At 58.3% G+C, this 111,473-nt stretch carries 91 protein-coding genes, 2 tRNA genes, 1 other RNA gene and 2 pseudogenes; 53 read left to right on the forward strand and 43 right to left on the reverse strand.

Features of this window, described 5'->3' with window-relative positions; all coding sequences use genetic code 11:
* Positions 1–56 precede the first annotated feature (56 nt).
* From ALQ04_RS16940 to ALQ04_RS16950, 3 genes are all read right to left on the reverse strand, one after another.
* Positions 57–1,511, reverse strand: a complete 1,455-nt coding sequence (locus tag ALQ04_RS16940; RefSeq protein ID WP_122316912.1) for a DUF726 domain-containing protein — start codon at positions 1,509–1,511, stop codon at positions 57–59.
* A gap of 296 nt (positions 1,512–1,807) precedes the next feature.
* Positions 1,808–2,092 (reverse strand): hypothetical protein, encoded by a 285-nt coding sequence (locus ALQ04_RS16945; protein WP_147466607.1) that lies wholly within the window; start codon positions 2,090–2,092, stop codon positions 1,808–1,810.
* 89 nt (positions 2,093–2,181) lie between these two features.
* A complete protein-coding gene (locus tag ALQ04_RS16950; RefSeq protein ID WP_122316914.1) occupies positions 2,182–3,483 on the reverse strand; it encodes an ankyrin repeat domain-containing protein in 1,302 nt (433 codons plus the stop codon).
* Between the two features lie 350 nt (positions 3,484–3,833).
* On the opposite strand from ALQ04_RS16950, the gene ALQ04_RS16955 reads away from it, so the two are divergent.
* The 3 genes and pseudogenes from ALQ04_RS16955 to ALQ04_RS27295 all read left to right on the forward strand — a co-directional run.
* Entirely contained in the window at positions 3,834–6,131 is a 2,298-nt protein-coding gene (locus ALQ04_RS16955; RefSeq protein ID WP_259645028.1) for an AAA family ATPase, read from the forward strand.
* Positions 6,128–7,432 (forward strand): McrC family protein, encoded by a 1,305-nt coding sequence (locus ALQ04_RS16960; RefSeq protein WP_122316915.1) that lies wholly within the window; start codon positions 6,128–6,130, stop codon positions 7,430–7,432. The genes ALQ04_RS16955 and ALQ04_RS16960 overlap by 4 nt, the downstream gene beginning before the upstream one ends.
* A 91-nt stretch (positions 7,433–7,523) precedes the next feature.
* Positions 7,524–7,685, forward strand: a pseudogene (locus tag ALQ04_RS27295) (inovirus-type Gp2 protein); the annotation flags it as partial.
* Between the two features lie 177 nt (positions 7,686–7,862).
* On the opposite strand, the gene ALQ04_RS16970 reads toward ALQ04_RS27295, so the two are convergent.
* Together ALQ04_RS16970 and ALQ04_RS16975 are read right to left on the reverse strand one after the other, a co-directional pair.
* Entirely contained in the window at positions 7,863–9,590 is a 1,728-nt protein-coding gene (locus ALQ04_RS16970) for a DEAD/DEAH box helicase (RefSeq protein WP_122316917.1), read from the reverse strand.
* The gene (locus tag ALQ04_RS16975; RefSeq protein ID WP_122316918.1) at positions 9,571–14,352 is read right to left on the reverse strand and encodes a DUF3883 domain-containing protein; all 4,782 of its coding nucleotides are present in this window, start codon (positions 14,350–14,352) and stop codon (positions 9,571–9,573) included. Before ALQ04_RS16975 ends, ALQ04_RS16970 begins: the two co-directional genes overlap by 20 nt.
* A 175-nt stretch (positions 14,353–14,527) precedes the next feature.
* Here ALQ04_RS16975 and mads1 point away from each other — a divergent pair, with 175 nt between their 5' ends.
* The 5 genes from mads1 to ALQ04_RS17000 are packed head-to-tail and all read left to right on the forward strand — an operon-like array spanning position 14,528 to position 22,611.
* A complete protein-coding gene (mads1, locus tag ALQ04_RS16980; RefSeq protein WP_122316919.1) occupies positions 14,528–14,758 on the forward strand; it encodes a methylation-associated defense system helix-turn-helix domain-containing protein MAD1 in 231 nt (76 codons plus the stop codon).
* Positions 14,759–14,765: 7 nt separating this feature from the next.
* Positions 14,766–17,459, forward strand: coding sequence for a type I restriction-modification system subunit M (locus ALQ04_RS16985; protein ID WP_122316920.1), 2,694 nt, complete (start codon positions 14,766–14,768; stop codon positions 17,457–17,459).
* Positions 17,456–18,769, forward strand: a complete 1,314-nt coding sequence (locus ALQ04_RS16990) for a restriction endonuclease subunit S (protein WP_122316921.1) — start codon at positions 17,456–17,458, stop codon at positions 18,767–18,769. Before ALQ04_RS16985 ends, ALQ04_RS16990 begins: the two co-directional genes overlap by 4 nt.
* Before the next feature lie 13 nt (positions 18,770–18,782).
* The gene (locus ALQ04_RS16995) at positions 18,783–21,935 is read left to right on the forward strand and encodes a type I restriction endonuclease subunit R (RefSeq protein ID WP_122316922.1); all 3,153 of its coding nucleotides are present in this window, start codon (positions 18,783–18,785) and stop codon (positions 21,933–21,935) included.
* Between the two features lies 1 nt (position 21,936).
* A complete protein-coding gene (locus tag ALQ04_RS17000) occupies positions 21,937–22,611 on the forward strand; it encodes a M48 family metallopeptidase (protein WP_122316923.1) in 675 nt (224 codons plus the stop codon).
* Here the strand turns inward: ALQ04_RS17000 and ALQ04_RS27300 are convergent.
* The 12 genes from ALQ04_RS27300 to ALQ04_RS17065 form a co-directional block, all read right to left on the reverse strand.
* A complete protein-coding gene (locus tag ALQ04_RS27300) occupies positions 22,573–22,908 on the reverse strand; it encodes a hypothetical protein (RefSeq protein ID WP_259645030.1) in 336 nt (111 codons plus the stop codon). The genes ALQ04_RS17000 and ALQ04_RS27300 overlap by 39 nt on opposite strands.
* Complete coding sequence (locus tag ALQ04_RS17010; RefSeq protein WP_122316992.1) at positions 22,905–23,885, reverse strand: integrase domain-containing protein; 981 nt, start codon at positions 23,883–23,885, stop codon at positions 22,905–22,907. The genes ALQ04_RS27300 and ALQ04_RS17010 overlap by 4 nt, the downstream gene beginning before the upstream one ends.
* On the reverse strand, positions 23,863–24,222 hold the full coding sequence (locus ALQ04_RS17015; RefSeq protein WP_122316924.1) for a hypothetical protein: 360 nt from the start codon (positions 24,220–24,222) through the stop codon (positions 23,863–23,865). The genes ALQ04_RS17010 and ALQ04_RS17015 overlap by 23 nt, the downstream gene beginning before the upstream one ends.
* The gene (locus tag ALQ04_RS17020) at positions 24,206–25,606 is read right to left on the reverse strand and encodes a YfjI family protein (protein ID WP_122316925.1); all 1,401 of its coding nucleotides are present in this window, start codon (positions 25,604–25,606) and stop codon (positions 24,206–24,208) included. Before ALQ04_RS17020 ends, ALQ04_RS17015 begins: the two co-directional genes overlap by 17 nt.
* Before the next feature lie 1,031 nt (positions 25,607–26,637).
* On the reverse strand, positions 26,638–27,894 hold the full coding sequence (locus ALQ04_RS17030; protein ID WP_122316926.1) for an integrase domain-containing protein: 1,257 nt from the start codon (positions 27,892–27,894) through the stop codon (positions 26,638–26,640).
* Between the two features lie 187 nt (positions 27,895–28,081).
* Positions 28,082–28,473: a transfer-messenger RNA gene (ssrA, locus tag ALQ04_RS17035) on the reverse strand.
* Positions 28,474–28,585: 112 nt separating this feature from the next.
* The gene (locus tag ALQ04_RS17040) at positions 28,586–28,873 is read right to left on the reverse strand and encodes a hypothetical protein (RefSeq protein WP_117184056.1); all 288 of its coding nucleotides are present in this window, start codon (positions 28,871–28,873) and stop codon (positions 28,586–28,588) included.
* A gap of 175 nt (positions 28,874–29,048) precedes the next feature.
* Positions 29,049–31,877, reverse strand: a complete 2,829-nt coding sequence (locus tag ALQ04_RS17045) for an FAD-binding and (Fe-S)-binding domain-containing protein (protein WP_122316927.1) — start codon at positions 31,875–31,877, stop codon at positions 29,049–29,051.
* Positions 31,874–32,545 carry a lactate utilization protein gene (locus ALQ04_RS17050; protein ID WP_122316928.1) on the reverse strand — a complete coding sequence of 224 codons (672 nt, stop codon included), beginning with the start codon at positions 32,543–32,545 and terminating at the stop codon, positions 31,874–31,876. The genes ALQ04_RS17045 and ALQ04_RS17050 overlap by 4 nt, the downstream gene beginning before the upstream one ends.
* Positions 32,545–34,002, reverse strand: a complete 1,458-nt coding sequence (locus ALQ04_RS17055) for a LutB/LldF family L-lactate oxidation iron-sulfur protein (RefSeq protein ID WP_122316929.1) — start codon at positions 34,000–34,002, stop codon at positions 32,545–32,547. The genes ALQ04_RS17050 and ALQ04_RS17055 overlap by 1 nt, the downstream gene beginning before the upstream one ends.
* Positions 33,999–34,823 (reverse strand): (Fe-S)-binding protein, encoded by an 825-nt coding sequence (locus tag ALQ04_RS17060; RefSeq protein WP_122316930.1) that lies wholly within the window; start codon positions 34,821–34,823, stop codon positions 33,999–34,001. The genes ALQ04_RS17055 and ALQ04_RS17060 overlap by 4 nt, the downstream gene beginning before the upstream one ends.
* Positions 34,824–34,929: 106 nt before the next feature.
* On the reverse strand, positions 34,930–36,624 hold the full coding sequence (locus ALQ04_RS17065) for a lactate permease LctP family transporter (protein WP_122316931.1): 1,695 nt from the start codon (positions 36,622–36,624) through the stop codon (positions 34,930–34,932).
* A gap of 392 nt (positions 36,625–37,016) precedes the next feature.
* On the opposite strand from ALQ04_RS17065, the gene ALQ04_RS17070 reads away from it, so the two are divergent.
* Complete coding sequence (locus tag ALQ04_RS17070; RefSeq protein ID WP_122316932.1) at positions 37,017–37,784, forward strand: GntR family transcriptional regulator; 768 nt, start codon at positions 37,017–37,019, stop codon at positions 37,782–37,784.
* A 74-nt stretch (positions 37,785–37,858) separates the two neighbouring features.
* On the opposite strand, the gene smpB is transcribed toward ALQ04_RS17070, so the two are convergent.
* Positions 37,859–38,341: an SsrA-binding protein SmpB gene (gene smpB / locus ALQ04_RS17075; RefSeq protein WP_122316933.1), complete on the reverse strand. Its 483-nt coding sequence runs from the start codon at positions 38,339–38,341 to the stop codon at positions 37,859–37,861.
* Between the two features lie 135 nt (positions 38,342–38,476).
* Here smpB and ALQ04_RS17080 point away from each other — a divergent pair.
* The 3 genes and pseudogenes from ALQ04_RS17080 to ALQ04_RS17090 form a co-directional block, all read left to right on the forward strand.
* Positions 38,477–38,633, forward strand: a pseudogene (locus tag ALQ04_RS17080) (sodium-dependent transporter); the annotation flags it as partial.
* A 7-nt stretch (positions 38,634–38,640) separates the two neighbouring features.
* Positions 38,641–39,075, forward strand: coding sequence for a type II toxin-antitoxin system RatA family toxin (locus ALQ04_RS17085; RefSeq protein ID WP_122316934.1), 435 nt, complete (start codon positions 38,641–38,643; stop codon positions 39,073–39,075).
* Positions 39,068–39,382 carry an RnfH family protein gene (locus tag ALQ04_RS17090; protein ID WP_122316935.1) on the forward strand — a complete coding sequence of 105 codons (315 nt, stop codon included), beginning with the start codon at positions 39,068–39,070 and terminating at the stop codon, positions 39,380–39,382. The genes ALQ04_RS17085 and ALQ04_RS17090 overlap by 8 nt, the downstream gene beginning before the upstream one ends.
* A gap of 65 nt (positions 39,383–39,447) precedes the next feature.
* Here ALQ04_RS17090 and ALQ04_RS17095 read toward each other — a convergent pair whose 3' ends face one another.
* On the reverse strand, positions 39,448–39,969 hold the full coding sequence (locus ALQ04_RS17095) for an outer membrane protein assembly factor BamE (protein WP_122316936.1): 522 nt from the start codon (positions 39,967–39,969) through the stop codon (positions 39,448–39,450).
* 98 nt (positions 39,970–40,067) lie between these two features.
* Here ALQ04_RS17095 and fur point away from each other — a divergent pair, with 98 nt between their 5' ends.
* Complete coding sequence (gene fur, locus ALQ04_RS17100) at positions 40,068–40,475, forward strand: ferric iron uptake transcriptional regulator (RefSeq protein ID WP_025258484.1); 408 nt, start codon at positions 40,068–40,070, stop codon at positions 40,473–40,475.
* Positions 40,476–40,528: 53 nt separating this feature from the next.
* Here fur and recN read toward each other — a convergent pair whose 3' ends face one another.
* Positions 40,529–42,202, reverse strand: a complete 1,674-nt coding sequence (gene recN / locus ALQ04_RS17105) for a DNA repair protein RecN (RefSeq protein WP_122316937.1) — start codon at positions 42,200–42,202, stop codon at positions 40,529–40,531.
* A 271-nt stretch (positions 42,203–42,473) separates the two neighbouring features.
* On the opposite strand from recN, the gene grpE reads away from it, so the two are divergent.
* The 8 genes from grpE (at position 42,474) to ALQ04_RS17145 (ending at position 53,002) form a co-directional block, all read left to right on the forward strand.
* Complete coding sequence (gene grpE / locus ALQ04_RS17110) at positions 42,474–43,037, forward strand: nucleotide exchange factor GrpE (protein ID WP_122316938.1); 564 nt, start codon at positions 42,474–42,476, stop codon at positions 43,035–43,037.
* Between the two features lie 102 nt (positions 43,038–43,139).
* Positions 43,140–45,056, forward strand: coding sequence for a molecular chaperone DnaK (dnaK, locus tag ALQ04_RS17115; RefSeq protein ID WP_122316939.1), 1,917 nt, complete (start codon positions 43,140–43,142; stop codon positions 45,054–45,056).
* A gap of 324 nt (positions 45,057–45,380) precedes the next feature.
* Positions 45,381–46,514, forward strand: coding sequence for a molecular chaperone DnaJ (dnaJ, locus tag ALQ04_RS17120; protein ID WP_122316993.1), 1,134 nt, complete (start codon positions 45,381–45,383; stop codon positions 46,512–46,514).
* 24 nt (positions 46,515–46,538) lie between these two features.
* Positions 46,539–47,342 carry a 4-hydroxy-tetrahydrodipicolinate reductase gene (dapB, locus tag ALQ04_RS17125; RefSeq protein ID WP_122316940.1) on the forward strand — a complete coding sequence of 268 codons (804 nt, stop codon included), beginning with the start codon at positions 46,539–46,541 and terminating at the stop codon, positions 47,340–47,342.
* Between the two features lie 271 nt (positions 47,343–47,613).
* Positions 47,614–48,750 (forward strand): glutamine-hydrolyzing carbamoyl-phosphate synthase small subunit, encoded by a 1,137-nt coding sequence (carA, locus tag ALQ04_RS17130; protein WP_122316941.1) that lies wholly within the window; start codon positions 47,614–47,616, stop codon positions 48,748–48,750.
* 136 nt (positions 48,751–48,886) lie between these two features.
* Positions 48,887–52,108 (forward strand): carbamoyl-phosphate synthase large subunit, encoded by a 3,222-nt coding sequence (gene carB, locus ALQ04_RS17135; protein WP_122316942.1) that lies wholly within the window; start codon positions 48,887–48,889, stop codon positions 52,106–52,108.
* Positions 52,105–52,581 (forward strand): transcription elongation factor GreA, encoded by a 477-nt coding sequence (greA, locus tag ALQ04_RS17140; RefSeq protein ID WP_122316943.1) that lies wholly within the window; start codon positions 52,105–52,107, stop codon positions 52,579–52,581. Before carB ends, greA begins: the two co-directional genes overlap by 4 nt.
* Positions 52,582–52,585: 4 nt before the next feature.
* The gene (locus tag ALQ04_RS17145; protein ID WP_409077269.1) at positions 52,586–53,002 is read left to right on the forward strand and encodes an MFS transporter; all 417 of its coding nucleotides are present in this window, start codon (positions 52,586–52,588) and stop codon (positions 53,000–53,002) included.
* A gap of 19 nt (positions 53,003–53,021) precedes the next feature.
* On the opposite strand, the gene ALQ04_RS17150 is transcribed toward ALQ04_RS17145, so the two are convergent.
* Positions 53,022–53,333: a YhbY family RNA-binding protein gene (locus tag ALQ04_RS17150; RefSeq protein ID WP_122316944.1), complete on the reverse strand. Its 312-nt coding sequence runs from the start codon at positions 53,331–53,333 to the stop codon at positions 53,022–53,024.
* Positions 53,334–53,437: 104 nt separating this feature from the next.
* Between ALQ04_RS17150 and rlmE the strand changes: the two genes are divergently transcribed.
* From rlmE to ALQ04_RS17230, 16 genes are all read left to right on the forward strand, one after another.
* On the forward strand, positions 53,438–54,088 hold the full coding sequence (rlmE, locus tag ALQ04_RS17155; RefSeq protein ID WP_122316945.1) for a 23S rRNA (uridine(2552)-2'-O)-methyltransferase RlmE: 651 nt from the start codon (positions 53,438–53,440) through the stop codon (positions 54,086–54,088).
* A 193-nt stretch (positions 54,089–54,281) separates the two neighbouring features.
* The gene (gene ftsH / locus ALQ04_RS17160; RefSeq protein WP_122316946.1) at positions 54,282–56,183 is read left to right on the forward strand and encodes an ATP-dependent zinc metalloprotease FtsH; all 1,902 of its coding nucleotides are present in this window, start codon (positions 54,282–54,284) and stop codon (positions 56,181–56,183) included.
* Between the two features lie 8 nt (positions 56,184–56,191).
* Positions 56,192–57,043, forward strand: coding sequence for a dihydropteroate synthase (folP, locus tag ALQ04_RS17165; RefSeq protein WP_122316947.1), 852 nt, complete (start codon positions 56,192–56,194; stop codon positions 57,041–57,043).
* 20 nt (positions 57,044–57,063) lie between these two features.
* Positions 57,064–58,404, forward strand: coding sequence for a phosphoglucosamine mutase (gene glmM / locus ALQ04_RS17170; protein WP_122316948.1), 1,341 nt, complete (start codon positions 57,064–57,066; stop codon positions 58,402–58,404).
* 66 nt (positions 58,405–58,470) lie between these two features.
* Entirely contained in the window at positions 58,471–59,226 is a 756-nt protein-coding gene (gene tpiA, locus ALQ04_RS17175) for a triose-phosphate isomerase (RefSeq protein ID WP_122316949.1), read from the forward strand.
* A 4-nt stretch (positions 59,227–59,230) separates the two neighbouring features.
* A complete protein-coding gene (gene secG, locus ALQ04_RS17180) occupies positions 59,231–59,611 on the forward strand; it encodes a preprotein translocase subunit SecG (RefSeq protein WP_122316950.1) in 381 nt (126 codons plus the stop codon).
* A gap of 47 nt (positions 59,612–59,658) precedes the next feature.
* Positions 59,659–59,744: transfer RNA gene (locus ALQ04_RS17185), tRNA-Leu, on the forward strand.
* 96 nt (positions 59,745–59,840) lie between these two features.
* Positions 59,841–59,917 (forward strand) — tRNA-Met (locus tag ALQ04_RS17190).
* Between the two features lie 129 nt (positions 59,918–60,046).
* On the forward strand, positions 60,047–60,505 hold the full coding sequence (gene rimP, locus ALQ04_RS17195; protein WP_025258500.1) for a ribosome maturation factor RimP: 459 nt from the start codon (positions 60,047–60,049) through the stop codon (positions 60,503–60,505).
* Between the two features lie 59 nt (positions 60,506–60,564).
* Positions 60,565–62,046, forward strand: coding sequence for a transcription termination factor NusA (nusA, locus tag ALQ04_RS17200; protein ID WP_122316951.1), 1,482 nt, complete (start codon positions 60,565–60,567; stop codon positions 62,044–62,046).
* Between the two features lie 26 nt (positions 62,047–62,072).
* Entirely contained in the window at positions 62,073–64,619 is a 2,547-nt protein-coding gene (infB, locus tag ALQ04_RS17205) for a translation initiation factor IF-2 (RefSeq protein WP_122316952.1), read from the forward strand.
* A 161-nt stretch (positions 64,620–64,780) separates the two neighbouring features.
* Positions 64,781–65,197, forward strand: coding sequence for a 30S ribosome-binding factor RbfA (gene rbfA / locus ALQ04_RS17210; RefSeq protein WP_122316953.1), 417 nt, complete (start codon positions 64,781–64,783; stop codon positions 65,195–65,197).
* A 3-nt stretch (positions 65,198–65,200) separates the two neighbouring features.
* Entirely contained in the window at positions 65,201–66,118 is a 918-nt protein-coding gene (truB, locus tag ALQ04_RS17215; RefSeq protein ID WP_122316954.1) for a tRNA pseudouridine(55) synthase TruB, read from the forward strand.
* 152 nt (positions 66,119–66,270) lie between these two features.
* The gene (gene rpsO / locus ALQ04_RS17220) at positions 66,271–66,540 is read left to right on the forward strand and encodes a 30S ribosomal protein S15 (RefSeq protein WP_024684882.1); all 270 of its coding nucleotides are present in this window, start codon (positions 66,271–66,273) and stop codon (positions 66,538–66,540) included.
* Between the two features lie 174 nt (positions 66,541–66,714).
* Positions 66,715–68,820 carry a polyribonucleotide nucleotidyltransferase gene (gene pnp / locus ALQ04_RS17225; protein WP_122316955.1) on the forward strand — a complete coding sequence of 702 codons (2,106 nt, stop codon included), beginning with the start codon at positions 66,715–66,717 and terminating at the stop codon, positions 68,818–68,820.
* 294 nt (positions 68,821–69,114) lie between these two features.
* Positions 69,115–69,465, forward strand: coding sequence for a BON domain-containing protein (locus ALQ04_RS17230; protein ID WP_122316956.1), 351 nt, complete (start codon positions 69,115–69,117; stop codon positions 69,463–69,465).
* Positions 69,466–69,606: 141 nt separating this feature from the next.
* Here ALQ04_RS17230 and ALQ04_RS17235 read toward each other — a convergent pair whose 3' ends face one another.
* The 17 genes from ALQ04_RS17235 to dksA all read right to left on the reverse strand — a co-directional run bounded on the left by ALQ04_RS17235 (position 69,607) and on the right by dksA (position 91,226).
* Positions 69,607–69,924 (reverse strand): DUF2845 domain-containing protein, encoded by a 318-nt coding sequence (locus ALQ04_RS17235; RefSeq protein WP_122316957.1) that lies wholly within the window; start codon positions 69,922–69,924, stop codon positions 69,607–69,609.
* A gap of 5 nt (positions 69,925–69,929) precedes the next feature.
* Positions 69,930–72,887, reverse strand: a complete 2,958-nt coding sequence (locus tag ALQ04_RS17240) for a DUF748 domain-containing protein (RefSeq protein WP_183142206.1) — start codon at positions 72,885–72,887, stop codon at positions 69,930–69,932.
* 111 nt (positions 72,888–72,998) lie between these two features.
* Positions 72,999–74,015, reverse strand: a complete 1,017-nt coding sequence (locus ALQ04_RS17245) for a class I SAM-dependent rRNA methyltransferase (protein WP_122316958.1) — start codon at positions 74,013–74,015, stop codon at positions 72,999–73,001.
* Positions 74,016–74,117: 102 nt separating this feature from the next.
* Positions 74,118–75,296, reverse strand: a complete 1,179-nt coding sequence (locus tag ALQ04_RS17250) for an acetyl-CoA C-acetyltransferase (RefSeq protein WP_122316959.1) — start codon at positions 75,294–75,296, stop codon at positions 74,118–74,120.
* Between the two features lie 114 nt (positions 75,297–75,410).
* Complete coding sequence (locus ALQ04_RS17255) at positions 75,411–76,280, reverse strand: oxygenase MpaB family protein (protein WP_122316960.1); 870 nt, start codon at positions 76,278–76,280, stop codon at positions 75,411–75,413.
* 48 nt (positions 76,281–76,328) lie between these two features.
* Positions 76,329–78,266 carry an acetate--CoA ligase gene (acs, locus tag ALQ04_RS17260; RefSeq protein WP_122316961.1) on the reverse strand — a complete coding sequence of 646 codons (1,938 nt, stop codon included), beginning with the start codon at positions 78,264–78,266 and terminating at the stop codon, positions 76,329–76,331.
* Positions 78,267–78,398: 132 nt separating this feature from the next.
* The gene (gene pgi, locus ALQ04_RS17265) at positions 78,399–80,063 is read right to left on the reverse strand and encodes a glucose-6-phosphate isomerase (RefSeq protein WP_122316962.1); all 1,665 of its coding nucleotides are present in this window, start codon (positions 80,061–80,063) and stop codon (positions 78,399–78,401) included.
* Between the two features lie 192 nt (positions 80,064–80,255).
* Positions 80,256–80,636, reverse strand: coding sequence for an aspartate 1-decarboxylase (gene panD / locus ALQ04_RS17270; RefSeq protein ID WP_122316963.1), 381 nt, complete (start codon positions 80,634–80,636; stop codon positions 80,256–80,258).
* Between the two features lie 7 nt (positions 80,637–80,643).
* Positions 80,644–81,492: a pantoate--beta-alanine ligase gene (panC, locus tag ALQ04_RS17275; RefSeq protein ID WP_122316964.1), complete on the reverse strand. Its 849-nt coding sequence runs from the start codon at positions 81,490–81,492 to the stop codon at positions 80,644–80,646.
* Positions 81,489–82,289, reverse strand: a complete 801-nt coding sequence (panB, locus tag ALQ04_RS17280) for a 3-methyl-2-oxobutanoate hydroxymethyltransferase (RefSeq protein ID WP_122316965.1) — start codon at positions 82,287–82,289, stop codon at positions 81,489–81,491. Before panB ends, panC begins: the two co-directional genes overlap by 4 nt.
* Before the next feature lie 223 nt (positions 82,290–82,512).
* A complete protein-coding gene (gene folK, locus ALQ04_RS17285; protein WP_122316966.1) occupies positions 82,513–83,016 on the reverse strand; it encodes a 2-amino-4-hydroxy-6-hydroxymethyldihydropteridine diphosphokinase in 504 nt (167 codons plus the stop codon).
* Positions 83,009–84,409: a polynucleotide adenylyltransferase PcnB gene (locus ALQ04_RS17290; protein ID WP_122316967.1), complete on the reverse strand. Its 1,401-nt coding sequence runs from the start codon at positions 84,407–84,409 to the stop codon at positions 83,009–83,011. Before ALQ04_RS17290 ends, folK begins: the two co-directional genes overlap by 8 nt.
* 685 nt (positions 84,410–85,094) lie before the next feature.
* A complete protein-coding gene (locus tag ALQ04_RS17295; protein WP_122316968.1) occupies positions 85,095–86,519 on the reverse strand; it encodes a sigma-54 dependent transcriptional regulator in 1,425 nt (474 codons plus the stop codon).
* Between the two features lie 22 nt (positions 86,520–86,541).
* Positions 86,542–89,496, reverse strand: coding sequence for a sensor histidine kinase (locus ALQ04_RS17300; RefSeq protein WP_122316969.1), 2,955 nt, complete (start codon positions 89,494–89,496; stop codon positions 86,542–86,544).
* Positions 89,480–89,656: a hypothetical protein gene (locus ALQ04_RS17305; protein ID WP_002552060.1), complete on the reverse strand. Its 177-nt coding sequence runs from the start codon at positions 89,654–89,656 to the stop codon at positions 89,480–89,482. Before ALQ04_RS17305 ends, ALQ04_RS17300 begins: the two co-directional genes overlap by 17 nt.
* An 89-nt stretch (positions 89,657–89,745) precedes the next feature.
* Positions 89,746–90,633 (reverse strand): tRNA glutamyl-Q(34) synthetase GluQRS, encoded by an 888-nt coding sequence (gene gluQRS, locus ALQ04_RS17310; protein WP_122316970.1) that lies wholly within the window; start codon positions 90,631–90,633, stop codon positions 89,746–89,748.
* A 152-nt stretch (positions 90,634–90,785) separates the two neighbouring features.
* Positions 90,786–91,226, reverse strand: a complete 441-nt coding sequence (gene dksA, locus ALQ04_RS17315; RefSeq protein WP_122316971.1) for an RNA polymerase-binding protein DksA — start codon at positions 91,224–91,226, stop codon at positions 90,786–90,788.
* A 340-nt stretch (positions 91,227–91,566) separates the two neighbouring features.
* Between dksA and ALQ04_RS17320 the strand changes: the two genes are divergently transcribed.
* Positions 91,567–92,739 carry a pyridoxal phosphate-dependent aminotransferase gene (locus tag ALQ04_RS17320; RefSeq protein ID WP_122316972.1) on the forward strand — a complete coding sequence of 391 codons (1,173 nt, stop codon included), beginning with the start codon at positions 91,567–91,569 and terminating at the stop codon, positions 92,737–92,739.
* Positions 92,739–93,452 (forward strand): DNA/RNA nuclease SfsA, encoded by a 714-nt coding sequence (gene sfsA / locus ALQ04_RS17325; RefSeq protein WP_122316973.1) that lies wholly within the window; start codon positions 92,739–92,741, stop codon positions 93,450–93,452. The genes ALQ04_RS17320 and sfsA overlap by 1 nt, the downstream gene beginning before the upstream one ends.
* 1 nt (position 93,453) lies before the next feature.
* Here sfsA and ALQ04_RS17330 read toward each other — a convergent pair whose 3' ends face one another.
* Positions 93,454–93,786 carry a Rieske (2Fe-2S) protein gene (locus tag ALQ04_RS17330; RefSeq protein WP_122316974.1) on the reverse strand — a complete coding sequence of 111 codons (333 nt, stop codon included), beginning with the start codon at positions 93,784–93,786 and terminating at the stop codon, positions 93,454–93,456.
* A 41-nt stretch (positions 93,787–93,827) separates the two neighbouring features.
* Positions 93,828–94,055, reverse strand: coding sequence for a hypothetical protein (locus tag ALQ04_RS17335; RefSeq protein WP_122316975.1), 228 nt, complete (start codon positions 94,053–94,055; stop codon positions 93,828–93,830).
* Between the two features lie 25 nt (positions 94,056–94,080).
* Here ALQ04_RS17335 and ALQ04_RS17340 point away from each other — a divergent pair, with 25 nt between their 5' ends.
* The 5 genes from ALQ04_RS17340 (at position 94,081) to deoC (ending at position 98,587) form a co-directional block, all read left to right on the forward strand.
* The gene (locus tag ALQ04_RS17340) at positions 94,081–94,968 is read left to right on the forward strand and encodes a hemin ABC transporter substrate-binding protein (RefSeq protein ID WP_409077270.1); all 888 of its coding nucleotides are present in this window, start codon (positions 94,081–94,083) and stop codon (positions 94,966–94,968) included.
* A 50-nt stretch (positions 94,969–95,018) separates the two neighbouring features.
* Positions 95,019–96,002, forward strand: a complete 984-nt coding sequence (locus ALQ04_RS17345; protein ID WP_183142207.1) for an iron ABC transporter permease — start codon at positions 95,019–95,021, stop codon at positions 96,000–96,002.
* Positions 96,002–96,769 (forward strand): heme ABC transporter ATP-binding protein, encoded by a 768-nt coding sequence (locus ALQ04_RS17350; protein ID WP_122316978.1) that lies wholly within the window; start codon positions 96,002–96,004, stop codon positions 96,767–96,769. Before ALQ04_RS17345 ends, ALQ04_RS17350 begins: the two co-directional genes overlap by 1 nt.
* 13 nt (positions 96,770–96,782) lie before the next feature.
* Entirely contained in the window at positions 96,783–97,688 is a 906-nt protein-coding gene (locus tag ALQ04_RS17355) for a ChaN family lipoprotein (RefSeq protein WP_122316979.1), read from the forward strand.
* Between the two features lie 119 nt (positions 97,689–97,807).
* Positions 97,808–98,587, forward strand: coding sequence for a deoxyribose-phosphate aldolase (gene deoC, locus ALQ04_RS17360; protein WP_122316980.1), 780 nt, complete (start codon positions 97,808–97,810; stop codon positions 98,585–98,587).
* 305 nt (positions 98,588–98,892) lie between these two features.
* Here the strand turns inward: deoC and ALQ04_RS17365 are convergent, their stop codons facing one another.
* Positions 98,893–99,237 (reverse strand): pentapeptide repeat-containing protein, encoded by a 345-nt coding sequence (locus ALQ04_RS17365; RefSeq protein WP_122316981.1) that lies wholly within the window; start codon positions 99,235–99,237, stop codon positions 98,893–98,895.
* A 94-nt stretch (positions 99,238–99,331) separates the two neighbouring features.
* The gene (locus ALQ04_RS17370; RefSeq protein ID WP_122316982.1) at positions 99,332–100,870 is read right to left on the reverse strand and encodes a bifunctional aminoglycoside phosphotransferase/ATP-binding protein; all 1,539 of its coding nucleotides are present in this window, start codon (positions 100,868–100,870) and stop codon (positions 99,332–99,334) included.
* Positions 100,871–101,001: 131 nt separating this feature from the next.
* Here ALQ04_RS17370 and mrcB point away from each other — a divergent pair, with 131 nt between their 5' ends.
* Genes mrcB through ALQ04_RS17385 form a run of 3 tightly spaced genes read left to right on the forward strand, consistent with a single transcriptional unit; the run spans position 101,002 to position 104,397 of the window.
* Positions 101,002–103,326, forward strand: coding sequence for a penicillin-binding protein 1B (mrcB, locus tag ALQ04_RS17375; RefSeq protein ID WP_122316983.1), 2,325 nt, complete (start codon positions 101,002–101,004; stop codon positions 103,324–103,326).
* A gap of 16 nt (positions 103,327–103,342) precedes the next feature.
* Positions 103,343–104,068, forward strand: coding sequence for a M48 family metallopeptidase (locus ALQ04_RS17380; protein ID WP_122316984.1), 726 nt, complete (start codon positions 103,343–103,345; stop codon positions 104,066–104,068).
* The gene (locus tag ALQ04_RS17385; RefSeq protein ID WP_122316985.1) at positions 104,068–104,397 is read left to right on the forward strand and encodes a YqcC family protein; all 330 of its coding nucleotides are present in this window, start codon (positions 104,068–104,070) and stop codon (positions 104,395–104,397) included. Before ALQ04_RS17380 ends, ALQ04_RS17385 begins: the two co-directional genes overlap by 1 nt.
* Here the strand turns inward: ALQ04_RS17385 and ALQ04_RS17390 are convergent.
* Positions 104,394–104,813: a DUF4124 domain-containing protein gene (locus ALQ04_RS17390; RefSeq protein ID WP_122316986.1), complete on the reverse strand. Its 420-nt coding sequence runs from the start codon at positions 104,811–104,813 to the stop codon at positions 104,394–104,396. The two genes, ALQ04_RS17385 and ALQ04_RS17390, sit on opposite strands and share 4 nt — an antisense overlap.
* A gap of 399 nt (positions 104,814–105,212) precedes the next feature.
* Between ALQ04_RS17390 and ALQ04_RS17395 the strand changes: the two genes are divergently transcribed.
* The 6 genes from ALQ04_RS17395 (at position 105,213) to msrQ (ending at position 111,188) form a co-directional block, all read left to right on the forward strand.
* Positions 105,213–106,937 carry an acetolactate synthase 3 large subunit gene (locus ALQ04_RS17395; protein ID WP_122316996.1) on the forward strand — a complete coding sequence of 575 codons (1,725 nt, stop codon included), beginning with the start codon at positions 105,213–105,215 and terminating at the stop codon, positions 106,935–106,937.
* 2 nt (positions 106,938–106,939) lie between these two features.
* Positions 106,940–107,431, forward strand: a complete 492-nt coding sequence (gene ilvN / locus ALQ04_RS17400; RefSeq protein ID WP_025258538.1) for an acetolactate synthase small subunit — start codon at positions 106,940–106,942, stop codon at positions 107,429–107,431.
* Between the two features lie 53 nt (positions 107,432–107,484).
* The gene (gene ilvC / locus ALQ04_RS17405; RefSeq protein ID WP_122316987.1) at positions 107,485–108,501 is read left to right on the forward strand and encodes a ketol-acid reductoisomerase; all 1,017 of its coding nucleotides are present in this window, start codon (positions 107,485–107,487) and stop codon (positions 108,499–108,501) included.
* A 144-nt stretch (positions 108,502–108,645) separates the two neighbouring features.
* Entirely contained in the window at positions 108,646–109,503 is an 858-nt protein-coding gene (gene pssA / locus ALQ04_RS17410) for a CDP-diacylglycerol--serine O-phosphatidyltransferase (protein ID WP_122316988.1), read from the forward strand.
* 63 nt (positions 109,504–109,566) lie between these two features.
* Positions 109,567–110,580 (forward strand): protein-methionine-sulfoxide reductase catalytic subunit MsrP, encoded by a 1,014-nt coding sequence (gene msrP / locus ALQ04_RS17415; RefSeq protein ID WP_122316989.1) that lies wholly within the window; start codon positions 109,567–109,569, stop codon positions 110,578–110,580.
* Complete coding sequence (gene msrQ, locus ALQ04_RS17420; RefSeq protein ID WP_122316990.1) at positions 110,580–111,188, forward strand: protein-methionine-sulfoxide reductase heme-binding subunit MsrQ; 609 nt, start codon at positions 110,580–110,582, stop codon at positions 111,186–111,188. Before msrP ends, msrQ begins: the two co-directional genes overlap by 1 nt.
* Positions 111,189–111,473: the final 285 nt, after the last annotated feature.

Genomic DNA, 111,473 nt, shown 5'->3' on the forward strand with positions numbered 1-111,473 from the left:
AGCAGGTTTGCCCGCGAAGGGCCGCAAAGCGGCCTAACGGTATCTGGTGCACATCTTCACTTCCTGAACCCGCGCTCACTCCCCCAATGAACCCGCGCAAAAAATACTATGGCCACTGCCGGCACCAACGCCGAGTAGCCAGGTTTCAGTGCGGTCTTGAAGTTGGTCGCCCAGCGGCCTTTCATCTGCTTGCCTAGCAATCCGGGTAACGCCGACAGCATGTTCCAGCTTGCCAGTTGCGTGATGTTGAGCGTCCCGTCGGTGACTGTCAGCGTTTGGGAGGTTTCCACCTCTGGAGCAGCGGCTGAAGCTTTGACGTAGGAAGGCAGGGTCAAGCGCTCAGCCAATGCGTCGACATGGCTGAAATAGGTGTCCGCAGGCATGGCCTTCGCTGCGGCAATAGGTGAACTGCTGAAGGCATGGCCCTCCGGGAACGCGTTGTCGAACACTTGGCGAACCAACAGCGCCTCTAACTCCACGACGGCGCCGCAACGTTGCCGGTCATTGCCCAGGTCGAAGTGCTCCACTAGCATGTCCAGCAGCGCGGCGTAGGCAATGCCCCGGCCTCGCACGAAATTCACCATGCAGTGGCCGCCCAGGTGCTGCATTTCGCGGATGAAGGAGTGCAGCGGTTGTTGCTCGTCGATGCTGGTCCAACTGCTGGTTTTCAGGTGCTTGATGCCTTGGGCCAGTACCTCTTGCGGGACGCCCTGGAGCAGGCCATACAGCAGGACGTCGTTGAGCACCGGGTCTTGCAACTGGGGCTGGCCGAGTTGTTGGCCGTTGAAGCCGGCAAACTGCGTGCGCATGAGCACGTCATGCAGTTTCGGCCAGTAATCCAGGTGGCCGAACTTGGTCATTTCAACGTTATCGAAGGGCTTAACTTCATGCCGCCCCAGGCACTTTTCATCGGCATTGAGCAGCAACACACCGTCCGACTTGGAGTAGGCGTTAATTACACGTTCTGCGGTGTCGTTCAACGCCTGCGCTTCGTCCGCCGACACTTCCACAGCTGCAGCCATCAACAGCACGTCATTGATGACCAGGTCGCACGCATCGCGGTTTTGGGCCAGTTTGCGCAGCGCGCTGATCACCACTCGGCCGCCCAAAGAGTGGCCGACAAGGTTTACGTGGGTGACATAGGGGTAGTGCTCCAGCAGGTAGTCCCCCAGCTCATCGAGCAGGACTTCGCCAACGAGATTCGCGTATTTGCGGGACATCGCGAAATGCACGGCCCTGTCCCCGGCAAACGCCGCCAGCGTTGCTGCGGGGTGCAGGCGCGAGGCGCCGAAGATGACATTGCGCGAAAGCTTGCCGATTGAACCGAAATGGCTGGATTCCCAGAACGTCAGCAGGTTGATATCGGTATTCAGGGCCTGCGGAATCTGGCTGACCAGCAGTGCCCGGTCGGTGACGTTGTGGCCTGCGGAGTAACCGTGGATAAACACGTTGGCGGTGGTGGTAGTGCTGTTGAAGGATTGGGTAGTGAAACTGAAGTGCTGGGGTTTCAAGGGCGAGAGCTCCGTGCGAGGGCGCGATCCACAGGGGCTTAGCATGTCAGGCTGGGTGGCAAACTGCCAGCATATCCTCTCTACATTGCAGCGGGAATTGTCCAGCTCAGTGGATACAGAAATAGCTTTTGTGCTGTTTTTCTGTGCAATTCGCAGCTTTAGAGTGGTGCTTCGATATATCTCTCAACGCAGATTGGACTTTCAAACATAAGTAATAAATTGTCAGGAAAAGTGGCCCTGGTTACGGATCTGGATAATTTGAAATAACCGCATATTCATATGAACTTTCTATATTTTTAGCAGTTAGGTTTTACCTGTGGAATACCGATTGGAATGCTAATTTTGTAATTCGGTGCAGTGAAAGCAATGGTGCGCAGAGGTTCATCTCCAAATATTAAACGGATTTGTGAGCGGCGCTCGACCTCCACACCCATAAACTTGCTTTCTAGGTTAGCGATGCTCACCAGCATGATCTTCTTGCTAAGGCTGGCGGCGAAGGCATTTGTCGCCAGTATCCTGGCGATACCTGGTGGGCCATGAAGTTCAGGATCGTGCCCTGCCAGTTGGGCCCACTGCGGCAAAGCCTCACTCGAAGTAGACTGTCTGATAATGCTCGATGTTGGCGACCGCTTCTTCCAGTTGTTGCAATAGAGCGCACGACATCTCGACGTCACGTTTCATGGTGAGGCGTGGCGTCGCGCAGCGAAACTCTACCTTGAGCTGGTACGGCTTGGCTGGAGAGCGGCTCGGCCACCCCTTCCAGGGAGTGCAGGCGGGTTTTGCTGCGCAGGGGGGCATTCGACGATATCGGTAAAGCATTTTCTGGGTTAGCCACGGTGTGTAAAGAAGAGCTGTTTACTGGCTCGATGTGCATCACACCTTTAGTATTGAATTGATGCGTGTAATGGGTGCGGAAGAACCGCTCCATCTCCACCAGGTAGTAATGGCGCTGGAGGTAATCGACGACCTCTGAGTTGGCATCTGGTTTGGCCAACGACAGGTCCTTCTTCGCCCAGCCCAGTGCCGTAAGGCCATCTGAGTCAATGGCTGTGACCTCTGCGCCAGCGCTCAGGAGTGCCTTCACCAGCGTGAGATGGCCCGCGCGGCTACGTACATGAGCGCCGCGCGCGGCGTACATCAGTGCAGTCCTACCTTTGGCATCGGTGAAATCCACCGTTGGTTGCAGGCGGGAAACTACGGCACCGTGGGGGTGCTTGCCGCGGATATCGGCCAAATAGATCAGGGGCGTCTGGTGCCGCTCGTTGAGTACGTCGTCTGGTACGAAACGCAGCAGCGCTTCGCAGGCCTCTAGATCGCCCGCTGCCGCCGCGAGATGCAAAGGCGTATTACCGTTCTCGTATGCTTCCGCGTCGCTCAAGATGTAGCGCTGCTCTCGCAGATACTCGCCCAGATCCTCCTTGTCGCCAGACTCGCACGCCGTTTTGAATGCTCGGGTGTTGAGTTGCTGTGCGCTGTAGTGTTTCGGCGCTCTCTGCCCGAAGTAGCCGTCCTGGTCGATGGAGAGCGAGGAGGGATCGTGTGCTGCGGGGCTCTGATCTCGGTCCTGCCAATGGTGCAGGTCATTCCAGGTCCAGGCTTTGCCGTCCTGCCAGTGACAAATCGGACGCCAATCATCGTTGGCCTCGATGATGACATGGCCCTTGACTCTCAGCGGCGTCCCGATCCATTGGCTGAGATGATTAGCCAGTTGGCGCAAGAATCCATTTGGGAGTTTACTGCTGCCTGCAAGGTGAAGCTCGGGGCTGCTGCCCACGCCTGTATCCCAGTTATCTTTCATCCAGAGAGTTGCGGGGCGTTGCTGCGGTGTTTTGTATGCCCACAGCTCGGCGAACTCCCCGATAAATTTGGAGAAATTGGCTTGAGTCTCGGGGGAAATGGCCCGCAGGTCGACGGCCAGGTAAGCCACGGCCGCTTTTGGTGTCCGTACGATCGTGCTGTAAGGCTGACTCATGATGGTGACTTATCCCTGTCTTGATTGCCGCGGCGACGTCAGGGCCAGCGCTGCGGTTGGCTGGCGTGAAGGTAGAGATTGAGGAGCTCTAGGGGCGTGTGAATGATTCGCACCTTGTTGGGTGTCGACGGGTGAACGATAACCTTTAGTGGCGAAGTGATGTTGGGTTATTTTGTTGGGGAGAATGGATCGTTAATGCGGTGGCGGTGGGCTGGTTTGATGAGGTGGTGGGCTCGTATATGATCGAGTTCGGATATTGCTAGGGCCATGCGGGCTCAGGGCGAAGCGTATCGAGCTTTTTCAAGACCTCGGTTGCGCCTGTTTGACGCTCAAAAAACTGGAGTACGCCTGTGAGTGATGTGCAAGGAAAGCTGTTCAAAGTCTGGTTGACCGATACCGGAAAATCACCGAATACCGCCAGTAGCTACCGTTCTGGCCTCAATACCATCAGCAACCACTTGGGGCGCCAAGTGCTTCTGATCACCGATGTGGATGAGCTGACCACGCTCTACCGGCAATATGGCCCAGGCGGTGAATTTGCGCAGATTGGTGCGAGCAACAGCAACAACGTGCAGAACGGGTTAAAGCAGTGGCTTGAATACCAGCGACAGATCGCGCGAGGTGCGATTGAGGGCTATGCCGATCAGCGTGTGATTCAGCTTCTGGACAAAGGTACCGCTGAGGAACAGGCGTGGGTCTGGATGCTGCTCAAGTACTTCCGTGAACACTACTCTCAGGCCGATCACTGGACAGTGAATATTACCCCAGCGGATATTCGAATTGGTGTGCGTGAGCAAAACAGTTTGAAAGGGAAGCCCGCATTCACCCTTTACTGGTACGGAGGTGAAATTTGCTGTTCAGTTCGCGGGGTCGCAGATCATCGGGCGCTGATGGACGCGCAAGAAGAAGGCTGGGAAATCAGCGCGCAACGCTGTCCCACTCACGCCGATGTAGAGGCTTGGATGAGCACCGTTGACAAGGTACTTGAGAACCGGCAATTACCATTGAAGGGGAGTGGGTTGGTACCTAGTGACTATGGCCAGGCTGAGCCAGAAGGTCCGGAGGCCGTTATCGACTTGTCGGCAACCAAGCCCCCGCTGAATCAAATATTGTTCGGCCCACCCGGTACCGGCAAAACATACGCCACCATCAACCAGGCATTGGCAATTCTTGCGCCCGAGTTCCTAGCGCAGAACACCGGCAATTCTCCTGAAACTCGCCAGCGGTTGAAAGCCGAGTTCGAGCGCTTGGCTTCTGCGGGGCGCGTGCGCTTCGTGACCTTCCATCAGAGCTTCAGCTATGAAGACTTCGTCGAGGGCATCCGCGCGGATTCAGACAGTGAAACGGGGCAGTTGCGTTACCCAGTGGAGGCGGGGGTATTCAAGCGCATCTGCGACGACGCCAAGACGCAGCCTGTTGCAGACTTAGGGGTTCGCCCCAACGCTGCCATCTGGAAAATTTCCATCGACGGCTCTGGCATGTCACCCAGCAAAAACTATTGTCTGACGCATGGCGAGGCCCGAATTGGATGGGGCGATAGCGGGGACTTAAGCGAAGACTATAAAGCCAATGACTATTACCAGGGCCTAGGCTCCGGTGATAAAGGCACACTCAATTACTTTGCTGAGCAAATGGCAGTGGGGGACGTTCTGCTGTGTATCCAATCGGCCGAGAAGGTCGGCGCCATTGGAGTAGTGACCAGCGAGTACCGCTATGAAGCTACGGTGCCCGATGGGGTGAAACCTGATTATCAGCATGTGCGCTCAGTGCGTTGGCTTTATCGGGACATTAACCTGTCCATTCTCCCCATCAACGATGGCTGTCAGTTCACGTTGAAAACCGTCTACGCGATGAACCGCTTCACCTGGGCAGACTTGCTGACCTATCTGCAGCACGAAGGTGTTAAGGCTGTCGAACCCTCAGTATCCACCTCGCCAGCGGACACGCCCTATGTGCTCATTATCGATGAGATCAACCGGGGCAACGTGTCGCGTATCTTCGGCGAGCTGATCACCCTCATCGAGCCTTCCAAGCGCGATGGTGCGGATGAAGTGCTCAGCCTGCAACTACCCTATTCAAAGAAGTCGTTTACCGTGCCGCAGAATGTGCACATCATCGGCACCATGAATACCGCAGACCGTTCGCTGGCCGGGCTCGACATCGCGTTGCGCCGGCGTTTTGTGTTCAGAGAGATGTTGCCAGAGCCACATTTGCTGGATGGTACTACGGTAGAGGGGGTGAGCATTGGCCAGTTGCTGAGGGTGATGAATCAGCGTATCGAAGTGTTGCTCGATCGTGAGCACTGCCTGGGGCACGCCTACTTTATGCCGTTGTTGAACGGCGGCACGCTGGCGCAGTTGGAGCTTATTTTCCGCAACCAGGTACTGCCGCTGTTGCAGGAGTACTTCTTTGAAGATTGGCAACGCATCCAATGGGTATTGAACGACCACCGTAAAGACGATCTCGATCGTTTCGTGCAGCGTGAGTCCCAGAACTTGCTGGCGCTATTTGGCGATAAGGTACCTGCGCAGGACCAAGTGTGGCGTATCAACCCACAGGCATTCAGCCGGCCGACGGCTTACGCCGGCGTGATCAGTGCCCATGCCAGAACTCAGGATGCCAACAACCCACAGGAGCAAACGGTGTGAACACGGACGTTATCGTTCGGGAGTACGCCAGGCTTACCACGGCGCCGGTGCCGCCGGGCAACCTGGATTGCGCGCACATCTCGGAAACGGCGTTCGACTGGCTGTGCGACCTCAGCGCGAGCTTCAACCGCGCTGGCGCGACCCTGCTGCAGGTCGAGGGCCGGCAGTCGCTTAAATGGGACAGCTATGTGGGCGTTATCGAAACCCCCTGCGGCACACGGCTTGAAATACTGCCCAAGCATTTCGAACAAGGTGACTGCGTGCTCAAGAGCCGCACGCTGTTACGAAAGTTGATTCAAACGGCGCTTTTTCTAAAGCCGCGGCAGGTATCAGTTACGGCGCTGGAGTTGTTCGATGCCCCGCTCACTGAATGGGTGATGGGGCAGTATCTGAATGAGCTGGATGCCTTGGTGAAGCGCGGTATTCGTTTCGACTACTCGCGCGTCGAGGAGGAGCGGCCTTTTTTGCGTGGCCAACTCGATGTCGTGGCGCAACTGCGCCAGCCCCCGGGCCGGCAGCACCAGTTTCAAGTGCGTCATGACATCTACCTGCCGGACCGTGCGGAAAACCGGTTGCTGAAACTCGCGTTGGAACAGGTCGCCAAGGTAACCCAACTGCCTGCCAACTGGCGTCTCGCCAACGAGCTGCGCGCCTTGTTAGCAGAGATACCTGCCAGCCAGCACGTCGCACAGGATTTCCGCCTGTGGAGCCGCGATCGCCTGATGGCACATTACGGCGCAATCAGGCCCTGGTGCGAACTGGTCTTGAACCAGCAGATGCCGGTTGCGGTGCAGGGCACTTGGCAAGGGGTAAGCTTGCTTTTCCCGATGGAGCGGTTATTCGAGAACTATGTGAAGCAGTCGCTTGGCAAACAGTTAAGGCCGGGTGTTGAGCTGACAGCGCAGACCTCGCAAGCGGACCTCTGCCGCCATGGCGACAGAGGAATATTCCGGTTGAAGCCGGACTTGCTCATGGATACTTCCGAGCAACGCTGGGTGTTGGACACTAAGTGGAAACGCATTGACCAACGCAACGCTGAGCAAAACTACAACCTGAGCCAGAGTGATTTTTACCAATTGTTCGCTTACGGCCATAAATACCGTAACGGCGGACGTGTACCGAGACTGGTGCTGATTTACCCATACTGGGCTGGTTTGCAGCGGGCGTTGCCAGTGTTTGATTACGGGGAGGGGCTGAAGTTGTGGGCGCTGCCGTTTGATTTGGAAGGGGAGTGCTTGCTGGATGCTGAGGTAGCTGGTGTGCCGTTGGAGGGGGAAACGCTCGGCACGGTCAGGGCATAGCGTTGCTTGCTGCGGTTGTGGCGTGCTGCATTGCATTCACATTGACCTGCTTTTTGTCAGCATTTCGCTCATCGAACTGCTGGCGGCTCCGTTGGTGCATATTCCAGACAATGAGGAGTGCCGAATAGACCGGTATGTCTGCCCTGGTGATCGGGATCTACCTGAACTGTTCTGTCGTGCCAGCTACTTGTGCGAGACAGCTACGAAGTCTTACGGAGGCCGCCAGCGAGGGTTCGATTCCAGCAGGGGATAACGTCGGCGCTGGCTCGTGCTCTACAGTAATTCTCTCCTTTTCGCAGTGTGCCTCTTGCTTGGATATGTTATGTAATTTAGGCGGGGTACCTCATCAAGTGCCGACCGCTTGCATCCATCAAAGGTGCGGGGGCGCACCTTTGGAGGCTGCACATCGCACAGAGTGGACGCAAGCCGCTCAATAAAATAGGTGCTCGCCTTGGAAAGTCGCGCAGGTTGCGGCTGTTCCGACAACGACGAGAAGAGACTTTGCCCTGCTCATGCCGACATAGAGCAACTCCTCGCTGCGCACTAAATCGATGGTATCTAGGCCCCACAGAATCACAATCGGAGACTCGAGTCCCTTGAAGCGTTGAATTGTGTCGATCAGGACCGTATTGCTATTTCGAGCGCTTTCCTCGAGCCAACTTGCTGGCTTCGGCAGGGGAAGTCTCCTCAACGCCGCGTAGTAATCGGCTTTACGCCGCGCGTCAGCAATCAAGACAGTGATGTCGCCAGCAAAAACGCCCTGGCGAGCGATGAGGTCGACAATACGGGCGTTAATCTTTGCAGCCTGAGCATCGCGCCCGGGCGACGCCTCGAACTGCACATTGTCGCCTTCGATATCGGGGGCGCTGACTGGCACCCCTTTATAGTGCCTGTATGCAGCTACATGGATCGGAGCGGTGTTCCGGCAATTCGTTGTTAGCGTGAACGGCTCCTCGCGTATCGGAAAGGTGCCAGCGCGCGCGTAAATATTCTGGTTGTCATCGTAGAAGACGTATAGCGGTGCGCGTTCGTAGTCCGATAGCAAGAGTTCGAGTGGAACCCAGAACTCATCACGGAAATCTTGCCCTTCGTCGCACACGATCGCGTCATAGCGGTCGGGAAGAATTTCAAGCGAATACGCGAAAGCATTCGGTAGTTGGACGTCATAGAGATCTTTGCCTGGGTACGTCACCTTGGCTTCTGCAACGAGATCCCGGCCTGATACATGATTTGCTTTTTCAACCTGTCGATAGCAAAGCTGGTGGAAGCTCATCACATCCAGGTTGCTCGTGCCGAAGCAGGTGCTCGACAAGTGATCCGCCAACTGCCTGTTGTAACAAGTCAGGAGAGTCTTGAAGCCTTCCGATGCGAGGCGGCGGGCCTTCTCAAGTGCCAGAACAGTCTTGCCGGTACCGGCACCGCCGCTTACGGCGACCCTCCGATGTGAGCGCAGGAAATCGAGGACGCGCATTTGGTCCTTTGTGAGCACCAGTCTGCGTGCCTCCTGATCGGCAAGCCGCGACGCGACCAGCGGAGTGACGACAAAGGATCTCGCAAACACCTCTCGGACTACGTCAACGCCACGACGACCTATCGGCGTGAAACTTCCAGCTTCGTTGCCCCAGTAGGCAAAGGCCCCATCGATCCACGATTTGGGATCTTGAAGAGACCTGGCCGAGCCAATCAGGTCAGCAGGCATGTCCGGCCGGCTTAGTGCATTCGCGTCACCAACGTCAGGGAAGAAGACCGAGTGAGCACGAAGCACACTCCCCAGGCCAAGGTCACGCCACCGTGGATGCTCGTTCAGCTTTGAGCGAATCGAGTACTTGGCCTTTAGCGCCTGACTGATGGGGTTGTTGATGGGGTGCTTGTGTCGATGGCGGTCTACCGAAAACCATTCACCAGAGCTCGCATCAAATCCGACGCCACCGCCTTTCACCTCGATGCAGAGATAGCCGTGGTCGGGATGGCATACCAAGAAATCCGTTTCTCCATCCTTCGCTTGCTCTTCTTCCCGGCGCAAGATCCACCCGACTTGGAAAAAGACGACGTAATCCTGCGGGAGCTTGTCTCTCAGAGCTTTGTAGACTTTCGCTTCGGCTTGCGATGGAAGGTCATTGAGTTGCGCTTCAGAAAGCTCAGGAATAATTGTCGTCATCGGAGTCTTCCAGAATGCACATGCGGTGCAAGTTCAAGATCACGTTGGGGGTCGCCTGCGACTTTCCGTCAAACAGCACCGTCAGTAGCTTAGTGTTTCCACGGGTAATGACATCCCGAATTTCTCCACATCCCACGTCCTGGTGCTGTATCCGGGCTCCAGGAATGAAAAGTGCGGAAGGCTCGGCTCGTTCCTCCTTTACCGCGTCCCGCCAGTTGCCGTCAAACATGAAAGCGGTAACTTGGGCTGCCGGACTTCGGATAGGGTGTACTCGTATGTGCTCAGGGTCAGAAACGAACTCAACGACATACAGCCAGTAGCGGTCCCCGTAGTCTTGAGCATTGCTAAATTGGAGACGTGATAGACCGACGCCGGTTTGGTTCCACTCTCCGTTTACACCCTTCACTTCGACGAACCGGTCTTCGCCGGTCATTGGGTTGCGGCTGATGATGTCGTATCCAGGATGTGTTTGAGCCATCTGCTCCGGCACACGGCCGCGCTCCCTTTCGTAGGCGCATACCGCCTCACGCGCAACGATCTCGACAGCCAAATTGTGCTCCGACGGCCCCTCCTGATCGCCAGCTTCTGAGGAGGTCTCTTGTTTTAGTCGAACGTAGGAAAGCAGACGCCGATCCCACTGTTCCTTATGCTTTGGGCGTGATTTCTTCGCACGCTGCTCGCCTTGCACTGATCGAGTGCTGCCACCTTCGCGGGTTGTAGAGCCATTTCGTTTGCTAGCGTCCTGGCCTGAACTCTCAGAGCCTTCTCCTCGGCCGGGTCGCTCTGACGGCTCTGCTCTACCCTGGTGTCCGGAATCTTCGGTCCGTGGTTTCCGCTCTTTGCCGCGGGGGTGGGTTTCGCGCTTGTCAGAATTCTCATCTGGTGCAGGCGCCTTATCACTTTCCTTGCGGCTGGAAGGCTCCGTGGCATCGCTCATCTCATCAAGGTCGGGTGAAGTCAAATCCCCAACACTGCTGGCTTCCGCATCCAGATACGGAATGCCGGCATCGCTTAACTCACGATGGGCTTCCTCAACCGTCATCCCCATTAAAGGGCGAACACTGAGCGTCAGCTTAGAGATTTCGCTCCCTGACTCTTCTGGCATTAATTGATGGAATAACGCGTTGAGAATATGAGCCCAACTGCGATCGCTAACTGGGCGAGCGAGGATCAAGCGCCCGTTCTCAGGCTCGTAAAACGCCTGTGCCGAGGTAGGAGGAGCGATTGCCTGATCTCCCCCAACATGGACGGAGGCTTGGATGCGGACCACGTTGTGGCTGACTGCCTTCAGGCCCGAGAGAGCAACTCGGACCTTTTTCTGAACAGTTGTCGGCTTGTCGTGAAGCAAGCGGGCGAGGATGTCCATCCGGTCCATCAGTTTTTCGGCGAGCGCGGATTCGTTGGCTTCCGGTCCATCTACGAACTCAAGTGCAACCTGCGCGCTTTCACTCAACCGTCTGACGCCGACCATTTCGATGAATGGCCAAAGCTCCGGTGCCGGCTTGCACAGAGCTTGGTCGAGTTCGCCTACGAAGAATCCTGCGTGCCACTCGCTATCTTGAAGCAGCACCTCGTCCGGATGAGTAAGTCGACCTTGCAAGTTCAAGATGGTTGGCGCTTCCTGCAAACGCCGCAGGTCGGATGACGTCAACTCCTCGTGCTCATGGGCGGCAGACACACTGGTCAGGCAGATGTCATAGACTGCCCGATCTGGACCTGTCACAGACTTGGATTGTTCGAAATACTCACCAACGATGTCGAGCAGGATGTCGATGAAATCCCGGCCTGCCGGAGCATTCTTTACCCCGATTGCATCAAAGAGCGGCTTGAATGACTCGTAATTGCCCGGAATGGTGTAGGCGTAGCGCCCGAGTTGTTGCGCTACCCAGTACAGCTGGTTGGGGCGAACGAACGTCTTTTGGCTTTCGACGTAAATACACCGCGAGCCAGCGAGAGTAGCAATGAGCGGATCTGATCGTTGCGCGCGCTCGTTTAACACCTGATACGTCGAGACGTGGGGTTGCACCCCCATTGTGATGCAGTGCTGCAGGTGGTTGATGACCCGCTGGGTTTCGGGGTTGATGGCAACATTCAGTTTTTCCAGCAAGTCTGTTTTCAGACGTACCGTATTCCTGAAATCGAGGATATTGGCTTGAGAACGGAAAGCGTCAGCCCGGTAAGGGGCGTACAGGGAGTCGGCTATGTGCCACTCTTCCGTGTCCCCATCTGCAGGGAAACACGCCGCCTGTTGAAGATCACCAAGGGCATCCTGAAAGGCCTTCTTTTCTTTCCAATCTTCGTAGTTGTCGCACAGGACGTAAAAGGCCTCACTGCTGGCACGCTTGGCATTTTCGGTTGGTAGGTATTTCTCAGCAATGGACAGCATTCGATCGACCAGGTGTCTGGCGATCGGTGATCGCCGGATTCCCAGGCTGTCGATAAAGGTGTGCACCGATCGCGTATTGGGCACACGGCTGGCGTCGAGCCACAGATGGATCGCGTCACCAAGTACTTTCACGAGATCGTCAGTGCGGCGATAGGTGTTGACCGGCCGCGACCAGCCCCCATCTTGCGTAGGAACGATCGGAAGCGACCCCAGCAACCGACGGATGTCATCGTCGTTCACCAGGGTTGGGTGATTGGCGAGCTCGCTGATGAGCTGGCTGAACTTGGTTGAGTCTAGCGGACCGTCTTCGCCGAAAAATGTCGGTAGCACGGTCTGCACAAACGCCTCGATCGTCTGCGTCTGTACTCCCAGTTTTGTCGATAGGAAGTCCCTGGCTGATTCGGTCAGGACAGATACGTCTAGCAAATCCGCCTGGCCGGTCGGGTCTATGAAGTTTCCCGGCAGAAGCGCTTGGTTGGCTTTCACCAACCCGCGACTTGATAGCCATATGGGCAGACCGCGCAGTTTTTGATAAACCGTCTTCTCAACGGTGGCTTGATGGTCCAGGTCAGCAAACAACGAATAGATATCGCGTAGGTCCTTCGGGTCGACGCCGATGACTTTTTCGACCGGTTCGGTTTCGCACATCGAACTGATGTGCGAAACCACCGCGTTGAGATCGAGCAGCTTTATCAGCCGAGTGATCTTCGGGAGCTCTGTGAGAACGCGGGAGGCAATGGCGAGCCTGGGCAGCAACGCCGCAATACGCTCCGCATCCAGTGCGGCGGAGGCGACGTACGACTGGTTGATGGTCACCGCGAAAAGATCCTCGGTGACAGCAAACGGTAATGCCTGCAAGCGTTGCACTGATGGATTCGCGCTCGGGTTGGCCGTTCCCGACTCCGGAAGAAGGTCGTTGATGATGCTCCAGAGAGGGCGATAGAAATGCTCCAGCCTCTCTTGGTTCACTTGCGTCGCTCCTGCCACTTGTTGCGCCGTCGCGGATTCCAGCAGCACAACCAGACGTTCGAGCGTCAGAATCGGTGCGCCCAGCTGGTTCATCGCTGTTAGGAACGGCCGCAGTTCTTCGGCGACGAGTCTGCCTCCCGCCTCCAGCAGTGCCTTTGCTTGGTAATCGTTCAAAGGGCTGCGTGGCAGGAACACTCCGTTGGGCCGCTGGAGACTTCCGTCCTGTGCCCCAGCAATATGTGCTTGTGTCGCGGTGGCCTTTAGGCGCTCCCAAAAACGCTTGAAGCAAGGTGGATGCCCTGACGGCTTGGAGGAAAGGTCGTATGCCCGCCCAAGGATCTGCCACAACTGAACGGGTCCAAGCATTTGCAGCAGGCTTTCGGGATCTCGAGCCAGTTCAACCGCTGCGGCGTCGATGAGCATCTCGTTCCACGCCTGCTCGTGTTGGTGTCCGGCGAAGATCAAAGCTTTGCGATCGGATTCAGGGAAGAAATCGGCGTTGATGTGCAGGGGGAGCCCTGTGGACTGTTCGGTGGGCAAGAACGCGTAGAGCAGGCCCTCAGCCAGTGGCTCAGGATCAATTCGCAGTCCGATGCTTATTTTGGTGCTTCGATGAAGTGTCTCCAGTCTAGGGTGCGTCACGTACAAGCGCTGGGCCATATCCGCTGCATCGGCACGGAGGATTTGCCAGTGCTCAACGATACCGCTGGGGCTGAAACTGACAATGAGGTCCGAACCGTCACTCCTATCAAGGTCGCAGGCCAGCAGGAGCTGCCCATTTCGCCGCACCTCAGCTTTCTGGACATGGCGAAGAAACAACAGGCTCTTGCGTAGAACTGTTTGGAAGTCAGCGGCAAGCTGATCGATGTGTGCAGGGCTGACATGGGAAACCCCAAGCGCGAGCCGCGCCTCCGTATTGGGATTGTCTGCCCAGGGCAGAAAGAATGAGGTGCCGTTTGGCTCTTCGAAAGCATCAATGAACCATTGCCCTCGCTCGGGGTAAAGCGTCAGCTTGATGCCCGACGAACGGATCTCGGGATGGTCCGTCACCTGATATGTGGATACGAAGCCGATGCCAAAACGACCGATATTCTCGCCACGTGACAGCTTTCCGCCGCTGCCGACATCCGTTATGCGATGGTAATCGCACTTGTAGTTGCCTTCGGCAAGAAACGCGCATTGCTTATCCAGGTCGCCACAGTGGGTGAACTGGCCGCTGTTTCGCACCAGCAAGCCGCTATCCGTGATATCGAATAGGATTTCCTCAGCTTTCGCGTCATCCGCATTCTGGATGAGCTCCAGCGCCATCACGTCGTAGCCTTGCAGCCCGGCCAAATGGCTCCGGATGTTGCCGAGGAGGTTGGCGGTGTATGAGCCGCTTGCCCTGGGTTGGGTTGCCTGATCCATTTGTGCTCCCGGAGTTGTTAAGGGCGGGCTTTCGGGTTGCAGTCGACACCTCGCTCAGTACGACGCTGGATCCCACGCTCTACCAACTATTTGTACATAGATGCTCAAGTTAGCCGTATCCTTGCCAAAATTACCATCACAACGGGTGCGGGCCGCCACAGCGGCTTAGAACACGATGAAAGACGAGACCGGCGAAATACTCACCCTCGACGACGTGGCTGCCTACTTGAAAGTAGGTAAGCGAACGGTCTATCGCTTGGCGGCAGCCAAGAAGATCCCGGCCTTTAAGGTCGGAGGGACATGGCGCTTCTCGCGCACTGACATCGATATGTGGATCAAACAGCAGTCGATGGAAAGTTTGAACGCCTGCCAGATAGACGATACCGCCAAGAATCCAGAAAAGTGAATTGTTCATGAAGCAAGAAAAAATAACTCTTTCCCAGCTCGAAGGCTTCCTCTTCAAAGCCGCCGATATCTTGCGTGGCAAGATGGACGCCAGCGAGTTCAAGGAATTCATCTTCGGCATGTTATTCCTCAAGCGCCTGTCCGACGAGTTCGACCTCAAGCGCACGGTGCTGCGCAATACCACCTACGCTCACCTGAAGGACCAGCCGGAGCTACTGGAGGAGCTGCTCAATGACAAGACTTCCTACGGTGACACCTTCTTTGTGCCGCCCCGCGCCCGCTGGCAGGAAAGCTGGCTCGACGAGGAAGGTAACGAGGTGCCTCCTCTCAAGCACCTCAAGCACGACATCGGCAACATGCTCAACAAGGCCATTGCCGCCATCGAGGATGAGAACGACGCCCTGTCCGGGGTGCTGAAGAACAACATCGACTTCAACGATATCAAGGGTAAGACCAAGATCCCTGATCAGAAGTGGAAAGACCTGCTCGATCACTTCAACCAGCACCAGTTTGTGCTGGTCAATGACAACTTCGAGTTCCCCGACCTGCTTGGTGCCGCTTACGAATATCTGATCAAGTATTTTGCTGACAGCGCTGGCAAGAAAGGCGGCGAGTTCTATACGCCCGCCGAGGTGGTGCGGCTGCTGGTACAGATCACCAAGCCCCAGGCCGGCAACACCGTCTATGACCCTACTGCTGGCTCCGGCGGGTTTCTCATTCAGGCGCACCAGTATGTGGAAGAGCAGGGTCAGGACCCGAATGACCTCGCCCTCTACGGCCAGGACAGCAACGGCACGGTCTGGTCTATCTGCAACATGAACATGATCCTCCACAACATCACGCGATTCACCATCGAAAACGGGGATACGCTGGAAGACCCGCAGATTCTTGAAAACGGCCAGCTGCGCAAGTTCGACCGCGTGCTCGCCAACCCGCCGTTCTCGCAGAACTACAGCCGCTCCAACATGACCTTCACCAGCCGCTTCCGCGAGTTCTGCCCGGAAACCGGTAAGAAGGCCGATCTCATGTTCGTGCAGCACATGATCGCTAGCCTCAAGCCCGACGGCCACATGGCCACCGTCATGCCCCACGGTGTGCTGTTCCGCGGTGGCAAAGAAAAACTCATCCGCGAGTTACTCATTGAGGACGATTATCTAGAGGCCATCATCAGCCTGCCGCCCGGCCTGTTCTACGGTACCGGCATCCCCGCCTGTGTGCTGGTGGTCAACAAAAGCAAACCCGACGAGCTGCGCAACAAGGTGCTGTTCATCAACGCGGACCGCGAATACGCCGAGGGTAAGAACCAGAACAAGTTGCGCCCCGAAGACATTGAAAAGATCGACCATGTCTTCAGCCACAAGTTGACCATCGATAAATACAGCCGTCTGGTGGACAAGGAGGAAATCGTAAAGCAGCACGACTACAACCTCAATATTCGCCGTTACGTGGACAATACTCCCGCCCCCGAACCGGAAGACGTACAGGCTCACCTCATTGGCGGCATTCCCGAGAGCGAAGTTGTTGCCAAACAGTCTGATTTCGACAAGTTTGGCGTGCGGCCCGACACCCTGTTCGAGCCCCTGCGTCCAAACTATCTATCCTTCCGTTCCACACTAGATACCAAGGCTGCCATCAAGGCAATACTGGTGGCGGACGAGAAGCTGCAATCCAGGCTCGAGGGACATCACAGCGTACTGGAGCAATGGTGGCAGGTGGCGCGAGATGACTTCGCCCAATTGAGGGAAGGTCGCAAGCTGCCTGACGTGCGCAGCGAACTGCTCACCACGCTCAAGCACAAACTCCAGCCGTTGGGTGTGCTGGATGAATTCAAGAGCGCGGGAGTGTTCGTCAACTGGTGGCAGGCCATCCGCTACGACTTGAAAACCGTCGTCTCTACCGGCTGGCACCATACGCTGATCCCGGATAGCTATCTCATCGCCGAATACTTCCAGAACGAGGCCGACGAAATTGAGGCGTTTGAAGGCAAGATCAACGAAGCCCAGGGCGAACTATCCGAGGCCGTTGAAGCTGCAGCGGAAGCCGCCAGCTACGAGTCGGAAGAGGCCGAAGGCGACGAAGGCGAAGCCAAACTCACCGCCTCTGTCATCAAGAAATACCTGAAGGCCCTGATCGACGACCTGGCCGATGCCAGAACCGACTCCGCCAGAAAGGAACGTAAGCAGTACTACGACCTGCGCGACGGTATTAGCGCTATCGAAAAGCGCATCAAGGACCTAAGGGACCGGCTCAAGATAAAGCAGGGCGAGCTGGAGCAGAAGCTGCAACTAAAACGTGTCGGTGGAGAAGAAATAAAGGCTGAAATCAACACGATTATCTCCCACGCCAAGGGCGCTGTTCAGACTCTGAATCCGGCAGTAAAGGACCAGAAGAAAAAACTTACTGGCGTGCTTAAGGACCTGGCAGCGCTGGAGATGCGACTCGCCCGCATCGATGGCCTCCTCGCGGCCATCGGAGGTCGTCTTAGCGAAGTGGACGCCAAGCGCCTGATCCTGAGGAAACTGCACGACATCGCCAACAATGAACTTCAGTGCTACCTCAACGCCGAGAAGCGTGCGCTGATCGCCATTGTCGAAAATCTGTGGGGAAAGTATGCGGTGTCGAGTCGGGTGATAGAGGCGGAGCGGGAGAGCACGCTGTCGGTACTAAACGGGTTCTTGCTGAGGCTGGGGTATTTGAAATGACGTCTTCTGTTAACACAAAAGCGCTAGGGGACTGTCTGCTCGGCCTTGGTCGTGGTCAAAGTCCGAAATATGTTGAGGGTGAATCCCCAGTCCGTGCGATCAATCAAAAATGCATTAGAAATGGAACAGTAGATGTCACTTATTCACGAGCTCATGATCCATTGGGGTTTGTCAAAGAGTTTGCCCTTCTTCTGGATGGGGATGTCTGCATCAACAGTACCGGCACTGGCACTATAGGGAGAGTTGGGCTTTGGGCTCCGTTTCCAAGTGAAACGGATCGTTTTTTTGCCGATTCACATGTGACAATTGTTAGGCCGAACACCAAAGTTGTGAATTCGGCCTATTTGGCGGCTGTGCTACAAAGTCCGGCGGTCCAGACAGCCCTAGAAACATACTGCTTTACAGGGAGCACAAATCAGGTCGAGTTGAATAAAAACGCCTTGTCTGATCTGAAGCTATCTCTGCTTTCTCGTGATGAGCAGGAAATAGTGGCTGAGGTGATAGCGAGTATCGATCGTGTCGTCCAGAAAACCGATGCGCTCATCGTCAAGCTACAGCGTATCAAAATAGGACTGATGCAGGACCTTCTTACAAGGGGTATCGACGAACACGGCAACATCCGTTCTGAAGCTACCCACGCCTTCAAGGATTCCCCACTGGGACGGATTCCGGTGGAGTGGTCCTACAGCACATTCGGTGAGTTGTGGGCAGGGGGAGCGCAAAACGGCATATATAAGCCGCAATCCGCATATTCAGAAAGCGGGACTCCCATAATGCGCATAGACAGTTTTCGCAATGGCGATCTGATCAACTGTCAGGAATTTAGACGCGTTGAGCTCACGCGGGCAGAGATACAATCGTTTGCTCTGAAATCTGGAGATATCGTTGTAAATAGGGTTAATAGCATTGAGTGGCTTGGTAAGACCGCGCTTGTGGGGGATCTACGTGAGGCGACTGTTTTCGAATCGAACATGATGCGAATTTGTATTGATCATGAACAATTGATCCCAGAATTTGCCATTCTGATTTTGAGCAGTTCTCGTGTATACCGGCATTACTTAAGGTGCGCTAAGACGGCGGTAGCTCAAGCGAGCATAAACCAAGAAGATGTGCGATCGATCCCCATCGCTTGCCCGCCTCCTACCGAACAGGCGGAGCTTGTTAAGCGTGTCGCTACTTTGCGAGACCTAATCGATGGCGTCTCTTTGGCGGCTCAGAAGATCGTGCTTCTAAGAGCCGGATTAATGCGCGACCTCCTCACCGGGGAACGCCGCCTCACCTCGCACCTCGCACAAGTCGCTGCACAATAACAAGGACTCCCGTATGGCCTACCAGGATAAGACGCCCGCACACATCTGCATCGATGAACGCAACCACGTCGAGAAACCGCTGCTTGATCAATTGCAGGAACTGGGCTGGGAGGTCATGGATCTGGAGATGAAGCAGGAGCCGGGTCAGAGCTTTCGCGAAAATTTTACAGAGGTGGTGCTGGGGCCGGTAGTGCGCGAGCAGCTGAAGTTGATCAACCCCTGGCTGGAGGACGACCAGGTGGAGGAAGTCGCTAGGCGTCTCACTGCTGGCTTCCCCGGCAACAACCTGCTGGAAAACAATCGCCATGCGCTAAGCCTGCTGCTGGAAAACACAAGTGTGGCGGAGAACCGCCAGACTGGCGAAAAGAGTCCGACCGTGCGCTACATCGACTTTGCGACCCTGTCCAACAACCGCTTTATTGCCATCTGCCAGTTCAAGGTGCGCATTCTCGGTACCGAACACCATATTGTGCCGGACATCGTGCTGTTCCTGAACGGCTTGCCGGTGGTGGTGATCGAATGCAAGTCCCCAAAGGTGAAGGAACCGATTCCTGAAGCCATCGACCAGATGCTGCGTTATAGCGAACAGCGCGGAGCAAAGGGTGAGGGCAGCGCGCCATTGTTCTACTTCAATCAGTTCGTGGTGGCCACCTGCCGCAACCAGGCTAAGTTCGGCACCATCACCACCCACATTGAAAAGCACTTCTACCGTTGGTCAGACCCCTGGCCGCGCACGGTGGAAGACCTCGCCCACGGCGGTAGCAGCCCCAACGACCAGCAGCGTCTAGTGGCGGGGATGCTAGACCGGCAGAACCTACTGGACATCATCCGTACCTTCACCATTTTCTCGGAATCGGACAAGGGCGAGCTGATCAAGGTTGTCGGGCGTTACCAGCAGTTCCGCGCCGTGAAGCTGGCGGTCCAGCGTCTGCTGAGCGGCAAGACCCCGAGGGCGCGCAGCGGTATCGTCTGGCACACCCAGGGCTCCGGTAAGTCGCTGACCATGATGTTTATGGTGCGCGAGATGTACCGCCACGCCCAGCTCTCAAAATGGAAGGTAGTGTTCGTTACCGATCGCACGCAACTGGAGCAGCAACTCGGAGATACAGGCGGCAGTATCGGCTTTACAGTAAAGGTGGCGGACAGCATCGCCAAACTGAAGGGCCTGTTGCGAAGTGACTCCTCCGACCTGGTGATGGCGATGATCCACAAGTTCCGCGAGGCGGATTTGTCGGAAACCTTCCCGGAGTTGAACAGCAGCGCGAACATCCTGGTAATGACCGATGAGGCGCACCGCTCGCAATACTCTTTGCTCGGCGCGAATCTGGACAGGGCTATCCCCAACTCAGCGCGCATTGGCTACACCGGTACACCCATCGACAAGACCGAAACGGTGTTCGGTGACTATATCGACAAGTACACCATGCGCCAGGCCATTGAGGACGGCGTAACGCTGGAGATCGTCTACGAAGGCCGCACCCACAACGCTGAGTTGGCGGACCAGGCTAGCATGGACAGCGTATTCGCCGACGTGTTCAGTGAATACAACTTGGAGCAGCGGCTGGATATCCTTGGTTACGGATCCCGCGACGCCTATCTAGAGGCGAAGTCCACCATCGTGGCCAAGGCCACGGATATGGTGGAGCACTATCTGGAACACGTGTTTCCCAACGGATTCAAGGCCCAGGTGGTGGCCACCTCGCGTGAGGCTGCGGTGCGCTACAAGGACGCGCTCGATGCAGCTTTGGCGGCGACCCTCGAGAAGTTGGAGCAGGCCAATCCGCTTAACCTCGACCTAGAACTGTTGAAAAAGCTCAAGACTGACGTGGTGATCTCCGGTAGCCACAACGACCTGCCCCACATCAAGGCCTACAGCGACAGTTCCCGACACCAGCGCACCATCAAGAGCTTCAAGTTGCCCTTCGACGGCAACGACGAGGGTGTGACCGGCGATATCGGTATCGTGATCGTCAATAACATGTTGCTGACTGGCTTCGATGCGCCCATCGAGCAAGTGATGTACCTGGACAAGGTGATTGTTGCCCATAACCTGCTGCAGGCCATCGCCCGAGTGAACCGGGTAGGCGGAGCAGCCAAGGAGAAGGGTTTTATCGTCGATTATGTGGGTATCGGCCATCACCTCAAGAAGGCCATCGACAACTATGACGAACGCGAGCAGAAGGAAGTGCTCGACTGTCTGAGCTTCCCCGAGGACGAATTGCGCGCTTTGCAGGCCGACTACAAAGCCACCATGGATCTGCTGGAAAAGTACGGTCTGACCGACTTCAACGACCACGATGCCTTCTTTGACCTGTTCTACGACGAGGATGTGCGCTTTGAATTCATGCTGGCCTACAAGAAACTGACCCGCAGCCTCGACTTGGTTTTTCCTGCCAAGGAGGCGCTTGGGTACCTAAAAGCTTACAACGCGCTGACCGAGATCAATGTGCTGGCCGGCCGCCACCTGAACGACCAGCGTCTGAGTATGAAGGGAATTCCGCCCAAGTTGCGGGCGATCACTGATGAATATCTGGCCTCGAAAGGCATTGAACAGAAGGTCAAGCCGATTTCGATCCTCGACGAGGACTTCGAGAGCCAGGTTGGTAAACGTAAGCGCACCAAAACCAAGGCCGCCGAGGTGGAGCACGCCATCCGCCACCATCTGGACATAGAGCTGGATGACGACCCGGAGCTGCAGGCTTCTTTTTCCGCCGCGCTCGCGGAGACCCTGCAAGAATTCGCCAACAATTGGCAGAAGATTTACGAAGAGCTGGAGAAACTGCGCAAACGAATCATCGAAGCTGCCAACGAGCCGACCTATGGCCTGCACAAGAAAAAGCAGATGCCGTTCTTCCGCATGCTTCAGGCCGAGCTGGGTAATGCCATGGACCAACACCCAGGCTACGCAGGAAAACCCGATGAGAGTATCGCCGTGCTGATTGACCTGACCCAACAGATCTACTTAGTGATTGAACGTGAGTTGAAACTGGCAAGTTTCTGGGAAAGTGTTCCGGCGCGTAACAAGCTGAAGGCGGAGATTCAGCAGATTCTGCTCTCGGAGTCCTTTGCTTCGTTGCCAGGGGTAGTCTCCCTTCGTCATCAGATCATCTCGCGCGTGATGGAAATCGCCGAGAAGAACAATGACCGGATTCTCTACGCGAGTTGATATGGAACTGGCCTATAAAGTTGTCTACTCGAAGCGCAAGAGCCTAACCATCTCGGTCGAGCGTGACCGCTCTATTGTGGTAAAAGCGCCGGAAGGGACAACGCTAGAAAAGATCCATCAGATCGTGGAGTCGCGCAAGTTGTGGCTCTACGAAAAGACCCGCCATGCGCAGAAATACAGCCCGCTGCCAGATCCGCCGGGAAAGGAGCTGGTGTCCGGAGAGTCCCTGCCCTATCTGGGGCGGCAATACCGAATTGAGCTGGTGGCAGGAGCTGGTGGCATTCGCTTCGAGCAGAAATTTTTGGTGCCGCAAGCGCTGGCGGGAAAATCTGCGGCATTCCGAAAATGGTTCGTGGCGCGCGCCGAGGAAAAAATACTGCCGCGCGTGAAGATATATGCCAACAATCTCGGTGTCACCTACAAGGAAGCCAAAATCGGGGACGGCAAGTACCGCTGGGGCTCATGTACACCGAACGACAACGTGATCTTCAACTGGCGCTTGATCAAAGCTCCTATGTTCGTGATCGACTATATAGTCGTACATGAGCTGGCCCACCTTATCGAACCTAACCACACGCCCCGTTTTTGGAACATCGTAAACGCTCAGGCGCCAACAATGGAGAAAGCCAAGGCGTGGCTACAGAAGCATGGCGCACTGCTGGAGCAGGATATTTGATATTGCCGCGGCGGTCGGTGGGTTGGCCACTCGTTTATGATCTTTCCCTACTCGCTTCCAGATCAATACGGCAGTGAGTTGGTAGTAGTACCGGGTGGCATCTGAGTGATTTTTAAGATGTTGAGTCAAAAACCAGCGAAGGTGCTTGGGCTGCCATGTCCAGGGATTGTCTCGTTGCCATCGCTGTTGGATGGCTGCTTGCATGATTCGGGCTTGCCGTAAGTGTCGTTGCTGCGTGGCCTTCGAGCCACTCAGTACACCGCTCAGGAACAGTGCCATATCGAAGGGCTTGGTCACGCTCGGCCTCCAATGTAGGCCGAAACCACATCGAGGCGGTGATGACCGAGCTCAAGGCTGATTTGCTGACGCGCCTGTCGATCTAGTTCGCGGTCAATGCGATAGCAGTGACCACCATTGACCGGTGCGGCGTGGCCAGTGAGCTGCTCGTAACGCTCGCAGGCGTAGGCTGCTCGCAGTTCATGAAAGCCCTTCAGCTCTTGTTCATGCAGCACTTCGCGGGCGGGGAGTACGGTCTGTTGCAGGAACGCAGCGTAGCTTTCGTCGCGGGCCAGCAAGTTGCGGCTGCCGGTTGGCGACGCATGACGAGCCAACTGCAGCGCCGCCTTCACCTCTTCATTCGCCACGACCCATCGCGGCGCTGACGCGCCTGAGCGGTCGCCTTTGGTGCCGTCCTGGATGTTGATGCGGCCGAGGCGCTCGGCTTCGCGTTGCAAGCGTGGCAGGTCAGCCAGAATCGCCTCGCGCAGGCGCATACCGGTTTCTCGAGCCAAACGGACAATCGCCGCCACCCGCTCATGTTGCCGTTCGCCAAGCACCTCAAGCACTCGCCGCACTTGTTGGCGGTCTTGGCCATCCGGCGCGCGGGTGCGTACGCTCGAGCGCAGCAGTCCTAACGCCTGGCTCGGACTGGCGATCCTCACGTCCTGATCACCGCGCAGCGCAGCGAGGGTGCGGTTGACGCTGCTCAGGCGGTTCTGCGCGGTAGCGATGCAGAGTTCACCTTGCTGGATCTGCTGGCGCAGGTAAGCGGCGTAGTCTTGCAGCGTCCGTCGATCGATCTGACGTGCATCGTTGTAACCGGGGCCTCCCTCGGACCGACACCAACGCACGAACGCTTGCCAGCGATCGCTATGCGCTTTGACCGTGGCGAAGTGGCCACCGGCAAACAAATCCTTTAGCGCTTGCGGGCCGGCATAACTAAGCTGGCGGCCGTAGCCAAAGTTGCGACCATCACGCCGACCGACCAGAGCCATCGTCATCACCGTTTTCGTTTGTTTGCAGAAAGAGCAGCAGGGCTTTCCAGTGAGGGCTGAGCCTGTCCACCTGCTGCCATTGTGTCGGACGGATCAGGAGGGTGTTCTCGTGGTGTTGCAGCAGCGCCCCTTCCTCACGCAGTTGCTCGATCAGCAGGGCGAGATTGGCAGGGTCTAGAGGTGGTGTGGCGACAGCGGCGACAGTGGCGACAACCGGCGTCGTTTCTGGCCTAGCGCGTGGCGACAGGGTGGCGACAGAGACGGCGACACGCCGCGATTCTGGCTGTGGTTGATGTTGCGCCTGGTAGCGGCGCACCGCGTCATTGAGGCGGAACATGGCGGACCTCGAAGGTTCTTCCATCGCGACTGCTCAACCAGCGATGAGTGATCAGTACGACCAATAAAGAGGCGGTATGGTCAGCGCTCTTGCGGGCAAAACGAGGGCCGTTGCGATTGATGTCACGGATGCTGAAGTGGGTCCAACCTTTCTGTACCAGCCAGCGCAGCAGCCGATCCGCCTCTTCGTATCGCCTATTGACTGGCTCCTGTTCGGTCAGGCGCTGAATCTCGGCCAGGTAGTAATCCATCAACGTGGAGGCGCGCTGGATGTGTGCTTCGTCCAACGCACTGGCCTCTTCAACCATGGCCAGCACGCCCGCGATACGCAGTACGTTTGCCGCCGCCTTGCTCGCGACAGGCTGGACGCCGGCCAGCTCGCCGAACTCGCCAGACTGGCACTCGATGGTGTCGTGAATATCAATCCAGGCTCGGCGGGCACGGGACGTCAGCTCCAGCGCGGCAGGATTGAGTGAGCCATCCTTGTGGAGTGACCAGGGCTTTTGCAGTAGGGCGGTGATTCGTTGTTGGTAGCGCTGGACTTTGGCATCTCGGGTCAGGTCGATTGCCTTGTAGAGACGCTGGCCGGCCAGGCGCTCGGGCCAACTGATCAGGCAGCGGCCGAGGATGCCTTGGCCATTGATCACCGGGTCTTTGAACAGCTGGTTGGCCAGGTAGGGCTGCAGCATCAGATGCAGGCTGAGGCGGCGGTCATAGGCGCGCAGGCTTTCTCCGGCCATAGAGCGGGTCCGGTCGATAGGGCTGCCATCCCACAGTGTCGACAAGGTGGTGATCGCCTTGAGCAGATTCTCTTTGCTCATGGTGCTGCTGCCCAAGAACTGTCCACCTTCATCATTGAACAAGCCCATGCTGGGCAAGCCATGGCACAGACTTTTGACTAGGGCCTCAATGGTGGGCTCGGCAATGATCAGTCTCGGCGGTACCGGCTCGGATAGTTCACCGCCTTCCGTCTCCGCGTGCTTCTTTGAGGTTTTGGGTTTGGCCATGATGCTGGTAGCGGCGCGATAAGCTTTGAGCTTTTCCGCATACAGGGTCCACTGTTGCCGCTCCCAGTCGCGCGCCGCCCTTAATGCCAGGTGATCCACCGCGCTTTTGCGATCCCCCGAGGACGCCACCGTCAGTAGGTAGAGGGACAGCGGATAGGTTCGGCCATCGAGTTGGACATTGGCATGCCCCTGACTCACCAGAGCAGCGCTGGCCAACACTGATTGTGCAGCCATGGCGCAGGGCACGCCGATCACCTCTGCCAGTCGCTCGACCGCAGGGCCCAACAGATCCCCGAGTGCTTCGACCGGGTAGGGCAGTGGCGCCTGCTGGTATTCCAGCAATGGTTGTGGGGGCTCGAACGCTTCACACAGTTGCATCGCCATTCTCCTGAGATGATCGACTTCGTCCTCACTCATCCCGCCACGGTTGCTGAGTGTTATCAGGGATCAAGGTCCCTGCGACCTGTGAGGTTTGTCCACTGACGCGGGACTGGCGGCTCCTTACGACCGGGAGCTTGGGCATCTCATGATCTGGCCTCCTGAACACTTCCGCAGAAGTGGGCGGGTGGAAGCTGCGCTGGCTGACGAGACCGGCGCCGCGAGATCCTGAGTCGGGTGAAGGCAGCGAGGTGATGACCGGGGCATGCCTGACTGTCAGTCAGGTGCAGTCCATTTCTTGGGCTGCGGCACCATCATCGGCATCGCTGCGGTGAGTGAGCATTCGGTGTTTGTCACGCCGATTGTCACGAGGGGGAAAGCCGCCAAGCCCCATGCGAGCAGGGCTGCAGCAGTGTGAAATGCGCCCGTCTCTTTAGGGGCAAAGAGACGGGCGAAAGGTTGGCGCAAGAAATGGCCAAGCAGATAAGTTGCTGCAGAGCAGCCAGGAGGGGGGCATGAGTTGCCGCAGTGGGCATTCTGGAAGAAGTGGCATCCATCACATCGCTGTGACCGTGCGAGCCGCCGGACGCTAATCGCACTTGGGGGAGAACCACCACGGTGTGGCGTAGCCTCAAAGGTTCTGGCTACCTGGGTGCTGTCGAGGACAGCTCTGGTACGGTTCTGGTTTAGCGCTCGTTCTGCTCGCGGTCAACCGTATTTTGGGAGCAGCTCTTGCGTCAATCGGTAGCGCTGGAAGATCTTGGAGTCCGGTGGTTTTCCATGGCCGGGTGGTTGTTCGTCGGTTTTTAATGTGAGCCCACGCGAGTGGGAATGCGGAGCCTTCCCGCTCGCGTGGGCTTGGCCGAGAAAGCCCCAGGAGAGAGGCTTGCAACGGCGACAGTCGCCACTTCTGTCGCCATGCTGCAGACCAGGTATTACGCGGGTTGTCGCCGGTGTCGCCGCTGTCGCCAAATCAACCATCACTCCATCTGGGGAGTCATTCTCGGTTACTGGCGGCGTCCGGTGAGCGCTCACCGTATCGGCACGATGTTGTGGTCCCTGGTTTGATTGATCGCAGATGCCGACAGGTTGCCAGTGGCCGCTTTCTGGATGTGCTCACTCCACCAGGCCATCATCGGACGCCGGCGTTCGATGTAGTCAGCTCGGTTGTAAGCGCTTCGGACTTCATCCTTGTCGACATGCGCCAGCGCGACTTCGATCAGCTCCGGATCCCAGCCATGCTCGTTCAGGATGGTGCTGGCCATGGAGCGCATGCCGTGGCTGACCAAGCGGTCCTGGAAGCCCATGCGTTTCAACGCCATGTTGGCAGTCTGGCTGTTGGCGTGGGTGCGCGGATTTCTATCTGCCGGGAACACGTATTCCCTGTGACCACTGTGGGGTTTGAGCGCCTCCAGTAACGCGAGTGCCTGTTCGGTCAGCGGGATGGCGTGCGGACGACGCTTCTTCATGCGCTCCGGCGGGATGGTCCAGATGCGTTTGTCGAAGTCGATATCTGCCCAGCGGGTGGTAGCCGCTTCGGCAGGACGGGTCATGGTGTGCAGTTGCCATTCGATCAGGCAGCGGGTGATCCGCTTGATGCTGGCGTTCGCGATTTCGATCATGAGCTCGGAAAGCTCATCGGGTCGTAGCGCGGCCATGTTCTGTTTTTTGGGTTTCTTGAATACCGCCCGAATGCCACTGAGGGGGTTAGAGAAAATCAGCCCGGAGTTTACCCCGTAGGTCATGATCTCGTTGAGTCGTTGGCTCAGTCGCTTCACTGTCTCGAGGCTACCTTTGGCCTCGATTGGGCGAAGCAGTTCGATGACCATCGGTGCGGTAATTTTCGAGAGCGGCGTTGTTTTCAGGTCTGGAAATACATGCAGCGTGAGCGAGCGCCAAATGTCTTCGGCGTAGGCCGGCGTGACGGAGTCCTTCTTTAGCTCGAACCAGGCGGTGGCCACGTTCTCGAACGTATGTTCCGTTTCTGCGCGCTTGGCTTCATTCAGCGTGTTGCGCTGCACCTTCGGATCGATGCCCAGGGCGAGCAGCTCGCGCGCTTCGACTGCCTTCTTTCGTGCGTTCGCCAGTGACAGTTCGGGGTAGGTCCCGAAGCCGATGTTGATGCGCTTTTTGGTGAGCGGTTCGCGGTAGTTGAAATTCCACAGCAACGAGCCGTTGCTGCGTACGCGGAGCTGCAAACCGTCACCGTCAGTGAGGACGTAATCCTTGGACGCAGGTTTGACTCCCTTGAGCTGTCGATCGGAGAGGCGGAGGTTTTGAGCAGGCATGAGATTGTCCTCAGGCACTGATTCGGTATTCCAAAGATTAGCACCGGATGGGGTGGAATACCGTCTGGAATACCCAAATGGCTGGAACTCAAAAACTCTTAAAAGACCGGAAAAGCGCTGGAGGCCGCGTATTCACTGGATTTCAGGCACAAAAAAAGACGTCCGTGGACGTCTTTAGATGATGAAGTGGTGGAGCCGGGGGGATTTGAACCCCCGTCCGCCAGTACTCCGCTGTCGGTACTACATGCTTAGCCGTGTCTATTAAGTTAACCCTCAGCGACCCGACGGGCAGGGTGCTTTGGGCGAGTTGCGTAAGTTTTAGTCGCTTCGTCCACAACGTACTAGGCGACGATCCTGTTCTATATGACAATCATTTCGGGTTTACAGGCATCCCCTGATGATTGCTGGAGCCGAAGCTACCAGAAGGAAGGCTAGCGCCGCTTACGCAGCGAGAGCGTATTCCCCGTAGGTTTCGTCATTGGCAACTATAGAAAGTTGCAACAGTGGATTTACGACTTCTGTTACCAAGTCGGCATGCACCTAAAGTTTCATCACCGGCGTCGAATCCTAATCGGCCCCGAGACTGCTTTCGCAGCCATTGGGCGGGAGTCTACGCCAATTGCGTCGGCGCGTCGACCCGCGTCTTGCGCTGCCGGTCAGGCCAGCGCTCTGACTGGCCTGACCGGGCAATTTACTTGCTGCCGCCTTCGCTGCCCGAACCGATGTTTTTCAGTTCGGTGATGGCCTGGGTGGTGAGCTCCACGCAGGTCTTGTTGTCGCCCTTGGCCTGGGCGGCGCGTGCGTCGGTTTCGGTTTTGGCCAGGGACTGCTTGAGGTCGGGGCTCAGGTTGGCATTGGTGGAAACCTGGGCATCCTTGATGGTTTGCAGGTTGCTGCCACACAGATCGTCGGCAGCAAACACCGGGGAAGCCAGCATGACAGAGCTGAGGAGCAGTCCAGTCAGGGCGGTACGCTTCATATTTCTCTCCTTGATTGCCGGTCGCTTGGGCGGTCGCCCAGGGATTGGGTAAACCCGTTCAAGTAGGGCTTAAAAGGATGGACTGTGCGCAATCGCAGGGGTTCTATTTATTTTCATGTTGTACGCCAGGGGCGGATTCGTGAAGGCATTGGCTTCTTCGCGGATAAATCCGCTCCTACGGGTTGGGGCCTGGTGAGCGGGTTTTGGCCCGGGTTACCCGGTCCACGAGGTAGACGAGGCTGTGATAGTCGATGCCGCCGTGCTGCGACAGGCCGATTTCACAGGTGCGGCTGGTGGAGATGCCTTCGTTGCAGTGCTGCACCGCGTCCTTGAGGGTGCGCAATGAATGGGCGTTGAGTTCCGGGGTGGTGAAGCCTTTGTCGCCGGCAAAGCCGCAGCAATGTATGCCTTCCGGGATGACCACGTTGATGCTGCACAGGCGCGCCAGTTCGATCAGCGCCTGGCTTTCGCCCAGGTGCTGGGTGCTGCAGGTAACGTGGACGGCGATGGGTTCCTGTTGCGGGGTGAAGGTGAGTTTGTCCAGCAGGTGAGTGCGGATGAAACGCACCGGGTCGTAAAGGTCCAGACGGGTGTCCTTGAGGTCCTGTAGCAGGCGCAAGGTGCAAGGGCTGGTGTCGCAATAGATCGGATCAAGCCCGCCGCGGCTGGCTTTGCTCAGTGCGGCCAGCAGTTCCTGGCGTTTGTCGTCGGCCTGTTGGTTATAGCCCTTGGAGGCGAAGGGTTGGCCGCAGCACAGGCTGTCCTGATTGTCCGGGAATATCACTTGATAACCGGCCTTTTCCAGCAGGCCACGGGTCTTGTCGAGCAGCGAGGTCTGTTCCCGATCACCGGCTGCCGGTCCCATCACGCGGGACACGCAGGCGGCCAGATACACGACTCGCGGGCGTTGATCCTCGACCGCCGGGGTGAAGCGAATGGCCTGTTCAGGTTGTGGCATGGCGGGTATCCATTGCGGGATGCGCCCGGCAGAAGCCTTGCTCAATGTGGCCGACAGTTTTGTCAGACGCGGCGCGCCAAGCAGCATCCGTGCGCCATTGGCCGCATGCAGGGTGAAGCGTGCGCCCAGCAAGGCAGTCTTGAAGTTACGGGCCAGCCAGGTAGCGGTTTTGCCATGAGTGGCTGCCTGGCTGCGCAGTTTCTTGACCAGTTCACCGGTGTTGATGCCGACCGGGCAACGCTGGGCGCACAGGCCCGTGGCGGCGCAGGTTTCGATGCCTTGATAGTGGTAGTCGTGTTCCAGTTTTTGGGTGTCGGCCCCGGCGCGCTTTTTCGCCTGAATGTCGCGCCAGATGACGATGCGTTGCCGTGGGCTCAGGGTCAGTCCTTTGGACGGGCAGACCGGTTCACAAAAGCCGCACTCGATGCATTTGTCGATGATTTCGTCGGCGGCCGGCAATGGCTTGAGGTGTTTCAAGTGGATCTGCGGGTCGTTGCTGAGCACCACGTCCGGGTTGAGAATGCCGCTGGGGTCGAGCAGGCGTTTGAGTTGCCACATCAGTTGATAGGCGTCGCTGCCCCATTCCTTCTCGACGAAAGGCGCCATGTTGCGCCCGGTGCCGTGTTCAGCCTTGAGCGAGCCGCCGAACTCCACGGCCACCAGTTCTGCCACGTCATCCATGAACGCCTGATAGCGGGCGATTTCTTCCGGGTTGTTGAAACCCTGGGTGAAGACGAAGTGCAGATTGCCCTCCAGCGCGTGGCCGAACAGGATGGCTTCGTCGTAGTGATGTTTGTCGAACAGGTCGATCAGGCGCCGCACGCCAAGCGCCAGTTGTTCGACCGGAAAGGTGACGTCTTCGATGATGACCGTGGTGCCGGTCTGGCGCACGGCGCCGACGGCGGGAAAGGTGTCTTTGCGGATGGCCCAGAGCCGGGTGTTTTCCAGCGGGTCTTCGGTGAAGTCGACCTGTTTCTCGACCGGGAAGGCCGCCAGTGACGCCATGATTTGCGCCAGTTGTTCATGCAGCAGAACGCTGGACGCGGCACGGGCTTCGATCAGCAGGGCGCAGGCGTTGGCCGAGAGTTCGCGGACAAAGGCCGGCATGCCGGGTTTGTCCTGCACCGAGCGCATGCTGCGCCGATCCAGCAGCTCGACGGCGGCGACCGGCTGGCTCTTGAGCACGGTCACGGCGTGGCAGCAGGTTTCCACGTCCGGGAAGACGATCAGCGCCGAAGCCTTGTATGGGTGATCGGGCACGGTGTTGTAGGTCACGGCGCTGATAAAGCCCAGCGTGCCTTCGGAGCCGACCAGCAGGTGGCTGAGGATATCCAGTGGCTCGTCGAAATCCACCAGGGCGTTGAGTGACAGGCCGGTGGTGTTTTTCAGGCGGTATTTGTGGCGAATTCTCGCGGCCAGTTCGGTGTTGGCGCGGGTGTCGCGGCCCAGGTGAGCGAGCTGTTCCAGCAGCGCGGCATGGCTGGTGCGAAAGGCTTCCACGCTGGCGGGGTCTTCGGTGTCCAGGCGCGTGCCATCGGCCAGAACCAGGCGGATTCCGGCCAGGGTGTGATAGGTGTTCTGTGCGGTGCCGCAGCACATGCCGCTGGCGTTGTTGGCGACGATGCCGCCGATCTTGCAGGCGTTGATCGAGGCCGGGTCCGGGCCGATCTTGCGTCCGAATGGTGCCAGCCAGGCATTGGCCTGTGCGCCGATCACGCCGGGTTGCAGGCGAATCTGCGCACCTTGTTCGCGGACTTCCCGGGCGTTCCAGTTCTCGCCCAATACCAGCAATACCGAATCGCTGATGGCCTGGCCGGACAGGCTGGTGCCAGCGGCGCGAAAGGTCACCGGGACTTTTTCGGTCTGGGCCAGCTTGAGCAGGGCCACCACTTCGTCTTCGGATTCGACACGGATCACCAGTTTCGGGATCAGGCGATAGAAACTGGCGTCAGTGCCAAAGGCCAGGGTTGCCAGCGGATCATCGAAGCGCCGCGGCTCGGGGATCAGACGCTGGACTTCGTGCATAAAGGCGGCGGGCAGGCTCATGCGTCCTCCACGATCAGTACCACAAGGTCCTTGGGGCCGTGAGCGCCATAGGCCAGCACTTGCTCGATGTCTGCGGTCTTCGACGGGCCGGACACCAGCAGGGCGTTGGTTGGCATGCCGCCCGCCCAGTTCTGTTGTGTCTGGGCTTCGCAGAGGTTGTTGTAGATCTCGCTGGCCTTGAGCAGGACGAAATGTACGGGCGGCACCAGGCTCATCAGGCGCGGCTCTTCACGGGTGGGCCAGATGATCAGGCTGCCGGTCGCAGCAATTGCGCCCACGGTGCCGGTGAAGCTGGCTGGCGTGTCATCGAACAGTTCCTGCTTCCACTCTTCGATGGGCCGGTCGTACGTCTTGAGCGGCGGCAGTCGGGAAGTGGTGGCCCAATGTTCGCTGATACGCTGGCCATGCTCTGTGCCGGGCGCGATCAGCAGGCTGGGCAACTGCCGGTCATGCACCAGTTCGCCCAGCCGGGTCGGCCAGTTCGCTGCGCTGCACAGATGGATTTCGGTGTGCACGGCTTCCATCAGTTTGCGTAGCTGGGCGACCCGCTCTTCGGGCGCATAGCTCCAGGGTTCGGTTACCAGGGCTTCATTGAAGTTGTCAGCAATCGGCGTCGTCCCTGTCAGGCTCTGACGCAGCTTGGCGAGGATGTTTTGCTTGGCGTTCATCAGAGTTCTCCAGCCTGCTTTTTCAGGTGTTCGCGGGCCATTTCATGCAGAGAACGGGCAGCGGGTTTCGGGGCACTATGGTTCTGGGTCCAGGGGCCGACATTGCCGGGCGTCAGGCTGCGCAGGCGCGTGGCCATGAGCGCGAATGCTTTATAGAGGCCAGGCGAGGTGTTGAGCTTCGCCCAGGCATTCCAGATCAAGCGTTCCTTGCGCGAGTACTTGCGGCCCTGATCGCGCATGACTCTGTAGGGCGCGTCGGGTGCCTTGACGTTTTCTTCGCGCAGACGACGCAGCAAGGCCGGAATCGGGATTTTTACCGGGCAGACTTCACCGCAGGCGCCGCACAGCGAGGACGCGCTGGGATGGTCCGGCACCTTCGACAGGCCGGCCATGTGCGGGGTGATGATCTTGCCGATGGGGCCGGGATAGACCTCGCCGTAGGTGTGGCCGCCGACACGGGTGTAGACCGGGCAGTGATTCATGCAGGCGCCGCAGCGAATGCAGTTCAGGGTCTGGCGCAGTTCGCTGTCGGCGAAGGCCTGGGTGCGACCGTTGTCCAGCAGCACCAGATGCACTTCCTGCGGGCCGTCCATCTCGTGGGCCTTGCGCGGGCCGGAGATCATGTTGACGTAAGTGGTGATCGGGATGCCCAGCGCCGAGCGGGTCAGCAGCGACAGCAGGGGGATGGTGTCGCGCAGGTTTTCGACGACTTTCTCGATGCCGGTCACGGCGATGTGCACGGGCGGCACGCTGGTGACCATGCGCCCGTTGCCTTCGTTTTCCACCAGCAGCAGGGTGCCGGTTTCGGCAATCGCAAAGTTGACCCCGGAGACGCCGATATCGGCCTCGAAGAATTTCTGGCGTAGCACGCGGCGACCGATCTGGATCAACTGGTCGACGTCGGTGGTGTAATCCACGCCCAGTTTTTCCTGGAACAGTTTGCCGACCTGGCCGGCGTTCTTGTGGATGGCTGGCATGATGATGTGCGAGGGTTTTTCGTGGTCCATCTGCACGATGTATTCGCCCATGTCCGCTTCCAGGCACTCGACGCCGCGCTCGCCGAGGAAGTCGTTCATTTCCATCTCTTCGCTGACCATCGATTTGCCTTTGATCACTTGCCTGGCTTCGTGGGCGGTGACGATGGACAGCACGATGTCATTGGCCTGCTCGACGGTTTCGGCCCAGTGCACGTGCACGCCGTTGCGGATCAGGTTGCGTTCCAGTTGCTCCAATAGATCCGGCAGTTTGGACAGGGCCCGTGCGCGGATGGCATTGCCCAGTTCGCGCAGGTCTTCGCGTTCTTCCGGGTCGCTGAATGCGGCGGCGCGCTTGGTCATCAGCGAATCCATGGCGCGCCGGAAGTTGCCACGCAATTGCGCGTCGCCGAGGGCCTGATGGGCGCGAGAGCGGAAGTCCGTTTCTACTTCCACGGCCGGGATGCGGGTTTGTGTGTTCATGGCTGACCTCCGGTGCGTTGCCACAGGAAGCTGGCCAGATGCAGGCCGCGTATCGAGGCGCGTTGTTTTTCCAGCGCGCCGTTGATGTTCATCAGGCAGCCGCAATCGGCGGTGAGGATCTGATCGGCGCCGGACTCCTGCAAGGCACGAGTCTTGTCGGCGACCATCGCCCCGGAAATGTCCGGCATGCGGACGCTGAATGTCCCGCCGAAGCCGCAGCATTCGCTTTCATGGTCATGCTCGACGCGCTGCACATTGCTCAGTTGTGCCAGCAGTTCGCGGGCATGCAGGTGGGTATTCATTTCGCGGCGCGCCGAGCAGGACGTGTGCAGGGCGATCCTGATCGGCTGGCCTTGATCATTCAACTGCGCCTTGCAGACGAACAGCAGGAATTCGGTCAGTTCATAGGTGCGGGCGGCGAGGGCGCGTACCTGTTCCAGGGTGTGTGGTTCGTCCTTGAACAGTTCAGGGTAATGCTCGCGAAACATTCCGGCACAGGAGCCGGACGGCACGATCACCGGATAGTCACCGGCAAACAGTGCCAGTTGCGCGCGTGCCACTTGCCGGGCCTGATCGGTGTAGCCGCTGGTGTAGGCCGGCTGCCCGCAGCAGCTTTGTCCTTGCGGGTAATCGACCGCGATGCCTTCGCGTTCCAGCAGGTGGATGGCATCCATCCCGGCATCGGGAAAAAACAGGTCGACCACGCACGTGCCGAACAGGTAGACCCGTTGCGGTTTTTCCGTCGGGTATTGGCGTGGCGCATGCCGTGCTGGCGCGACACGGGTGGCATTGGGTGATGCGTTGTAGAAAAGCTCGCTCATCAGGCGTTTCTCCGGGTGGGCCCGGTTATCCGTTCGGTAGCCGATCGGATCATGAATGGCTGACGCCGGACGGTCAGGCCGGCGTCAGGAGTGCATGTTTCTAAGATTAGTGAACCAGCATGCCGGTGAACCAGTACGCCTGGGCATACGTGATGCAGCCCACGATGGTCGCGAAAAACAGGCTGTGCTTGAGGGTGAAGCGGAACAGGTCCGATTCCTTGCCGACCAGCCCGGTCGCGGCACAGGCCACTGCGATGGATTGCGGCGAGATCATCTTGCCGGTTACGCCGCCGCTGGAGTTGGCGGCGACCATCAGTACATCGCTGACACCGATCTGGTGGGCGGTGGTGGCCTGCAGGGAACCGAACAGCGCATTCGCCGAGGTATCGGAGCCGGTCAGGAACACCCCCAGCCAGCCGAGGAACGGCGAGAAGAACGGGAACGCCGAGCCTGTCCCGGCCAGCACCAGCGCCAGGGTCGAGGACATGCCCGAGTAGTTCATGACGAAGGCGAAAGCCAGCACCATGCCGATGGACACAATGGCCCAGCGCAGCTCGATCAGCGTTTCTTTAAAAGTGGTCAGACCAATCTTCGGGCTGATGCGCAGCACGACCATGGCCAGGATCGCCGAGAACAGAATCGCGGTGCCCGAGGCGGCGATCAGGTCGAACTTGTAGACCGCTGGCATGGCGGTGGCCTTGGCCACGATGGGAGCACCCTTGATCACCAGTTGGTCCAGATACGGCACTGCGATATTGATGGTCCAGGCTTGCAGGGCGCCACCGGCAGCGAACATCGCCTTGAACGGCTTGAGCGTCCAGACTGTGACCATGGCGGTCAGGATCAGGAACGGCGACCAGGCCTTGATGATCTGCCCAAGGCTGTAAGGCGATTTGACGCTGGTGCGTGGCTGGCCGAAACCGCCGGGACTGCCGCCCGCGATAGCTGCCGAGCCACCGCTGACTGCAACCGTGTCGGAAGCGCGCTGCGGTTGCCAGACTTTCAGGAACAGGGTCAGCGAAACGATACTGACCAGTGCCGAAGTGATGTCCGGCAGTTCGGGGCCGATGAAGTTGGAGGTCAGGTACTGGGTGATCGCAAAGGTGAGGCCTGCAATCAGCGCGGCTGGCCAGGTTTCCTTGACGCCTCGCACACCGTCCATCATGAACATCAGCCAGAACGGCACGAACACTGACAGCAGCGGCAACTGGCGGCCCGCCATGGCGCCGATCTTGAACGCATCGATCCCCGAAACCTGGCCGGCAACAATGATCGGGATGCCCAGCGCGCCAAAGGCCACCGGCGCAGTGTTGGCGATCAGGCACAGGCCTGCGGCATATAGAGGATTGAGGCCGAGCCCGACCAGCAGGGCGGCGGTAATCGCCACCGGCGCGCCGAATCCGGCAGCGCCTTCGAGGAATGCACCGAAACAGAAGCCGATCAGCAGCACTTGCAGGCGCTGGTCATCGGTAATCGCCATGACCGAGCTGCGGATGATCTCGAACTGACCGCTCTTGACGGTCAGTTTGTAGAGAAAGACCGCCGCGACGATGATCCAGGCGATGGGCCACAAGCCATAGGCGAAGCCGTAGCCAGCGGCTGCCAGGGCCATGCCGGTCGGCATCTGGAAAGCGAAGATTGCCACCAGGACCGACAGCGCCAGGGTAATGCTGCCCGCGATATGGCCTTTGAGCCGGAACACGGCCAGTGCCAGAAAGAAGAACACGATGGGAATGAGCGCAGCGGCGGCGGAAAGGCCCAGGCTGCCCAGAGGTGTATAGAGTTGTTGCCAAGTCTGCATGTAGGTGGCCCCTAATTGTTTTTGGTAAGGCCCGGTGTTCTGTTCGTGCGTGCATGGCTTCGATTCGGCATCACGGTAGGTGAGCGCCTGGCCGATATGGATGAACGAGTCGCACAGTTCACCAGCTCAAGCCTTCCTGATCGGAAGGTCTTGCAGCGCGATGGAGGTCAGCCATCAATCGCTGGCATTGGATAATTGGTAATACCAATTTACAATGTCTGATCGCTAGGTTAAAAGCCTTGCCATTGATGTGTCAATTTGTCTCGTCAGGTCTTTTGTCGGGCCTGCGCAAAAATGCGTCTGGCCTGCTGCATCTGGCAGGTGCCTGAAGGGCTGCGATCAGCCAGAATGTGTGCTCCCGGTAAAGAGCCGGGCGTGTGGAGTGAGGGGTTATGAGTTTTGATCAGGTGCGTCAGCGCCGTTTGTCTGACGATATTGTCGAGCAACTGGAAAGAATGATTCTTGAGGGCACGCTCAAGTCGGGCGGACGCTTGCCTGCCGAGCGCGCCCTGGCCGAACAGTTTGGTGTGTCGCGGCCTTCGCTGCGTGAGGCGATCCAGAAACTGACCGCCAAAGGGCTGCTGATCAGCCGCCAGGGTGGGGGCAACTACGTGGTCGAGAACCTCGGCTCGACGTTCAGTGACCCACTGCTGCATCTGTTGGAAAGCAGCCCTGATGCCCAGCGCGACCTGCTGGAGTTTCGGCATACTCTGGAGGCGTCATGCGCCTATTACGCCGCCATTCGCGCCACTGATGTCGACCGCGAGCGTCTGCGGGTGGCGTTCGATGCGTTGCAGGATTGCTACACCTGCACCGACGAAGTGAGCCGGGCCGAGGAGGGCGCTGCCGATGCGAGCTTTCACCTGGCGATTGCCGAGGCCAGCCATAACACGGTGCTGCTGCATACCATTCGCGGCTTGTTCGATCTGCTCAAGCGCAATGTGGTGATCAATATCGGCGGGATGTACCAGCAGCGTGCGGAAACCCGCGACATGCTCATCAAGCAGCATCGTGAGTTGTATATGGCGATTATCGAAGGACGCGCCGAGGATGCGCGTGAAGTATCCAGTCGTCACCTGACGTATGTGCAGGAAGTGCTGGAAGAAGTGCGGCAGCAGGTTCAACGCACGGCGAGGGCAGAGCGCCGCAACAAGATGTGATCGCTTGTTTGATTCATTCGCGGATAAATCCGCTCCCAACGGTATACCGCAGGAGCGAATTCATTCGCGAGGAATCAGTCGTCCTTGCCCTTGCTGCGCACGGCCCGCTGCAGTTCGCGATCCGAATCGCGTTCGCGCTCGGTATGGCGCTTGTCGTATTCCTTCTTGCCTTTACCCAGAGCGATTTCGCACTTGATCAAGTGCTGCTTCCAGTAAAGGGAAAGGGCGACGCAGGCATAACCTTTCTGCTGCACCGACGTGGTGAGCTTTTCAAGCTCGCGCTGGTTCAGCAACAGTTTGCGGGTGCGTGTCGGGTCAGCGATGACGTGTGTGCTGGCAGTCTTGAGCGGCGTGATATGGCTGCCCATCAGCCAGGCCTCGCCATCCTTGAGCAGCACATAACTGTCGACCAGCTGTACCTTGTTGGCACGCAGGCTTTTTACTTCCCAGCCAGCCAGGACCAGACCGGCCTCGAACTTGTGTTCGATGAAGTAATCGTGACGCGCCTTTTTATTTTGCGCGATGGTCCCTGTGGGATGTTTCTTGAGCTTAGCCATAGGGGCGGCATTATAGGCAGTTGCTTCAATGTCGGCTACGGGAAAGCGTGCGCTTGAGCACGAAGGATGAATCCCTGACAATGCGCGCTCCTGTACAGCGTTCACAGCCCTGCCATTCATACCCGGTAACGCGATGTCTGGTTGCCGTTGCGAGGTTTGTGTGTTGTGGTGCTTGCAGGTGGAATGAAGAGGCGTGCGCAATCTGCGGCTCTTCGGCCCGATATTCTTTTTGATGCGCTACGTGGCGCCGTTAGGCATTCTTGTGGTGTTTGCCGCTCAGCTTTGGAAATGACACTCACATGACTACGCATATTCAGCGTTCGGCTCTTTTGCCGTATCCGGCCGGTTTTCTGTACGACCTGGTCAATGATGTGGCTCGCTATTCCGAGTTTCTACCCTGGTGTTCCTCGGCGGTGGTGCTTGAAGAAAGCGAGACACACATGCGTGCAAGTCTGGAGGTCGCCAAAGGTGGCCTGAGTCAGAAATTTGTAACGCGCAATGTACTGGTGCCTGGAGAATCCATCGTGATGGATCTGGTTGAGGGGCCTTTCAACCAGTTGCACGGTGTCTGGACCTTCAAGCCACTGGGAGAGAAGGCCTGCAAGATCAGTCTGGACCTCACCTTCGATTATGCCGGCTCGATTGTCCGTGCGACCCTGGGGCCGCTGTTCAATCAGGCTGCCAATACGCTGGTGGATGCTTTCTGCCAGCGGGCCAAAGAACTGCATGCCTGATGAATTGATCGAGATCGAGGTGGTTCATGCTGCCGTCGATCGTCAGGTGTTGCTCAGCGTTGCCGTGCCTTTGGGTTCATCCGTGCAGCAGGCCCTGGGCGCGTCTGGCATCCAGGCGCAATTTCCTGAACTGGACCTGTCTCAATGCCCTGTCGGCATTTTCGGCAAGGTGGTGAAAGATCCTTCGGTGCGTTTGCTGGAGGCGGGTGATCGCATCGAGATCTATCGCCCGTTGCTGGCTGACCCGATGGAAGTGCGTCGTCTGCGTGCCGCCAAGGCGCGCTTGAACAGAGATGCCATGTCTTGATCCTGTAGATCGACAGACAACAAAAAGCCCGGCGTGCCGGGCTTTTTTGTGGAAATTGTTTCCGTTTACTGCGGACTTGTTTCCAGAGGCTCTTGCACCGGCACGGGTACAGTTTCGACGCTGTCCACATCCTTCTGGATCTGGTCCAGCAGCGAGCCTGGCTTGGCTGGCGCTTCAGGAGCTTGCTGTGGCTGGTTGTCAGCAGGGACCGCCTGGTTGCTGCTGTTGCCGAGGATGGCTTCATCACGGCTTACACCGGGCATGAAGTCACCGGACAGGCTTACCAGTTGATCGTTGCCGTTGAAAATCAGGCTGACACGTTCCTGCTGGCGTTCACCGCCACCGGGCTGCAGGCTATACAGGTAGTCCCAGCGATCAGTGTGAAATGTGTCGGTTAGCAGGGGGTTGCCCATGATAAACCGTACTTGCCGCCGGGTCATTCCGGGACGTAACTGGTCTATCATATCCTGCGTGACGACATTTCCCTGTTGGATGTCGATTTTGTAAACCCCGGGGAATGAACAACCGGCGAGTGCGAGCAGTCCCACAAGGGTGAAACTGGTTAGCAAGAGCTTGGTGTTTTGCATCGGTGGGCGACTTCCACTATCTTGGCTGGGACAACGTAAACCCGGATCATACCTGCATTAAGAGAAGCTGCGAAGCAGCGTCTGCGAGAAAGCTGACCATGGTTGAAAATAGCGAACTACGTAAAGCAGGACTCAAGGTGACATTGCCTCGGGTCAAAATCCTTCAAATGCTCGATTCTGCCGAGCAGCGCCACATGAGTGCCGAAGATGTCTACAAGGCGCTGATGGAGGCTAGCGAAGATGTCGGTCTGGCTACGGTCTACCGTGTTCTGACTCAGTTTGAAGCTGCTGGATTGGTGGTTCGCCACAATTTCGACGGCGGTCATGCTGTGTTCGAGCTGGCTGATGGCGGCCACCACGACCATATGGTCAATGTGGAGTCCGGCGAAGTGATCGAGTTCTTCGACGAAGAGATCGAGAAACTGCAAAAGGCTATCGTTGAGCGGCACGGTTACGATCTGGTAGATCACAATCTTGTGCTCTACGTGCGTAACAAGAAGGCGTAAGCCTGCATGACGACAAAGGCGACCTCAGGGTCGCCTTTGTGCTTTCTGGTGGGTCAGTTCCTGGCGGTAATGACCATTTTCTTCGCGTGAGCCAGTGACTCCTTGGTCAGGTCGATGCCGCCGAGCATGCGTGCCACTTCTTCTATACGTTCGTTCTTGTTGAGCTTCGATACGGCGGTGCGCGTTGCGTCGTTGCCTCTGACCTTGTGGACGAACAAGTGCTGATGGCCTTGTGCGGCGACCTGCGGAAGGTGGGTCACAGTCATCACTTGCCCGCGCTCGCCCAGGCGGCGCAGCAACTGGCCGACAATTTCGGCTGTCGGGCCGCCAATGCCCACATCGACTTCGTCAAACACCAGGGTCGGCACACGCGAGGTCTGGGCGGTGATGACCTGGATCGCCAGACTGATGCGTGATAGTTCGCCCCCCGAGGCGACCTTGGCCAGGGCCTTGAGCGGTTGTCCGGGGTTGGCGCTGACCAGTAGCTCGACCTGCTCCAGGCCGTGGGGAAGCAGGTCATTGCCGGTATTGGGTTTCAGCTCGATGGTGAACCGACCGCCGGGCATGCCCAGGCGATGAATTTCCTCTTCGACCGCGTGAGCCAGTTCGCTCGATGCGCGCTGGCGCAAATCGCTCAGTTCCCGGGCCTTTTCCTGATAGTGGCGGGCGAAGGAGGCCAGTTCGTGCTCCAGTCGCTCGATGGACTCGTCGTTGGCATTGAGCGTTTCGATTTCGTCCAGCAGCTTTTGCTGCAGCGTGCTCAGTTCGGTGGGCTGGATGCGGTGCTTGCGGGCCAGTGTATAGATGCTGTCCAGGCGTTCTTCGAGCTGTTGCAGGCGCGCAGGATCGGCGTCGAAATGGTCGAGGAAGCGATTCAACTCACCGACGGCTTCTTCTATCTGTATCTGTGCGCTGGACAGCAGGTCGGTAGCTTCGCTGAGGGCTGTCGGCGAGTTGTTGACGCTGCCGAGGCGGTTCAGGCTGGCGGTCAGGGCATTCAGTACATTGCCTGAATCGCTTTCGCTGCACTGTTCGACGACCTGACGGCAGATGCTCAGCAGGCTTTCTGCGTTGGTCAGGTTCTTGTGTTCCTGTTCGAGTTGTTCCAGCTCGTTTTCGCCCAGGCTCAGGCTTTCCAGTTCTTCGAGCTGGTAGCTGAGCAACTGGTGTCTGGCGCGCTGTTCGTCGCCGGAATTGGAGAGTCGCTCCAGTTCCTGGCGAGTCTGGCGCCAGCGTTGTGCAGCCATCTGGACCTGGCGCGCCAGATCGGTTGCGCCGGCATATTCGTCCAGCAGGCGCCTGTGGGTATCGGTTTTCAGCAGTGACTGGTGTTCATGCTGGCTGTGGATATCGATCAGCAGTTCGCCGAGCGCTTTCAGGTCGCCTTGCGGGCAGGGCGTGCCATTGATGTAGGCGCGTGAGCGACCTTCGGCGGTTATGACCCGACGCAGAATGCAGGGGCCGTCATTGTCCAGGTCGCGCTCCTTGAGCCAGGCCTGCGCTTCGGGAATATCGCCGAGGTCGAAGGTGGCCAGAATATCGGCCTTGTCAGCGCCCGGACGCACGACGCCGCTGTCGGCGCGGTCGCCCAGGGTCAGGCCGAGGGCATCGAGCATGATCGACTTGCCGGCACCGGTTTCGCCAGTGATTACGCTCATGCCTCGATCCAGTTCCAGATCAAGGTGTTCGACGATGGCGTAGTTATGTACGGAAAGGTGCACCAGCATGGAGTGGCTCCCAAGCGATTTGTCTGGTTATTTATACAGTTTTTTGTTTGGTTCTGACAATGCTTGCGCTTAGCTCGATTTGATCGGTCTGAAGAATTTTTAAGTCCGTCAGGTGCTGAAAAGCGCTTCTTTCAGCATGGCCGTGATGAAGGAAATTTTCAGGCAATGTGCAGATACGTCATGCCCAGCCCTTGAAGCCTGAAAATCCGTTCCCATATAGGGGGCAGAAGCGCGAGATGGGTTCGCGGACGTTTTTGAGAGGAGAACACTTATGGCTGACGAACAGAATCTGGATGCGCAAAACCAGGACCAGGCTGGCGAGACAGCTTCGGGTGATGATCTGGCAACTCGTGTGCAAGTGCTCGAAGAGCAATTGGCTGCGGCGCAGGACCAGTCCCTGCGCGTCGCTGCGGATCTGCAGAACGTACGTCGTCGTGCAGAACAGGATGTAGAAAAGGCTCACAAATTTGCACTTGAGAAGTTCGCGGGCGACCTGCTGCCTATCGTCGACAGCCTTGAGCGTGGCCTGGACCTGTCCAATCCGGACGACGAAAGCATTCGTCCGATGCGTGAAGGTATCGAGCTGACGCTGAAAATGTTCGGCGACACCCTCAAGCGCTATCACCTGGAAGCAATCGACCCGCACGGCCAGCCATTCAATGCCGAACATCATCAGGCAATGGCCATGCAGGAAAGCGCTGATGTCGAGCCCAACAGCGTTCTGAAAGTGTTCCAGAAGGGTTATCAGCTCAACGGTCGTCTGTTGCGCCCGGCCATGGTCGTGGTCAGCAAGGCACCGTCGCCTGTTTCGCCATCAATTGATGAGCAGGCTTGAAATCAGCTGTCTGGCCCCCATTTATAGGCCAAGCGTTTAAGAGCTACCGCAATTTGTAAACGCAGTTGCGGCAACCAAATCAAAGTTTCGGGAGAGTCAAAGATGGGCAAGATTATCGGTATTGACCTGGGGACCACCAACTCCTGCGTCTCTATTCTGGAAAACGGCAACGTCAAGGTTATCGAGAACGCCGAAGGCACTCGTACTACCCCTTCGATCATTGCCTACGCCAACGATGGCGAAATTCTGGTTGGCCAGTCGGCCAAGCGTCAGGCGGTGACCAATCCGCACAACACTCTGTACGCAGTCAAGCGTCTGATCGGTCGTCGTTTTGAAGAAGACGTAGTTCAGAAAGACATCCAGATGGTTCCGTACAAGATCGCCAAGGCTGACAACGGCGACGCCTGGGTCGAAGTGAATGGCCAGAAAATGGCACCTCCTCAGATTTCTGCGGAAATCCTGAAGAAGATGAAGAAGACCGCTGAAGACTACCTCGGTGAAACCGTTACCGAAGCCGTCATCACCGTTCCGGCCTACTTCAACGACAGCCAGCGTCAAGCTACCAAGGATGCCGGTCGCATCGCGGGTCTGGACGTAAAACGTATCATCAACGAGCCAACCGCAGCCGCTCTGGCCTACGGCATGGACAAGGCGAAGGGCGACCACACTGTCATCGTTTATGACCTGGGTGGCGGTACTTTCGACGTTTCGGTCATCGAAATCGCTGAAGTTGACGGCGAGCACCAGTTTGAAGTGCTGGCAACCAACGGTGACACCTTCCTGGGTGGTGAGGACTTCGACATTCGTCTGATCGACTACCTCGTCGACGAATTCAAGAAAGAAAGCGGCATGAACCTCAAGGGTGATCCGCTGGCGATGCAGCGTCTGAAAGAAGCTGCCGAAAAAGCCAAGATCGAGCTGTCTTCCAGCATGCAGACCGACGTCAACCTGCCGTACATCACTGCAGACGCTACCGGTCCAAAGCACTTGAACGTGAAAATTTCGCGCTCCAAGCTGGAATCGCTGGTTGAAGACCTGGTGCAGCGCACCATCGAGCCTTGCCGTATCGCGCTGAAAGACGCCGGTATCGACATCGGTGCGATCAACGACGTGATCCTGGTCGGTGGCCAGACTCGCATGCCGCTGGTCCAGAAGCTGGTTACCGAGTTCTTCGGTAAGGAAGCTCGCAAGGACGTCAACCCGGACGAAGCTGTAGCCATGGGTGCTGCCATCCAGGGCGCGGTACTGGCCGGTGACGTGAAAGACGTTCTGCTGCTGGACGTCAGCCCGCTGACGCTGGGTATCGAAACCATGGGCGGCGTGATGACTGCGCTGATCGAGAAGAACACCACGATTCCTACCAAGAAATCGCAGGTTTTCTCGACTGCCGATGACAACCAGAACGCCGTGACCATTCACGTTCTGCAGGGTGAGCGCAAGCAAGCCGGCCAGAACAAGTCGCTGGGCAAGTTCGATCTGGCCGAGATTCCACCTGCTCCACGTGGCGTGCCACAGATCGAAGTAACCTTCGACATCGACGCCAACGGCATCCTGCACGTCGGCGCGAAAGACAAGGCGACCGGCAAGCAACAGTCGATCGTGATCAAGGCCAACTCGGGTCTGTCGGACGAAGAAATCCAGCAGATGATCCGCGACGCTGAAGCCAACAGCGAAGAAGACCGCAAGTTTGAAGAGCTGGCTTCTGCGCGTAACCAGGGCGACGCACTGGTTCACTCGACTCGCAAGATGCTCAGCGATGCTGGCGATAAAGTGACTGCGGAAGAGAAGACTGCCGTTGAAGCTGCTCTGGTTGCTCTGGAAGCGGCCGTCAAGGGCGACGACAAGGCTGCCATCGACGCCAAGGTCGAAGAGCTGTCCAAGGTGTCCGCGCCGATTGCTCAGAAAATGTACGCTGAGCAGGCTGAAAACCCTGAAGCGGCTGAAAAGCCTGCTGAAGAGAAAGCCAAGGCTGACGACGTGGTCGACGCCGAGTTTGAAGAAGTCAAAGACCACAAGTAAGCGCATGCTCGCTTGAAGGCCAGTTGACCCGTTCCGGGCGGTGGCTGGTAGGATGTCGCCGCGCGGGAGCTTGCTCCCGCGTTGGCGTGTCTGGAACAGGCAAAATTTCGGCGTGCGGATCTTGGTCCTCACGCTCTGTGGCAAGGTCGCGATGCTCCTGCATGGCGATTCGTTCTGCCGCTTTCTCGGTCAGGCAACTGACTGTCGAACGAAGACCAGGATCGTTGAATTGACGTGAGTTGGGTCCGGGCCTGTATGGGGCTCAACGAGTTTGGCAAGGCTCAGGAGGGTTTTGCCGAACGTCCTCAAGAGTGCGGAAGAATTATGGCAAAGCGTGATTATTATGAAGTGTTGGGGGTGGAGCGGGGCGTCAACGAGGCCGAGCTGAAGAAGGCTTATCGCCGCCTCGCGATGAAGCATCACCCCGACCGCAACCCTGATGACAAGGCTGCGGAAGAACTGTTCAAAGAGGCCAACGAGGCCTATGAAGTGCTGTCCGATGCCAGCAAGCGTGCCGCGTACGATCAGTACGGCCATGCCGGTGTAGATCCGAGCATGGGTGGCGGCGGTTTCGGTGGTGGCGCGGGCGGTGCGAACTTCTCCGATATCTTCGGCGATGTGTTCAGCGACTTCTTCGGTGGTGGCCGTGGTGGTGGCGGTCGTGGCGGCGCGCAGCGCGGCAGCGATTTGCGCTACACCCTTGAGCTGGATCTTGAAGAGGCGGTGCGCGGTACGACCGTGAATATCCGTGTTCCGACGCTGGTCAACTGCAAGCCTTGCGATGGCAGTGGCGCGAAGAAAGGTTCTTCGCCGGTCACTTGCCCGACGTGTGGCGGTATTGGTCAGGTACGCATGCAGCAGGGGTTCTTCTCCGTGCAGCAGACCTGTCCGCGTTGCCATGGTCACGGCAAGATCATTTCCGATCCGTGCGATTCGTGTCATGGCGAAGGCCGTGTCGAAGAATCCAAGACCCTGTCGGTCAAGGTTCCGCCAGGCGTCGATACCGGTGACCGCATTCGTCTGTCCGGCGAAGGCGAAGTGGGTTCACAGGGTGGGCCGACCGGCGACCTGTACGTTGTGATCAATGTGCGCGAGCACGCGATTTTCCAGCGCGACGGCAAGCATCTGTATTGCGAAGTGCCAATCAGCTTCACTGACGCGGCTCTGGGTGGCGAGCTTGAAGTGCCGACCCTGGATGGTCGGGTCAAGTTGAAGATTCCTGAGGGTACCCAGACCGGCAAGCAGTTCCGCTTGCGTGGCAAGGGTGTCGCTCCGGTGCGTGGCGGCGGTGCTGGCGACTTGATGTGCCGTGTCGCGGTTGAAACCCCGGTCAACCTCGGCAAGCGTCAGCGTGAACTGCTCGAAGAGTTCCGTACCTCGCTTGAAGGCGACGACTCGCATTCCCCGAAAGCCAGTGGCTGGTTCGAGGGTGTGAAGCGTTTCTTCGGTGATCTGTAAGGGCTGATTCGGCAGGAGAGAGTTATGCGACGTATTGCTGTGGTAGGCGCCGCCGGGCGCATGGGTAAGACTTTGATCGAAGCGGTGCTGTCGGCGCCGGGTGCCGGGCTGACGGCCGCAATCGACCGTCCGGACAGCACGCTGGTGGGTGCCGATGCTGGCGAACTGGCTGCGCTGGGTCGTATCGGCGTGCCGTTGTCGGGTGATGTGGCCCGGGTTGCCGATGAGTTCGATGTGTTGATCGACTTCACGCATCCGACGGTCACGCTGAAGAATCTGGCGTTCTGCCGCAAGGCAGGCAAGGCCATGATCATCGGTACTACCGGCTTCAGTGTTGAAGAGAAGCAGGTGCTGGCCGAGGCCGGGAAAGAGATCCCTATCGTTTTTGCGGCCAACTTCAGCGTTGGTGTGAACCTTTGCCTGAAGCTGCTGGATACCGCGGCTCGCGTACTGGGTGACGATGTCGATATCGAGATCACCGAGGCTCATCACCGGCACAAGGTCGATGCGCCTTCGGGTACGGCATTGCGCATGGGCGAAGTGGTTGCCGAGGCGCTGGGTCGTGATCTGGAGAAGGTCGCTGTCTACGGTCGTGAAGGCCAGACAGGTGCCCGTGATCGTCAGTCGATCGGTTTTGCGACCATTCGCGCCGGGGATATCGTGGGTGACCATACGGTGTTGTTCGCTGCTGATGGCGAGCGGGTGGAAATCACCCACAAGGCCTCCAGTCGCATGACCTTTGCCAAGGGTGCCGTACGCGCAGCCATGTGGCTCGATGGCAAGGCGCCAGGTCTTTATGACATGCAGGACGTGCTGGAACTGCGCTGATAAAAGGCGCTGGATGAGGGTTTGCTGGCTCGTGCTCAGGTGTGGGCTGCGCCCCTCATCGGCTTCTGGCGGGTTTGCCCTGTCGCATTCCGTGAGTTTTCGGACTCATTGGTGGTAGACCCAAACAGGCTTTTTCTGTAAGCTACAGCTTTAGTGTGTCCACTAAAAGCGCGCAGATGATTCGATAAGAAAGCGGGGTGACGTATCTACGTCATTCCGCTTTTTTGCAACCTGCGAACGCCCTTTCAGGCTTTATTTACGGGAGGTCTTCTTGACTAAGCCAGCCATACTTGCCCTTGCTGATGGCAGCATTTTTCGCGGCGAAGCCATTGGAGCCGACGGCCAGACCGTTGGTGAGGTGGTGTTCAACACCGCAATGACCGGCTATCAGGAAATCCTTACCGATCCTTCCTATGCCCAGCAAATCGTTACTCTGACTTACCCGCACATCGGCAACACCGGCACCACGCCGGAAGACGCCGAGTCGAATCGCGTATGGTCTGCAGGCCTGGTCATTCGTGACCTGCCACTGGTATCAAGCAACTGGCGCAACAAGCAGCCACTGGACGAATACCTCAAGGCCAACAACGTCGTTGCCATCGCTGGTATTGACACTCGTCGCCTGACCCGCATCCTGCGTGAGAAAGGCGCACAGAACGGCTGCATCATGGCCGGTGACAACATTTCCGAAGAGGCTGCAATCGCAGCGGCTCGCGGCTTCCCGGGCCTCAAGGGCATGGATCTGGCCAAAGTGGTCAGCACCAAGGAAAGCTACGAGTGGCGTTCCAGCGTCTGGAATCTGAAGACCGACAGCCACCCTGAAATCGCTGCTGCCGAATTGCCTTACCATGTCGTGGCTTACGACTACGGCGTCAAGGTCAATATCCTGCGCATGCTGGTCGAGCGCGGTTGCCGCGTCACCGTGGTTCCGGCGCAAACGCCTGCCAGCGACGTGCTTGCCTACAGCCCGGACGGTGTTTTCCTGTCCAACGGCCCTGGCGATCCCGAGCCATGCGACTACGCCATCAAGGCCATCAAGGAAGTCCTGGAAACCGAGATTCCGGTTTTCGGTATCTGCCTGGGCCACCAGTTGCTGGCTCTGGCTTCCGGTGCCAAGACGGTAAAAATGGGCCACGGCCACCACGGCGCCAACCACCCGGTCCAGGATCTGGACACCGGTGTCGTCATGATCACCAGCCAGAACCACGGCTTTGCAGTGGACGAGTCGACTCTGCCGGGCAACGTGCGCGCCATCCACAAGTCGCTGTTCGACGGTACCCTGCAGGGTATCGAGCGTACCGACAAGAGCGCATTCAGCTTCCAGGGGCACCCTGAAGCCAGCCCGGGCCCGAATGACGTCGCCCCTCTGTTTGATCGCTTTATCGAAGCCATGGCCAAGCGACGCTGACCGGTTGCCTTGAGAATGTAGTAAGCAGGTGCCAGGGTGGCCCCGGATGACGAGTCCGGTTGTCGCCACCCAGGCCACCTCAAAGAAATATTCAAGACGGCTTGCCGACTGACCTACGGATTTGAGTGACAACCCCATGCCAAAACGTACAGATATTAAAAGCATCCTGATTCTCGGCGCCGGCCCCATCGTGATCGGCCAGGCCTGTGAATTCGACTACTCCGGCGCCCAGGCCTGCAAGGCACTGCGCGAAGAGGGTTACCGCGTCATCCTGGTGAACTCCAACCCGGCGACCATCATGACCGATCCGGCCATGGCCGACGCGACCTACATCGAGCCGATCAAGTGGCAGACCGTTGCCAAGATCATCGAAAAAGAGCGTCCGGATGCCGTGCTGCCAACCATGGGTGGCCAGACCGCACTGAACTGCGCACTGGACCTGGAGCGCGAAGGCGTTCTGGAGAAGTTCGGCGTTGAAATGATCGGCGCCAATGCCGACACCATCGACAAGGCCGAAGATCGTTCGCGCTTCGACAAGGCCATGAAGTCCATCGGTCTGGAATGCCCGCGCTCCGGCATTGCCCACACCATGGAAGAAGCCAACGCGGTTCTCGAGAAGCTGGGCTTCCCGTGCATCATTCGTCCGTCCTTCACCATGGGCGGCACCGGTGGCGGTATCGCGTACAACCGTGAAGAGTTCGAGGAAATCTGTGCCCGTGGTCTGGACCTGTCGCCGACCAAGGAGCTGCTGATCGACGAATCGCTGATCGGCTGGAAAGAATATGAAATGGAAGTTGTCCGCGACAAGAAGGACAACTGCATCATCGTCTGCTCCATCGAAAACTTTGACCCGATGGGCGTGCACACCGGTGACTCGATCACTGTTGCACCGGCTCAGACCCTGACGGACAAGGAATACCAGATCCTGCGTAACGCCTCGCTGGCAGTGCTGCGCGAGATCGGCGTGGAAACCGGCGGTTCCAACGTACAGTTCGGTATCTGTCCGGACACCGGCCGCATGGTCGTGATCGAGATGAACCCGCGTGTATCGCGTTCCTCGGCACTGGCTTCCAAGGCTACCGGCTTCCCGATCGCCAAGGTCGCGGCCAAGCTGGCTGTTGGCTACACCCTTGACGAGCTGCAGAACGACATCACTGGCGGCAAGACCCCGGCGTCCTTCGAGCCGTCCATCGATTACGTGGTCACCAAGCTGCCGCGATTCGCCTTCGAGAAGTTCTCCAAGGCTGACGCACGCCTGACGACCCAGATGAAGTCGGTCGGTGAAGTCATGGCTATCGGCCGTACCTTCCAGGAATCCCTGCAGAAAGCCCTGCGCGGCCTGGAAGTCGGTGTCAGCGGCCTTGACCCGAAACTGGACCTGAGCGATCCGGAAAGCATGAGCACGCTCAAGCGCGAGCTGACCGTTCCGGGTGCCGAGCGTATCTGGTACGTCGCCGATGCTTTCCGTGCTGGCATCACGGTCGAAGAAATCTTCGGCATGAACATGATCGACCCTTGGTTCCTGGTGCAGATCGAAGATCTGATCAAGGAAGAAGAGAAGGTCAAGACTCTGGGGCTGTCGGCCATCGACCGCGACCTGATGTTCCGCCTCAAGCGTAAAGGCTTCTCCGATGCACGTCTGGCCAAGCTGCTGGGCGTCACCGAGAAGAACCTGCGTACTCATCGCCAGAAGCTCGAAGTGTTCCCGGTCTACAAGCGCGTCGACACCTGCGCGGCCGAGTTCGCAACCGATACTGCCTACCTGTACTCGACGTACGAGGAAGAGTGCGAAGCCAATCCGTCGACTCGCGACAAGATCATGATCCTGGGTGGCGGTCCTAACCGTATCGGCCAGGGTATCGAGTTCGACTACTGCTGTGTACACGCTGCCCTGGCGCTGCGCGATGACGGGTACGAGACCATCATGGTCAACTGCAACCCGGAAACCGTATCCACCGACTACGACACTTCCGACCGCCTGTACTTCGAGCCGGTAACCCTGGAAGACGTGCTGGAAATCGTGCGCGTGGAGAAGCCTAAAGGTGTGATCGTCCAGTACGGTGGCCAGACGCCGCTGAAACTGGCTCGCGCCCTGGAAGCGGCCGGTGTACCGATCATCGGCACCAGCCCTGACGCCATCGACCGTGCAGAAGACCGTGAGCGCTTCCAGCAGATGGTTGAACGCCTGAACCTGCGTCAGCCGCCAAACGCTACCGTGCGCAGCGAAGACGAAGCGATCCGCGCTGCGGCGAAGATCGGTTACCCGCTGGTTGTGCGTCCGTCCTACGTGTTGGGTGGTCGGGCGATGGAAATCGTCTACCAGGAAGAAGAACTCAAGCGCTACCTGCGTGAAGCCGTCCAGGTTTCCAATGACAGCCCGGTGTTGCTCGATCACTTCCTGAACTGCGCCATCGAAATGGACGTCGATGCTGTCTGCGACGGTACCGACGTGGTGATCGGCGCGATCATGCAGCACATCGAGCAGGCGGGCGTTCACTCCGGTGACTCCGCCTGTTCGCTGCCGCCTTACTCGCTGCCGGCCCATATCCAGGACGAAATGCGCGAGCAGGTCAAGAAGATGGCCCTGGAACTGGGCGTTGTCGGCCTGATGAACGTTCAGTTGGCGCTGCAAGGCGAAGACATCTACGTCATCGAAGTGAACCCGCGTGCATCGCGTACAGTTCCTTTCGTCTCCAAGTGCATCGGCGTTTCCCTGGCCATGATCGCTGCTCGCGTCATGGCGGGTAAAACCCTGAAGGAACTGGGTTTCACCAAGGAAATCATTCCGAACTTCTACAGTGTGAAAGAAGCGGTCTTCCCGTTCGCCAAGTTCCCGGGTGTTGACCCGATCCTCGGCCCGGAAATGAAATCGACCGGTGAAGTCATGGGCGTGGGCGATACCTTTGGTGAAGCCTTTGCCAAGGCCCAGATGGGGGCCAGTGAAATTCTGCCGACCGGCGGCACGGCGTTCATCAGCGTGCGCAATGACGACAAGCCATTGGTTGCCGCTGTCGCTCGCGACCTGATCAGCCTCGGTTTCGAGATCGTTGCGACTGCCGGTACGGCGAAGCTGATCGAGGCGGCCGGCTTGAAGGTGCGTCGCGTCAACAAGGTGACCGAGGGTCGTCCACACGTGGTCGACATGATCAAGAATGACGAAGTCACGCTGATCATCAACACCACTGAAGGCCGCCAGTCGATCGCCGATTCTTACTCCATTCGTCGCAACGCCTTGCAGCACAAGATTTACTGCACCACTACTATTGCTGCAGGTGAAGCCATCTGTGAAGCGCTCAAGTTCGGTCCTGAAAAGACCGTACGCCGCTTGCAGGATCTACATGCAGGACTGAAGGCATGATCAAATACCCAATGACTGTCCAGGGTGCTCGCGCCCTGGAAGAAGAGTTGACGCATCTGACCAAGGTCATTCGCCCCAAGCTCAGCCAGGACATCGGTACTGCGCGTGAGCTGGGCGACCTGAAGGAAAACGCCGAATACCATGCTGCCCGCGAGCAGCAAGGTATGGTCGAGGCGCGTATCCGTGATATCGAAGGCCGCATGCAGAATGCGGTCATCATCGATGTTGCGACCATTCCTCATACGGGAAAGGTGATTTTCGGTACGACCGTCCAGATCGCCAACGTTGAAACAGACGAGTCCGTTACCTATCAGATCGTCGGCGAGGATGAGGCAGACATCAAGCTGGGCAAGATTTCCGTCGGTTCCCCTATCGCGCGCGCCTTGATTGCCAAGGAAGAGGGCGATGTGGTGGCGGTGAAAACGCCTAGCGGTCTGATCGAGTACGAGATCATTGAAGTCCGTCACGTTTGATGGAGTGCGCCCGTTTCCTGCGGGCGCAATTATCTGGCAGCTTGCCCAGACCTTGTGGGTGGGCGGGCTGGTCCTGCTGCATCTGGCGACATTGGCCGTGCTTGATCAGACGGGCCTTGCGCCGCTGTTCATCGACCAGTTCGCCAACCGTGCCAGCGCTCTGCTGGTAGGGTTTGCGGCGGCCTGTGCAGTGCTTCAGCTGGTGGTTCTGGTCAGGTTCGAGCGATTGGCAAGTATCTGGCGGGATTTTCGCGGGCAACTGCTTTCAATTGCATTGATGTCGTCAGCGATCTACTACGTGCTTCGGCACTGGTTTGCCGATGCCTTGCACTGGCAGTTGCTGAGCTATCTGGTACTGGCGTTGAGTGGCTTGTTGCTGGTCTTGCAGCCGGTGCCGGGAAGAGGCATCAGGGCGCACTGAAGGCGCCCTGATTGCTGTTTTATCCGTGCGCGCGGTGGACGTTGGACAATTGCTTGTTTACCTTTGGGTTCTTGCGATAGATCAGCGCCATCTTGCCGATGACCTGTACAAGGTCCGCTGAGCCGACCTTGCAGAGTTCTGCAATGGTCTGGAGGCGGCTTTCGCGATCGAGGATATTGAGTTTGATCTTGATCAGTTCGTGATCGCTCAGTGCGCGTTCGAGTTCGGCGAGCACGCCCTCAGTCAAACCATTGTCAGCCACGATCAATACTGGTTTCAGGTGGTGGCCAATGGATTTGTATTGTTTCTTCTGCTCTTGAGTGAGCGGCATAATCTGACCTCTGCGTCTGATCTTGTAAAAAGCGGCGGCCAGTTTACCCGAGCGAGTCCGGGACCGCCCAGTTAATCACGACTCGTTTATTTTTGAGGTGCCCCGTGGCCCGTTCCAAGACAAGCCATAACTGGCTCAAAGAACACTTTGATGACAAATACGTCAAAATGGCGCAGAAGGACGGTTACCGTTCTCGCGCCAGCTACAAGCTTCTGGAAATCCAGGAGAAGGACAAGATCATCCGTCCAGGCATGACGGTCATCGACCTCGGTGCGGCGCCGGGTGGCTGGTCGCAGGTGACCAGTCGTCTGATTGGCGGTCAGGGTCGGCTGATTGCGTCCGATATCCTGGAAATGGACAGCATCCCCGATGTGACCTTCATCAAGGGTGACTTCACCGAGGACGCCGTTCTCGCTCAAATCCTCGAAGCTGTCGGTAATACGCAGGTAGACCTTGTGATTTCCGATATGGCCCCCAATATGAGTGGATTGAGCGCTGTGGATATGCCGCGTGCAATGTTCCTCTGCGAATTGGCGCTGGATCTTGCTGGTCGCGTATTGCGTCCGGGCGGTGATTTTCTGATCAAGGTCTTCCAGGGTGAAGGCTTCGATGTGTACCACAAGGATATTCGCAAGCTGTTCGACAAGGTGCAGATGCGCAAGCCATTGTCGTCGCGCGACAGGTCCCGTGAGCAATATCTGCTGGCTCGCGGCTTCCGTGCAGTCGACGGCGCGGCAAGCGATGAGCGTCTTTGAGGGTATCCGATAGCTTTTTTCAAATGGCTATGTCGATGGCGCATGTATGACCATCGCGTAGTCAAAGTTTCACAAAGGGTTACAGACGGTGCCTGCCACATCTGTAGGTTCTGTAGTAAGTTAGGCCGGTGAATATCATGCGAGGCACGCTTCCTGCGTGGAGCTTGCTTCAGAGGGTAGCTAATTGAACGATATGGCAAAGAATTTGATCCTGTGGTTGATCATCGCGGCTGTCCTGGTGACGGTGATGAACAACTTCTCCAGCCCGAACGAACCGCAGACCCTCAATTACTCCGAGTTCATCCAGCAGGTCAAGGATGGCAAGGTCGAGAAGGTTACCGTGGACGGCGCTGTCATTACCGGCAAGCGCAGTGATGGCGATACCTTCAAGACCATTCGTCCAAACATCACGGACAATGGCCTGATTGGTGACCTCGTCGACAACAATGTAGTTGTCGAAGGCAAGCAGCCAGAGCAGCAGAGCATCTGGACCCAGTTGCTGGTAGCCAGCTTCCCGATCCTGGTCATCATTGCCGTGTTCATGTTCTTCATGCGCCAGATGCAAGGTGGTGCGGGAGGCAAGGGCGGTCCGATGAGCTTCGGCAAGAGCAAGGCGCGCCTGCTCTCTGAAGACCAGGTGAAAACGACCCTGGCCGATGTGGCCGGTTGCGATGAAGCCAAGGAAGAAGTGGGCGAGCTGGTCGAGTTCCTTCGTGATCCGGGCAAGTTCCAGCGTCTGGGCGGCCGGATTCCTCGCGGCGTGCTGATGGTTGGTCCTCCGGGTACCGGTAAGACCTTGCTCGCCAAGGCCATTGCTGGCGAAGCGAAAGTACCGTTCTTCACCATTTCCGGTTCCGACTTCGTCGAAATGTTCGTGGGTGTTGGTGCAAGCCGTGTTCGCGACATGTTCGAGCAGGCCAAGAAGCACGCGCCGTGCATCATCTTCATCGACGAAATCGATGCCGTGGGTCGCCATCGTGGCGCCGGCATGGGTGGCGGTCATGATGAGCGTGAGCAAACCCTCAACCAGTTGCTGGTCGAGATGGATGGCTTCGAGATGAACGATGGCATCATCGTCATCGCCGCTACCAACCGTCCTGACGTACTGGACCCGGCCTTGCTGCGTCCGGGCCGTTTCGACCGTCAGGTTGTCGTCGGTCTGCCGGATATCCGTGGCCGTGAGCAGATTCTCAAGGTTCACATGCGCAAGGTGCCGATGGGCGAGGATGTCAATCCAGCCGTTATCGCTCGTGGTACTCCAGGATTCTCGGGTGCCGACCTTGCCAACCTGGTCAACGAGGCGTCGCTGTTTGCTGCCCGTGCCGGCAAGCGCATCGTTGAAATGAAAGAGTTCGAGCTGGCCAAGGACAAGATCATGATGGGCGCCGAGCGCAAATCCATGGTCATGTCCGAGAAGGAAAAACAGAACACTGCCTACCACGAAGCGGGTCACGCTATCGTCGGTCGTGTGGTGCCTGAGCATGATCCGGTCTACAAGGTGTCGATCATTCCGCGTGGTCGTGCGCTGGGTGTGACGATGTTCCTGCCGGAAGAAGACCGCTACAGCCTGTCCAAGCGCGCCCTGGTTAGCCAAATCTGCTCCTTGTACGGCGGTCGTATCGCTGAAGAGATGACGCTGGGCTTTGACGGTGTCACCACCGGTGCTTCCAATGACATCATGCGTGCAAGCCAGATTGCCCGGAACATGGTGACCAAGTGGGGCTTGTCGGAAAAACTCGGTCCGCTGATGTACTCCGAGGACGAAGACTCCGGTTATCTGGGGCGCGGCGGCAGCCAGAACTCGAGCTTCTCGGGTGACACGGCCAAGCTGATCGACCTGGAAGTGCGCAGCATCATTGACCATTGCTACGGCACGGCCAAGCAGATCCTGACTGACAACCGTGACAAGCTCGATGCGATGGCCGATGCGCTCATGAAGTATGAGACCATCGATGCAGACCAGATCGATGACATCATGGCAGGTCGCCCTCCGCGTGAACCGCGCGATTGGGAAGGTGGTTCGGGTACCAAGGGCACGCCTATTCCGGATGTCCGCCCGGAAGCGCCTATCGGCGGTCCTGCTGCTGAACATTAAGGTCTGACATGACATCTACGCTGTACCCGACCCGGTTGCCTTGCGGCAACCGGGTTCTTGATTTGGCCCGTACGCATGTAATGGGCATTCTCAACGCGACCCCAGACTCATTTTCGGATGGTGGCCATTTCAGCCAGCTCGATGCTGCCCTGCGTCATGCAGAGGCCATGGTCGTGGCTGGTGCGACCCTGATCGATGTGGGTGGCGAGTCGACTCGTCCGGGTGCCCGTGCGGTTTCTCCTGTCGAAGAGCTTGAGCGGGTTGCGCCGGTGGTTGAAGCCATCGTTCGCGAACTGGACGTCATTGTCTCGGTTGATACCTCCACTCCTGAAGTGATGCTCGAAACGGCTCGTCTCGGTGCCGGCCTCATCAATGATGTGCGCTCGCTGGGGCGTCCCGGTGCGCTGGCGGCCGCGGCGCAGACAGGTTTGCCGGTCTGCCTGATGCATATGCTCGGTGAGCCGGGCAACATGCAGGATGATCCGCATTACAGTGATCTGCTCGGTGAGGTCAGTGCGTTCCTGCAGGAGCGAATGGACCAGTGTGTGGCGTCAGGTATTGATCGCGAGCGCATCATCCTTGATCCAGGCTTTGGCTTTGCCAAGACGCTGGATCATAATCTGAGCCTGTTCAAGCACATGCAGTCCCTGCATTCCCTGGGACGGCCATTGCTGGTCGGCGTTTCGCGCAAAAGCATGATTGGTGCTGTGCTCGAGCGTCCTGTCGGCGAGCGCTTGTATGGAAGCCTGGCATTGGCCGTCCTGGCGATGACCAAAGGGGCAAGAATTCTCCGTGTGCACGATGTCGCCGAAACGGCTGACGTGGTGCGCATGATTGCAGCTGTCGAATCGGCTGAGTAAGAAACTGTGGAGCAGCATTGATGACTACAAGAAAGTATTTCGGAACGGACGGTATTCGTGGCCGCGTAGGGCAGTTTCCAATTACGCCTGAGTTCATGCTCAAGCTCGGCTGGGCTGCCGGTATGGCATTTCGCCGGATGGGGGCCTGCCGAATTCTTGTCGGCAAGGACACGCGCATTTCTGGCTACATGTTCGAGTCTGCACTGGAGGCCGGTATTTCGGCGGCCGGTGCCGATGTCATGCTGCTGGGGCCGATGCCTACGCCGGCTATCGCCTACCTGACCCGCACGTTCCATGCTGAAGCAGGTATCGTTATCAGTGCCTCCCACAATCCGCATTACGACAACGGCATCAAGTTTTTCTCGGGCAAGGGCACCAAGCTGCCTGACGAGATCGAGCAGATGATCGAAGAGCTGCTGGATACGCCGATGACCGTTGCCGAATCCGAAAAGCTCGGCAAGGTTTCGCGGATCAACGATGCGGCAGGCCGTTACATCGAATTCTGCAAGAGCAGCGTGCCGACCAGCACCAGTTTCGCTGGCCTCAAGCTGGTGATCGATTGCGCACACGGTGCTACCTACAAAGTGGCTCCCAACGTGTTCCGTGAGCTGGGTGCGCAGGTCGTTGTGCTTTCGGCGCAGCCCGATGGCCTCAATATCAACAAGGATTGCGGCTCCACCCACATGGGCGCTCTGCAGGCTGCCGTAGTGGCCGAAAAGGCGGATCTGGGGATTGCCTTTGATGGCGATGGCGACCGTGTTCTGATGGTCGATCATACCGGGGCAATCGTCGATGGCGATGAGTTGCTGTACATCATTGCCTGCGATCTGCAGGAGCGTGATCGCCTGCAGGGCGGCGTAGTCGGGACCCTGATGAGCAACCTGGGCCTGGAGCTGGCGCTGGCCGAGAGGAATATTCCGTTCGTGCGCGCCAATGTCGGTGACCGCTATGTGATTGCCGAGCTGCTGGAGCGCAACTGGCAGATCGGCGGGGAAAACTCCGGACATATCGTCTGCTTCCAGCACACCACGACCGGCGATGCGATTATTGCCGCCTTGCAGGTGCTGCTTGCCTTGCGTCGCAACGGCGTCAGCCTGTGCGAGGTTCGCCAGAAGCTGCGCAAGTGCCCTCAGGTACTGGTCAACGTGCGTTTTGGCGGTGGCGTTGATCCGGTTACCCATCCTTCGGTGCAGGAAGCCTGTGCCCGGGTTACCGAGGAAATGGCAGGGCGTGGCCGGGTGCTGCTACGCAAGTCTGGCACCGAGCCATTGGTACGGGTAATGGTCGAGGGCGAGGACGAAACACAGGTCAGAAACTACGCCGATGAGCTGGCAAAGCTTGTTGCTGAAGTTTGCGCCTGATTTTGGCTTGCCAGTGTTGAAAGTGTTGGGTAACATCTGCGCCCACTTTGACCGACGAGGTGTAGCATGCGTCGCCCTATGGTAGCTGGTAACTGGAAGATGCACGGTACCCGCGCCAGCGTCGCTGAGCTGATCGCCGGGCTTGCCGGGCAGGTTCTGCCAAGCGATGTTGATGTCGCGGTTATGCCTCCAAGTCTCTATATCACTCAGGTGATCGAAGGGCTCAAGGGCCAGTCGGTCACTGTCGGTGCCCAGAATGCTGCGATACAGGCGGCACAAGGTGCATTGACGGGTGAGATAGCGTCGAGTCAGTTGGCTGATGCAGGTTGCAGGTTTGTACTGGTTGGGCACTCCGAGCGCCGCCAATTGATTGGTGAGCAGGATGATGTTCTTAACCGCAAGTTTGCGGCAATTCAGGCGAGTGGCCTGATACCGGTGTTGTGCATAGGGGAAACCCTGGAGCAGCGCGAAGCGGGTCAGACACTGGAAGTTGTCGGGCAACAGCTCGATAGCATCATCGCCGAATTCGGCATTGGTGCATTTGTTGATGCAGTAATCGCTTACGAGCCGGTCTGGGCCATTGGCACCGGGCTGACAGCCTCGCCTCAGCAGGCGCAGGAAGTGCACGCAGCTATTCGCGCGCAACTGGCGAAAGAGAATTCCGAAGTCGCACAAGGCGTGCGTCTTCTTTATGGCGGCAGCGTGAAGGCGGCCAATGCGGTCGAACTGTTCAGCATGCCGGATATCGATGGGGGGCTCATTGGTGGAGCTTCCCTGAATGCAGATGAGTTCGGTGCGATCTGTCGCGCCGCGGGAAACTGAGAAAATGCTGGAAACAGTCGTAGTCGTTTTTCATCTGTTGGGCGCTCTGGGCGTTGTTGCTCTGGTATTGCTGCAACAGGGTAAAGGTGCGGACGCAGGTGCGTCTTTCGGAGCAGGTGCATCAAATACTGTGTTCGGAGGGCAAGGAACCTCTACCTTTCTGAGTAAGTTTACTGCTATACTCGCCGCAGCTTTTTTCATAACCAGCTTGGGGTTAGGTTACTTTGCTAAAGAGAAAGCTCAAGGGCTGACTCAAGTAGGTTTGCCAGATCCAGCGGTATTGGAAGTGAAACAAAAACCGGCAGCAGATGATGTTCCGGTGCTCGAAGGGCAAAAGCCAGCTGTTGTTCCAGCTGACGTACCTCAAGCTCCAGAGCAGAAGTAAAAAAGAATTCGGCGATGTTCGTTGAGGTCGCCAAAAAGAGTTGTAATGCCGAGGTGGTGGAATTGGTAGACACGCAACCTTGAGGTGGTTGTGCCCATAGGGTGTAGGGGTTCGAGTCCCCTTCTCGGTACCAATTAAGCAGGATAGCCCGCACTAGCGGGCTTTCTTGTAGGTGGATGTTCGATTGACCCTTTAAGGGAACGGTCGTATACTTCCGCCCCAGCTTTGTCGCGGGGTGGAGCAGCTTGGTAGCTCGTCGGGCTCATAACCCGAAGGTCGTTGGTTCAAATCCAGCCCCCGCAACCAGTTTCGCGAAGCCCCTATTCTAGGGGCTTTTTGTTAGCTGGACAGTACATGACGCCGGTGTTCAGCGGCGTTTTCGTGATGGGCTTAAGCCCATTTTTTTATTTTTAAAGCATGCACGAGGGGGTTCAGGTGTCGAGCAAGCTAGAACAGTTGCAGGCCTTGTTGGCCCCTGTGGTCGAGGCTCTTGGCTATCAATGCTGGGGAATAGAGTTTCTTTCCCAGGGCCGACATTCACTGCTGCGCATTTATATCGACAAAGAAGGTGGCGTACTGGTGGAAGACTGCGAAACAGTCAGTCGCCAGGTCAGCGGTGTATTGGATGTAGAAGATCCCATCAGCGCTGAATACACGCTTGAAGTGTCTTCTCCCGGCATGGATCGCCCACTGTTCACTCTTGAACAGTTTGCTTTGCACGCTGGGGAACAAGTGAAAATAAAGCTGCGCTCGCCATTCGATGGTCGACGCAACTTTCAGGGTCTTCTCCGCGGGGTGGAGGAGCAGGATGTCGTGGTGCATGTAGAAGACCACGAATACCTGTTGCCGATCGACTTGATCGACAAAGCCAACATTATTCCCACGTTTGACTGAGACGTGCCAGATACTGCGGATCCCGCGGATCCAATGGCTTGCGAAAGGCGAGGCGTACGATGAGCAAAGAAGTACTGCTGGTTGTTGAGTCGGTGTCCAATGAAAAGGGCGTTCCGGCAGGTGTGATTTTTGAAGCGTTGGAGCTGGCCCTGGCCACTGCTACCAAAAAGCGTTTTGAAGATGAAGTTGAACTGCGTGTGGAAATCAACCGCCACACCGGAAACTACGAGACTTTCCGTCGCTGGACTGTGGTCGAAGACGAAGATCTGGACGATCCGGCCTACGAGCTGGCTGTTGATCAGGCCCAGGCCAAGAAGCCGGGTGCTGTCGCTGGCGATCTTATCGAAGAAAAGATCGAGTCCATCGAGTTCGGTCGCATTGCTGCGCAGACCGCCAAGCAAGTCATTGTGCAAAAGGTTCGTGAAGCCGAGCGTGCTCAGGTGGTCGATGCCTATCGCGAGCGTCTGGGCGAAATCATTTCCGGCACTGTGAAAAAGGTTACACGTGACAATGTCATCGTTGACCTGGGCAACAATGCCGAAGCACTGCTGGCTCGCGAAGACATCATCTCCCGGGAGACTTTCCGGGTCGGTGTACGTCTGCGGGCTCTGCTGAAAGAAATTCGCACTGAAAACCGTGGCCCTCAGTTGATCCTGTCGCGTACTGCGCCAGAGATGCTGATCGAGCTTTTCCGTATCGAAGTACCGGAAATTGCCGAAGGTCTGATCGAGGTGATGGCTGCCTCCCGTGACCCGGGTTCGCGTGCAAAAATCGCTGTTCGCTCCAAGGACAAACGAATCGACCCGCAAGGCGCCTGTATCGGCATGCGTGGTTCGCGTGTTCAAGCCGTATCCGGCGAGTTGGGTGGCGAGCGTGTGGATATCGTGCTCTGGGACGATAACCCGGCGCAGTTCGTGATCAACGCAATGTCCCCTGCAGAAGTGGCGGCAATCATCGTCGATGAAGATGCCCATGCAATGGATATCGCTGTTGGTGCGGACAACCTGGCTCAGGCCATTGGTCGTGGCGGTCAGAACGTGCGTCTGGCCAGTCAGTTGACTGGCTGGACCCTGAACGTGATGACCGAATCGGACATCCAGGCCAAACAGCAGGCAGAGACTGGCGACATTCTGCGCAACTTCATCGACGAGCTGGAAGTCGACGAAGACCTGGCGCAGGTGCTGGTTGATGAAGGCTTCACCAGCCTGGAAGAGATTGCCTACGTACCGCTGGAAGAAATGCTCAACATCGATGGCTTTGACGAAGAAACCGTCAACGAGCTTCGCGCTCGTGCCAAGGATCGCTTGTTGACTAAAGCCATCGCTACTGAGGAAAAGCTGGCAGACGCCCATCCGGCCGAAGACCTGCTCTCGCTTGAGGGTATGGACAAGGATTTGGCGATGGAACTGGCGGTGCGCGGCGTAATTACCCGCGAAGACCTGGCCGAGCAGTCTATTGATGACCTGCTCGACATCGACGGCATTGACGATGATCGTGCCGGCAAGTTGATCATGGCCGCCCGAGCCCATTGGTTCGAGTAACAGGCGCGGCCTGAGGAGAGAAGTGCATGACGCAAGTCACGGTGAAACAACTGGCCGATGAGGTCAAAACACCGGTAGAGCGCCTGCTGCAGCAGATGCGTGAGGCAGGTCTGCCGCACACCGCCGCCGAGGAAAATGTGTCCGACAGTGAAAAGCAATCGTTGCTGACTCACTTGAAAAGCAGTCACAAGGCTAAGGTGGAAGAGCCGCGCAAGATTACCTTGCAGCGCAAGACCACAAGCACCTTGCGTGTTGCTGGCAGCAAAAGCATCAGCGTTGAAGTGCGCAAGAAGAAAGTTTTCGTGCAACGCAGCCCGGAAGAAATTGAAGCCGAGCGCAAGCGTGAGCTGGATGAACGCCGTGCGGTAGAAAATGCCGCTCGTCAAAAGGCTGAAGAAGAGTCCAAGCGTCGCGCCGAAGAAGAAGCGCGCCGCCAGCCTGCTGCCCAACCGGTTGCCAGCGAAGCCTCTGCACCAGCTCCAGTGGCTGCTGCCGCTGCCGAGCCAGTGCGTGAAGCATCTGCGGCACCTGCTGCTGCGCCAACATCTGCAGCACCAGCTGCACCTGTTGTCGAAGTTCGCAAGCGTGATGATCAGCGTCGTCCGGACAAGACCCGTGGCGATGACCGCAATGCTCGTAGTGGCGACGGTGAGCGCAAGAATGCTCCGCATCGTGCTTCGGTAAAAGAGAAAGCACCAGCTCCGCGTGTTGCGCCTCGTACTACCGATGAAGAAAGCGATGGTTTCCGTCGTGGCGGTCGTGGCAAGTCCAAGCTGAAGAAACGCAATGCCCACGGTTTCCAGAACCCTACCGGTCCGGTTATTCGTGACGTTGCCATCGGCGAGACCATCACGGTCGGCGAGCTGTCGGCACAGATGTCCGTCAAGGCAGCTGAAGTCATCAAGTTCATGTTCAAGCTGGGCACTCCGGTGACCATCAACCAGGTACTGGATCAGGAAACTGCCCAGTTGATCGCCGAAGAGCTGGGCCACAAGGTCACGCTGGTCAGCGACAACGCCCTGGAAGATTCCCTGGCCGAATCGCTGAAGTTCGTCGGCGAAACCTTCGCCCGTGCTCCGGTCGTGACGGTAATGGGTCACGTTGACCACGGTAAGACGTCCCTGCTCGACTATATCCGTCGTGCCAAGGTAGCTGCTGGCGAAGCCGGTGGTATCACCCAGCACATCGGTGCCTACCACGTTGAAACCGAACGCGGCATGGTTACCTTCCTCGACACCCCGGGTCACGCCGCGTTTACCGCAATGCGTGCCCGTGGTGCCAAGGCGACCGATATCGTCATCCTGGTCGTTGCTGCTGACGACGGCGTGATGCCGCAAACCATCGAAGCCGTTCAGCATGCTGTCGCTGCTGGCGTGCCACTGGTGGTTGCAGTGAACAAGATCGACAAGCCGGGTGCAGATCTCGATCGCATCCGTAGCGAGTTGTCGGTTCACGGCGTGACTTCCGAAGAGTGGGGCGGTGATACGCCTTTCGTTCCGGTTTCCGCGAAAATGGGTACCGGCGTTGACGAACTGCTCGAAGCGGTCCTGCTGCAAGCCGAAGTCCTGGAGCTCAAGGCCACTCCATCGGCTCCTGGCCGTGGTGTCGTGGTCGAGTCCCGTCTGGACAAGGGCCGCGGCCCGGTTGCGACGGTTCTGGTTCAGGACGGTACGCTGCGTCAGGGCGACATGGTTCTGGTCGGCTCGAACTTCGGCCGTATCCGCGCCATGCTCGACGAGAACGGCAAGCCTGTAAAAGAAGCTGGCCCGTCGATTCCGGTCGAGATTCTCGGTCTGGATGGCACGCCGGATGCCGGCGACGAGATGAGCGTACTGGCTGACGAGAAGAAGGCCCGTGAGGTCGCTCTGTTCCGTCAAGGCAAGTTCCGCGAAGTCAAACTGGCTCGCGCTCATGCTGGCAAGCTGGAAAACATCTTCGAGAACATGGGTCAGGAAGAGAAGAAGACGCTTAACATCGTCCTCAAATCCGACGTCCGTGGTTCGCTGGAAGCACTGCAGGGCGCCCTGGGCGGCCTGGGTAACGACGAAGTGCAAGTACGTGTGGTCGGCGGCGGTGTCGGTGGTATCACCGAGAGCGATGCCAACCTGGCACTGGCTTCCAACGCTGTACTGTTCGGCTTCAACGTGCGTGCCGATGCTGGCGCTCGCAAGATCGTCGAGCAGGAAGGTCTGGATATGCGTTATTACAACGTGATCTACGACATCATCGAAGACGTCAAGAAAGCGCTGACCGGTATGCTGGGCAGCGATGTTCGCGAGAACATCCTCGGTATCGCCGAAGTGCGTGACGTGTTCCGCTCGCCGAAGTTTGGTGCGATCGCAGGTTGTATGGTTGTTGAAGGTGTCGTTCACCGTAACCGTCCGATCCGCGTTCTGCGCGACGACATCGTTATCTTTGAAGGCGAGCTGGAATCCCTGCGCCGCTTCAAGGACGATGCTTCTGATGTTCGTGCCGGCATGGAATGCGGTATCGGCGTCAAGAGCTACAACGACGTCAAGGTCGGTGACAAGATCGAAGTCTTCGAGAAGGTCCAGGTTGCTCGCAGCCTTTAAATCGCGAGCTACAGGAGCCATGGCAGAACGAGGCATGCAAATGCCTCAGCCTCTGTCATGGGGCTCTAAACGCAACGCCCGGTCTGGCAACTGTCAGGCCGGGCGTTTGCCGCTTTCAGACTGTCAGGGTTTGGTCCCGAGTCAGTAACAGGTAGCAAACCATGGCAAAAGAATATAGCCGTACCCAACGAATCGGCGATCAGATGCAGCGCGAACTGGCGCAATTGATCCGTCGCGAAATCAAGGACCCACGTGTGGGTCTGGTCACCATCACGGCAGTCGATGTCAGCCGCGATGTGGGACACGCCAAGATCTTCATGACCGTAATGGGTCAGGACAGCGCCGAGGAAATCGCGCAGACCATCAAGGTGCTCAATTCCGCCGCTGGCTTCCTGCGCATGCAGCTGGCCCGTGAAATGAAGCTGCGCAGTGTGCCGCAACTGCATTTCCACTACGACGAAAGCGTGGCGCGTGGTGCACATCTCTCGGCATTGATCGAGCGTGCAGTGGCCGAAGACGGACAACATCAGGAAGGTTCCGCGCCACAAGGCACGAAGCCGGACAGTACCGAGGAGTAAGGCGTGGCTCAGGTCAAGCGTATACGCCGCAACGTCAGCGGGATCATCCTGCTCGACAAGCCTCTGGGCTTTACTTCCAATGCGGCCCTGCAAAAGGTTCGTTGGTTGCTCAATGCCGAAAAGGCCGGGCATACCGGTAGTCTCGATCCGCTGGCTACAGGTGTGTTGCCGTTGTGCTTTGGTGAGGCCACCAAGTTCTCCCAATACCTGCTCGATTCGGACAAGTCCTACGAAACGCTTATGCAGTTGGGTAAGACCACCACCACGGCAGACTCCGAAGGCGAGGTTTTGCAGACTCGCCCGGTGACCGTTGGTCGTGAAGATATCGAAGCGGTTCTGCCGGCTTTTCGCGGTCAAATCAGCCAGATACCTCCGATGTACTCGGCCCTCAAGCGTGATGGACAGCCTCTTTACAAGCTGGCCCGTGCAGGTGAAGTAGTGGAGCGCGAGCCTCGTTCTGTTACTATTGCGCGCCTGGAATTGCTGGCGAGCGAGTCCGAGACGGCGCGTCTTTCGGTCGATTGCAGCAAAGGCACCTATATCCGGACCCTGGTCGAGGATATTGGTGAGAAACTGGGCTGTGGTGCCTATGTTGCCGAACTGCGTCGTACCCAGGCCGGGCCTTTCGACCTGAGCCAGACGGTGACGCTGGAAGAGCTTGAGCAAGTGCATGCCGACGGTGGCAACGAAGCGGTTGACCGTTTCCTGATGCCATCTGACAGCGGTCTGCTACATTGGCCACTGCTGACGTTCTCGGAACACAGTTCTTTCTACTGGCTGCATGGTCAGCCGGTAAGAGCACCGGACGCACCGAAGTTCGGTATGGTTCGGGTGCAGGATCACGAAGGTCGCTTCATCGGTATCGGTGAAGTAAGCGAAGACGGGCGTATAGCGCCGCGTCGCTTGATTCGGTCAGAATGACCGGAACCGGTCTGTTTGCATGCAAACGGGCTGGCACGAGGGTGGCTGTCAACAGGCGCGGTCACATCTCATTTTTAAATACAGGGATTTGTCCCTGGCCTGTTGGAATCGTCTTCCCCGGAAGCGGTTTCCTTTACTGAAGGATTGCCCACATGGCACTCAGCGTTGAAGAAAAAGCTCAGATCGTAACCGACTACCAGCAAGCTGTTGGTGATACTGGTTCGCCAGAAGTGCAAGTTGCACTGCTGACCGCCAACATCAACAAACTGCAAGGCCACTTCAAGGCCAACGGTAAGGACCACCACTCGCGTCGTGGTCTGATCCGTATGGTAAACCAGCGTCGCAAGCTGCTGGATTACCTGAAAGGTAAGGACGTTAGCCGTTACAGCACCCTGATCGGTCGTCTGGGTCTGCGTCGCTAATAACGACGTTGCAAGAGGTTGGTTGTCTGTCATGATTCGTCGGTCTAATCGACGGTTCCTGGCAGGCTCCCAGCCTCTAGTTTTATCTGGACTGCCGAAGGGTCCGATTCCCCTCGCTGCCCAAGAATTCGCAAGAAACCAGTTCCCCAAGAGCCACAGAAAAGGTAGGAAACCGTGAACCCGGTAATCAAGAAATTTCAGTTCGGTCAATCGACCGTAACCCTGGAGACTGGCCGCATCGCCCGTCAGGCTTCCGGCGCAGTATTGGTCACCGTTGACGACGACGTCAGCGTATTGGTGACAGTGGTCGGTGCCAAGCACGCCGATGCCAGCAAGGGCTTCTTCCCTCTGTCCGTGCACTATCAGGAAAAGACCTACGCTGCCGGCAAGATCCCTGGTGGTTTCTTCAAGCGTGAAGGCCGTCCTTCCGAGAAAGAAACCCTGACTTCGCGTCTGATCGACCGTCCGATCCGTCCGTTGTTTCCAGAAGGCTTCATGAACGAAGTGCAGGTTGTCTGCACCGTGGTTTCCACCAGCAAGAAAACCGATCCGGACATCGCAGCGATGATCGGCACTTCGGCTGCCCTGGCCATCTCCGGCATTCCGTTCGACGGTCCTGTCGGCGCTGCCCGCGTTGCTTTCCACGAAAGCACCGGCTACCTGCTGAACCCTACTTACGAGCAACTGCAGGCTTCCAGCCTGGACATGGTTGTTGCCGGTACTTCCGAAGCCGTTCTGATGGTTGAATCCGAAGCCAAGGAGCTGACCGAAGACCAGATGCTGGGTGCCGTACTGTTCGCCCACGACGAATTCCAGGTCGTGATCAACGCCGTCAAGGAGCTGGCCGCCGAAGCCGCCAAGCCTACCTGGGACTGGCAGCCAAAGCCTGAAGCGACTGACCTGCTGGGCGCGATCCGTTCCGAGTTCGGCGACGCGATCTCCCAGGCCTACACCATCACCATCAAGGCCGACCGTTATGCGCGTCTGGGCGAGCTGCGCGAGCAGATCGTTGCCAAGCTGGCCGTTGAAGAAGGCAGCCCGTCTGCCGGTGAAGTCAAAGCCGCTTTCGGCGAAATCGAATACCGTACCGTGCGCGAGAACATCGTCAACGGCAAACCACGTATCGATGGCCGTGACACCCGTACTGTTCGTCCGCTGAACATCGAAGTCGGCGTTCTGCCAAAGACTCACGGTTCGGCACTGTTCACCCGTGGCGAAACCCAGGCTCTGGTAGTCGCTACTCTGGGTACAGCGCGCGATGCACAGCTGCTCGATACCCTTGAAGGCGAGAAGAAAGACCCCTTCATGCTGCACTACAACTTCCCTCCGTTCTCGGTGGGCGAGTGTGGTCGCATGGGTGGTGCTGGTCGTCGTGAAATCGGTCACGGCCGTCTGGCACGCCGTAGCGTCCAGGCCATGCTGCCTGATGCAACCGTGTTCCCGTACACCATCCGTGTGGTTTCGGAAATCACCGAGTCCAACGGTTCCAGCTCCATGGCTTCGGTCTGCGGTGCTTCCCTGGCTCTGATGGACGCCGGTGTACCGATGAAGGCGCCAGTTGCCGGTATCGCCATGGGCCTGGTCAAGGAAGGCGAGAAATTCGCAGTTCTGACCGACATCCTGGGTGACGAAGACCACCTGGGCGACATGGACTTCAAGGTAGCCGGTACCTCCAAAGGTGTTACCGCGCTGCAGATGGACATCAAGATCAAGGGCATCACCGAAGAAATCATGGAGATCGCCCTGGGCCAGGCCCTGGAAGCTCGCCTGAACATTCTGGGTCAGATGAACCAGATCATTGGTCAGTCGCGTACCGAGCTGTCGGCCAACGCTCCGACCATGATCGCCATGAAGATCGACACCGACAAGATCCGTGACGTCATCGGTAAAGGCGGCGCGACCATCCGTGCAATCTGTGAAGAGACCAAGGCTTCGATCGATATCGAAGACGACGGCTCGATCAAGATCTTCGGTGAAACCAAGGAAGCTGCTGAAGCTGCACGTCAGCGCGTTTTGGGCATCACTGCCGAAGCGGAAATCGGCAAGATCTACGTCGGCAAGGTTGAGCGCATCGTCGACTTCGGCGCATTCGTAAACATCCTGCCGGGCAAGGACGGTCTGGTTCACATCTCCATGCTGAGCGATGCTCGCGTAGAGAAAGTGACCGACATTCTGAAAGAAGGTCAGGAAGTCGAAGTTCTGGTACTGGACGTCGATAACCGCGGCCGTATCAAGCTGTCGATCAAGGACGTAGCCGCTGCGAAAGCATCGGGCGTCTGATCGCTCGACAGGCTCTGTCAAAAAAGGATCCTTCGGGATCCTTTTTTTATGAGCGTAAAGAAAGGCTTGCGTAAGACAGCACCTTAAAACGCATGATAGGAACATGCATCTTGCATGTGAGGTTTTTCGGCGAACGGGCAATCTGCACGATGCGGCAAAATAGGAAAAAATATAACTTGTTGAATTTAGAGGATTTTATTTGATTTGGTAAATTGGCACAGCGCTTGCGATATAACCAATAACCCTGCAGCCAACGATGTTGCTGCAGTTTCTGAGAAAAACAGGAGTTATCGTATGAAGAAGTTCGCTATCGCTGCTGCCACTGCAACTGCCCTGACACTGACCATGGCTAACGCTGCATTCGCTCAGACCAACACCCAGGCGCCAATGATGCTGGCTGCCGGTGAAGTGGCTCAAGCCAAAGAAGCGACCAGCGATACCTGGATCACCACCAAGGTCAAAGCTGATCTGGTGACCGAGAAGGGCATCCCTGGTTCGGACATCAAGGTTGAAACCAACAAAGGCGTGGTTTCCCTGTCCTCTACTGTTGCAGTAACCGAAGCCCAGAAGACCACTGCGGTCAACATCACCAAGAAAATCAAAGGCGTTCAAGCTGTTTCGGCCGATGGCCTGAAAGCTGAGTAAGCCCTTGAAATGAACATCTGACGCCGTGCCGACGACCTCGAACGTTGTTGGCCGACAGGAGGTTCATGCGAGAGGCCACAAGGATGTGGCCATTACAGGCCCCGGTGTTCGCACCGGGGCCTGTTCTATTCTGAAGGGGCGTCAATTACCGCGTTTGCTATCGATCCGCACGAGGCGTCCGCCCTCGAAGCGCAGATATCGATACATGCCGTTATCCGGGCCGTAGACCCACTCTTCGATCCGCACTTCCTCGGACCTGCGATAGTTGCTGCTGTAGGTTTCCTTGCTGCCCACAACCTCCTGGCTAACCGGTGCTCCGCACTTCTGCTGAACCTCGAAGAGCCTGTCTCCCGTACTGATCAACTGGCTGCCACAACGCAAGGTCGAAGCCTGTGCGCTGGCCAGCGAACACGCCAGCAGGACGAAGCCAAAGAGGGATCGGGTCAGAAGGTTATTCAAGTCATTTACTCGCTGTCCAGATGAAGTGGGCTGATCACCCGGCCATCCGCTTGTGCCTGGCCAAGGTGTGCGTCGACAAAGTAGATACGCTGATCTTCAAGTTTGCCCTTTTCCACCAGATAGTCCTTGATGCTGCCAGCCCGGTCCTGCCCCAGCTCACGCAACAGTACTTCGTTGCTGCTCCAGAACTTGAGAATGGCTGCGCGCATCCTGTTCAGGCGTTCTTCCTTGCCAAGGTCGGTCCATTCTGCCGGTGGCTGCTGCTTCAGTCGAGCGCGATAGATGCCTTCGAGCATCGGGCCTTTCTCGTCGTCAGGCACCTGTAGCTGGGCCGCTCTGGCCGGAACCTTGTCGCCGCGACGTTGCATGATCTTGTAGAAGGTGGACTGGTATTCGCGCTCCAGGCGCTGCTGGGCAATCAATGGACCGTCGCTGCCGGCTGCGCTGGTGCCTTCGATTTCCAGGCGCAGGGTCGGGCGCTCCTTGAGCGCGCTCGCCAGTGTGTCGAGGGCTTTGCGGGCATCATCGCTCAGCTCGCTGGAGCCAGGCGCGAAACTGATATTGCCCAGGTCTTCCGAGCCGCCACCGCTGACCAGCCCGCCGAGGAGCTTGAAGGGCGCCTGGGCCGCACGCAGTACCAGATTGCGCAGTGTCTGCCAGACGATCGGCATGACGCTGAATTGCGGGTTGTTCAGATCGCCTTCGACCGGCAGTTCAATGGCAATCCTGCCTTGAGTGTCCTTGAGCAGTGCCACGGCGAGGCGAATCGGCAGGTCCACCGCGTCGGGGCTGTCGACTTTCTCGCCCAGTTGCAGCTGTTCGACGAGTACCTTGTTCTGGGCCTTCAGCTTGCCCTCGGTAATCAGGTAATGCAGGTCGAGATTGAGGCGCCCCTTGCGGATCCGGAACCCGGCGAACTTCCCGGAGTAGGGCGTCAGCGTGGTCAGCTCTACGCGCTTGAAGCTGGTGGCGATATCAAGGCTGGCCATCGGGTTGAACGGGTTGAGGCTGCCCTTGATGGTGACCGGTGCGTAGCGGTCCACCTTGCCCTCGACATTGACCGGAGCCGGTTTGGCCTGACGGTTATCGATGGTGCCAATGCGCCCGTTGAGTTGCTGCACGGCAGTGATGAAGTTGGGGGTCAGGGTCAGGTCGGCGAAATTGGCCGAACCGTCCTTGATGTTGACCTCGCCGATATGAATTCCCAGGGGTTTCTCATTGCCTGCTGTTTTTGCCGGAGCAGTGCTGTCTTGCTTGTCGGCGGGCTGCGGAATGAGCAGGTCATCGATATTGGTGCTTCGATCGTCATTGATCATGAAGCGTGCATAAGGCTGCTGCAGATTGACGCTGGCAATCGACAGGTTATCGCCATGCTGGTAATTCAGGCCTTCAAGCTCCAGCCGCTGCCACTTCATGAAGTCGCGCTGCTTGAGGGTGTCGAGGGTGTGAAGCTGATTGACCTGAGCCTTGCCGGTCACGCCCAGCGCCAGGGGCTCGGTGCTTTTCAGGTCGACTGCAATATCGCTGTCGAGCATCCCGCTGCGCATTTCCAGGCGAATGAACGGGCTGATGTAGGCTTGAGCGAGGCGCAGGTCGATATCCCGGGTGGTTACTTTCAGGCGTGCATTGACCGGACTGAGACTGACATCGCCCGCAGCGGTCAGATTGCCTTGCCTGCCGATGCCGCTATCGAGCCGCAGGGTGAAGGGCGATTTGTTGAGGCTGTCGAAATTCTGCAGGTCGAGATTCAACGGGCCGACGTCGAGGGTAACCGGTTCTTTGGGCACCCGATCAGCCAGATGAACCCGATAGTCGCGCAGTTGCACGTCGCGCAGCAGTACTTGCCAGGGCCTGGCAGGCGCGGCTGGCTGGCTGGCAACCTTGGCTGGAGCCTCTTTGGCAGAAGCCGGCTCTGCGGCCTTGGCATCGATCTGTGGTTGCTTCGGTGTCGGTTTCCCCGGTTGGCTGGCAAACAGTTTCTGCCAGTCCAGCTGGCCATCGGCTTCACGTGCGGCCCAGGTTTCCAGTTTGCTGCTGCGGATCTTGCCGACGGTAACCAGTTGTCTGGCCAGATCAACCGATGTCTCGCTGACATCCAGACGTTGCAGGCGCACCAGTGGCCGGCCATCAGGTGCATCCAGCGCGAACGGCGCGATGCTGGCCGCTGCGTTGCTGAGCTGAAGTTGCGTTTCCTTGCTCAGGTCGAGTTTGTAGGCGGTACTGAAGTTCAGTACGCCATCCTTGATCGCCAGTGGCAGGGCATCGCGTACATACGGCCACCAGAGCTTCATCTTGCTGTCGGTGATCTTCAGCGTGCCTTCGGAGGTGATCGGTACCAGGCTGATGCGCCCGACCCAGTCGATCTGGCCGCCATCGGGGCCGACGGCGACCAGTGTCATGTCTGCGTTGTCTTCCGGGAGCGTGCTGAGGTTCTTCAGCTCCAGGTTCAGCTTGTCGTAAAGAAATTCGATGGGTTCACTGGGGCGCAGGTCCTGAAAGTGCACATAGCCGCCAGCCAGTTTAATGTCGTCGATACGCAGCGGAAACGGATTGCCTGCGGGTTCGTTGGTGGCGGGCTCGCTGGGCGGCAGCTTGAACAGTTGTGCAAGGTTCAACCGGCCTGTCTTGTCAAACAGCAGCTCGGTTCTGGGATTACTCAGCTCTACCTTTTGCAGATGCAGTGCGCCACTCCAGAGACTGTCGATCTGCAGGTTGGCATACAGCTTCTCGAAGGCAATCTGCTCTTTTCCGGGGACGCCGATATTCAGCCCCCAAAGGGTCAGCTCCAGGCTATAGGGATTGAGCTCCAGGCGTTCGAGCTTTGCCGGAACGGTGGAGTAGTTGCTCAGTTGCTGGTTGGCAATACGCAGGGCAACACCGGGCAGAATGAAAAAGCCCAGCAGGCTGTACAGCACGAATACAGCCAGCAAAGTGCCAAGAGTACGTTTCAATCCTTTGGACATGTGGGGCTTTGTCTCTTTGTTTCGGAGCTCCTTGGAGTATGGCACGCCCATTGGGTTCAAAAGGCAAAGCCAGCCAGCACTGTAGGAAATTTCCTTTAATACGAGGCGCTATCAGAACTGCAGAACCAGTGTCTTGAGTGGCGGCTGATTGTCCTGCGACGGGAAGTCGGCAGCAGGCTGAATGACCTGACAATCACGTACCGGTCGGCCAGCTTTGCTTGCACAGCGCAGAACCTGCTCGCGCCAGTCGTCCATGCTGACTTTTGCCAGGTTGTTGCAGCAGATCAGCACGCCATCCTCGGCGGTCGCCAGAAGTGCCGGTTTGAGCAGGCTCTGATAGTCACGCAGCAGATCGACAGTACCGAAAGCGCTTTTGGCCCAGGCGGGCGGATCGAGCAGCACCAGATCGTACTGGCGCTGTTCCAGTCGCGTGTAAGCCGGAAGTTTTTGTCCGCGACGTGCGCTGACCGGCAGGCCGGCCAGTTGCCGGATCGCCGGGAAGTAGTCCGACTGAATGAACTGCATCGCCGGTAATTGCGGGTTGAGCGCACCGTTTTCACGGCCAACGGCCAGGTTGCTTTCGGCAAAGTCCAGGTTGCAGACTTCGCGTGCGCCACCGGCAGCCGCACTCAGCCCGACGCCGCAGGTGTAGGAAAACAGGTTCAAGACACTTTTGCCCTTGCTGTGCTCCTTGACCCAGCCGCGGGTATTGCGCAGGTCGAGAAACAGCAACGGGTCCTGCCCGGTATGACGGCCGCGGACCCGGTACTTCAGGCCCCATTCATGACCGACCAGATCTTCCAGCGCCGCGTCCTGCGCCTTGTAGACCGGGTCCTGACGATCGATTCGCGAGTTGCCCTGCGAACGGTCGTTGTAGACCAGCAGGCTTTCCAGGCCCAGCCGGGCATTGATCAGCGAGTGCAGCTCAAGCAGCGATTCGAGATCCAGGGTGCTATGGAAGCTTTGTACCAGCAGTTGCGGGCCATAGCGGTCGATGGTCAGGCCGCTGGCGCCTTCCTGGCTGCCGTGAAACAGCCGGTAGCAGTCCGTTCCCTGGCGATGCAGGTCGGCGAGCAAGGATTGACGGTTATCGAGGGCGACGCTGAGCGCCTGATTCAAGGAAGACATGCATGGCGCCCTGGGCTGGAATTAGGCGCGGGAGTTTAACAGTTACCGGGGAGTGGTAGATCGTTCTCGGCGAACCGGGAACGATCATTCAAACGTTATCGATCAACGAGCCAGGGCCAGCGCCACGCCTTGACCGCCACCAATGCACAATGTGGCCAGACCTTTTCTTGCGTCGCGCCTGATCATTTCATGCAGCAGTGTGACCAGAACCCGGCAACCCGAAGCGCCAATCGGATGACCCAGGGCGATGGCACCGCCATTGACGTTGACCTTGTCCAGATTCAGCCCAAGTTCCTTGGCAACCGACAGCGACTGGGCGGCAAACGCCTCGTTGGCTTCGATCAGGTCCAGTTCTTCCAGTGTCCAGCTAGCCTTGTCCAGGCAGCGGCGGGTCGCGCTGACCGGGCCGATGCCCATGATCGCCGGGTCTACACCGGCATTGGCGTAGGCGGCGATGCGCGCCAGCACTGGCAAGCCCAGTTGCTCGGCCTTGGCAGCGCTCATCAGCATCACGGCGGCGGCACCATCGTTGATCGATGAAGCGTTGCCTGCGGTGACCGTGCCGTCTTTCTTGAAGGCTGCCTTGAGCTTGCCCAGCGACTCGGCGGTGGTGCCGGCCCGCGGTTGTTCGTCGGTATCGAAGCGCAGTGGATCGCCTTTGCGCTGCGGGATCAAGATCGGGGTGATTTCATCGGCGAAACGTCCGGCCTTGATGGCCGCTACTGCATGCTGTTGCGACGTGGCGGCGAACTCATCCTGTGCCTGACGGCTGATCTCGTACTTCTCGGCGAGGTTTTCGGCGGTGATACCCATGTGATAGTCGTTGAACGCATCCCAAAGGCCATCGCTGATCATGGTGTCGACCAGCGAAGCGTGGCCCATGCGCAGACCGGTACGGGCGCCGGGCATCACATAATTGGACAGGCTCATGTTTTCCTGGCCGCCAGCGATGATGATCTCGGCGTCACCGCAGCGGATTGCCTGGGTTGCCAGATGCAGGGCCTTGAGGCCTGAGCCGCAGACCTTGTTCAGGGTCATGGCGGGCACGGCAAACGGCAGCCCGGCCTTGATCGCAGCCTGACGCGCCGGATTCTGGCCTGCGCCAGCGGTCAGCACCTGGCCCATGATGACTTCGTCGATCTGCCCGCCATCGACACCGGTCTGGGTGAGCAACTGGCGGATAACGGCCGCGCCCAGCTCCACAGCGGGAATAGTGGCCAGTGAGCCCTGGAAACTGCCCACGGCAGTCCGGGTGGCGGCAACGATAACGACGTCTTGCATGGTGCTGATCCTCATTGTTATTGGGGCGGAACCGGGTGGCGGCTCGAGGTGATCAATCGACTCATGTTGGCACATATCCAAAGCCGGATTCCAACCGGGAACCCGGCGGTCATCTTATCCACAGCTCATTCGTCGTTGTGCCCGATGAATGGAGCCGTTGCGCACGGCCCAGCGCAGGATCGGCGCACTGCAGTTGACGCCGGCATGAATCATCTTGCGTCGCAGCGGACCTTGTTCGACATCGAGCATTTCGCTGGCCCAGAGTGGCAGCAGGTCGATGCCCGCCTGCATCATCAAGGAGCCGAATGGCTTGACCAGCCAGTTCGGCGCCGGTTCGTTGAGCAGCAGGCGCACCACTTCACGGCTGCGTTCGTCACACAGCAGTTGGCTGCGGATGTTGTGCAGGTAGTCGGCGATTGCCTGACGTGAGCGCGGTACATCTTCGGCGCCCAGGCGTTCGGCGATGAGTGCCGTTTCCGCGTAGTAAGCGTCCTGATCGACCAGTGACATGCCCGGATCGAGGTAGCGCAAGTGCGCCGCGAGAAAGCTGCTGACTTCCGCCACATGCACCCAGGTCAGCAGTTGCGGGTCGCTGGCGGCGTAAGGCCGGCCGTCAGGCGCGGTCCCGGTCACTTGCAGGTGGATGGTGCGGACCTTTTCGATCAGCCAGTTGGCATCGCGGGTCGCGCCGAAGGTGGTACCGGCCAGAAACTGTCCGGTACGCCGCAGCCGACCGAGCATGTCTTGTCGAAAGCTTGAGTGGTCCCAGACCCCGGAGAGTGCCAGCGGGTGCAGCACTTGCAGCATCAGGGCGCTGATGCCGCCGATCAGCATGCTGGTAAAGTCGCCATGCACCCGCCAACACACCGCCTGCGGGCCGAACAGGCCAGGGTCGCCCTTGGGGTTTTCCAGATCCAGTTGGCCCAGTGACAATCCGGTCAGGCTCATGACCTGGGTTTCGATACGACGACGAATGAATTCCATGTGCTCTCGGTTGGCTACTGCGGGCATGCAGACCATGCCTCGCTTGCCTCACCGATTCAAGCGTTTGTCGATCAGGTTATCCACAACTCCAGGGTCGGCCAGGGTCGAGGTGTCGCCCAGGTTGGCGAGTTCGTTGCTGGCGATCTTGCGCAGGATGCGCCGCATGATCTTGCCCGAGCGGGTCTTGGGCAGTGCAGGCGCCCACTGGATCAGGTCGGGTTTGGCAAAACTGCCGATCTCCTTGCTGACATGAGCCAGGATTTCGCTCTTCAAGGCTTCGCCGGGTTCGATCTCATTGATCAGGGTGACAAAGGCATAGATTCCCATGCCTTTGACGTCATGGGGATAACCTACCACTGCGGCCTCGGCGATCTTGTCGTGCAACACCAGTGCGCTCTCGACTTCGGCAGTGCCGATCCGGTGTCCCGACACATTGATCACATCGTCGACCCGGCCGGTGATCCAGTAATCGCCATCTTCGTCGCGACGCGCCCCATCGCCCGTGAAGTAATACCCGGCATACGGTTTGAAGTAGGTATCGATCATGCGCTGCGGATCACCGTACACGCTGCGGATCTGTCCCGGCCAACTGGCCTTGATCGCCAGCAGTCCGCTGCCCGGCCCGACAATTTCCTTGCCTTGCTCATCGAGCAAAACCGGTTGTACACCGAACAGTGGTTGCGTAGCACAGCCGGGTTTGACCTGGCTGGCGCTGATCAGCGGAGTGAGCATGATGCCGCCGGTTTCGGTCTGCCACCAGGTATCGACGATAGGGCAGCGTTCTTTGCCGACCTGATGGAAATACCATTCCCAGGCCTGCGGATTGATCGGCTCACCGACACTGCCCAGCAGACGCAGGCTTTCCCGCGACGTGCCTTGCAGTGGCTTGGGACCTTCACGCATCAAGGCCCGCAAGGCGGTGGGCGCGGTGTAGAAGATATTGACCTGATGCTTGTCGATGACCCGCCAGAAGCGCGACGCATCCGGATAATTGGGAACTCCCTCGAACATCAGCGTGGTGGCGCCATTGGCCAGCGGACCATAGACGATGTAACTGTGCCCGGTGATCCAGCCTACGTCCGCGGTGCACCAGAAGATCTCGCCATCGCGATAATCGAACACCTGCTTGTGGGTCATGGCTGCCTGCAGCAGATAGCCGCCGGTGGTATGCATCACGCCCTTGGGTTTGCCGGTGCTGCCGGAGGTATACAGAATGAATAGCGGGTCTTCGGCGTCCATGGCTTCGGGCGGGCAGTCATCGCTGATGCCGTGCAGCGCCTCGTGATACCAGAGGTCACGGCCCTTGACCCAGTTGATCTCGCCCTGGGTACGCTCCACCACCAGTACCGTATTCACGTTCGGGCAGCTTTGCAGGGCCAGGTCGACATTGTGTTTCATCGGGATGTACTTGCCGCCGCGCACGCCCTCATCGGCGGTGATGACTGTGTGGCAGTCGGAGTCGAGAATCCGGTCGCGCAGGGCGTCCGGAGAAAAGCCGCCGAACACCACCGAATGCACGGCACCGATGCGTGTACAGGCGAGCATGGCGTAGGCCGCTTCGGGAATCATCGGCATGTAGATACAGACCCGGTCGCCTTTTTTGACGCCGCGGATCTTCAAGACATTGGCCAGTCGGGAAACGTTGTGATGCAGTTTTCTGTAGGTGACTTCGGCTGATTCGCTCGGATTGTCGCCTTCCCAGATCAATGCGATCTGATCGCCCCGATCCTGCAAGTGCCGGTCGATGCAGTTGTAGCTGACATTGAGCTTGCCACCCTTGAACCAGCTTGCCTGACCGGTGCTCAGGTCTGAGCTGTGCACTTCGTCCCACGGGGCTGACCAGTCGAGAAAGGCCGTCGCCTGTTCTGCCCAGAACTGATCCGGGTTATCCACTGACAGTTGGTACAGACGTTGGTAGTCGGCCTGGCTCAACTGCGCGGATTGGCGTACGGCGTCGGCTTTGGGGAATGCGCGGATATCGAACATGACGGCTTCCTTATTCCTGTGCTGTTACAGAATAGGAGCCGGGGAGGGAAAGCTGGGTTCAATCGGGTTTTCACGAATGAGTTGGCTCCCACAGTGTGGGAGCCAACTCATTCGCGAAGGCAGTACTTACTGTCAGCCGCGATGACGGCCGCGGAAGTAGTTGATCAGGCCTTGGGTCGAAGCATCTTCGGCAGGCTCTTCGTTGCCGCCGGTCAGGCGCTGATAGACGCCCTTGCCCAGCTCCTTGCCCAGTTCCACGCCCCATTGATCGAAGGCGTTGATGCCCCAGATCACGCTCTGTACGAAGACCTTGTGTTCGTACATTGCCACCAGGGCACCCAGGCGGCGCGGGCTGATGCGTTCGACGACCAGCGTGTTGCTCGGGCGGTTACCCGGAATCACCTTGTGCGGAGCAATCTGCTGCACCTTGTCTTCCGGCAGGCCAGCTTCACGCAACTCGGCTTCTGCTTCGGCGCGGGTCTTGCCCAGCATCAGTGCCTGGCTTTGCGACAGGCAGTTGGCGTACAGCCACTGATGATGGTCGGAAACCGGGTTGAAGCTGACGATCGGCACGATGAAGTCAGCCGGGATCAGTTGTGTGCCTTGATGCAGCAACTGGTGGTAAGCGTGCTGACCGTTGCAACCTACGCCACCCCAGATCACCGGGCCGGTATCGGTGGAAACCGGTGTACCGTCCTGACGCACGCTCTTGCCGTTGGATTCCATGTCCAGTTGCTGCAAGTGCTTGGTGATGTTGCGCAGGTAATGGTCGTAAGGCAGGATTGCGTGGCTCTGCGAGCCCCAGAAGTTGCCATACCAGACGCCGAGCAAGGCCAGCAGCACCGGCATGTTCTTTTCAAACGGCGCGCTCTGGAAGTGCTGGTCCATGGTGTAGGCACCGGACAGCAGTTCCTTGAAGTTGGACATGCCGATGGCCAGCGCGATCGGCAGGCCAATGGCCGACCACAGCGAGTAACGACCGCCAACCCAGTCCCACATCGGGAAGATGTTCTCTTCACGGATACCGAAGGCCACCGCCGCAGCGTTGTTGCTCGATACCGCGATGAAGTGCCGATACAGCTCGGCCTCGGAACCGCCCTGAGCCAGATACCAGGCACGTGCCGCCTGGGCGTTCTTCAGGGTTTCCAGGGTGTTGAAGGACTTCGACGAAACGATGAACAGCGTGGTTTCGGCGCGAATCTTCATCGACAGTTCATGGAATTCACTGCCGTCGATATTGGCCAGGTAATGGCAGCGCACGCCTTTATGGGCGTACGACAGCAGTGCCTCGGAGACCAGTTCAGGACCGAGGAACGAGCCACCGATACCGATGTTCACCACGTCGGTGATCGGCTTCTCGGTATAGCCACGCCACAAGCCATCGTGGATGCGTCCGACCAGCTCGGTGATCTGGTTGAGGACCTTGTGGACTTCCGGCATCACGTTGACGCCATTGACCTGCAACTTGTCGCCCACCGGACGGCGTAGCGCGGTGTGCAGCGCCGGACGGCCTTCGGAAGAGTTGACCAGTTCGCCGTCGTATTGCGCCTTGATCGCTTCCTTGAGGCCGACTTCATTGGCCAGGTTGACCAACAGGTCCTGGGTTTCGCCGGTAATCAGGTTTTTCGAGTAGTCGAGAAACAGACCGCAACTGCTGAGGGTGAATTGGCTGAAGCGTTGCGGGTCTGCGTTGAACGCTTCGCGCATGCTGAAATCCTGCATGGCTTGGCGGTGTTGACTCAGCGCCTGCCAGGCGGGCAGGGCGGTCACATCAGAAGGAGTGCGGTAGTACGCCATCGCTGCGGGTTTCCTTATAACTTGAACGGCCTTTGGAGGTTGAAAGCCAGGTCGCAAACTCGAATGCTCGGCAACATAACGGAGGAGACTACCCTCCGCATGCCTGTTTGTCTGCGCTTTGTCTGACCAGGTCCCGGTACTATTTCACACAGTCTGTAGGTGGCCGGGTTAGCGGTGTGCTGTATGGATTGCTCAGGCAACCTGTACCGGTATGGCATTGCTGGTGTGGCTTAGTTCATTGCCCGGCGCCATATAGAGCATGCGTGGCTTGAAATTGGCCAGCTCGGCTTCGGAGTAGTGAGCATAGGCGCAGATGATCACGCGGTCGCCGACTTTCGCCTTGTGGGCGGCGGCCCCATTGACCGAAATCATCCGCGAACCTTCTTCGCCGCGAATGGCGTAGGTGGTGAAGCGCTCGCCATTGTCGATGTTGTAGATCTGGATCTGCTCGTATTCGCGAATGCCGGACAGGTCCAGCCACTCGCCATCGATGGCGCATGAGCCTTCGTAGTCGAGCACGGCGTGGGTGACTTCGGCACGGTGCAGTTTGGCTTTGAGCATCACGGTGTGCATCTTGTTGTTATTCCTTGGTCAGGTGCAGATTGTCGATCAGGCGGGTCTTGCCCAGGAAGGCGGCAACCAGAATGACCAGATCACGGTCTTCGGCAGTTGCAGGGCGCAGGCTGGTGGCTTCGCGCACTTCCAGGTAGTCGATACGGAAACCTTCGGCTTCCAGGGTTTTCTTGCCGATGGCGATCAGGCTGTGGATATCTTCGTTGCTGCGAATGCCTTCGCCGATAATGCTGAGGACCCGATACAGCGCAGGCGCCTGGGCGCGTTGCTCTGTGCTCAGGTAACCGTTGCGCGACGACAGCGCCAGGCCATCGGCCGCACGCACGGTCGGCTCGCCAATGATCTGGATCGGCATGTTCAGGTCGCGGACCAGTGCCCGGATCACCGCCAGTTGCTGAAAATCCTTTTCGCCAAATACGGCCAGGTCAGGCTGCACCATGTTGAACAGCTTGCTGACGACAGTGGCGACACCGTCGAAATGCCCGGGCCGGCTGGCGCCGCACAGTCCTTCGGACAGGTGCGGGACGCTGACCAGGGTCTGATCGGCCATGCCGTGGGGATACATTTCCTCGACGCTGGGTGTGAACAGCAGATTGCAGCCGGCTTCCAGGAGTTTTTCCTGGTCGGCGGCCAGCGTGCGCGGGTAGCTCGCCAGGTCTTCGTTGGGACCGAACTGCAGCGGGTTGACGAAAATGCTCGCGACCACGAAGTCGGCCCGCTGGGTCGCCCGGGTAACCAGTGCGGCGTGCCCGCTGTGCAGATTGCCCATCGTGGGCGTCAAGCCGATCCGTTTACCTTCGCTGCGGGCGCGCGCAACGGCTGCGCGCAGTTCCAGTACGGTTTTTACTGTGTTCATGCCGAGAATCCGTGTTCTGTTGCCGGGAAGCTGACGCTTTTCACTTCGTTGACGTAGGCCTGGATGGCTGACTGGATATCAGGCTGGCCAGCCATGAAGTTCTTCACGAACTTGGGGACGCGGCCGCTGATCGACAGGCCGAGCATGTCATGCATCACCAGTACCTGGCCGTCGGTGGCGCTGCCGGCACCGATGCCGATAACCGGGACTTTCACCGCGTGGGTGATTTCCTCGGCCAGTTCGCTCGGCACGCACTCCAGCAGAATCATGGCTGCACCAGCCTGTTCCAGGGTAATTGCATCGGCACGCATCTGGCGGGCCTGGGCTTCCAGGCGGCCCTGAACCTTGTAGCCACCCAGTACGTTCACCGCTTGTGGCGTCAGGCCCATGTGTGCGCAGACCGGAATCCCGCGCTCGGCGAGCAGGCGGATGGATTCGGCCAGCCATGCGGCCCCTTCGACCTTGACCATGTGTGCGCCAGCCTGCATGAGCGCTGCACTGTTGTTGAAGGTCTGTTCAAGTGTGGCGTTGGCCATGAATGGCAGGTCGGCAAGAATCAGCGCGCCTTGATTGCCGCGTTTGACGCAGGCAACGTGGTAGGCCATCTCGGCGGTAGTCACTGGCAAGGTGCTGTCATGACCTTGCAGGACCATGCCCAGCGAGTCGCCTACCAGCAACACTTCGACACCTGCCTGGCTGGCAGTGTGGGCGAAAGTTGCGTCGTAGCAGGTCAGCATGGTGATTTTTTCACCTTTGTGCTTGAGGGCCAGCAACGACGTAATAGTTATATCAGGCATTCAAAGTCTCCATCAGGCGCTGTGCACACTGCGGCGATTCATCTTGGAAAAGCAGGCACACCGTCGTATCGCGGTGTTTCGCAAAGGCCTGTTTCGCGCCCATTCACCAACGGGGTGGCGGCGGGAGGCCTATCTTCGTGAGGAGGGGGCATGAAGTCAATTGCGTGTGTTACCCGTTTTCTTCATCGGTTACAGATGTAACGTAACGGGTGACACCCTGGCGTTACGCCTGAGCGGACAAACGCTCCAGCCCGCTGAACGGGCAATCGGCCAGTAACTGCTCCAGCGTACGTCCGTCGGCCAGATCCAGGCCGGGGGCGAGTTCTGCCAGTGGGTAGAGAACGAAGGGCCGGGCGTGCATGTGATAGTGCGGCACCTTGAGGCGGGGTTCGTCGATCAGCCGCTCGCCGAACAGCAGGATATCCAGGTCCAGCGTGCGTGGTCCCCAGCGTTCATGGCGTTCACGACCTTGATCCAGCTCGATGCCTTGCAGGGCGTCGAGCAGCGCCAGCGGGGTCAGCGCAGTGTCCAGTGCGGCAACGGCATTGGTGTAGCGCGGCTGGCCGGGCAGCAGCGAATCGCTGACATAAAACGACGAAACGCCTGCCAGATGGCTTTGCGGCAATTGCGCCAGAGCGTCGAGAGCGTGGCGCAGTTGTTCGGCCGGGTCAGCGAGATTGCTGCCCAGGCCGATATAGACACGTTCGTTGCTCGATGGCTTACTCACCCGACGCCTCGGCGTCTGAGCGCTTGCGTTTGGCGCCGCTGCTGCGACGTCGCTTGCGAGGGCCGGTGCCCGTTGCTTCGGGCTTGCTGCTCAGGTCGCGAATCATGTTGCGGCGTTCGCTGTCGTTACTGTCCTGATAATCGGTCCACCACTCGCCCAGACCGTCGGTCTGCTCGCCTGCCGCTTCGCGCAACAGCAGGAAGTCGTAACCGGCACGGAAGCGTGCGTTGTCGAGCAACTGGTCGGCTCGTTTGCCGGAGCGGCGCGGCAGGCGTTCCTGCATGTCCCAGATCTCGCGGATCGGCATGGTGAAGCGCTTGGGGATCGCGATGCGCTGGCATTGCTCGATGATCAGCTCGTGTGCAGCTTCCTGCATGGCGGCAATCGGCGGCATGCCACGTTCCTGCAGGCGCAGCACCTTGACGGGCAATGCCGGCCAGAGCAGGGCGGCGAACAGGAAGGCCGGGGTTACCGGTTTGTTCTGCTTGATGCGCAGGTCGGTATTGATCAAGGCCTGGCTGATCAGGGTGTGGGTATAGGTCGGGTTGTATTCCAGCGCCTTGGAGCTGGCCGGGAACAGCGGCTCGAACAGCTCCAGGTCCACCAGCATTTCAAAGGTCGGTTCGGCATGGCCGGACAGGAACAGCTTGAGCACTTCTTCAAACAGACGTGCCGACGGAATATCGCGCAGCATCGGGGCCAGCGGGCGAATCGGCAGGGTGCTGTGCTTTTCGATGCCGAAATCCAGCTTGGCGGCGAAACGCACGGCCCGCAGCATGCGCACCGGGTCTTCTTTATAGCGCTGTTCCGGGTCGCCAATCAGGCGGATCAGGCGATTGCGGATGTCGTGTACGCCATTGGCGTAATCGAGAATGCGCTCGCTGACCGGATCGTAATACAGCGCGTTGATCGTGAAGTCCCGGCGTTGGGCGTCTTCTTCAAGCGTGCCATAGACGTTGTCGCGCAGGATGCGGCCGCTTTCATTGCGCGAGGACTGGTTGCTGTCCTCGTCTTCCTCGTCCTGAGGATGATTGGCGCGAAAGGTCGCAACTTCGATGATTTCCCGACCGAAGTGGATATGCACCAGCTTGAAACGACGACCGATGATCCGCGCGTTGCGGAACTCGGCGCGCACCTGTTCAGGGGTGGCGCTGGTCGCGACGTCGAAATCCTTGGGCTCGATATTGAGCAGCAGGTCGCGTACGCAACCGCCGACCAGATAAGCCTGGTAGCCGGCATTTTGCAGGCGCTCGACGATATTGACGGCATGACGGCTGAATTGGCTGCGTTGCAGCGAGTGCTGGCTGCCATTGAGCACTTCAGGCGTGGTGCGCGTGTGTTGCTGCGGTTTACGCAGTGGGGAACGGAATGACTGGAACAGCTTCTTCAGCATGGGATGCACTGTTTGAAGGAATATTCGGCCAAAACGAAGAATGACCGCACGATGGCCGGGGATTCTAGCATTTAGTCGAGGGATGGTGTAGGAAGCTGCGCATTGGCATCAAGGAGGGGTAAAAGCTCTGGAAGCTACTGGGGGAGCCGAAGCTCCCCCAAAGTGCGTGCTCTTTATTTTTATTGTCTGTTCGGGCTTCTTGTTTTTGTTGAGTGCCCGTTCACAGGGTTTCGCCTGTGAAATCTCCCAATCGGGAGTCAAGAGCAAACGGATTGCTTTGGTCGCTGTGTTGCAATGATCATTCGATCCAACCAGTTCAGGCTCTACCTAAGGGTAGTTTTTATTATTCTCGGCCTGGTTGCGGGGCAAGCCCCAAATACAACTCCTCTCCAAAAGAATCAGTTAGCTGCGCCTCCGCCGTGTTGTTCTTGTTATGCGTGAGTCGATTCGTCTTATTTTTATTATGGGTGTCGTACTGCTTGTTGTTTTTCTTGTACTAAGCATATAGCAGAAGGTGTGCCAACTTTTCAAAGTCCAGTAAAACCGGGGCTTTGCGGGGAGAAGGCTTTTGCGGCGGGTATAAAAAAACCGGGACTTCGTTACCGTAAGACCCGGCTTTTGTTACGTGGAAGCACTGAGGTAACAGTTTTGTCAGCTGGCCTGCGTAACGCGGGCCAGAGCCTTCTCAGGTTTCGCTGGCGACACCCTTGCGACGTGGAATGCCCAGGCGCTGACGACGTTCCCACAGACATTTGCGACTGACGCCCAGCTTGCGCGCCAGTTCGGTTTCGGTCATGTGATCCTGATGCTCCAGTACGAAATGCTGGAAGTAGTCTTCCAGCGACAAGTCTTCGGCCGGCTCGTTGTTGGTCGAGGTCGCGTTATTGCTCAGCGGCGCCAGGCCCATGTACTCGTCATCGTCCAGACCGTCCAGCTCGATATCGATACCCAGCAGGTCGGCAGAGATTTCCGGGCTCTCGCACAGGATCACCGAGCGCTCCACGGCGTTTTCCAGTTCCCGTACGTTACCTGGCCAACTGTAATGACGGATTGCTTGTTCCGCATCCGGGGCAAACGTCAGGTCGTTGCGGCCCGCCTTGGCGCTCTGGCGTACCAGAAATGCACGGGCGATTTCGAGCACGTCGCTTCCGCGCTCGCGTAGTGCAGGCAATTTCAGTGCAATCACGTGCAGGCGGTAATAAAGGTCTTCGCGGAACTCGCCATTCTTGGCCAGGGTCTTGAGGTCCCGGTGCGTGGCGGCGATCAGGCGGACATCGACCTTTTGCGACTGCACGGAGCCTACGCGGCGAATTTCGCCTTCCTGCAATACCCGCAGGAGCCGGGCCTGGGCTTCCAGAGGCAGTTCGCCGATTTCGTCGAGAAACAGGGTTCCGCCATCGGCGGCTTCTACCAGACCGGCGCGGCCTGCGCTGGCGCCGGTGAACGCGCCTTTTTCATGGCCGAACAGTTCGGACTCGATCAGCGATTCGGGAATCGCCGCGCAGTTCACGGAAATCATGGGGGCCTTGGTGCGGCGCGAAAGGTTGTGCAGGGCGCGGGCGACCAGTTCCTTGCCGGTGCCTGATTCACCCTGAACCAGAACGTTGGAATCGGTCGGCGCGACTTTGCGGATCTTGCTGTACAGATCCAGCATCGGCGGGCAGGAGCCGATAATGCCGATTTCACCGTTTGGCGCGGCACCCTTGTCGGCACCGCCGGTCTTGGCGGATGTGCTGCGTTCGGCCTGCTGGCCACTGGTCTGGCGATCACGCAGGATGCGCGAGACGGCCTGGAGCATTTCATCGTGGTCAAAGGGTTTGGCGATGTAATCCACCGCACCCATTTTCATCGAATCCACGGCCGAGCGCAGGCTGGCGTAGCTGGTCATTATCAATACAGGCTTGCCTTCACCGAGCTTGATCAGTTCGGTGCCGGGTGCGCCAGGCAAACGCAGGTCGCTGATGATCAGGTCGAACGAGGGGATGTTGAAACGCTCCTGAGCCTCGGGTACCGAACCTGCTTCGCTGACTTCGTACTGGTTGCGCTCAAGCAGACGACGCAGGGCAGAGCGGATAATGGTTTCGTCTTCGACGATCAAAATATGCGGCATCGATTCAGTTCTCTCGACGGTCTCAGTTCACGGCGGACGTCGCTTCGACATGGCGCGGTAGGGTTACCCTGATACGGGTGCCTCGTTGCTGCTCCGGATCGGCCGGGCTGTCGATGGTGATTTGTCCATAATGCTCTTCAACGATGGAATAGACCAGTGCAAGACCTAGTCCGGTTCCTTCCCCCGGCTCCTTGGTCGTGAAGAATGGTTCAAACAATCGATCCATGATTGCCTTTGGAATTCCACTGCCTTCGTCTTCGACGATCAGATCCACAGTGTGTTCGGATGCTTCGCTCTTGACCCTGACCGCCCCGCCCGACGGCGAGGCGTCGCGGGCATTGGAGAGCAGATTGATCAACACTTGTGCGAGCCGCTGCGGGTCGCCATCGACCTTGTGTCGCGGGTTGCACAGGTTATAGAACTGGACTTCAAAATTGCGCCGGTTGAGCGCGAGCAGACCAATGGCATCCTGTGCGACTTCGGCCAGACAGACGGCTTCGTCGTTATGCTGATGAGCGCCGGCATGCGCGAAGCTCATCAAGGATTGCACGATGCGCGAGACACGTTTGGTCTGTTCGAGAATCTGGCTGCTGATTTCGCGGATTTCACCATCTTCCTCACGCTCTTCGCGCAGGTTCTGGGCCAGGCAGGCGATGCCGGTGATCGGGTTGCCGATCTCGTGGGCAACGCCGGCCGCCAGGCGTCCGATACTGGCCAGTCGTTCCGAGTGGACCAGTTTGTCTTCCAGCATCTGCGTGTCGGTCAGGTCTTCGACCAGCAACACCAGACCACTGCTGCCGGGCGCCAGCGGTTCATCGATGGCCGCCTTGTGCAGGTTGAGCCAGCGGGTCTGTCCGTCGAGGCCGAGTTTCTGTTTGTGCAAGTGTTCATCCGGCACATTGATGAAGCCGGTCAGCAAACCTTTCCACGGCTCGGTAATGGTTTCCAGGCGCGAGCCCACCACGCGCTGCGCGGCAATGCCGGTCAGCTCTTCCATGGCCCGGTTCCACATCAGGATTTCCTGATCCTTGGCCAGCGAACATACCCCCATCGGCAGTTCCTGAAGAGTCTGGCGGTGATAGCGGCGCAAGGCATCGAGTTCGGCGGCAAGGCCGGTCAGGCGCGAGTGATAATCTTCCAGGCGACTCTCGATGAAATGGATGTCCTCGGTGACATATTTCTCGTTGCCGGACTTGTACGGCAGGAAGGTTTCCACCATGTCCTGAGCCACGCTCGGTCCCATCAGGCCGGACAGGTTGGCTTCGATACGGTCCCGCAAGCGGCGCAGGGCATAAGGCCGGCGCTCGTCAAAAGGCAGGTACAGATCGCGCAGCGCCTGCTCGACTTCTTTCTGCGCAGCCTTGGCGCCCAGCGGCTTGGCCAGTTGCGTGGCGAACTCCTGTGGCGAGACGGCATATAGTTCGCGGCGTTGTGGACGGCGGACATTGTCGACGGCGCAGGCCTCGGCGGCGCTGACTTCTTCGGGGCTGGCATTGGTGAACAGGGAAATCAGGGTGAACAACAGCACGTTGGCGGCCAGCGAGGCAATTGCCGCCATGTGCCAGCTTGTGTCGTCCAGCACGTAGATCATGTTCAGCAGCGGAATATAGAAGCCTTGCAGGTTGCCGATCAGCGGCAACAGCATGCCAATGACCCATACCGCCGTTCCGGCCAGCAGCCCGGCGATGAAACCGCGTCGGTTGGCGGTTGGCCAATACAGTACCGACAGCACGCCGGGCAGGAATTGCAGGGTCGCGACAAAGGCGACGATGCCCAGATTGGCCAGATCCTGCTGGGCGCCGAGCATCAGGTAGAAGCAATAGCCGGCAGTGATGATCGCGACGATCAGGCCGCGGCGGGTCCATTTCAGCCAGCGATAGATATTGCCCTCGGCGGGCGGCTGGTAAAGCGGCAGCACCAGATGGTTGAGCGCCATGCCCGACAACGCCAGGGTGGTGACGATGATCAACCCGCTGGCGGCGGCCAGCCCGCCCACATAGGCCAGCAGGGCCAGGGCCTTGCTGTTGGCGGCGATGCCGATGCCCAGGGTGAAATATTCAGGGCTGGTGGTCGCGCCCAGCTTGAGTCCGGCCCACAGGATCAGCGGCACCGCCAGACTGATCAGCAGCAGGAACAGCGGCAGCCCCCAACTGGCGCTGACCAGCGCGCGCGGGCTGAGGTTCTCGGTGAAGGTCATGTGATACATGTGCGGCATCACGATGGCCGAGGCGAAAAACACCAGCAGCAAGGTGCGCCAGGGGCCTTCCTGCAACGGGGTATGCAGCGAGGCGAGAGCGGTCTGGTTCTGCAGCAGCCAAAGTTCGAGGTTTTGCGGGCCGTCGAATACGCCATACAAGGCATACAGCCCAACACCACCGAGCGCGATCAGTTTGATGAGCGACTCGAAAGCGACCGCGAACACCAGCCCTTCATGCTTCTCCCGGGTCGCGATATGCCGCGAGCCGAAAAAGATGGTGAACAGGGTGATCAGCGCACAGAAGGCTACCGCGACCCGATCCTGTACCGGCTCGCGGGTCAGGATGCTGATGGAGTCGGCAACGGCCTGTATCTGCAAGGCCAGTAGCGGGAGAACGCCAATCAGCATGAAAACCGTGGTCAGTGCGCCAGCCCAGGTACTTCTGAAACGGAAGGCAAACAGGTCGGCCAGCGAGGAAAGCTGGTAGGTGCGAGTGATCTTGAGGATCGGGTAGAGCAGGACCGGCGCCAGCAGAAACGCCCCGGAAACCCCGAGGTAGCTGGACAGAAAACCATAGCCATATTGATACGCCAGACCGACCGAACCATAGAACGCCCAGGCACTGGCATAGACGCCCAGCGACAGGGTATAGGTCAGCGGGTGACGGATGATCCAGCGCGGGATCACGCCGCGCTCACTGATCCAGGCGACGCCGAACAGGACCAACAGATACCCGGCGCTGACCAGCAGCATTTGCGTCAGGCTAAAGCTCATCGGCATCTCGCTGGCTCTGCAGAATAAAGGTCACCACAATCAGGATCAGCCACAGCATATAAGGGCGATACCAGGCACCTGTCGCGTCGATCCACCAATCCATGATGGCCGGGGAGAACAGATAAATGCCTACCACCAGAAGCAAGACCAGCCGGTAAATATACATAGGGTCTCCCTACTAAGGAGCGGCATGGTAACGGATGCCGTACAACCTGCAAGTGTACTTGTGCACGAGTTTTACGCGACCGCTCTAGTTCAGTCTATTCGGGCTTCTTCAATTGTGCTCGTACGTGGTATCGCCATCGCATCCCAGTGTGCGATTCCCCAGTCGAGCACTTCCCGTGCACTGCCATAGGCCAGTTCGGGGCCTGGAGCCTGACCAAGGGCGCGCAATGCCCGCAGCAACAGCGGGGTCGCCTGATCGGCTGCCAGAGGGGGCGAGCGATAGGATTTGCCGAGCTTGTGGCCATTGGGCTGGGTGATCAGCGGCACATGCAGGTAACGCGGTTGCGGCAGGCCCAGCAGTTCCTGGAGATACAGCTGACGAGGCGTGGAGTCCAGCAGGTCGGCACCGCGCACGATGTCGGTAACACCTTGCCAGGCATCATCGATCACCACGGCCAGTTGATAGGCATACAGGCCATCGCGGCGACGAATGACGAAATCTCCGGAGTCGCGGCCCAGATGTTGGGCAAAGGCGCCCTGTACCCGGTCGGTGAAACGATATTCCAGCTCTGGTACGCGAATCCGGATTGCGGCGTCTTGCGTGTCATGCCCGGCATTGCGGCAAAAGCCGGGATAGATCCCCTGGAAGTCTTCCAGCTGTTTGCGCGAGCAGGTGCAGGCATAGGCCAGACCGTGGCTGAACCAGCGATTCAGGATTTCGGCATAGGCATCATGGCGCAGACTCTGGCGGACCAGTTCGCCATCCCATTCAAAACCGTAGCGTTCAAGGGTATCGAGAATTGCCGCTTGCGCACCTGCCACTTCGCGAGGCGGATCCAGGTCTTCCATGCGCATCAGCCATTTCCCGCCGACTGCGCGCGCATCGAGGTAAGAGGCCAGCGCCGCGACCAGCGAGCCAAAGTGCAGATAGCCACTGGGGGTTGGTGCAAAGCGGCCGATGTAGGCAGGGTTTTTCATGGCTGCATCCTGTTGCAGGTATCTCGAATGAATGGTTCGTGCAGGAGGCCCAGCATCAAACGGCATGGCCCCAGCGATTCATTCGCGAAAAACAATGTCCCTGAAACCAAAAAAGACGCCGGGGCGTCTTTTTGTTCAAGGCGGGTGTCAGGTCACTTGCCGACCTGTTTTTCCTTGATTTCTGCCAGCGTCTTGCAGTCGATGCAAAGGTCGGCGGTCGGGCGTGCCTCGAGTCGGCGCAAGCCGATTTCCACACCGCAGGACTCACACCAGCCGTACTCTTCATCGAGGATCAGTTGCAGCGTCTTGTCGATCTTCTTGATCAGTTTGCGCTCACGATCACGGGCGCGTAGTTCAAGGCTGAACTCTTCTTCCTGGCTGGCACGGTCTGCCGGGTCGGGAAAGTTTGCTGCTTCGTCCTTCATGTGGTCTACCGTGCGGTCGACCTCTTGCATCAGATCCTGTTTCCACTTGTTCAGGATCTTGGTGAAGTGCGCGCGCATGGGCTCGCCCATATACTCTTCACCCGCCGTTTCAACGTAGGGTTCAAAGCCGCTGATTAGATGATTCTGTTGCTTTTCTGGGGTGGGCATGTATGGACCGCCTCTCACTCTTCTAATCTATTGCGCAGGATTGTTCCATCACCGACACCTGTCGGCCCTGCAGCTGCAAGCGGGCGAACTTACCAGATCAAATCGTAGTGCGCTACTCCCGGTTGTCGAGGATGGTCCCGCTTTTCTCGGGAACGGGACGGGTGTAACGCAAACGCTTCTTTCATTGGGGCTCGCAGCTGTCCCTGCCTTTTTATGTTCGGTTTACCAAAGACTGCCGTTCGATGATTTAAAGTACTGCACTGCAAACGGTTGGTTAGAATCTGGCCGAACTGTTCATGAACGTTATGTTTCTGATTCGTGTTTCATTTAAGGAAGACAAATGGCCCAGCCTTACAGTGAGCGTAGTCGCGCCATCGAACCTTTTCACGTCATGGCGCTATTGGCGCGGGCCAATGAGTTGCAGGCGGCGGGTCACGATGTCATCCACCTGGAAATCGGCGAACCCGATTTCACCACTGCCGAACCGATCGTTGCTGCCGGGCAGGCTGCACTGGCAGCGGGCAAGACCCGCTACACCGCCGCACGCGGTTTGCCGGAGTTGCGTCAGGCCATCGCCGGTTTCTATGCCCGGCGCTATCGACTGGATATTGACCCGGAACGCATTCTCGTCACCCCCGGCGGATCTGGCGCCCTGTTACTGACCAGCAGTCTGCTGGTCGATCCCGGCAAGCACTGGCTGCTGGCCGATCCCGGTTATCCGTGTAACCGGCACTTTCTGCGTCTGGTCGAAGGGGCTGCGCAACTGGTGCCGGTCGGGCCGCAGGAGCGCTACCAGTTGACGCCAGAGCTGGTTGCCAGGCACTGGAATCAGGACAGTGTAGGCGCTCTGGTTGCATCGCCGGCCAACCCTACCGGCACGCTTCTGCATGTGGATGAACTGGCGGCGCTGTCGCAGACCCTCAAGGCGCGCAATGGGCATCTGGTCGTGGATGAGATCTATCACGGCCTGACTTACGGCGTTGACGCGAGCAGTGTGCTGGAAGTCGATAACGACGCCTTCGTCCTCAATAGCTTTTCAAAATATTTCGGCATGACCGGCTGGCGTCTGGGCTGGCTGGTGGCACCTGCCGACGCGGTTGCCGATCTGGAGAAGCTGGCGCAAAACCTCTACATCAGCGCGCCGAGCATGGCGCAATACGCCGCGCTGGCTTGCTTCGAGCCGCAGACCATCGAGATTTTCGAGCAGCGCCGCGCCGAGTTCGGACGCCGCCGCGACTTCCTTCTGCCGGCCTTGCGCGAGCTGGGGTTCGGTATCGCCGTCGAGCCCGAAGGGGCGTTCTATCTGTATGCCGACATCAGTGCCTTTGGCGGTGATGCCTTTGATTTCTGTCGGCACTTCCTGGAAACCGAACACATTGCCTTTACGCCGGGGCTGGATTTCGGCCGCTTCCAGGCCGGGCATCATGTGCGTTTCGCCTACACCCAAAGCCTGCCCCGGCTTGAAGAGGCCGTCGAGCGGATTGCCCGTGGCTTGCGGAGCTGGAAAGGCTGATGCGTTTTTCTCCTGAACTTGAGCAAGGTCGTCTGCTGCTTCGCTACAAACGCTTCCTGGCCGATATCGAAACCGACAGCGGCGAGCTGCTGACCATTCACTGCCCCAATACCGGCTCGATGCTCAATTGCATGCTGCCCGGCGGGCGAGTCTGGTTCAGCCGTTCCAATGATCCCAAGCGCAAGCTGCCGGGAACCTGGGAAATCAGCGAAACGCCTCAGGGACGCTTTGCCTGCATCAATACCGGACGTGCCAATACACTGGTCGAAGAAGCACTGCGGGCCGGAGTGATCAGCGAACTCAGCGGCTTTACGGCGCTGAAGCGCGAAGTGGCGTACGGGCAGGAAAAAAGCCGGGTGGATTTTCGTCTCGAATACCCCGAAGGCTTTGCCTATGTTGAGGTCAAGAGCGTCACGCTGGGCTTCGATGAGTCGCCGGTCGCGGCATTTCCCGATGCGGTCACCCAGCGCGGCGCCCGCCATTTGCGAGAGTTGGCCGCGCTGGCGCGTGAGGGCGTGCGGGCCGTCCTGCTGTATTGCGTGAATCTCACCGGTGTAGAAGCCGTTCGTCCGGCAGAGGAAATCGACCCGGCCTATGCCGCTGCTTTGCGTGAAGCCGTGGCGGCGGGCGTCGAGGTGCTGGCCTATGGCGTGCAACTGACGCCTGAAGAGATTCGTATCGACAGGCGTTTGCAGGTTCAGGGTCTGACCTGAACTAATCGTCTTCATCCGGCAGCATGACCCAGATGCCTTCGGCGTCTTCCCGGCAGGCAATGGCCGTCAGCGACTGCCCTTCGCAAGGCCCCGCAACACACTCGCCATTTTCGATAAGAAACAGTGCGCCATGACTGGCGCACTGGATCAGGCTGGCGCTGTCATCCAGAAACCGGTCCGGTTGCCATTCCAGGGCAATGCCGCGATGCGGGCAGCGATTGCGATAGACGAACACCCGGCCCTGACGACGAATGGCCAACAGCTTTAGCCCCGCACTTTCAAAGCCGCGACTTTCCGACTCGGGAAGGTCGGCTGTGGCGCATAGACGCTTCATGAGGCATGGCGCCCGGCTTGACGTTTAAATGAAAACAATTATCAAATGACTCCGGTTCTCGAATCGAATCCTGCGATGGCAGGATGCTGACAGGCGTGAAGCATTGCCCGCTGACCTCTTAATGCAATCTTAATCCGCCGATTCTGCCTGTTCGCGGACAATTTCGCCCCTTGTTGCGCGCTTTCTAGTGGCTGCAACTGAATGTTCTGCCCATCACTGGTCCGCGCAACAACCGCCATGATCCGGGCTTCTTTAAAGGAAATGTTCATGCGATTTTTCAATAGCGGCGTGTCTATGGCTTTGCTCGGGATTTTTTTCAGCCACCTGGCCCACGCTGCACAGCCTTCGTCCTCCGACACGCCACAACGCTGGGTGAGTGCCGGTGGTGCATTGACCGAATGGGTTGTAGCGCTGGGCGGCCAGTCCAGGCTGGTGGGAGTCGACAGCACCAGCCAGTATCCGCAAGCGCTACGTTCGTTGCCGAGCATTGGTTATCAGCGCCAGTTGTCGTCCGAAGGCATTCTTAGCCTGCGCCCGGATGTCCTGGTCGGGACCGAGGAGATGGGGCCGCCACCGGTTCTGGAACAGTTGCGTGCGGCAAAAGTCAGGGTTGAAGCGCTCCCCGCCGATGCGGACCTGGCGACCCTGAAAAGCAACCTGCAACGCCTGGGTGTCTTGCTGGGCGCCCAGGAACAGGCCGACCGCCTGATCGAAAGTTATCAACAGCAGATGGACAATCAACAGAAGTGGATTGCCCAGGCACAAAAGGACGGCGCAACTCCGGGTGTCCTGTTGCTGGTAGGGCATGGCGGCGGCAAACCCATGGTTGCCGGTAAAGGCACGGCCGGTGACTGGCTGATCCGCCAGGCCGGTGGTCGCAACCTGGCCACCCATGACGGCTACAAGGTGTTCTCGGTGGAGGCCATGGCCGGACTTGCTCCCCAGGTATTGGTCGTGGCTGATCGAACCCTGCGCGGCGAGGCCGCCCGCAAGGCGCTGTTCAAGGAAAATCTGGCACTGGCTGCCACGCCGGCGGCGCGCGACGATCGCCTGTTCGATCTGGATCCGACGCTGTTGGTCGGTGGCCTGGGGCCGCGTCTGCCTGAAAGCCTGCAGGCGTTGTCTCAAGCGTTGTATCCCGCCGCGAAACCGTTGAGTGCCGCTGTCCGGTCTGCGCCATGAAACCGCTGGTGACGCCACGTGTGTTGTTTATCGGCCTGAGCATCCTGTGCATCGTTTCATTCTGGCTGTCACTGGCGCTTGGGCCAATGAGCTTGCCGCTGTCCGATACCTTGCGTGCGGCCTTGCGTCTGACCGGGCTGCCCGTGGCCGGAGAGAGTCTTGAGCAGGCTGAATTGATTCTTGGCCAGATACGTGTGCCGCGCACCTTGCTGGGCCTGGCGGTGGGTGCGGTGTTGGCGCTGTCCGGTGTCGCGATGCAGGGCTTGTTTCGCAACCCGTTGGCCGACCCCGGGCTGGTCGGGGTTTCCAGTGGCGCATCTCTGGGAGCTGCGCTGGCGATCGTTGGCGTTAGCCTGTGGGGAAATGTTCCGGATGCCATTGCTCCGTATCTGTTATCGGCCTGCGCTGTGGTTGGCGGGCTGCTGGTGACCAGCATGGTGTATCGCCTCGGGCGGCGCGATGGCCAGACCAGTGTGGCAACCATGCTGCTGGCCGGTATCGCGTTGACCGCGCTCTCGGTGTCGATCATCGGTTTGCTGACCTATCTGGCGGATGACGCGACGTTGCGTACGCTCACGTTCTGGAACATGGGCAGTCTTAACGGTGCCACTTACGCGCGACTGTGGCCGTTGCTGCTGGTGTGTGTGGCGATCATCTTCTGGCTGCCGCGTCGAGCCAAGGCCTTGAATGCCCTGTTGCTGGGCGAGTCCGAAGCGCGGCACCTGGGGATCAATGTCGAAGTCCTCAAGCGTGAGCTGGTTTTCTGCACGGCGCTGGGCGTCGGCGTTGCGGTGGCGGCGGCTGGCATGATCGGTTTTATCGGGCTGATCGTGCCGCATCTGATGCGCCTGCTGGCGGGCCCGGATCATCGGGTTCTGTTGCCGGCTTCGGCGTTGGCGGGAGCCAGCCTGCTGCTGTTTGCCGATATTATTGCGCGGCTGGTGATGGCGCCTGCGGAGTTGCCTATCGGCATCGTTACGGCACTGCTGGGTGCGCCGTTCTTTCTGTATCTGCTGGTGCGAGGGCGTCACTGATGTTGCGAGCCGAAAAGCTGCATATCCATCGCGGCGCACAAAGCGTTCTTGCGGATATCGATCTGCACTTGCAGCCCGGGCAAGTACTGGGTGTGCTCGGTCCCAACGGGGCAGGCAAAAGTACGTTGCTGGCTGCCCTGTGTGGCGAGCTCAAGCCATCGCAAGGAGAGGTCTGGCTGCAACAGCGTCTGCTCGCGCAGTGGCAGGGCGCGGAACGGGCACGCAGCCTGGCAGTACTGCCGCAGAGCTCGACCCTGAGTTTTGCATTCCGCGTCGATGAAGTGGTCGCCATGGGGCGTCTGCCTCATGAAACCGGCCATGACATTGATCGGCAAATCGTCCGTGACGCGCTGCAGGCTGCCGATGCCTTGCATCTTGGCGAGCGCAGTTACATGGCCCTGTCAGGTGGCGAGCGTCAGCGGGTGCACCTGGCCCGGGTGCTGGCGCAGCTATGGCCTGGGACCAGCGGTTGCACGCTGTTGCTCGATGAGCCGACCTCCATGCTCGATCCTTTGCATCAGCACACGACACTGCAGGCAGTGCGGGATTTTGCCAGTCGTGGCGTGGCTGTCATGGTTATCTTGCATGATCTGAATCTGGCGGCCCGCTACTGTGATCGTCTATTGTTACTCGACAAGGGAAAGATGTACGCGCTGGATCGTCCCGAAGTCGTCTTGCAACCCGATGCACTCAAGGCAGTATTTGGTCTTGAGGTGCTGGTACAGACACATCCCGAAAGAGGACATCCGTTAATCATCGCGCGATGAACAGGTAGGGCGCATGCGTTGTCTTTTCCTGGTCGTGACGCTGGTTTGCCTCAGTGCTTGCCAAGTATCGCGTCCGTTGCTGAATATACCGTCTTGGCAAAGCCCGGGTGGGCATGAGCATTTGGATTTAGGCATGATTCGTGACAACAAGAGTGGGCAGGTGCTGACCGCACAACAGCTTGCTGAGCGTCTTGCAGTTGCCCCACGTATTCTGGTTGGTGAACAACACGACAATCCCGATCACCACGCATTAGAGTTATGGCTGATGCAGGTACTGGCTGCCCGCCGCCCGCAGGGCAGCCTGCTGCTGGAAATGCTGAATCCCGATCAGCAGGCCCGGGTCGATGCGGTTCAGGCGGATCTGGCCGAGGAGAAATACCCGGTCGACTTGCCGTTTGCGCTGCAATGGCAAAAGGGCTGGGACTGGTCGCTGTATGGGCCGCTCATGCGCTATGTGCTGGCGCAACCCTATCCGGTACTGTCCGCCAACCTCGATGCGAATGAAGTCATGTCGATCTACAGGGAAATCCCTGAATTCAGCGGTGATCGGTCGACGGCTCCAGCGGTGCGTGAGCGTCTGCTGGCGCAGATTCGTGATGCTCACTGTGGCGTGTTACCCGAAGAACAGTTGCCCGCGATGCTGGCGGTACAGCAGCAACGTGATCGACGCATGGCTCAACGTCTGTTGGCCGCACCGGTTCCCGCCATGCTGTTTGCCGGGAGCTGGCATGTGCGCAAGGATGTGGGAATACCTTTGCATCTGGCTGACCTGGGCGTTGCCGAGCCAGCGGTGGTGCTGCTTCTGGCGCAGGAAGGTGAAGAGGTCGAGCCGCAGAGTGCCGATTACGTCTGGTATACCGCGGCCATGCCTGACAAGGACTATTGCGCTCAGTTGCGCAGGCCAGTAGCAGGCACTTGATGCGACTGGTTCGGTTTTTTCTCTTCTTTAAGTAGTCCTTTTCCCTGACGGCACTGCGTCCCTGTCTGGCCAGGGGCGCTCGTATATTGTCCGGCTCATGTTTTTCGGAGCGGGACGCCATGAAAGAAATGACAGCAGATGATGAGCGACTGGCCTTGCAGGCACTAAGCCTGCTGGAACTGTTCGCCTTTAGCCGTGATGACAGTGAACAACGGATTGTCGGTATGTGCCAACGCGCAGTGACGCCCCTGGGGCAGGTGGCAGCGGTGTGCGTGGCTCCGCGTTTTGTCTGTCTGGCACGTACCACGCTCGATCGTCTGCTGGCACCGGGTGTCCGGGTGGTCGCACTGGTCAACTTCCCCTATGGCGGTTCGAGTATCGAGCCTGTTCTGAGTGAAGTGCGGGCCGCCGTGATGTCGGGCGCCGACGAGATAGATGTCGTCTATCCGTTTCACGCCCTTTTGTACGGTGATCAGCAAACCGGCATGGATATGATCACGGCTTGCAAGGCCGCATGCGGCAATAGCGTGACATTGACCGTTACCCTCGAGACCGGTGGTTTACGTGACCCGCAGATCATCCTGCAAGCTTGCCGCAGTGCCATTCTGTTCGGTGCTGATTTTCTCAAGACCAGCACCGGCAAGGGGCTGGCGAGTACCACGCCGCAGGCTGTGCGCATCATGCTTGAGTCGATTGCCGAAGTAGGCGGGCAGGTTGGTTTCAAGGCGGCCGGAGGTATCCGAACGTTCGGTGATGCCAGGGTCTTCATGGAGATGGCGCGTTCGCGTTTCGGACCGCAGTGGGTCAACGTCGACAGAGTGCGCCTGGGAGCTTCGAGCCTGCTGGGCGATTTGCTGGCGCGTCTTGGGATACTGGAGTCCGATGCCAGGCGACCCTGATCAACACGCAAAAAAAGACCCGGCAAAAAGCCGGGTCAAAAACCGTGATTAGCCTGATGAGGAGATAATCCTGAAAGTCCGAACCAAGGTCTTTCAGGTTATCGGCCAGTCTCGCGACCGGTTGTGATAATCATAACGATTCTCATTTCTAAGTCAACAGTTCTTTTTTCGTACATGAATTTGCCCGTTGAATCCGGGTCGGAGCGAATTCATTCGCGAAGAAGGTATGAAGAGAAGGGCATTACAAAATCAACGCAACACAAAGCCCGCATGCATTGCGCACGCAGGCTTGATGGATGTGTTACTTAGCGCGTGTGGTAGCGCATGCGGGTTCCGAAGGTTACCGACATGCGGATCTCGTCTGCCGACAGCTCGGGCGGGAAGAACGCTCCCGAGATTTGCGCATGGGCAATACTCGCGCCTTCCATCGGGGTGTGGCGCAAGTCCAGGCCGCGCAAGTCTGCCGAGCGGAAGTAGGCGTCAGTAAAATCGATGCCTGCGGTATCGAGAGCACGCAAGTCCAGGCCCCGGAAATCCCCGCCGGCCATGTCGATCGTGCCTGTTTTGGGCTTCTCTTGATTGAAGCCTTCGACATCATCTCTACGCAACAGCATGTAAAGCGGCGAATCGAGCTGTTTGGGCTGGCTCATGGGTGCCTCTGGGTACGTTAGTATTATGGCGCCATTATATCGCCATCATTGTCGAGCCGTGAAGCACTACCTGCCCAACGGCTCTGCTATCAATTCACAGCCCTGGCAAGTATTGACGAAGGTTCTCGACAAGCTGGTCCAGATCACTGCTCTTGTTGGTTTCAACGCGCTTGCTACGCAGGGTTTCGTCCGCATCAAGTGGCTCGCGACTGGCCTGCTGAGCTTCGATGACCTCCAGGGTTGCGTCCGAAGGATCGTTATTCTGCTCCTGGCGTTGTTTTAGCCAGCCGGCAATCACTGCCTGTGGCGCTTCGCAATCCAGAATCAGAAAAGGCACACCCGTTGTTTCGGCAGCTTTGGCCGCAGCATTACGTTGATCGTGCTTGAGATACGTGGCGTCGATCACAGCGGAGAAGCCAGCACGCAGAATGGTTTCAGCCAACTGGTGCAGATGGTCATAGGTTGCCTTGCTGGCTTCAGCGCTATACAGCCCGGCGTCTTGCTCCTTGAAGAGGCGTTTGCGCTCGACATCCGAGCGCAGGCGAATGGCGCCCAGCGACTCGACCAGGCGCATTGCCACATGGCTTTTGCCCACGGCCGAGACGCCATGAGTGATAGCCAGGAAGCGTGACGGAATGGCGCTGTAGCTCTCGGCCAGGTTGGCGTAATTGCGGTATTGGCGCAGGGTGGCGGCACGCTGCACACCGTCGGCGTCTGCGGGCTGGCTGAACAGCGCAACCTTGGCGCGAACCAGGGCGCGATAGGCCTTGTAGAAATTGAGCAGTTCCAGGCCCTGGTAATCACCAGTCTGTTCCAGATATTGACTGATGAGGCGACGCGACAGGGATTTCAGACCGCGGTCTTCGAGGTCCATGGCCAGGAAGCCGATGTCTGCGTAGACGTCAGTCATGCGGAAAGGTTCGTTGAATTCGATGCAGTCGAAAATCACCACCTTGCCGTCGATCACCGTGGCGTTGCCCAGGTGAATATCACCATGGCATTCACGGATGAAGCCTTCAGCCTTGCGCCGGGCCAGCAGGGGTTTGAGGCGCTCGAAGCTCGACTCGGCCCAGGCTTGCAGGGAGTCGAGTTGCAAGAGGTCTGCCTTTTCGCTGATGAGCGGGCGAATCTGCTCGAAGTTCTGCAGGACCGGTGCCATGACGCTGTCAGGAGAGCCCAGCTCATTTTCGCCCAGCACTTGAGGCGCATTGATATGAGCACTGGCAATCTGGTTGGCCAGTTGATCGATGTGTCCTGTGGTCAGTTCGCCATTGGCTTGCAGTGTGCTGAGCAGGCCTTCCTGGGAGAACTGTCGCATCTTCAGGGCGTATTCGATGGCTTCACCGCTGCCTCCCAATTGCGGCGCTTCTGCGGAACCGGTGACCGGGATGACTTCCAGGTAAAGGTCTTCGGTCATGCGCTGGTTCAGGCGCAGTTCTTCATTACAGAAGTGTTTGCGGGCGGCGAGGGTCGTGAAGTCGAGGAAACCGAAGTTGACCGGTTTCTTGAATTTATAGACATAGCTGCCGGTGAGCAGGACCCATGAAATATGCGTCTCGATAACCCGGAAATTCTCTACCGGATGGGGGAAGAGTGCGGGGTTCTGCAGGGCTGCAATCAATGGCTGGCTCACGGACGATCCTTCAAGAGTGGATTCAGAAATGGCATTGCTAAAGGCCGTTATTATGGCCGCTCGGCGCGAGGCTGCAAACCGCTTGCGAGGGCGTCTGTCGGTCCTTGGCAAAGTGCGTATAATCCGCGGCCATGACTCGATCCCGTACTTCTCGTAGTTCCAAAAAACAAGCTTCCCGCGGCCTTCCCAAGTGGCTGGGCTGGTTGCTGAAGCTCAGTATTGTCGGCTTTGTGGCGCTGGCTTGCGTTGCCGTGTACCTGGATGCTGTGGTCCAGGAGAAGTTTTCCGGCAAGCGCTGGACCATTCCGGCCAAGGTCTACGCCCGTCCTCTGGAGCTGTTCGTAGGCCAGAAACTGAGTCGCGATGACTTCCTCATCGAACTCGACGCGCTGGGCTATCGTCGCGAAAGCGTGGCCAATGGCCCGGGCGCGGCTTCGGTGAATGGCAATACGGTCGATCTCAATACCCGCGGCTTTCAGTTCTATGAAGGCACCGATCCTGCCCAGCAGGTGCGCGTGCGCTTTTCCGGCGACTATGTTGCTGACCTGACCTCCGGCAGCAGTGGCGCCAAGCTCGCAGTGGCAAGGCTTGAACCGTTGATGATCGGCGGTCTGTATCCGAAGAATCTGGAAGACCGGATTCTGATCAAGCTCGATCAGGTGCCGCCGTATCTGCTCGATGCGCTGGTGACGGTCGAGGATCGTGATTTCTATCATCACTTCGGGGTATCGCCAAAATCCATTGCCCGCGCCATGTGGGTCAACACCTCGCAGGGACAGATGCGTCAGGGCGGCAGTACGCTGACCCAGCAGTTGGTCAAGAACTTCTACCTGACCAACGAGCGCAGCCTGACGCGCAAACTGACCGAAGCCATGATGTCGCTGCTGCTGGAGCTGCATTACAGCAAGCAGGAAATTCTCGAGGCTTACCTCAACGAGGTATTCGTCGGGCAGGACGGTCAGCGTGCGGTGCATGGGTTCGGTCTGGCCAGCCAGTATTTCTTCAGCCAGCCCTTGTCGGAACTGAAGATTCATCAGGTGGCGCTGCTGGTCGGACTGGTCAAGGGGCCGTCCTATTACAACCCGCGGCGTAATCCCGAGCGTGCGCTGGAGCGACGCAATCTGGTCCTCGATCTGCTGGAGCAACAGGGCGTTGCCACTGCGCAAGTGGTCGAAGCTGCCAAGAAGATGCCTCTGGGCGTGACCAGGACCGGCAGTCTGGCCGACAGCTCGTTCCCGGCGTTTCTCGATCTGGTCAAGCGTCAGTTGCGTGAAGACTACCGCGACGAAGACTTGACCGAAGAAGGGCTGCGGATTTTCACCAGTTTCGATCCGATCCTGCAGATGAAATCCCAGGCCGCCATGGACGAAACGTTCAAGAGGCTGTCCGGCCGTAAAGGTGCGGACGAGGTTGAGTCGGCCATGGTCGTGACCAACCCCGAGACGGGCGAGGTGCAGGCCTTGCTGGGTAGTCGTCAGGCCGGTTTCGCAGGCTTCAACCGCGCCATCGATGCAGTCCGGCCAATTGGCTCGCTGGTCAAGCCGGCGGTGTATCTCACCGCTCTGGAGCGTCCGAGCCAGTACACCCTGACCAGTTGGGTGACCGACGAGCCGTTTCAGGTCAAGGGCGCGGATGGCCAGATCTGGAAACCGCAGAATTACGACCGCAAGTCGCACGGCAATATTTTCCTGTATCAGGGCCTGGCGCATTCCTACAACCTGTCGACGGCCAAGCTGGGTCTGGAGCTGGGCGTGCCGAATGTCTTCAAGACTCTCGCCAAGCTGGGCGTGACCCGCGAGTGGCCGGCGTTCCCCTCCATGTTGCTCGGTGCTGGCGGCTTGAGCCCGATGGAAGTTGCCACCATGTATCAGACGATTGCCAGCGGCGGCTTCAATACGCCGATGCGTGGCATTCGCAGTGTGCTGACTGCCGAAGGTGAGCCGCTCAAGCGTTATCCGTTTCAGATTGAACAGCGCTTCGATCCGGGCGCCATTTATCTGGTGCAGAACGCAATGCAGCGGGTAATGCGCGAAGGTACGGCCAAGTCGGTCTACAGCGTGCTGCCAGCTTCCTTGAACCTGGCCGGCAAGACCGGTACCAGTAACGATTCGCGCGACAGTTGGTTCGCAGGTTTCAGCCAGGATCTGCTGGCGGTGGTGTGGATGGGCCGTGACGACAACGGCAAGACGCCGTTTACCGGTGCCAGCGGTGCCTTGCAGGTCTGGACCAGTTTCATGCGCAAGGCTGACCCGCTGCCGCTGGACATGGCCATGCCGGATAACGTGGTCCAGGCGTGGGTCAATGCCCAGACCGGTCAGGGATCGGATGCCAACTGCCCGAATGCCGTGCAGATGCCGTATATTCGCGGCAGTGAGCCTCAGCCCGGCGAGACATGTAGCGGTAGCCCGGCGCCCGCCACTGAAGTATTGGATTGGGTCAAGGGTTGGTTGAATTAAGCAATGAGGGTGTGACGTGAATAAATGGTGGATTCCGGCTGTAACGGCTCTGGCGTTGCTCAATGGTTGTGCCAATGTGGAGCGTGGCTCGATTCCGGTCGTGGATTCGGGCTCCAAGGTTTCTAACAGCGAGCGTGTTTCGGCTTCGCGCAATACGGCTTATCGGGCCAATACCGCCCAGGCTCCGCAGGCTCAGGCCGTGCCGCAGGATTCCGGTGTGGTGGTGATGGTTCCTGGCGCTGCAGCGAGCCAGAGTTTCTCTGCTCCGGCAACCCAGTCATCATTCAGCATCGATACGCCACCGGCGACTCAGCAGCAGCCGATCAATTCGGCTCCGGTGAGCAACTACAGCATGCCACCTGCCTCGGCGCCGAGCGGTATCCCGTCCAGTTCGTCCGGCCTGTCGGCTGACGAGCAGCTCGATGGTCCGGTACTGGCATTGTTGACCACAGCTCAGCAGCAGCAAGGCAGTGGCGACCTCAACGGCGCTTCGTCGAGCCTAGAACGCGCCCAGCGTGTGGCGCCACGTGAGCCGCAAGTGCTTTATCGTCTGGCCCAGGTGCGTCTGGCCCAGGGCGATGCTGCCCAGGCTGAGCAGTTGGCCCGTCGTGGTCTGACCTATGCCAATGGCCGTGCAAGCCTGCAGTCGAGCCTTTGGGAACTGATTGGCCAATCCCGTGAAAAACAGGGCGATTCGGCTGGCGCAGCCCTGGCGCGTCAAAAAGCCAAGGCTGGTTTCTGATGGATCAGCGTCTGCCCGAGGTGGCCGAGCAACTGTTGTTGATCGAGCGTGAGTTGCGGGGGCTGGGCTGGTGGCAGGATGCTCCGCCCAGTGAGCAGGCGCTTTCCAGTACCGAGCCGTTCTGTGTCGATACCCTGGAGTTCGAGCAATGGCTGCAATGGGTTTTCCTGCCACGGATGAAAATCATCCTGGAACGGGATCTGCCCTTGCCCAATGCTTCGGGGATTCTGGAAATGGCAGAAATGGTCTATGCAGGTCGCCAGGATGAAACCCGGCAACTGCAGGCGCTTCTGGCCCGCTTCGATCAGTTGATCACTGCAGCCGGTTAACGGCAGAACTCGGCGATAGTCCGTTCGGTTTCTGCAAGTCGCGCCTTGCGGTCTTCGTCCGACAGGCGCTTTGTCCCGCCTTCTGTCTGCTCGCGCACCCGCGGATTGTTCTGCAGTTGCGCGAGGTTGTTGCGCATCACTTCGCAGTTCTCGGCCAGCCTGGCTTCCTGGGCACGCACCTGTTTCTTGACCCTGGCATCGATCTCCTGCTGTTTGGGATCCGCTTCGCTGGCCGTTGGCGCGGCGGGAGCCGGTGGCGGCTTTTGCACGTTGATTTCTTCTGCCTGCTGGCCTGCCGGCGGTTGCGCATCGAAATGCGTCACGCCCTGTGCATCGACCCATTTGTAGATTTGAGCGGCCTGGCTGGTGGTGCTTACCGCCATTGAGAATGCAGCCGCGAGAATCATCCAGCGCATGGTACTTCCTTGAAAATTCTGTGCCGCGCAAAGCTACCATAATGCGCGCTTCGAGTCCGAACGAGTGCTGGCTTCGGGGGACAGCCCGGAAGAAAGCTCACGGATTACTTGACTTGCGGGGGGCGAATCACAACAATTCAAAGTTCGCTGTAGAAGGACTGCCAGAAGCAGACCGTCTCGGTAGATCATGAGGCGCACACCCGCGCCGACCTGTAACACCCGCAACGCGTTACCTCGCGCTGGGTGGGAATGTTCCGCAACACTCAGGGACATCCCAATACTTGCTCAGTCAGTGCTGACGTAGTCGGCGACCACCGTCGCTCATGCTCTGCTTGGCAGTAAACCTAATAAGACCCGTCCCGGAGTGGACGGTATTCTGGCGTTTTAGAGGTGAACAACGTGGAGCTTTTATCTGGCGCTGAAATGGTCGTCCGCTTCCTGCGTGACGAAGGCGTTAAGTACATTTACGGGTACCCGGGTGGTGCCCTTCTGCATGTCTACGACGCACTGTTCAAAGAGCCGGCCGTCAACCACATCCTGGTTCGTCATGAGCAGGCCGCCACGCACATGGCCGACGGTTATGCCCGTGCGACCGGCAAGGCTGGCGTGGTTCTGGTGACTTCGGGTCCTGGTGCGACCAACGCCATCACCGGTATCGCCACTGCCTACATGGACTCGATCCCGATGGTGGTTCTGTCCGGTCAGGTTGCCAGTACGCTGGTCGGCACCGATGCCTTCCAGGAGACCGACATGATCGGTATCTCCCGGCCGATCGTGAAGCACAGCTTCATGATCAAGCATCCCTCGGAAATCCCGGAAGTCCTGAAAAAGGCCTTCTATCTGGCCCAGTCCGGTCGTCCGGGTCCGGTGGTCGTCGATATTCCGAAAGACATGACCAACCCAGCCGAGAAATACGAATACGTTTTCCCGAAAAAAGCCAAGCTGCGCTCCTACAGCCCGGCCGTTCGTGGTCACTCGGGCCAGATCCGCAAGGCGGTCGAGATGTTGCTGGCCGCCAAGCGTCCGATCATCTATGCCGGTGGTGGCGTGGTCATGGGCAACGGTTCCGAGCAACTGACCGAGCTGGCCAAACAGCTCAATGCTCCGGTCACCAACACCCTGATGGGTCTTGGCAGCTACCCGGGCACCGATCGCCAGTTCGTTGGCATGCTCGGCATGCACGGCAGCTACACCGCCAACCTGGCCATGCACCACACCGATGTGATCCTGGCCGTGGGCGCTCGTTTCGATGACCGTGTCATCAATGGCGCGAGCAAGTTCAGCCCCAACGCCAAGATCATCCACATCGATATCGACCCGGCATCGATCTCCAAGACCATCAAGGCCGACGTGCCTATCGTTGGTCCGGTCGAGAGCGTGCTGACCGAAATGGTCGCGACCCTCAAGGACATCGGCGAGACTCCGAACAAGGAATCCGTCGCTTCCTGGTGGAAGCAGATCGATGAATGGCGTGCCGGCGGCGACCTGTTCCCGTACAACCGTGGCGACGGCAGTGTCATCAAGCCGCAGACGGTCATCGAAACACTGTGCGAAGTGACCAAGGGCGATGCCTACGTTTCTTCCGACGTGGGTCAGCACCAGATGTTCGCGGCCCAGTACTACCGCTTCAACAAGCCTAATCGCTGGATCAACTCCGGCGGCCTGGGCACCATGGGCTTCGGTTTCCCGGCGGCCATGGGCGTCAAGCTGAGCTTCCCGGATGCCGATGTTGCCTGCGTAACCGGCGAAGGCAGTATCCAGATGAACATCCAGGAGCTGTCGACCTGCCTGCAGTACGGCCTTCCGGTGAAGATCATCCTGCTCAACAACGGCGTGCTGGGCATGGTCCGTCAGTGGCAGGACATGAGCTACGGCGCTCGTCACTCGCATTCCTACATGGAGTCGCTGCCTGACTTCGTGAAACTGGTTGAAGCCTATGGCCATGTCGGCATTCGGGTCACCGATCTGAAAGATCTGAAGCCGAAGATGGAAGAAGCCTTTGCCATGAAGGATCGCCTGGTGTTCCTCGACATCCAGGTCGATGTGACCGAGCACGTCTATCCGATGCAGATCAAGGACGGCTCCATGCGCGATATGTGGTTGAGCAAGACGGAGCGTACATAATCATGCGGCACATCATTTCCCTATTGCTGGAAAACGAACCGGGTGCGTTGTCTCGTGTCGTCGGGCTGTTTTCGCAGCGTAACTACAACATCGAAAGCCTGACCGTGGCACCGACCGAAGACCCGACCCTGTCGCGTCTGACGCTGACCACGGTCGGGCACGATGAAGTGATCGAGCAGATCACCAAGAACCTCAACAAGCTGGTTGAAGTGGTCAAGCTGGTCGATCTGTCCGAAAGCGCTCACATCGAGCGTGAACTGATGCTGGTCAAGGTCAAGGCCACCGGTGCACAGCGTGCCGAGATCAAGCGCACCACGGATATCTTCCGCGGGCAGATCGTTGACGTGACTGCCAGCGTCTACACCGTACAGTTGAGTGGCACTAGCGACAAACTGGACAGTTTCATTCAGGCCATCGGCACCGCCGCTATCCTGGAAACAGTACGCAGTGGCGTAACGGGTATTGCCCGTGGCGACAAAGTGCTGAGCATTTAATTAACTCAATTAGCAAATGGCCTGAAGGCCTAGATAGATAACAGGGGAATTCCATGAAAGTTTTTTACGACAAAGACTGTGACCTTTCGATCATCCAGGGCAAGAAAGTCGCCATCATCGGCTACGGCTCCCAGGGCCACGCTCAAGCGTGCAACCTGAAAGACTCCGGCGTTGACGTCACTGTTGGCCTGCGCAAAGGTTCGGCTACTGTCGCCAAAGCTGAAGCTCATGGCCTGAAAGTAACTGACGTTGCCTCTGCCGTTGCTGCTGCCGATCTGGTCATGATCCTGACTCCGGATGAATTCCAGTCCCAGCTGTACAAGAACGAAGTCGAGCCGAACCTGAAGAAGGGCGCAACCCTGGCTTTCTCTCACGGCTTCGCGATTCACTACAACCAGGTTGTGCCACGTGCCGACCTGGACGTGATCATGATCGCGCCAAAGGCTCCAGGCCACACCGTTCGTACCGAATTCGTCAAAGGCGGCGGTATTCCTGACCTGATCGCTGTTTACCAGGATGCTTCGGGCAACGCCAAGAACGTCGCCCTGTCCTACGCTTCGGGCGTTGGCGGTGGCCGTACCGGTATCATCGAAACCACCTTCAAGGACGAAACCGAAACCGACCTGTTCGGCGAACAGGCCGTTCTGTGCGGCGGTACCGTTGAGCTGGTCAAGGCTGGCTTCGAGACTCTGGTTGAAGCCGGTTACGCTCCGGAAATGGCCTACTTCGAGTGCCTGCACGAACTGAAGCTGATCGTTGACCTCATGTACGAAGGCGGTATCGCCAACATGAACTACTCGATCTCCAACAACGCCGAATACGGCGAGTACGTGACCGGCCCTGAAGTCATCAACGCCGAATCCCGTCAGGCCATGCGCAACGCTCTGAAGCGCATCCAGGACGGCGAATACGCGAAGATGTTCATCAGCGAAGGCGCTACCGGCTACCCATCGATGACCGCCAAGCGTCGTAACAACGCTGCTCACGGTATCGAAGTCATCGGCGAAAAACTGCGCTCCATGATGCCTTGGATCGCGGCGAACAAAATCGTCGACAAGGACAAGAACTAAGTTTCTCTGTTCTGAAAGGACGCGGCCAATTGGCCGCGTTTTTTCGTTATGGGCCAGTGTCTGGTATAAAGCTGCATCGTTTGTCGACGAACCCTCGTCGCAGACACCTGTCGAATCTTTTCAAACCGCTGCAAGGTAATGTCCATGAGCGAACGTCCTGAAGAGCCCAACAAGGCCTCCGACGCCGAAAGTCTGCTACCGATCGATGAACATGTTGAAGAAGGGCACGATGCCGAAGGGCGCAAGGTCCGTCATCGCGGAATCTATCTGCTGCCTAACCTGTTCACCACTGCGAACCTGTTCGCGGGTTTTTACTCCATCATCAGTTCCATGAGCGCCCAGAGTGCCTTGAGTGCTGGTGATACGGCTGCTGCGAGCAAGTATTTTGCGTTCGCCGCCATCGCTATCTTTGTCGCCATGGTCCTTGATGGACTGGATGGTCGCGTGGCGCGCATGACCAATACGCAGAGTGCCTTCGGCGCCGAGTACGATTCGTTGTCGGATATGGTCGCCTTCGGTGTTGCACCGGCGTTGCTGGCATTTGGCTGGGCGCTGGGCGATATGGGCAAGGTCGGCTGGATGGTCGCCTTCATCTATGTGGCGGGTGCTGCGTTGCGACTCGCCCGTTTCAACACGCAGGTTGGCAAGGCTGACAAGCGTTACTTCATCGGTCTTGCCAGCCCGGCTGCTGCGGGTGTGGTTGCCGGTACGGTCTGGGCGTTCAGTGACTTCGGAATCCAGGGCTCGAAACTGTCTTTCCTGGTGGCCTTGCTGGTCGCTGCGGCGGGCATGCTGATGGTCAGTAATATCAAGTACAACAGCTTCAAGGAGCTGGACTTGAAAGGGCGTGTGCCATTTGTAGCAATTTTGGCGGTGGTGTTGGTGTTTGCTGTGGTGTTCAGCGATCCGCCGCGCATTCTGCTGCTGATATTCCTCGGTTATGCGCTATCCGGGCCTGTTCAGTACCTGTTACATCTTCGTCGCCATAAATCTGCCGACTGATCGGATATCCCCCATACTTCGTAGACTGTAGGTGCATAAAACCACCCGTTTTACGGAGTCATCATGCTGATCAAGATACCTTCGACGTCCGACTCGCGTGAGTCGGACGTTACGCCTGAAAAAATCTACCTGTCACGTCGCACGCTGTTGGCCAGTTCGCTTGCCGGTCTGGCGGTAACTGCGTTGCCGCGTCTGGCCAGTGCGCAGGATCCCTCCCGTTACGCTGATGTCGAAGCCGGGAAGGCGCCCGCCTGGTTTGCCGAGAAACTTCCAGGCACTCAATGGCAGGCAGTCAACGTCAAGGATGAGGCGATCACGCCCTTCAAGGACGCGACCCACTACAACAACTTCTATGAGTTCGGTACCGATAAGGGCGATCCGTCGCGCAATGCCGCCAGCTTGAAGACCGAGCCGTGGAGTGTGGTCATTGACGGTGAGGTCGGTAAGCCAGGTCGTTATGCCCTGGAAGACTTCATGAAGCCTTATCAGTTGGAAGAGCGGATCTACCGACTGCGCTGCGTAGAGGCCTGGTCGATGGTCATTCCCTGGATCGGCTTTCCCATTTCGGCATTGCTCAAGCAAGTGGAGCCGACATCCAGGGCCAGATACATCCGCTTTGAAACACTGCAGGATCCGCAATCCATGCCGGGTCAGCGTTCCGACTTTGCCTTGATCGACTGGCCCTATGTAGAAGGGCTGCGTCTGGACGAAGCCATGCATCCGTTGGCTATTCTTGCGGTCGGCATGTATGGGCGTGAGTTGCCCAATCAGAACGGTGCGCCGCTGCGCCTGGTCGTGCCCTGGAAGTACGGTTTCAAAAGTGTGAAATCCATCGTGCGTATCAGCCTGGTAAGCGAGCAGCCGAAAACCACCTGGCAGAGCATCGCCGCCAATGAATATGGTTTCTATGCCAATGTGAATCCTGAGGTCGATCATCCGCGCTGGACGCAGGCCCGTGAGCGCCGGCTGCCGAGCGGGTTGTTCAGTCCGAACGTTCGTCAGACCGAGATGTTCAACGGATATGCAGAGGAGGTTGCCTCTTTATATACCGGCATGGATTTGAGGAAGGATTACTGATGCGCTACCCGTTCTGGCGTCTTGGCGTTTTTCTGGCCGCTTGTGTTGCTCCTGTCCTGTGGCTGTATCAGGCCTGGATATTTGCATTGGGGCCGGATCCTGGAAAGGTGCTGGTTGATCGCCTTGGCCTGGGAACCTTGATCCTGCTGTTGATTACCCTGGCGATGACACCCTTGCAGCGAATGACGGGGTGGGCGGGGTGGATTGCAGTGCGTCGGCAGTTGGGATTGTGGTGCTTTGCCTATGTGGTCCTGCACATGACGATGTATGCACTGTTTATCCTCGGGCTGGATTGGGGGCAGTTGGGCGTGGAACTGGTCAAGCGGCCCTACATTATTGTCGGGAGTCTGGCCTTTGTCGGGCTTCTGGCTCTGGCAGTGACATCCAATCGTTACAGTCAGCGTCGATTGGGCGCTCGCTGGAAGAAGCTCCACCGCCTTGTTTATGTGATTCTGGGCCTGGGGTTGCTGCATATGCTCTGGATAGTCAGGGCTGATCTCAAGGAATGGGCTTTGTATGCGGCGATTGGTGTGGGGCTGTTGGTCCTGCGGGTGCCAATGATTGCGAGGCGAATCCCTCGGTTCAATGCCCGTAAGTCAGCCGCGTAGATAAAAAACTGAATTAAGTGTTGACGGGCGATTTAATCTCTCTATAATTCGCCCCACTTCCGGCGCAGGCGGAACTGAAAAAGCCTTGTAGATCAATAATTTACAAGTGTTTAGTCAGGTCGGTCAGCGAAGAAGGGCTTCGGTCGCGGTTGGATCGACAGCGGTAAGAGAAAGAGTTTGACACCGCCTCCGGGTGCTGTAGAATTCGCCTCCCGCTGAAGTTCAACGGTAAGTTGATCGAAGCGCAAGTGGTTGAAGTTGCAAAGGAAACTTTGAAAACTTCTG

Source organism: Pseudomonas cichorii (genome assembly GCF_003700275.1).
Taxonomy (GTDB): domain Bacteria; phylum Pseudomonadota; class Gammaproteobacteria; order Pseudomonadales; family Pseudomonadaceae; genus Aquipseudomonas; species Aquipseudomonas cichorii_B.

Excerpts from the sequence above, each read along its gene's own strand:
- ALQ04_RS16950 (WP_122316914.1), bottom strand. The coding sequence starts at position 3,483 with ATGAGTCAGCCTTACAGCACGATCGTACGGACACCAAAAGCGGCCGTG.
- ALQ04_RS16970 (WP_122316917.1), bottom strand. The coding sequence starts at position 9,590 with ATGACGACAATTATTCCTGAGCTTTCTGAAGCGCAACTCAATGACCTT.
- ALQ04_RS16975 (WP_122316918.1), bottom strand. The coding sequence starts at position 14,352 with ATGGATCAGGCAACCCAACCCAGGGCAAGCGGCTCATACACCGCCAAC.
- mads1 (WP_122316919.1), top strand. The coding sequence starts at position 14,528 with ATGAAAGACGAGACCGGCGAAATACTCACCCTCGACGACGTGGCTGCC.
- ALQ04_RS16985 (WP_122316920.1), top strand. The coding sequence starts at position 14,766 with ATGAAGCAAGAAAAAATAACTCTTTCCCAGCTCGAAGGCTTCCTCTTC.
- ALQ04_RS16990 (WP_122316921.1), top strand. The coding sequence starts at position 17,456 with ATGACGTCTTCTGTTAACACAAAAGCGCTAGGGGACTGTCTGCTCGGC.
- ALQ04_RS16995 (WP_122316922.1), top strand. The coding sequence starts at position 18,783 with ATGGCCTACCAGGATAAGACGCCCGCACACATCTGCATCGATGAACGC.
- ALQ04_RS17000 (WP_122316923.1), top strand. The coding sequence starts at position 21,937 with ATGGAACTGGCCTATAAAGTTGTCTACTCGAAGCGCAAGAGCCTAACC.
- ALQ04_RS17010 (WP_122316992.1), bottom strand. The coding sequence starts at position 23,885 with ATGGCTCTGGTCGGTCGGCGTGATGGTCGCAACTTTGGCTACGGCCGC.
- ALQ04_RS17015 (WP_122316924.1), bottom strand. The coding sequence starts at position 24,222 with ATGTTCCGCCTCAATGACGCGGTGCGCCGCTACCAGGCGCAACATCAA.
- ALQ04_RS17020 (WP_122316925.1), bottom strand. The coding sequence starts at position 25,606 with ATGCAACTGTGTGAAGCGTTCGAGCCCCCACAACCATTGCTGGAATAC.
- ALQ04_RS17030 (WP_122316926.1), bottom strand. The coding sequence starts at position 27,894 with ATGCCTGCTCAAAACCTCCGCCTCTCCGATCGACAGCTCAAGGGAGTC.
- ALQ04_RS17040 (WP_117184056.1), bottom strand. The coding sequence starts at position 28,873 with ATGAAGCGTACCGCCCTGACTGGACTGCTCCTCAGCTCTGTCATGCTG.
- ALQ04_RS17045 (WP_122316927.1), bottom strand. The coding sequence starts at position 31,877 with ATGAGCCTGCCCGCCGCCTTTATGCACGAAGTCCAGCGTCTGATCCCC.
- ALQ04_RS17050 (WP_122316928.1), bottom strand. The coding sequence starts at position 32,545 with ATGAACGCCAAGCAAAACATCCTCGCCAAGCTGCGTCAGAGCCTGACA.
- ALQ04_RS17055 (WP_122316929.1), bottom strand. The coding sequence starts at position 34,002 with ATGAACACACAAACCCGCATCCCGGCCGTGGAAGTAGAAACGGACTTC.
- ALQ04_RS17060 (WP_122316930.1), bottom strand. The coding sequence starts at position 34,823 with ATGAGCGAGCTTTTCTACAACGCATCACCCAATGCCACCCGTGTCGCG.
- ALQ04_RS17065 (WP_122316931.1), bottom strand. The coding sequence starts at position 36,624 with ATGCAGACTTGGCAACAACTCTATACACCTCTGGGCAGCCTGGGCCTT.
- ALQ04_RS17070 (WP_122316932.1), top strand. The coding sequence starts at position 37,017 with ATGAGTTTTGATCAGGTGCGTCAGCGCCGTTTGTCTGACGATATTGTC.
- smpB (WP_122316933.1), bottom strand. The coding sequence starts at position 38,341 with ATGGCTAAGCTCAAGAAACATCCCACAGGGACCATCGCGCAAAATAAA.
- ALQ04_RS17085 (WP_122316934.1), top strand. The coding sequence starts at position 38,641 with ATGACTACGCATATTCAGCGTTCGGCTCTTTTGCCGTATCCGGCCGGT.
- ALQ04_RS17090 (WP_122316935.1), top strand. The coding sequence starts at position 39,068 with ATGCCTGATGAATTGATCGAGATCGAGGTGGTTCATGCTGCCGTCGAT.
- ALQ04_RS17095 (WP_122316936.1), bottom strand. The coding sequence starts at position 39,969 with ATGCAAAACACCAAGCTCTTGCTAACCAGTTTCACCCTTGTGGGACTG.
- fur (WP_025258484.1), top strand. The coding sequence starts at position 40,068 with ATGGTTGAAAATAGCGAACTACGTAAAGCAGGACTCAAGGTGACATTG.
- recN (WP_122316937.1), bottom strand. The coding sequence starts at position 42,202 with ATGCTGGTGCACCTTTCCGTACATAACTACGCCATCGTCGAACACCTT.
- grpE (WP_122316938.1), top strand. The coding sequence starts at position 42,474 with ATGGCTGACGAACAGAATCTGGATGCGCAAAACCAGGACCAGGCTGGC.
- dnaK (WP_122316939.1), top strand. The coding sequence starts at position 43,140 with ATGGGCAAGATTATCGGTATTGACCTGGGGACCACCAACTCCTGCGTC.
- dnaJ (WP_122316993.1), top strand. The coding sequence starts at position 45,381 with ATGGCAAAGCGTGATTATTATGAAGTGTTGGGGGTGGAGCGGGGCGTC.
- dapB (WP_122316940.1), top strand. The coding sequence starts at position 46,539 with ATGCGACGTATTGCTGTGGTAGGCGCCGCCGGGCGCATGGGTAAGACT.
- carB (WP_122316942.1), top strand. The coding sequence starts at position 48,887 with ATGCCAAAACGTACAGATATTAAAAGCATCCTGATTCTCGGCGCCGGC.
- greA (WP_122316943.1), top strand. The coding sequence starts at position 52,105 with ATGATCAAATACCCAATGACTGTCCAGGGTGCTCGCGCCCTGGAAGAA.
- ALQ04_RS17150 (WP_122316944.1), bottom strand. The coding sequence starts at position 53,333 with ATGCCGCTCACTCAAGAGCAGAAGAAACAATACAAATCCATTGGCCAC.
- ftsH (WP_122316946.1), top strand. The coding sequence starts at position 54,282 with ATGGCAAAGAATTTGATCCTGTGGTTGATCATCGCGGCTGTCCTGGTG.
- folP (WP_122316947.1), top strand. The coding sequence starts at position 56,192 with ATGACATCTACGCTGTACCCGACCCGGTTGCCTTGCGGCAACCGGGTT.
- glmM (WP_122316948.1), top strand. The coding sequence starts at position 57,064 with ATGACTACAAGAAAGTATTTCGGAACGGACGGTATTCGTGGCCGCGTA.
- tpiA (WP_122316949.1), top strand. The coding sequence starts at position 58,471 with ATGCGTCGCCCTATGGTAGCTGGTAACTGGAAGATGCACGGTACCCGC.
- secG (WP_122316950.1), top strand. The coding sequence starts at position 59,231 with ATGCTGGAAACAGTCGTAGTCGTTTTTCATCTGTTGGGCGCTCTGGGC.
- nusA (WP_122316951.1), top strand. The coding sequence starts at position 60,565 with ATGAGCAAAGAAGTACTGCTGGTTGTTGAGTCGGTGTCCAATGAAAAG.
- infB (WP_122316952.1), top strand. The coding sequence starts at position 62,073 with ATGACGCAAGTCACGGTGAAACAACTGGCCGATGAGGTCAAAACACCG.
- rbfA (WP_122316953.1), top strand. The coding sequence starts at position 64,781 with ATGGCAAAAGAATATAGCCGTACCCAACGAATCGGCGATCAGATGCAG.
- rpsO (WP_024684882.1), top strand. The coding sequence starts at position 66,271 with ATGGCACTCAGCGTTGAAGAAAAAGCTCAGATCGTAACCGACTACCAG.
- ALQ04_RS17230 (WP_122316956.1), top strand. The coding sequence starts at position 69,115 with ATGAAGAAGTTCGCTATCGCTGCTGCCACTGCAACTGCCCTGACACTG.
- ALQ04_RS17240 (WP_183142206.1), bottom strand. The coding sequence starts at position 72,887 with ATGTCCAAAGGATTGAAACGTACTCTTGGCACTTTGCTGGCTGTATTC.
- ALQ04_RS17245 (WP_122316958.1), bottom strand. The coding sequence starts at position 74,015 with ATGTCTTCCTTGAATCAGGCGCTCAGCGTCGCCCTCGATAACCGTCAA.
- ALQ04_RS17250 (WP_122316959.1), bottom strand. The coding sequence starts at position 75,296 with ATGCAAGACGTCGTTATCGTTGCCGCCACCCGGACTGCCGTGGGCAGT.
- ALQ04_RS17255 (WP_122316960.1), bottom strand. The coding sequence starts at position 76,280 with ATGGAATTCATTCGTCGTCGTATCGAAACCCAGGTCATGAGCCTGACC.
- acs (WP_122316961.1), bottom strand. The coding sequence starts at position 78,266 with ATGTTCGATATCCGCGCATTCCCCAAAGCCGACGCCGTACGCCAATCC.
- pgi (WP_122316962.1), bottom strand. The coding sequence starts at position 80,063 with ATGGCGTACTACCGCACTCCTTCTGATGTGACCGCCCTGCCCGCCTGG.
- panD (WP_122316963.1), bottom strand. The coding sequence starts at position 80,636 with ATGCACACCGTGATGCTCAAAGCCAAACTGCACCGTGCCGAAGTCACC.
- panC (WP_122316964.1), bottom strand. The coding sequence starts at position 81,492 with ATGAACACAGTAAAAACCGTACTGGAACTGCGCGCAGCCGTTGCGCGC.
- panB (WP_122316965.1), bottom strand. The coding sequence starts at position 82,289 with ATGCCTGATATAACTATTACGTCGTTGCTGGCCCTCAAGCACAAAGGT.
- ALQ04_RS17290 (WP_122316967.1), bottom strand. The coding sequence starts at position 84,409 with ATGCTGAAGAAGCTGTTCCAGTCATTCCGTTCCCCACTGCGTAAACCG.
- ALQ04_RS17295 (WP_122316968.1), bottom strand. The coding sequence starts at position 86,519 with ATGCCGCATATTTTGATCGTCGAAGACGAAACCATTATCCGCTCTGCC.
- ALQ04_RS17300 (WP_122316969.1), bottom strand. The coding sequence starts at position 89,496 with ATGCCGATGAGCTTTAGCCTGACGCAAATGCTGCTGGTCAGCGCCGGG.
- ALQ04_RS17305 (WP_002552060.1), bottom strand. The coding sequence starts at position 89,656 with ATGTATATTTACCGGCTGGTCTTGCTTCTGGTGGTAGGCATTTATCTG.
- gluQRS (WP_122316970.1), bottom strand. The coding sequence starts at position 90,633 with ATGAAAAACCCTGCCTACATCGGCCGCTTTGCACCAACCCCCAGTGGC.
- dksA (WP_122316971.1), bottom strand. The coding sequence starts at position 91,226 with ATGCCCACCCCAGAAAAGCAACAGAATCATCTAATCAGCGGCTTTGAA.
- ALQ04_RS17320 (WP_122316972.1), top strand. The coding sequence starts at position 91,567 with ATGGCCCAGCCTTACAGTGAGCGTAGTCGCGCCATCGAACCTTTTCAC.
- sfsA (WP_122316973.1), top strand. The coding sequence starts at position 92,739 with ATGCGTTTTTCTCCTGAACTTGAGCAAGGTCGTCTGCTGCTTCGCTAC.
- ALQ04_RS17330 (WP_122316974.1), bottom strand. The coding sequence starts at position 93,786 with ATGAAGCGTCTATGCGCCACAGCCGACCTTCCCGAGTCGGAAAGTCGC.
- ALQ04_RS17335 (WP_122316975.1), bottom strand. The coding sequence starts at position 94,055 with ATGAACATTTCCTTTAAAGAAGCCCGGATCATGGCGGTTGTTGCGCGG.
- ALQ04_RS17340 (WP_409077270.1), top strand. The coding sequence starts at position 94,081 with ATGGCTTTGCTCGGGATTTTTTTCAGCCACCTGGCCCACGCTGCACAG.
- ALQ04_RS17350 (WP_122316978.1), top strand. The coding sequence starts at position 96,002 with ATGTTGCGAGCCGAAAAGCTGCATATCCATCGCGGCGCACAAAGCGTT.
- ALQ04_RS17355 (WP_122316979.1), top strand. The coding sequence starts at position 96,783 with ATGCGTTGTCTTTTCCTGGTCGTGACGCTGGTTTGCCTCAGTGCTTGC.
- deoC (WP_122316980.1), top strand. The coding sequence starts at position 97,808 with ATGAAAGAAATGACAGCAGATGATGAGCGACTGGCCTTGCAGGCACTA.
- ALQ04_RS17365 (WP_122316981.1), bottom strand. The coding sequence starts at position 99,237 with ATGAGCCAGCCCAAACAGCTCGATTCGCCGCTTTACATGCTGTTGCGT.
- mrcB (WP_122316983.1), top strand. The coding sequence starts at position 101,002 with ATGACTCGATCCCGTACTTCTCGTAGTTCCAAAAAACAAGCTTCCCGC.
- ALQ04_RS17385 (WP_122316985.1), top strand. The coding sequence starts at position 104,068 with ATGGATCAGCGTCTGCCCGAGGTGGCCGAGCAACTGTTGTTGATCGAG.
- ALQ04_RS17390 (WP_122316986.1), bottom strand. The coding sequence starts at position 104,813 with ATGCGCTGGATGATTCTCGCGGCTGCATTCTCAATGGCGGTAAGCACC.
- ilvN (WP_025258538.1), top strand. The coding sequence starts at position 106,940 with ATGCGGCACATCATTTCCCTATTGCTGGAAAACGAACCGGGTGCGTTG.
- ilvC (WP_122316987.1), top strand. The coding sequence starts at position 107,485 with ATGAAAGTTTTTTACGACAAAGACTGTGACCTTTCGATCATCCAGGGC.
- pssA (WP_122316988.1), top strand. The coding sequence starts at position 108,646 with ATGAGCGAACGTCCTGAAGAGCCCAACAAGGCCTCCGACGCCGAAAGT.
- msrP (WP_122316989.1), top strand. The coding sequence starts at position 109,567 with ATGCTGATCAAGATACCTTCGACGTCCGACTCGCGTGAGTCGGACGTT.
- msrQ (WP_122316990.1), top strand. The coding sequence starts at position 110,580 with ATGCGCTACCCGTTCTGGCGTCTTGGCGTTTTTCTGGCCGCTTGTGTT.